Here is a 110,314-nt window from a genome sequence, read left to right on the forward strand (position 1 = left end):
TCATCCTGTCGGGCGGCAATGTCGACCGTGCCGCCTATGCCGCGGTGCTGGCAGCATGACCGCCGCATTGACCGCCATCGCCGCCGCCGCACCCGCCATCGCCATGCTCGGCATGTTCGCCTGCCTGATCGGCGGCATCACGCTGATCGTGAAGAACCGCGACCGCCGCAAGGGCATACTCATGCTGGTAATGGCCGCAGTCCTGCTAGCCAACGTAGCAATCTGGACCCTCTAACCCCTCTCCCCCCGGGGGAGAGGGAGGGGCCCGCCGCGCAGCGGTGGGAGGGTGAGGGCACGTGGTGAAGCGCAAGGCTCCCCAACGTGCCCTCATCCGGCGCTTGCGCGCCACCTTCTCCCCCGAGGGGAGAAGGGCAGAGGTTCACCGGATGGGGCTGTTAGGATCCAGCCGCATGTCGAGATACTTGTCCACCGACCCCATCAGCTCGGGCATCTCGTGCTCGAAGAAGTGGTTCGCCTTCGGGATCGTGTCGTGATGGATCGTGATGTGCTTCTGCGTGCGCAGCTTGTCGACCAGCTTCTGCGTCGCACCCGGCGTCGCGACCTCGTCGCCCTCGCCCTGGATGATGATCCCGCTCGACGGGCAGGGCGCGAGGAAGGTGAAGTCGTACAGGTTCGCCGGCGGCGCGATCGAGATGAAACCGCGGATCTCCGGCCGGCGCATCAGCAGCTGCATGCCGATCCACGCGCCGAAGCTGACGCCCGCGATCCACGTCGTCTGCGCCTCGGGATGGAAGCTCTGCACCCAGTCGAGCGCACTCGCCGCATCGGAGAGCTCGCCGACGCCGTTGTCGAACACGCCCTGGCTCTTGCCGACCCCGCGGAAGTTGAACCGCAGCGTCGCAAAGCCGCGCCGCTGGAAGGTCTTGTACAGCTGCTGCACGATCGCGTTGTTCATCGTGCCGCCCGCCGACGGGTGCGGGTGGAGGATCATCGCAACGGGCGCGCGCGGGCGCGGACCCGGCGCAAAACGACCTTCGAGACGGCCTTCGGGACCGGGAAAAATGACTTCTGGCATGGGCACTCGCGAGCTGGGATACGCACTCGGGTGGAGTGCCGGACGATGCGCGCTATATAGGTAATGCACCCCTTTTCGCAATTGGAACCGACCCTGTCCCGTAACGAACCCCGCATCTACCTCGATCACGCCGCCACCACGCCGATGCGTCCGGAGGCCGTCGCGGCGGTGATGGAGGGCATGGCGCGCTGGGCGAACCCGTCCTCGCCGCATGCCGAGGGGCGGGCGGCACGGGCGGCGCTGGAGGATGCGCGGCGCCGGATCGCGCAGGCGCTCGACTGGCCGCACCACGTGATCCTGACCAGCGGCGCGAGCGAATCCGCAAGCCTCGCGCTGCGCGGCCGGCCGGGCATCGGCGTCGCCGCGGTCGAGCATGACGCGGTCCTTCGCGCGGCGGACCGCCCCGTCATGCTCGACGTCGATGCGGGCGGCATCGTCTCGCCGCTAAGGACTCCCGCTTTCGCATCCTCCCCCCTCCCGTTCGTTTCGAGCGAAGTCGAGAAACACCTCCCAGGCGCAGGTCTCTCGACTTCGCTCGAGACGAACGGGGAGCGCGCGCCCATGATCGCGCTCCAGTCCGCCAACAGCGAGACCGGCGTCCTCCAGCCCCCAACCGCCACCCCCCGCATCGCCGACTGCGCGCAGACCGGCGGCAAGCTCCCGCTCCCCGACGCCGACATGATCATTGTCTCCGCGCACAAGCTCGGCGGCCCGCCCGGGATCGGCGCGCTGCTCGTCCGCGACCTCGGCCTGCTCGATCCGACCGGCGGGCAGGAGCGCGGCTATCGCGGGGGCACCGAGAATCTCCCCGGCGCGCTCGGCTTTGCCGCCGCACTCGAAGCCCCGCGCGACTGGTTCGCGCCGCTCGCCGACTTGCGCGCCGAACTCGACGCCGCGATCCTCGCACATGGGGGCGAGATCGTCGCGCAGGCCAGCCCCCGCATCCCGACCATCGCCTCCTACCGCATGCCCGGCGTCGGCGCGGCGGCGCAGCTGATCCGCCTCGACATGGCCGGGTTCGCGGTCTCCGCGGGCAGCGCCTGTTCGTCGGGCAGCATGCGGCCGAGCCACGTCCTCGCCGCGATGGGCTATCCCGCCGACGCCGCCGCGCAGGTCGTCCGCGTCAGCTTCGGCTGGACCACCACCGCCGACGACGTCGCGCGCTTCGCCGAGGCCTGGACGCGCATCGCCCGCGACATCAGGGCGGCGGCATGAGCTATCTCGACTATCAGGCGACCACCCCGCTCGCGCCCGAGGCGCTCGCCGCGATGCTCCCCTGGCTCGAATCGCAGCACGCCAACCCGCATTCCCCCCACCGCGAAGGTCGCCGCGCGAAGGCCGCGGTCGAGCTGGCGCGCGATCAGGTCGCGGCGCTGCTCCCCCCCGGCGGCCGCGTCGCCTTCACCAGCGGCGCGACCGAGGCGCTCAACTGGGCGATCAAGGGCACCGCCGGGCCGATCACGACGCTCGCCACCGAACACGCCGCCGTGCTCGACACAGCGGCGGCGGAAGCAGCGCAGGGGCGCGACGTGACGATCCTGCCGGTCGGCGCGGACGGGATCGTCGATCCCGATGCCGTCGCCCGCGCTGGTCTGGTCGCGGCGATGCTCGTCAACAACGAGATCGGCGTGATCCAGCCGATCGCCGCGCTCGCCGACGCCGCGCACGCCGCCGGCGCGCTGCTGCTGTGCGACGCGGTGCAAGGCTATGGCCGGGTCGCGATCCCCGACACCGTCGACCTGATCGCGATCTCCGCGCACAAGATCCACGGTCCCAAGGGCATCGGCGCGCTGTGGATCCGCGACGGCGTCACGCTCGCCCCGCTCATGCACGGCGGTGGGCAGGAGGCGCCCGGCCGCTCGGGCACGCTGTCGCCCGCGCTGTGCGCCGGCTTCGGCGTCGCCGCGCAGCTGATGGCCGACCGCAAGGATCAGGACGCCGCGCATGTCGACCGCCTCTGGTCGCTCGCCCGCGACCGGCTCGGCCCCGGCTGGACGATCAACGGCGCCACCGATCCGCGCTATCACGGCAATCTCAACATTCGCCGCGAGGGGCTCGACGTGAACCGGCTGATGTCCGATCTGCGCGACATCGCCTTTTCCGCGGGCTCCGCCTGTGCGAGCGGGTCGGGGCGGTCGAGCCATGTGCTCCGCGCGATCGGCCTGAGCGAGACCCAGGCCCGGTCGAGCATCCGCCTCGGCTTCGGCCGCTACACCACCGAAACAGACCTCGCCGCCGCGGTCGACGCGATCGCGGCTGCCGCGGAAGGGCAATGGCCATGATCGTCCGTTTTCCATGATCGTCCGTTTTATCGCCCGTGACGGCAGCATCCGCAGCGTCGCCGCCACCCCGGGCGACCGGCTGCTCGACGCCGCGCAGGCGGACGGCCAGCCGCTCGAGGGCACGTGCGAGGGCCAGCTTGCCTGCGCGACCTGCCACGTCATCGTCGACGCCGCCGATGTCGCCCGGTTGCCGCCGGCGAGCGCGGACGAGGAGGACATGCTCGATCTCGCCCCCGGCGCGACCCGGACCAGCCGGCTCGCCTGCCAGATCCGCCTGACCGAGGCGCTCGACGGACTGACGGTGCGCATCCCCGGCTGACCGACCGGGCGAACCTTACAGAATGACAACGGCCGGTTCAGCGTCGAGCCACGGCGGTTCGGCGATCAAGCCTCCACCGCCCCGATATACGGGGCATTGATACAGCCCCGCTGCCCGGGGCTCGAGTGGAGTAGCTCTCATGAGGATCATCGCTTTCTTCGCCGCCGGCGCCCTGGCCGCCGGTACCCTGGTCGCAGCGGCCCCCGCGGACGCACAGCGTTACGGCTGGGACGGGCCGCGCGGCGGCGGGCATCATGACCGCGGCTGGCATGGCCCGCGCCATCGCTATGACGGCTATCGGGATGGCGGTTACCGGGGCGGCTACCGGGGCGGCTACCGGGGCGGGTACCGGGGCGGGTACCGGGATGGATATCGCGGCGGCTATCGCGGGCACCACGGCGGCTATCGCGCGCATTACGGCTATGGCAGGCCGCGTGGCTATGGCCGCTCGCGCGTCGTGTGCCGGATCCAGCGCGGCTATTACGGCCCGGTTCGCCGCTGTTTCCGTCGTTGATACGGAACCGTAATGAGGTGGCGTAAGTTTGCTAACATAGGTTATGGGATTCACGCGAATCCAGACCGCTCAGGAGACTTTCCATGAAGTTGTTTACCCTCGCCGCCGCCGGTCTCGTTGCGCTCACCGGCCTCGCGCCCGTCGGCTTCGCCGCCGAGGCATCCGCACAGCGCACCGTCGTCCATGAGCGGACCGTCGTCCGTCACAACGACAACCGCCCCGGCGTCCGTCATCGTACGCGCACGCGCCAGGTCTGCCGCAACGTGGTCCGCAACCATCATCGCCAGCGCGTCTGCCGCACGGTCCGCGTCAACCGCTAAGAACGGGCCTTCCCCCGGGTCAGGCCGTAAAGCGGCTTGATCATCCCGTCCGACCCCGCCATATGCGCAGCGGGAGTCGGGCGGACGGGGTCGTCGCCAACTTGGTCAGATCCGGAAGGAAGCAGCCACAACGATTTCGCCCCGGGTCGTCCCGGCTCCCACCGCGAACATTTGCAAGCAAATGTGAGCGCGGCCAGCGGCGCACAGCGCCGACTGACGACACGGCTTAGCCGTGGCGCCCCTACCTTCGCCGCCAAACCCCTGATCCCAAACAGCTTTCGCAAAGATGTTCCCGAAACGTTCCATTTCGCTGTAAATCTGCCCGCATTTGTGGTACGCCGCACCATGGCCCAGATCGCTCCCAGTTCCGGCCCCCGATACGCCGTCCCGAACGGCCGCACCCCGACCTTGCGCTGCACCGCGACGATGCTCGATGTCGACCCGACGCCCAATGTTGAATCGCGCTATCGTCTCAACATTCGCAACATTCGCGGTCCCGGCCATGCCCTTCGACACCGGACCCGACAGCCGCTATGACGACCGCAATGTCAGATTCCTTCGACCTGGGCGAACCGCCGCAGCCGGCTGCTAAGGCGGATGTCGCGTACCGCGTGCTCGCGCGCAAATACCGCCCGCAGACCTTTTCCGAGCTCATCGGGCAGGACGCGATGGTCCAGACGCTCGGCAACGCGATCAAGCGCGACCGGCTGGCGCATGCCTTTCTGATGACCGGCGTGCGCGGGGTCGGCAAGACGTCGACCGCGCGCCTGATCGCCAAGGCGCTCAACTGCATCGGTCCGGACGGGCAGGGCGGTCCGACGATCGACCCGTGCGGCGTCTGCGAACCCTGCCGCGCGATCGCCGAGGGCCGCCATATCGACGTGATCGAGATGGACGCAGCCAGCCATACCGGCGTCGACGACGTCCGCGAGATCATCGACGCGTCGCGCTATTCGGCGGTCACCGCGCGCTTCAAGATCTACATCATCGACGAAGTCCACATGCTGTCGAAGAACGCGTTCAACGCGCTTCTGAAGACGCTGGAGGAACCGCCCGCGCATGTGAAGTTCCTGTTCGCGACGACCGAAGTGAACAAGGTGCCGGTGACGGTCCTGTCGCGCTGCCAGCGCTTCGACCTGCGCCGCATCTCGGCGGAACAGCTTGCCAGGCACTTCGCCTGGGTGTCGACCGAAGAGGGCGTCGTCGCCGAGCCCGAGGCGCTGATGCTGATCGCACGCGCCGCCGAAGGCTCGGCGCGCGACGGCCTGTCGATCCTCGACCAGGCGATCGCGCATGCCGGGCTCGAAGGTGGCGGCGTCACCACGGACGCGGTGCGGCAGATGCTCGGCCTGTCCGATCGCGGCGCGGTGCGCGACCTGCTCGCCCTGATCTTGGCGGGCGACGGGGCGGGGGCGCTCGCCTCGCTGCGGCGGCAATATGACTATGGCGTCGATCCGCTGTCGGTGCTCCGGTCGCTGCTCGAAACCGTTCACGGCATCACGCTGACCAAGGTCGGGACGCCGGCCGACGCCGCGCAGCCCGCGGAAGAGCGCGCCGCGCGCGAGGAGTGGGCCGCCAACCTGTCCTACCCCGCGCTGCATCGCCTCTGGCAGCTGTTTCTCAAGGGCCATGACGAGGTCGCCAAGGCGGTCCTGCCGATCGAGGCGGCGGAAATGGCGCTGCTGCGGACGATCTACGCCTCGACGCTGCCCGATCCGGGCGAACTCGCGCGGCAGCTCGCCGGTAGTCCGGCACCCACTGCGCCCGCCGCCGCGTCGACCCAGGCGCCCGCTCCCGCACCCTCTGGCGAGGCACCGCCCTGGGCCGGGGCGGGGGCATCCGCTGCGCCGGCACCCGTCGACACCGGACCGATCCTGCCGCCGACCTTCGCGGCTCTGGTCGATCTGCTCGACGACTCGGGCGGGCTGGCGATCGCCGCGCGGCTGCGACACGGTGCGCGGATCGTCTCCTATGCACCGCCCGAATTCGCGCTCAGCGGCAGCCGGCCGGTCTCGGCCGACACGCTGGCCGAACTGGGCACATTGCTGAAGTCGGTCACGCGGACCGCCTGGAAGGTGTCGATCGTCGACGCGCCGGGCGAACCGACGCTGCGCGAGGCGCAGGACGCCGCCGATGAGGCGGTGAAGCAGGCCATTCTCGAATCCCCCATCATGAAGGCCGCGGTGGCAGCGTTTCCCGACGCCAAGCTTGAATCGTGGCCGGGTCAAAGGAGCAACGCATGAAGAATATCGACGAAATCCTCGCCATGGCGCAGAACGTCCAGACCGAACTCGAAAAGGCGCAGGCCAATCTCGACACGATCGAGGTCGAGGGCGCGTCGGGCGGCGGGCTGGTCAAGGTCAAGGCGTCCGCCAAGGGCCGGATCATCGGCATCGCGATCGACGATTCGCTGATGCAGGTCGGCGAGAAGCAGATGCTCGAGGATCTGCTGACTGCCGCCTTCAACGATGCCCGCGCGAAGGCCGATGCGGTGTCGGGCACCGAAATGTCCAAGATGACCAGCGGTCTGCAGCTCCCGCCGGGCTTCAAGCTGCCGTTCTGATCGGCCGGGTGCGGCGGCTGCCGGCTCCTAGCGGAGGCAGCCGTCGAGCCCCTGGGTGCGGACCGTCGAGACGCGGCGCGACAGCGTGTTGCCGTGGCGGCGGACGAAACCGCGCGGCGCGATCGCCGCCCGCTTCTTCGGCAGCGGCAACACCGCCGCGATCCGCCCCGCCTCGGTCGCCGACAGCCGCGACGCATCGTGGTTGAAATACCGGATCGCCCCGGCATTGGCGCCATAGGTGCCGATCCCGGTCTCGGCGATGTTGAGATACACCTCCATGATCCGCCGCTTCGGCCACAGCGTCTCGATCAGAACGGTGAAATACGCCTCGAACGCCTTGCGGACATAGCCGCCGCCCTGGAACAGGAACGCGTTCTTCGCGGTCTGCTGGCTGATCGTCGACCCGCCACGGATCCGCCCGCCCTGCGCATTGCGCGCCGCAGCCCCGGCGATCGCCTTGAAGTCGAAGCCGCTGTGCGAACAGAACCCCGAATCCTCGCCCGCGATCGCGGCGCGCGCCATGTCGGGATCCATCTCCGACAACGGCATCCAGTCCTTCGTCACCGTATGCCCGGACAGCAGGTCGCCCATCATCGTGAAGGTGAAGGGAGGCGGGACGAACCGGTACAGGCCGACCCAGGCGACCGTCACGACGACGAAGACGAACGCGAATTTGGCGAGGATGCGGATAAGGCCCATCGCCGCTCCTTATGCGATCGCCGCGCCCCCGCCAATGATCGCCCGCGCCGCCGCGACACCGGTTTCATATGCGCCGTGTGCCGTAGAGAAATCCTCGCGGTGGCAGGCCTCGCCAGCGAAGAAGATCCGGCCGTCGATCGGCTCGGCAAGCACCGTACGCTGGCCCGCGCACCCGATCCGCGCATGGCTATAGCTGCCGCCGATCCACGGTACGTGACGCCAGCGCGTCGCGGCAAGCGGCGTGAAGCGACGGCGCCAGTCGCTGCCGAGCAGGGCGACCAATTCATCGATCGCGAACGCCGCGGCGTCGCCATCCTCCAGCATCTCCGCGCAGTCGCCGCCAAAAAAGCTTTCGACGATCGGCCAGCCGAACGGCGACAGGCGGTGGCTGGCGGTGCAGGCGGCATAGGGGTTGCCGACGAGATGCGCATTCGCCGGCCATTCCGGTCGATCGACATGCAGGAATACCTTGTCCGCCAGCCCGAGGGGGAGGTCGTCGGCGGCGGCATGCTTGTCAGGCAGGGGCGGGTCGAACCTGATCTGCGATCGGGCAAGCACGGTGGTGGGCACGCAGACGATGACATGATCCGCGTCGATCGTCCCCGACGTCGTGTCGAGCCTGATCTGCCGACCGCCATGGTCGATACGGGTGACCAGCGTGGAAAGGCTGATCGGAAGACCGGCGGCATGGCTGGTGACCAGCGTGCCATAGCCTTGCTTCACGGTCCAATTATGGTCCGACGCCGCATTTTCATACGCGGCCCAGTCATGGAGCGACACCTGCGACAGGTTCGCGCCATTCGCATAGCCGGAGATCGCGTCGATCCTCGACCGCCACGGATCGTTCACACCGACAAACTCGGACAGGGCGCGGTCGGGACCGTCGACTGCCGCCAATGCGCGGGCGTTCCACTCCTGATAGGCGGTGGACGAAGACGCCTGCTCTTCGGGTGAAAAACAGAGGTTACGCCATTGCGTGCGCCAGTTCGCGTCCGACCGGTCGACGTTGAAACCAGAAAGCTCCGCGATCGCGGTCCATGGGTTGCGCTGCGCGGAGTGGAGCCACCCGCAACCGGCATCGACATTAGATCCCGCAGGGACAGGATTCGCCTCTGCCTCACTGCCCTCGCGGCTCAATAACGCGTCTATCGAAAGACTATGCGCCCGACCACCAAGGCGGTCGCTCGCCTCGACCAGCAACACATCATGCGCGGCGTCATGGAGCGTCCGCGCCGCCGCAATACCGGCCGCACCGCCGCCGATGACGACGGTGCGCATGACGTCAGGCGGCGAGCAGGCGCTTTTCGCCGGCGATGCGCATCATTGCCTTTTGCAGCTTCTCGAACGCGCGAACTTCGATCTGGCGAACTCGCTCGCGCGAGACGCCATAGACCTGCGACAATTCCTCGAGCGTCTTGGGATCGTCCGTCAGGCGGCGTTCGGTCAGGATATGCTGTTCACGATCGTTGAGGTCGTCCATCGCGGATACCAGCATCGAGTGGCGGACGTCGGCCTCCTGTGCGTCGGCGACGATCTTGTCCTGGAGCGGTGCGTCGTCCTGCAGCCAATCCTGCCACTGGCCTTCGCCGTCCTCACGCATCGGCACGTTGAGCGAGGTGTCACCGCCCATCGCCATGCGGCGGTTCATGCTGACGACGTCGGTCTCGGCGACACCGAGATCGGTGGCGATCTTGGTCACGTGCTCGGGGCGCAGATCACCGTCCTCGAATGCATCGAGGCGGCTCTTCATCCGGCGCAGATTGAAGAACAGCTTTTTCTGCGCTGCGGTGGTGCCCATCTTCACAAGCGACCAGCTGCGCAGGATATATTCCTGGATCGATGCGCGGATCCACCACATCGCATAGGTAGCGAGGCGGAAGCCGCGCTCAGGCTCGAATTTCTTCACGCCCTGCATCAGGCCGATATTGCCTTCCGAAATCAGCTCGGAGGTGGGCAGGCCGTAGCCACGATAGCCCATGGCGATCTTGGCCACGAGACGAAGATGCGACGTCACCAGCTGCGCCGCAGCATCGGTGTCGCCATGCTCCTGGAACCGCTTGGCGAGCATATATTCCTGCTCAGGTTGCAGGATGGGGAATTTCTTGATCTCGGCGAGATAGCGATTGAGACCCGCCTCGCTGCCGAGCGCAGGTATCGTCGCTGGAACGTTGGAGCGGGCTGCCATGGTAGTCTTCCCTTTCTGCGAAACCATACCGCACTGCGGCAGGGTCCGATATCTATACGTGAAGCTCGCTGAACAGTTCCTGCATGTCCGCAGGCATCCTGCTTTCGAACGCCAAAGCGTTACTATTTATAGGATGGATGAACCCGAGATACGCGGCGTGCAAGGCCTGACGGCGGAAACCAAGCGTTTCGAGCAGCGTCTTCTGACCGGGCCGGTTTCTACCGTAGACCGGGTCGCCGAGCAAGGCGTGCCCGATCGAGGCCATGTGGACGCGCACCTGATGCGTGCGACCCGTTTCGAGCCGGCACTCGACCAGCGCGGCATCGCGAAGCGGTTGCAGCGTCGTGAAATGCGTGACGGCGCGTTTGCCGCCTTGGACGATGGCGATCTTCTTCCGGTTTTGCGGACTGCGCGCCAGCGGGGCATCGACGGTCCCCGAGGAAGGGCGCGGGATCCCGCCGACGATCGCGCAGTAGCGGCGGTCGATGCTGTGATCGTGGAACTGCTTGGCCAGTCCCTCATGCGCGCGGTCGCTCTTCGCGGCGATCATCAACCCGGAGGTATCCTTGTCGATACGGTGGACGATGCCCGGACGCGCGACCCCGCCGATCCCCGACAGATTGCCCGCGCAATGGTGCAGGAGCGCATTGACGAGTGTGCCGTCGAAATTGCCCGCTGCGGGATGCACGACCAGACCCGCCTGCTTGTCGACGACGATCAGATGCTCGTCCTCATAGGCGATGACGAGCGGGATGTCCTGCGCCTCGTTATGCATCGGCGTCGGTGGCGGCACGGCGATCGCGAAGGTCTGACCGGCAGACGCCTTTTTTGACGAATCACGCCAGGGCTGACCTGCCTGCGATACCGCGCCAGCGGCGATCAACGTTTTCAGACGTTCGCGCGACATCGTCGGGACGGCATCCGCGAGCGCGCGGTCCAGACGCCATCCATCGGCCGCCGCGGCGATTCTCGCTTCAATCGTGGCAACCCCCCGGTCCATGCGATAGCGATGTGGCGATGAGCGTTAAGATTTCAAGCGGCGTCCTCGATCGGATGCTTGCACGGGCGGCGGCATCGCCGGCGGAGGAGGTTTGCGGACTGCTCTTCGGTACGCCGGGTGCCATCGCGACGGCAGAGCCTTGCGAGAACGTCGCGGACCATCCCGCCCACAGCTTCGAAATTGATCCTGCAGCGCTGCTGGCCGCGCATCGTCGCGCGCGCCACGGCGGCCCAGCGGTCATCGGTCATTACCACTCGCATCCCACGGGCAACCCCGTGCCGTCGCCGCGCGACGCCGCGCAGGCGATGGGCGACGGAGCGATCTGGCTGATCATCGGCGGCAGGCAAGCCCGCGCTTGGCGCTCTCATGCCCCCGGCGCATTTGCCGAGGTTGCCATTGTGCTGATTTGACGTGATCCGCGGAGCATAAAGCGCGAAGCGCCAACGATGCGCCTTGCCGCTTGCCAGCCAATCGTGGCGAGGTCAGAACGGCACATGTTTTCGAGAGGATATTCATGACTGTCAGCCCGGTCGATTTTGCCAGCCTGTTGTGTTCGCGTTTGTGTCACGACCTGCTGTCGCCGGTCGGCGCGCTCAACAACGGGCTCGAACTGCTGGCAGACGAAACCGATCCGGCAATGCGTGCGCGGTGCATGGAGCTGTTGGCGGACAGCGCACGCGCATCGGCGAGCAAGCTCAAATTCTTTCGCTTGGCCTTCGGCGCTGCGGGAGGATTTGGCGAGGAGGTCGCAACCCGCGAGGCCAAGTCCGCGATTGAAGGGCTGATCGCCGAGAACAAGCGGATCGAGCTCGCCTGGCTCGTGGACGAGGAAACGATGCCCAAGGCGGCGATCAAGGTCCTGCTCAACCTGGTGCTGATCGGCGGCGAATCGCTGGTGCGTGGCGGCCGGATGGAGATTGGCGGCGAGGACAATGCCGGCCATCTCGAGGTGGTCGTGAAGGTCGAGGGGCCGCGGCTCGTCCTGGACCCCGAGATTCGTCGGACGCTGGTCGACGGTCCTGGCGACACGGCGGTAACGCCGCGCGCGGCCGCCGCCTTTATGGTGCACACGCTCGTCGCCGAGAACGGGGGCAGCATGCAGATCTTCGAACCGTCCGACGGCGTCATGATCTTCGGTGCCGTGTTCAACGCGCGATAACACGGCTGTATACGGTGGTGCGGTGGGGGAGGAGCGATCCTAACGCGGCCTTAACCCCTGTTCGTCATGACGGGCCCGACGCACGCGTTCCGGGGCCCGCATGGACGATCTTCTACAGGAATTCATAGCCGAGACGCGCGAGACGCTGGAGGCACTGTCGGGCGAGATTGTCGCCTGGGAGGCGGCGCCGACGGATCGCGCGCGGCTAGACGCGATCTTCCGCTTCGTTCACACGGTGAAGGGCAGCTGTGGGTTTCTCGACATCCCCCGGCTGGCCCGGCTGAGCCACGCCGCTGAGGACGTGCTTGCGGCGGTTCGCGACAACAAGCGGGTGCCCGACACCGCGCTGGTGAATGCCGTGCTCGCGATCGTCGACCGGATCGGCGAGATCGTCGAGGCGATCGATGCCGGCGCGGCGCTGGATGATGCAAGCGAGGAGCTGCTGATCACGGCGCTGGCGGAGGACGCCACACCGGCGGCCGTGCCCGTGCATGTCGCAACCGTGCGGGCCAGCAGCCGCAGTGTCCGTCTGAACGTCGATCTGCTCGACCGAATGATGAGCGGCATGTCCGACATGGTGCTCGCGCGCAACGAACTGGCGCGGCGATTGCGAGATAACGTCAGCGATCCGCATGTCGAAGCTGCGCTCGAACGGCTCTCGCTGACCGTCGCCGACATGCGCGACACAGTGACGCGGACCCGGATGCAAAAGATCGACGCGCTGTTCTCGGCGCTGCCGCGCATGGTCCGCGATACCAGCGCGGAACTGGGCAAGGCGGTCAACCTGGTTATCGAGGGCTCTGACGTCGAGCTCGACCGCGAGCTGATCGAGCTGATCCGCGATCCGCTAGCACATATCATCCGCAACGCCGTCGATCACGGGATCGAGTCGCCGGCCGACCGTCTGGCCGCGGGCAAGCCCGCGACGGGGCGACTCGTCGTGTCCGCACGCCAGTCGGGCAACCAGATCCTCATCGAGATCAGCGACGACGGACGTGGCATCGACGTCGCGCGGATCGTCAGCAAGGCCAAGGACCAGGCCGTGCGTACCGAAGCGCAGATCGGCGCGATGGATGAGGACGCAAAGCTCGATCTCGTATTCGAAGCGGGGCTGTCGAGCCGCGACACGGTCACGACAGTCTCGGGACGCGGCGTCGGCATGGATGTCGTGCGCGCCAACATTGAGCATATCGGCGGACGCATCGCGCTGTGCAACATGCCCGGCCGGGGTCTGCGGATCGTCATTCACGTGCCGCTGACGCTGTCGATCCTGTCGACGATCATCGTCAGCGTGGGGACGCAGCGTTTCGCGCTGGCACGGCAGTCGATCGAGGAGATCGTCAGGGTCCGTGGAACGCAGGTGCGGATCGACACGATCGGAGATGCATCTGCCGTCGCGGTCAGGGGACGGCGGATGCCGCTGGTCTCGCTGGCCGCGCTGTTCGGGCTGGGCGACCATGACCCTGGCACGCTCGTGATCGTGTCGACCCGCGAAGGCGATTATGCGCTCGGCGTCGACGATGTGCTCGACGCGGAGGAACTGGTCGTCAAACCTGCCTCGCCGCACGTGATGGCGACCGGCGTCTACGCCGGCCAGACGCTGCCCGACAGCGGCCTGCCGATGCTGCTGCTCGACGGAGCGGGGATCGCGCATGTCGCGGGGCTGCGGTTTTCCGCCCTCGCCGTCGCGCACGACGAGGCGGCGGCGGACAGCGTTGCCGGCGTACAGGCGCTGCTGTTCGACGATCTGGACGGCAAGCGCCGCGTGATCGCGCTGGCGGTGATCGACCGGGTCGAACCGGTGGCGACGTCGGCGATCAGCTTTACGGCGGGCGCGTTGCGTCTCGCGATCGGCGGGGCGATCGTGCCGTTGCATTCGGTCGGCACGATTGGCGACCGCGAAGAAGTCGCGGTACTCCGTCTGACCGATGGCGATAGCGAGATGGCCTATGCGATCGCGGAGGCGATCGAGATCGTCGAATTGCCGCCCGAAATGGCCCCGGCTCATGGCGGCGGGCCGATCGCGGGCGTCGTGATCATCGGCGGTGAGCAGGTCGAGCTGATCGATCCGCACGCGTTGTTCGCGGGCGAGCCGGTCCGGCGCGCCTCGCGCCCGGTCTGCCTGTTGCAGAGCGACAGCAGCGGGTGGATGGAGACGTTCCTCAAACCCGCGCTCGAGGCGTCGGGCTATCGGTGTGTGACACGCCTCGCCGCGGGCGAGACGCCTGCGGTCGCGCTAGCGATGGAGGATGGACCGGTCGAGGCGGTCGCCGCCCCGATCGTCACGCTGCGCCGCAATCGGGAGGGCTCGGGTGCGCAGGACCACAGCATCTATCGCTATGACCGTCCGGCCCTGATCGAGGAACTCGCGCGGCGGGTCGCGGCGCAGGCCGGCGCGCACCAAGGGGATTCAGCACCGTATATTCGCGCCGTGCCGAGTGGGGGAGCGCGCTGATGGAATTGTTTCTGATCGCGCATATCGCCGGGCGCGGCGTCGCGATTCCGGCAGAGCAGGTCGGGTCGGTCGTCGATATCGGCGATGTCGTCGCGGTGCCGCAGGCGGAGGCGGCGATCCGCGGGCTGACCGCGCTTCGCAGCCGGGTTGTGACGGTGATCGATACCGGCACTGCACTGGGGCTCGCGCCGACGCCCGACACCGCTAGGCGGGCGGTCATCACGCAGGTCGACGGGCATGACTATGCGATCCTTGTCGACTCGCTCGAGGATGTCGCACCGTTCGAGCGGCTGCCGCTGTCGTCGGGGCTGGCGCTCAACCACGGCTGGGCGGCGGCGGCGTCGGGGCTGGTCGATCGCGATGGCGAGCCGATGCTGGTGCTCGACTTGGCCGCGGTGGTGCCGTCGTCCTTGCCCGCGCTCGTCGCCTAAACGGCGGCCAACTCGCGCGCGCTTAACCCGGTGCTTACGCTTTGCCGGCTAAGGCGGGCGCCATGATCACCCCGGAAGGCTTTCCATGAAGACCTGTCTTGTCGTTGATGATTCGAAGGTGATCCGCAAGGTCGCGCGTCACATCCTCGAAACGCTTAATTTTACCGTTCGCGAGGCATGTGACGGCCAGGAGGCGCTCCAGTGCTGTCTGGAGTCGGTTCCGGACGTCATCCTCCTCGACTGGAACATGCCCGTCATGAGCGGCATGGATTTCCTGCGGGCGTTGCGCGACAGCGATATCACGCAGCGTCCCAAGGTCGTCTTCTGCACGACCGAGAACGGCATGGCGTATATCCGCGCCGCGATCGAGGCGGGCGCCGACGAATATGTCATGAAGCCGTTCGACCGCGAAACCCTCGCATCGAAGTTGCAAATCGTCGGCATGGCCTGAGTGGGTCTTACGACACCGTGGCCGCCTCGCTGCCCCTTCCACCGCTGCCGCGGTCGCCTTCGTCCGCCGCCGCGCGCGTCCTGATCGTCGATGATTCGGTCGTCGCCCGCGCGGTGATGGCACGGCTGATCGACGCGAGCGCGCAGTTTACCGTCGTCGGTGCGGTCGCCAATGCGGGAGCCGCACTCAAGTTCCTGCGCTCTGCCGAGGTCGATTTCATCCTGCTCGATATCGAAATGCCGGGGGTCGATGGGCTGACCGCGCTGCCGGACCTGATTGCCGCGGGACAGGGTGCCAAGATCCTGATCGTCTCCTCCTCAGCCGATGAGGGCGGTGCGGCCGCGGTCCAGGCGCTCGCGCTCGGGGCGGCGGAAACGTTGGTGAAGCCGGGCGCCAGCGGCATGTCTGGCCGCTTTGCAACCGCACTTGTCGAAAAGCTCGAACGCCTGTGCGAAGCCCCGGCCGCGATCGTGCCTACCCGCGCGTCGGGACTGAGAAGCGCGCGCAACGTCACGGCCGCGCTTGAGCCGCTGTGCGGCCGGGGTGCTGCGGATCAGGGCCGTTCCGTCGCGGCCGGCGACGCCTATGACATCGTCGCGATCGGTGCATCGACCGGCGGGATCCACGCGCTGAGCCAGTTGCTGCGTGAGTTGCCCGCCACGTTCCAGCTGCCGATCCTGATCACGCAACATTTGCCCGCGTCGTTCATGCCGTATTTCGCGGCACAACTCACGGTCCTGTCCGGCCGGCCGTGCGACGTCGCGACCGACCGCCTGCGGATCCGCCCCGGCCGCCTGTTCATCGCCCCCGGCGACGCCCACATGACCTGCGTGCGGCTGAGCGACGGCGGTGCCGCGATCCGCCTCAGGCAGGGCGTCGTCAGCAGCGGTTGCCTGCCCTCGGTCGATCCGATGCTGGGATCGGTCGCCCAAGTCTTTGGCGCGCGCGCGCTGGCTATCATGCTGAGCGGCATGGGCCGCGACGGTGCGGAGGGGGCGCGACAGGTCCATGACGCCGGCGGCAGCGTGGTGGCTCAGGATCAGACGACGTCGGTCGTCTGGGGCATGCCGGGCGCAGTCGTGTCGTCGGGTGTTGCTGCGGCGATACTGCCCCCCGAGGCGATCGGGCGGCTCATCGCGTCGCAGCGTCGTCCATGATGGGCGCGTCAGCGTTGCGCGGGCGGAGCATGCCGACCACGGCCCCGTCATCCTCACCGGCCCCGGCGGCCTCCCAGGCGACGATCGACGTGCTGACCGCGCTGCTGGAAGCGCGGACGGGGCAGCAGATCGCGGCCTATCGCTCCTGGCGCCTCGATACAGCGCTCAAGCCGCTGTTGCGTGAACGCCAGCTCGGCAGCCTTGACGAGCTGGTTGCGCAGTTGCTGGCCGGAAAGGATCGGGAGATCGGCGAGCATATCGTCGATGCGCTACTAAACCAGGAAACGTCCTTCTACCGCGACGCGCAGGTCTTCGAGCACCTCGTTGCGGCGATCGCGGATGCCGAGGCAGCCGGTCATCGTATCCGGATCTGGTGCGCGGGATGTTCGACCGGGCAGGAGCCGCTGTCACTGGCGATGTTGTTCGCCGAGCGGCACGAGACGACCGGTGCGCCGGTTCCGGACATCATCGCGACCGACGTGTCGGGCGCCGCAATCGCCCGCGCACGGTCGGGGCGTTTCACGCAGTTCGAAATTCAGCGTGGGTTGCCGATCCGTCGGATGATGCGGTGGTTCGACGGTGTCGGCGCGGACTGGGTCGCCAAGCCAGAGCTGGTAAAGCTTGTCACGTTCCGGCGCGTGAATCTCGTGTCCGATGCGGCGCCCGCAGGACGTTTCGACCTGGTCCTGTGCCGCAATGTCCTGTTGTACCTGACGGCGGAGACGAAATTGCGGGTGTTCTCGACGATCGCACGGGCGTTGCGGCCCGGCGGCCTGTTCGTCATGGGCGCGGGGGAGACGGTGAGCGGGCAGACCCCGTTGTTCGAACCCAGCCAGCGCTATCGCGGCTTCTACGAAACGCCGTCGTCAACCACTGGCGATCTGCGGCTTCGCTTGTCCGCGCCGTGATCCCGAGATAGAGTGCCGCTGCGGTTTACATCGCGGCCCGATCCCGGCAAGCGTTGGGGGATGACGATCCAGGCCGCACCTCCAGCGACGCATCGGTTCGGCCTGCGCGACTTTGCGATCGTCGTCGTGATGAACGTGCTGTGGGGGCTCAACATCATCGCCGTGAAGATGGCGGTGACGGAGATCGCGCCGATGACGGCCGGGTTCCTGCGTCAGGTCATCGTGTTCGCAGTCTGCGCGAGCTGGTTCCGGCTGGTGCCGGGACGGACCGCGACGCTGGCACTGCTCGGACTGTTGTCGGGCGGCATCTTCTATCTGGTGATCAATCTGTCGCTGTCGGTCGCGACGAATATCGGCGCCTTGGCGATCGCCGGCCAGCTTGGCGTCCCGTTCGCGCTGCTGCTCGCGATCGTCGTTTTTCGCGAACGGATCCACTGGCCCCGGATGCTGGGGATAGGCCTGTCGATCCTGGGAGTGGTGCTGCTGGTCTTCGATCCGTCGGCAGCGCGCGAGGGCGCCGGTCTTGCGCTGACCGCGCTGGCAAGCCTGATCTGGGCGATCACCTCGCTGATCCAGCGGCGGCTCGTCGGCGTGCCATGATCACCGAGCCCGTAGCGATGCGCGCGATCCCTGACCTGCCGCTCCGCACGGTCGGCTGGGTGGCGTTTTCCGCGATCGGATCGACGGTGATCGGCCAGGGCTCGATGTCGTGGCTGTTGCAGCGTCATTCGGTTAGCGTTGTCACGCCGATGACGCTCGCCGCACCAATTATCTCTGTGTTCGCCGCGGCCTATTACTTCGGCAACCCGTTGACGCTATTGATGCTTGCAGGCGGAGGCGTTGCGATGCTCGGCGTCGCGATCGTCACGATCCGGACCGCACGCGCGGACCGGCTGGAGGGGAAGCTGGCTTGACGATCATCGAGACGCCGTCACCGAATTTCGACGACCGAACGCTGCCTGTCAGCATGATCGTATTGCACTATACCGGCATGCAGGACGGCCCGTCCGCGATTGCCCGCCTGCGCGATCCAGACGCGAAGGTGTCGGCGCATTATTTGATCGAGGAGGACGGGACCGTCCTGCGGATGGTCGCCGAGGACAAGCGCGCCTGGCACGCGGGACGGTCACACTGGCGCGGGATCGAGGACGTCAATTCGGCAAGCATCGGCATCGAGATCGTTAATCCTGGGCATGAGTTCGGCTATCGCCCGTTCCCGCCCGAACAGATCGCCGCGCTGCTGCCGTTGGTGGCGCAGATCAAGGACCGCCACGAGATCACGCGGGGTAACATTGTCGGTCATTCCGACATCGCGCCGACGCGCAAGCGCGATCCGGGCGAGTTGTTCCCGTGGCACGAACTGGCGCGACGCCGGCTTGCGCTGCCGCGGCCGACCAAGAATCTGATGGATCCCGGCTGGACGGAGGGCGGGTTCTGCCTTGCGCTCGAACGGTTCGGCTATGACGTGGAGAACCGGATGGCGGCGATCATGGCGTTCCAGCGCCGGTTTCGCCCCGAGCTTGTAGACGGCGAGATCGATGCGGAATGCCGGTGCATCCTGCTCGCTTTGCTGCTTCCCAAACCGATGGGTGACGACTAGGGATCGGCGCGCCAGAGGGTCGGGCGGCCGCGGGGGTGTTGTAATGGCATCCGCGAGGAAAGTCCGGGCTCCGCGGAACGACGGTGCCGGGTAACGCCCGGCGGGGGTGACCCCAGGGACAGTGCCACAGAGAGCAGACGGCCAACCCTCGGCGCAAGCCGGGGCGGTCAGAGTGAAAGGGTGCGGTAAGAGCGCACCGCGCGCCTGGTAACAGGGGCGGCACGGCAAACCCCACCGGGAGCAAGATCGAATAGGGGTGGCACATGGGCTTCGTTCCGGCTCGTCACCCGGGTTGATTGCTTGAGGCGGCGGGCAACCGTCGTCCTAGAGGAATGGTCGCCCAACTTTCGACCGAAGGGTCGGAAATGGACAGAACCCGGCTTACAGACCCTCTGGCATCCATTGTTGAAGCATTGCAGACTGTCCCGAATTCTTAGGGGGGACGTAATGCGTATCAATGGGGCCGCGGCTTTGCATGCGGGCGTGCTGGCGATGATCTGCGGAACGGTGCCGGGCGTCGCACAAACGGTGGCATCGACGACGGTCCAGCAGGACTTCGAGGCGGCGGCCGCGCTTGATGCGGCACCCGATCGTGCCGCAGCGCTTGCCGCGTGGGAAAGGCTCGAAGCGCGAACCAAGGCAGGATCGCGCAATCGCGGCATCGTCCTGGTGCGCAAGGCACCCGTACTGTTCTCACTGAAACGCTCCGATGAGTCGGTAAGGGCCGCGCGGGCTGGCCTGGCGTTGCTTCCGGCAGGCGATGCGAGCCTTGCGGAAGATCGCACGCGCGCCTTTCTCATCCTCGGCCAGGTTGCCACCGACACGCTCGACTATGCCGGCGCGGTCACCGCGCTTCAGCAGGCCGAGGCTGCCGCGATCAGCAGCGCCGACAAGCTGGGGGCGATACTGTCACTGGTTGCGGTACAGACGTTTGTCGATCCGGCGGCCGCGGCGGCAACGCTGGCGCGGAGCGATACGTTGATCGCCAATTCGAAGCTCGACAATAGAACCGCCGCCCGGTTCGTCAGAGAACGGACCATCCAGAAGCTGAATACAGGCGATATCGCCGGTGCGCGTGCCAGTTCGTTGCAAGCGGTGAAGCTTCTTGGTGGTATGGAAACGGCCAAGATCGACCCGATGGACGCGGCGGCGCGGTCCGATGCCGCGATCGCTTTTCTGCTTGGTGGCAATGCCGACGAAGCGCGGCGCTATATGGCCTATACCGGCGCCGGGCGGATGAAGAAGGGATCGTTCGACCCTGCAGCAGAGATGCGATCCCCCGATTGCGGCGGGGATGCGGGGTTGAAGCCCAATGATGTTGCCGTGGTCGAATTTAACATTGCAGACGACGGCACCATAGAGCGCGCACGGCCAATCTACGCGGCGGGCGGAGGCCAGGTAGCGCTGGAATTTGCGCGCGCGGTCAAGGGCTGGTCATGGCCCGCGGCAGACGTGCAGGCGATCCCCGCCTTCTACCGCTATAATGTGCGGGTCGAAATGCGGTGTTCGACCGCGTTCGAGCGTCCGTCCATCGGCGACGGGCTGGGCGGGGTTCTCGAGCAGTGGCTGGCGGATAAAGGCGTGGCGGTTCCGCCCGCGCCGACAGGGCCGGCGGCGGCGGCCTTGGGTGCGCAGCGCGCGGAGTTGGCCTCGGCAATGATCCAGTCGCCGAACGGATTGAAGACGTTGGCGGCGCTTTACCGGGTAACCGGCAATCCGACCGTAGCACAGGAAGAGCGCGCCGCTCTGCATGCGCGCGGTTTGGCTATTGCGACGGCAAATGATGCGCCACCAAGCGCACGCCTGGCTTTCGATCTGCCCGCGCGTATCAATGCGGTCACCGACATCTGGAAGCCAGGCGTCTATCAGCGAGCGGTATCGCCGCTGCTGTCAGACCCCGTCTACGCAAATGATCCGCAGGCTCGGGCCGCGATCCGGCTGATGATGGTCGACGGCAATGTGTCGCGATCCCGCAAGTCGGACAAGAACGGCGTGTCGCTCGCGATCCTGCGGCAGGTCGCGGAGGACAAGGGACTTCAGGCGAACGATCCGTTGCGGGTGGGTGCCTTGATTCGGATCGCCGCGATCGAGGAAAGCAATGGGCAGATCGAGGCGGCGCGCGCGACATTCGCATCAAGTGGGCTGACGGCAAATCAGTGCGCGATCATGGATGCCCCGCCGAAGATGATCGCCATGCCGGGTTCGGAGGCATTTCCCATGGAGGCACAGCGCTGGGGATTTGAGGGGTGGACCCAGCTCCAGTTCGACGTCGCAGCCGATGGCCATGTCATCAATCAGCGCGCATTGCTGAGCTATCCGCCGTTCATCTTTTCCGAGGCTGGAACGAAGTTCCTCACCAAGGTGAAATTCGCGAAAACCTATCGTCCGGACGGCGGGCTGGGTTGTGGCGCAACGGTGAATCGTATCAGGTTCACCTTGCCGGGCTAAACGTTGCGGCGCTCGGGCCGCAATGCGACGTCGGTCGGGATCCGCGTACACCCTGCCACCAATCCATTAGGCGGCAAGTTGGACGCTGACTTTGCTTCAAGCCTAGACCAGCACCTTCTCCGGCCGGCCGATCTCGTCGAGAACCGTGTCGGCGGCGATCTCCATCAGCGGTTTGATATGGCCGTCACGCATGTCGTAGACCCACCCGTGCAATGCCAGTTCCTGGCCCTTGGCGAACGCATCCTGCACCGTCTTGGTGCGCGCGAGGCGAACGAGCTGGTCGCGGACGTTGACCTCGACGAAGCGATTGACCTTGGCCTCTTCGGTAGGCTGCGCATCGATCTCGTCGCGGTGATCGCGCAGCACTTCGCGCGCAGTGTCGAGCCACTCGTCAACGGGACCGTCCAGGCCACCTTGCAGCGTACCCATGATGCCGCCGCAACCGTGATGGCCGCAGACGATGACATGCTTCACCTTCAGCACGTCGACCGCATATTGCAGCACCGACATGAGGTTCAGGTCGTGATCGTTGACGAGGTTGGCGATGTTGCGGTGGATGAACATCCCGCCCGGCTGAGTCATCGTCATCTGTTCGGGACTGACGCGACTGTCCGAGCAGCCGATCCACAAGAATTCCGGCTTCTGGCCGACCGTCTGGCGGCTGAAGAAGTCGGGATTCTCGTCGGTATGCTCTGCGACCCAGGCCTTGTTGGCGAGCAGCAGCTGTTTGTAGCGTCTCATGTGTACAGAACCTCGCTCGATGGCGCGTTGATCAACGCAGCACGCTTGCCGGCGATATCGCCGCGCAGGCTGACGGTGATACCGCGATATTCCGCGCCTTTGATGAACGCGTTGATGATGTCGATATTGTCGAGGTCGACATAACTGGTCGACGACAGGTCGATCAGCACCTGCGTATTGTCGGGCACGCGGTTCAGCGACTTCTGCAATTCATATTTGTGGATGAAATACAGGTTGCGGCGCGCACGGACGAGGCAGTCATCGCCATCGCAGGCAAAGGTGATCGCGGTACGGAAGTTGCGCGCAATGACGAACACGAAGCCGACAACGATGCCAATCACGATGCCCTCGAGCAAATCGGTGAACAGGATCGCGCCGACCGTGACGACGAAGGGGATGAACTGCGTCCAGCCCTGCTTGTAGCGTTCCAGAAACAGCTTCGGCTTGGTCAGCTTGTAACCGGTCGCGATCAGCACCGCGGCAAGCGCGGAGAGCGGGATCAGGTTCAGCAGCGACGGGATCAGTGCAACGCTGATCAGCAGCCAGAAGCCGTGGAGCATGGTCGAAAGCTTGCTCTCCGCCTTGGCGTCGACATTGGCCGACGATCGGACGATCACCGACGTGACGGGAAGCCCGCCGATCATGCCCGACAGGATGTTACCCCCGCCCTGCGCGAGCAACTCCCAGTTCTTGTCGGTGGAGCGACGGCGCGGATCGATCTCGTCGACCGCTTTCACGCTGAGCAGCGACTCCAAGCTCGCGACGATTGCGAGCGTGACCGCAGTTGTCCAGACGATGCCCATGCTGATGCCGGAAAAGTCCGGGAGCGTGAACAGCGTGGGAAATTCGGAAAGCTTCTGCGTGACAGGTACCTGGACGAGATGTGTCGCCTGGAGCTGCCAATCAGGCTTGACCGCGCCCAGCAGCGCGTTGCCGAGCACGCCGATCAGGACGACGACGAGCGGGCCGGGGACAAACCGGAGCGGGCCATTCTTCGGTTTCGCGCCGTCCCACCAGAACAGGAATGCCAGGCTGATCCCGGCAATCAGGATCGCACCGGGGGTCACGCTCGCGCTCAGGCTGTCGATAATTCGCGAGAACGTGTTGACGCCGTTGGCGGTGGAGAATTCGAAGATCCCCTCGGCCTCGCGGTCGAAGCCGACCGCGTGCGGAATCTGCTTGAGGATAAGGATCAGGCCGATCGCGGCCAGCATCCCGGTGATCACCGAGGAGGGCACGAATTCGCTGAGGATACCCGCGCGCGTCAGCGAAAAGCCGATCTGAAGCACGCCCGCCAGCACGACGGCCATCAGGAACATCTGGTAGCTCGGCATGCTTTCGATCGCCGCGAGGACGATCACGGTCAAGCCTGCAGCCGGTCCGCTGACCGACAAGGGAGATTTTGAGAAGAGCCCGACGGCGATGCCGCCGACGATCCCGGCGATGACACCCGCGAACAGTGGCGCACCTGACGCTAGCGCAACGCCCAGACACAGGGGCAGGGCGACAAGGGCGACCACAATCGACGCGGGAAGATCGGCCCGCCACGTGCTTAGCTTCGGAATGAGAGTTTGCACCAGGGCTCCTGTCGCCGCAACGTCGGCCGGGATGCGCCCGGAGCAGACGCTTTACCCTATGCCAGATGACAATTTATTCATGTTCATTAGGCGATGAACGCCTCCTGACTCAAGGCGCAATGTCGGTCCCGGCCGCAGGTGCGGCCGCGTGGCTTGATCGTTTGGCGGTGCGGTACGCGGTTGCGTTGTCGGTGGGGACGCCTATCTCGAACGGCTATGGCGCGAAGCACGACACGTACACCCGATTGGGGATTTCCGCGGTGGCGCGGCTATGGCTCGAGCAGCGAGGCGGTGACGGTTCGATTGTGCGACCGGCACGGCTGCAACGAACCCGGCAATTGCCCGGCGCCGAAATCGCCCAACAGCCCGGACCGCTGGTATTTCTGCATGACGCATGCGGGCGAGTATAATCGCGGCTGGAATTATTTCGAAGGCCTGAGCGCTGAGGAAGCCGCCGAGCGCGAGGCGGCGGAGACGCGCACTGCGGATGGCTATGCGGATCCGAAGCATTATGCCTGGGCGGGATCGGGCGACGGCAGTCGGTCGCGCGACGAGATGCGTGCGCTTGAAGTGCTGCAACTCGAACCTGATGCGACGTTCGAGGATGTCCGTGCCGCGTGGCGGCGAATGGCCAAGGCCAATCACCCCGATGTGCGTCCGGGCGACAAGGATGCAGCAACGCGGTTCCAGGGTGTCCAGGCCGCTTACGAGGTCTTGCGCGCCGCAGAGGATGCACGGACGTGGAAGCCGGCGTGATCCGCGTGCTGGCGAGCCGCTGGCAGGGCAGCGTGCTGGTCTGCGGCAAATGTTCGAAGAAGCTCGCGGGCGGGTTCGGCGATAAGCGCCGCACGCCGCTCGCCAAGCTTTTGCGCGCCGCGCTTGGGTTGAAGAAAGGCCGCAAGGCCGACCGCGGCGTGGTCGAGGTCAAATGCCTCGGGGTATGCCCCAAGAATGCGGTCGTGATGATTGATGCGGCCAGGCCCGATCGGTGGATGCTGGTCCCCGCCGGCGCCGACGCTGGCGAGATCGTAACGACGCTGCGCGGGGGTGATGCCGCTCCGCCGTCCCCTTCCCGGGTGGAAGACGGCCTCAAGGCCGCCTAGCTGGCGTAGCGTTCGGCGGTCTCGCGGATCAACGCGATCATGTTCGGGATTCCCTGCGTCCGGTTCGAACTGAGTTGCTTGCCGAGATCGAACGGCGCCAGTTCCGCACCGATGTCGGTCGCGACGATCGCCGCCGGCGGCTGGTCCTGCACCGCTTGAAGGACGAGCGCGATGATCCCCTTGGTGATCGCAGCGTTCGAATCCGCAAGGAAATGGAGTCGGCCGTCGTCGGTCTTCATCGGATAGACCCACACCGATGCCGAGCAGCCGCGAACCAGCGTTGCATCGGTCTTCAGCGCATCGGGCATGGGTTCGAGATCGCGTCCGAGGTCGATCAGAAGGCGGTAGCGGTCGTCGGGTTCGAGGAAGTCATATTCCTCATGGATATCGGCTAGCTTGGGCATGGCGTCGCGGTACTCCCGCGTCATCTCGCCCGCAACCGCTGCGCGTGCGGCAGGACACGATTGCCGCGCTACAGGTCGACCCCGGCGGCGATCGCCTCCAGCTTCTTGATGCGTTCCTTCAGGTCGGCGATCTCGATGCGCGCACCGGTCGACACCGCAACGGGCAGGCCCGTGTCGTGCGCCTGGTCGAGCTCCAGGCGCCTGAGCGACAGCCAGCCGCGCCAGCCGGCGAGTCCAGCGGTGACGATCATGGCGAGCGCCACCAGGCCGGTCAGCGCGAGCGTGATATAGACGTTCGGTTCGGTCATGTCCGCCTCCTCCTAGCGGTCGCGGAGCCGCTCGATCTCTCGGTCGAGATCGACGCTCTTGTGGTTGTCGGTGATGACGCGTTCGAGCACCTGGATGCGCTCCTTCATCTGGCGCACCTCGTCGCGCAGACGCAGCGTGTCGGCGGTGTCGGCCGGGGCGGAAAGCGATCCTTGGGCATGGTACCGCGCCCGGAGCACGCGGGAGACCGCCACGATCAAAACGATACAGACGACCATCGTGAAGGGATTCATCGGTCAGCTCCTGAATACGGATTAGTTTAGGGGGCGCTCGTCCCGGAGCAGGTCGATCTCGTCCGCCAGGCCGATCCCGCGGTCGGTGACGATCCGTTCCAGTACCCTCACACGCTGTTCGAGACGTTCATTCTGTGCCGCATATTGTGCGGACTTTTCGGCGACGAGTTGGGCATCGATTTCCATCCGGCGCTGCCGATAGGCGAACCAGGGCTTCACGAAGACGCCACCGAAGATCGCGAGCAGGCCGCAGGATATGCCGAGAATGGGGATGAGCAGGGGGCTGATCATGGCGGCGTCCTCTATCTTGGCTGGAGGCGGAGAGCCTCGATCTCGCGGGCGGTACGCTCCGCGGGATCGGTGGCAATGCGCTCAAGAACGGCGATTCGCTCTTCGAGACGGGAGACCTGGCCAGTCAGGCGCTCGTTTTCGCCGGAAAGCAGTTCCAACTTGCGGGCGTCGTTCGGGTCGACCCGGTGCGTCTTTCCGCTCCACTCATCCTCCAGCGCATAGCCGTGCTTTGCGCGGATCCAGTTGTTGATCACCCATCCCATCGTCGTGATCGCGATGATCGCGACGACGAAACCCGGTCCACCCCAATTCATCGTCATTCTCCCCGTCTACGCCGCGTCTCAGCGCAGGCTGTCGATCTCTGCCGCGAGGCTGCTGCTGCTCCGGCTGGTATAATGCGTCTCGATGTCTGCGAGACGACGGTCGATATCGCGGAACTTGCTGCGGACCTCTGCGGTTGAACGCTTCGGGTTCGAGCGGACGCCCTGCCAGAACTTCGCGTCGTCGGGTGTTTCGTACAGACCGAACGGCTTTGGCTGTCCCATCCACGCGACCAGCCAATAGGCGATCAGCGTCCAGGGAAAGCCCCCGGCCAGCGTCAGCAGGACGACCGAGACGCGGACGATGAGTACATCGATCCCGGTATAGTCGGCGATCCCCGCGCAGACGCCCTTCCATTTGGCATTCTGCTTGTCGAGGTAGAATTGAGTGCGGCTGGCGGACATTTCAGTTCCTCCGATCCATGTTGCGTTCAAAGCGGGTGTCGATCGGGCGGTCAGCCTGGCGATCGGACAGGTAGGACGACTGGCTGGTGCCGAGCCCCGGCTTCCAGTCGGGATTATCGGCGGCGATGATCCGCTCGACTGTCAGCACCCGGTCCTCGAGCCGGCGGGCGAGGAGCTGCATCTCGTCGAGCAGTCGTTCGTCCTCATCGGTGATCTTGGGTGCGGTCTTCCACTTGGTGACATAATGCAGGATCAACCAGGGCAGCCCGACGAGCGCGCCGAGAATGGCGACGAGTCCTTCGAAATCCATTTCAGTCGTCCTTCTTCAGGCGGGCCTTCAGCGCGGCGAGCTGGGCATCGACCTTGTCGTTGCTGCGCAATTCGGCAATCTCCTCCTCTAGCGTCTTGACGACACCGAGCCCCATCGCGTCGGCGCGACCCTCGGCTTCGTCGACGCGGCGGTCGAGAATGTCGAAGCGGCTGAAAGCCTCGTGCGTCTTGGGGCCGTTATACATCTCGCGAAGCCGGGTGCGGTTGTTCGCGCTTTCCAGCCGCGTCTGCACCGCATTCTGCTTGGTCCGCGCCTCGCGCAGCTTGGTCTGCAGCTTGGCGATGTCCGCCTCGGAGGCGCTGAGCGCGTCGTCGAGGACGCCGACTTCCGCCTTGAGCTGCTCGGCCATGTCGGATGCCTTCTGGCGCTCGACCAAGGCTGCCTTGGCAAGATCTTCGCGGTCCTTGCTCAGCGCAAGCTCGGCCTTCTCGGTCCAGTTTTCCTGGAGCTGTTCTAGCTTGGCGATATGGCGGCGCATCTCCTTCTGGTCCGCGATGGTACGCGCGGCGGAGGCACGAACCTCGACCAGCGTTTCCTCCATCTCCAGGATGATCATCCGGATCATCTTGGCCGGATCCTCCGCCTTCTCGATGAGGTCGGCGAAGTTGGCGGCGACGATGTCGCGGGTGCGGGAAAAAATGCCCATGTAAATTCTACTCCAGGGGTCTTCGTGCGGCGGACGAACCTTATGCCACGATTGCGGTGTGTCGCGTAGCGGGCGCCTGATGCGCGGGCGCCACCGCCGCGAGAATGAAGGTGGCGCTGACGACGAAGGTGCAGGCGAGCGTGGCGACGGTGCGGACGATGTCGGTCTTGATCATGATGTGTCCCCTTTGAGGCGATGGTAAGTTCCGCCTTTGGGCGGGTTGTTCAAAGCATTGCATCAGTCGTGCCAGTTTTAGAAAAGCCCGGAAATCATGCGGTTGTGCCGGCAGAGCGTCGAGCGGGCAGATTGTTCCTTGCTATGCGTTGGGAATTTCCGCCACACTTTGGCAATGGAGAGAACAACGCAGGTCATCGGCCAGTCCGGCGCGTTCATGGGAGCGCTCGAACGTGCGTCGCGCGCGGCGGCGCTCGACCGACCGGTGCTCGTGATCGGGGAACGCGGCACGGGCAAGGAACTGGTCGCCGAGCGACTCCACCGGTTGAGCCCGCGTTGGGACCAGCCACTCGTGATCATGAACTGCGCTGCGCTGCCCGAGACGCTGATCGAGGCCGAATTGTTCGGACATGAGGCCGGCGCGTTCACCGGCGCGACCAAGGCCCGGGTCGGGCGGTTCGAGGAGGCACATGGCGGCACCCTGTTCCTTGACGAGCTGGGCACGCTGTCGATGGCGGCGCAGGACCGATTGCTGCGCGCCGTCGAATATGGCGAGATCACCCGGATCGGCTCATCGCGGCCGCTGCGCGTCGACGTCCGGATCGTGGCTGCGACGAACGAGCATCTCCCCGACAAGGTGATGCGGCATGAATTTCGCGCCGACCTGCTCGATCGGTTGTCATTCGAGGTCGTCACGCTGCCGCCGCTGCGTGCGCGCGCCGGTGACGTGATGGTGCTGGCGGACCATTTCGGTCGACGGATGGCGTCCGAGCTCGGGCGCGAGCGGTGGGAGGGGTTCGGACCCTCGGCACGCGCCGCGCTGGCGGACTATGACTGGCCGGGCAATGTCCGTGAGCTGCGCAACGTCGTCGAACGCGCGGTCTATCGCTGGGAGCATGAGGGGCCGATCGATGCGATCGAGATCGATCCATTCCAGTCGCCGCACAGGCCGGGCGCCGCGGACCGCAAGCTGGTCCAGACGCCGGCCGCGATGGCGCCGTCTGCCGGCGGGACTGGTAACGCGGCAGACGATGACGCCGACGATCCGGTTGTCGCATGCGAGGACGGGCCGTCGGATTTCAAGTCGCGCGTGTCCCGGTTCGAGCGCGACCTGTTGTCGCGCGCGCTGGCCGAGCATCGCTTCAACCAGCGCGCCACCGCCGAGGCGCTCGGCCTCAGCTATGATCAGCTGCGGCATGCCCTCAAGCGGCACGAACTGTTGCACGCCGGCGGCTGATCGACGTCCGGTCCGCTTGTGTAACGACCGTCCGGGGACCATTTGGGGGCCGCGGGCGTTTGACGTCCGACCCCATTCACCTATTGTCTTTGAGGAGACTCCTGATGGCTTTCGAACTTCCCCCGCTGCCTTACGCCTATGACGCGCTCGAGCCCGTGATCGATCAGGAAACGATGAAGTTTCATCACGACAAGCATCACGCGGCGTACACGGCCAAGCTGAACGAGGGCGTCGAGAAGGACTCCGCGCTCGCGGGCAAGTCGATCGAGGATATCCTCGGCATGATCTCGTCGCAGCCGCCGCTGGTGCGCAACAATGGCGGCGGTTTCTGGAACCACGACTTCTTCTGGAAGACGATGGCAGCCAAGACGGGGCAGGCGCCGTCGGGCAAGCTCGCCGAGGCGATCGATCGCGATTTCGGTAGCCTCGACAAGCTCAAGGACGAGTTCAACACCAAGGGTGCAGGGCAGTTCGGGTCGGGCTGGGCGTGGCTGATCGCCGATGACAGCGGCAAGCTGAAGGTCACGAGCACGCCGAATCAGGACAACCCGCTGATGGACGATGCTAAGGAGCCCGGTACGCCGCTGCTCGGCAACGACGTCTGGGAGCACGCCTATTACCTGACGTACAAGAATGATCGTCCGGGCTATCTGAAGGCGTGGTGGGATATCGTGAACTGGGATGTCGTCGGCGAGCGCTACGCGAAGGTCGCTGGCTGAGCCGATCCCGTTACCGTCATCCCGGCTTTACCGGGATGACGGTTTATAATTACCCTTCGGGCGGCAGGTCGGTGACGGCCTTGTCGCCCGTTTGCAATCCATGCTTGAGCAGCATCGGAATGTTGGCAAAGGCGAAGATCAACGTCATCGGGATCGCGCCCCAGAGCTTGAAGCCGACCCAGAAATCCCACGTGGTGTTCCGCCAGACGACTTCGTTCAACACCGCCATGAACACGAAGAACACCATCCAGTTGCGCGTGAGTTTGCGCCAGCCCTCGGCCGTCAGTCCTGGATAGGCGGTGCCCAGCAGCGACTGAAGCAGCGGGCGCCCGGTCACCAGCCCGAAGGTCAGGATGGCGGCGAACATCGCGTAGATGATTGTGGGCTTCATCTGGATAAAGCGCTGGTCATGGAAATAGATCGTCAGGCCACCGAATACGACGATCAGGGCACCCGACATCCACAGCATCGGCGAGATATGTCCCGCCTTTACCTTCGAGACGATCATCGCAACGATCGTCGCGACGATGAACGCGGTCGTCGCGGTGACCACGCGCGCGATCGGTGCGCCGGGGGTGAGGAAGTTCACCGCGAAAAAGATCGCGAGCGGACCATAATCGATCGCCATGCGCAGGCCGGGGGACAGGGGGGGCTTGGTCACTATTGTATCCAGGAATTGCGGTAAGACCGGAGAGCGGGGCGGCGTGTTATTTTCGGACGCTTTCGACGCCCGCGATGATCCGGCTGACCTCGTTTGCGTCGAACGGGCGCAGGTCCGTCATGCCTTCGCCGATACCGATCGCGTGGATCGGCAGGCCGTATTTCTCCGCCGCTGCGACCAGCACGCCGCCACGGGCGGTGCCGTCGAGCTTGGTCATCACGACGCCGGTCACGCCCGCCACCTCCTTGAAGACTTCAATCTGCTGGAGCGCATTCTGCCCGGTCGTCGCATCGAGAACTAGGACGATGTCGTGCGGGCTCTCGGGATTGATACGGCCGAGCACGCGACGGATCTTGGCGAGCTCGTCCATCAGTTCACGCTTGTTCTGCAGGCGGCCCGCGGTGTCGACGATCAGCACGTCGATCCCCGTCTCGGTCGCCTTCTTTACCGCATCCCAGACGACGCCTGCTGCGTCGCCGCCTTCCGGTCCGGTGACGATCGGCACGCCAACGCGCTCGGCCCAGGTGCGCAACTGGCCGATCGCAGCGGCGCGGAACGTGTCGCCTGCCGCCAGCATGACGCCGTAATCCTGTTCCATCAGCAGATGCGCGAGCTTGGCGATGGTGGTGGTCTTGCCCGACCCGTTGACGCCAATCACCAGGATAACCTGCGGGCGTGGGAAGGCGTCGATCTCGAGCGGCTTGGCGACCTTGGCGAGGACCTTTTCGACCTCTTCCGCGACGATGACGCGGATGCCGAGCTCTTCCATGTTGCGCTCGAAACTGCCCTCGGCAAGACGATGGCGGATGCGGCCGGCGGTTTCGGGACCGAGGTCCGATGCAATCAGCGCCTCCTCGATCTCGTCGAGCGTCGCATCGTCGAGCCGCGCACCGCTGAGGCCAGCGAGATTGCCGACGAGCCGGTCAGAGGTACGCTTGAAGCCGCCGATGAGTTTGTCGTGCCAGCTTGGGGTGGTGCTCATAGGGATTCCCGTGTTGCGCTCAGGCGCTCGCCCAGAACGCCGGTGATCGTGATTCGGAGGATGTCGCCCGGTGCCGCAGGCGCGTCCAGCAGGACTTCCGCGAAATTTCCGACATGGCCGGAGTCGCCCGGACGTTCGACCAGCAGGTGCTGCGTCGTCCCGACCAGCGTCTGCAACCATGCCGCGTGAACGGCCTGGCCCGTCTCGCGGAGGATCGCAGCGCGTCGGCGGCGGATCTCGGGCTCGACCTGCGGCATTCGGGCGGCGGGGGTGCCGGCCCGCGGTGAATAGGGGAAGATGTGCGAATGAACGATGTCGCAGTCAGCGATCAGCGCATGCGTGTTCTGGAACATCGCCTCGTCCTCGGTCGGGAACCCGGCGATCAGGTCCGCGCCGATCGCGATGTCGGGACGGGCGGTCTTGAGCCGCTGGACGAGCGCCACGCTCTGGGCGCGCGAATGACGTCGCTTCATCCGCTTCAACACCATGTCGTCGCCCGCCTGGAGCGAGAGGTGGACATGCGGCATGATGCGGGGCTCGGTCGTGAGCAGCGCGAAGAGCCTGTCGTCGATCTCGATGCCGTCGAGCGACGACAGACGGAGCCGCTCGAGCCGCGGCACCGCGTGCAGAATGCGCTCGACAAGCTGGCCGAGCGTGGGGGCGCCGGGAAGATCGGGGCCATAGCTGGTCAGGTCGACGCCGGTCAGAACAATCTCGCGGTGTCCTGCATCGACCAGCCCGGCAATCCGGTCGACGACTGCGCCTGCGGGGACCGAGCGGCTTGGCCCCCGTCCGAACGGGATCGCGCAGAAGGTGCAGCGATGATCGCAGCCGTTCTGGACCTCGACAAAGGCGCGGGCATGCGACGAAAAGCTAGCAACCAGATGCGGCGCGGTTTCGCGAACCTGCATGATGTCGCTGACGACCACCGGTGCGAGCGTGGCCCATGCGGCTGGGGAGAGCTTGTCGGCATTGCCGATCACGCGATCGACCTCGGGCATCGCCGCGAAGGCACCCGGGTCGATCTGCGCTGCGCATCCGGTGACGACGATCTGCGCATCCGGGCGATCGCGCCGGGCCCGGCGGATCGCAACCCGCGTCGCCTTCACTGCCGCATTGGTGACGGCGCAGCTGTTGACCACGACCATGTCCCGCCCGGCGACGAGCGCGCGGATGGTCTCGCTTTCGGCGATGTTGAGACGGCAGCCGAGGCTGACGACCTCTGGCAGCGGGGCAGACGGCATGATGCGCGATCTAGGAGGGGCGGGGGGCAAAGTCCACGGCTTGCAGCGCCGGGCTGGAGTCAGGATGGCGGCTCGGCAGTCGGTGTGTCCGTGTGCAGGCCGGAGCGGGTTCGCGATCAGCCCGCGAGCCGTGGTGCAATGCCGCGGACCGGCGGGAAGTCGCCATCGGGCTGGTGTGCGAGCAGGCGCTGTTCGGCGAGCAGCCGGCGCAACTGCGCAGCGTTCATGGGACGGCCGTAGAGATAGCCCTGTCCCTTGGCGCAGCCGAGCGCGCGCAGCCGCTCCTCGACCGCGGCGTCCTCGATGCCCTCGGCGGTGACCGGCAGGTTCAGGCTGTCGCCAAGCCGGACGATCGTGTTGACGATCGCCATGCTCTCCGCATTGTCGAGGATCGACGCGACGAAGCTGTGGTCGATCTTGATACGGTCGAACGGCAGCGCGCGCAGATGCGCAAGGCTGGAAAAGCCGGTGCCGAAATCGTCGAGCGCCAGGCGGATGCCCTGATTCTTCAAGCTGCCGACGATCGACTGGGCAAGCGCCAGATTGTCGAACAGCGCGCTTTCGGTGACCTCGATCTCGAGCCGGCTGGCGGGAAAGCCCGTCTCGACCAGCGTCTTGATGATCTTTTGCGCCAGCCATGCGTCGCGCAGCTGGACCGGGGAAATGTTGATCGACAGCGTCAGCGCCGAATCCCAGTCGCGTGCCGCAGTACAGGCTTGGCGCATGAGCGACAGCGACAGGTCGCCGATGACGCCGATCTCCTCGGCGATCGGGATGAAGACGTCCGGGGGGATCATCCCGCGTGTTGGATGGTCCCAGCGCGCCAGAACCTCGAACCCGGTGGTAAGCCCCGTGGCGAGGTCCACCTGTTGTTCGAAATAGGGGATGATGTCCTGCGCGGCGACCGCTAGGCGAAGTCCGGACTCGAGCTCGCCACGCACCTGCAGCGACTGCTCCATCGCGGTGTTGAACCAGACGTGGCGATTGCGGCCCGCCGTCTTGGCCGCGTGGAGGGCGATGTCCGCATTGCGCAGCAGCGCGTCGATCGAGGCACAGTCTGCGTCCGAGCGGGCGACGCCGATCGACACGGTGGCGTGAATGTCGACGCCGTTCGCACGGAAGGGCCGCGCGAAGCCGGTGACGAGACGCTCCGCGATCCGATCTGCCACCCCTTGATGCGCCGGATCGAAGACGAAGGCGCAGGCAAACTCGTCCGCGCCCAGGCGTGCCAGAAGGCTTGATGTGGGGGCGATGGCCGCGATCGTCTCCGCGACATGGACGAGCACTTGGTCGCCGACGGCATAGCCGTGCATGTCGTTGACGCTCTTGAAGAAGTCGACGTCGATCGTGAGCATCGCCACCACCTTGCCCCGGCGTCTCGCGCTGCCGAACAGGGTCGCGCCATCTTCGGACAGACTGCGGCGATTGAGGAATCCGGTCAGCGAATCGCGCTGTGCCAGAACGCGGGCACGATGACCCGCATCGGTCGCCTCGTTGAGCTCGGCAGTGAGCGCGCGATAGCGCAGGCAGCCAAACAGCAACAGCGCGACATTGAGCAGCACGGCGACAACCAGGCCTTGGTCGATACCGGAACTGCGTCCCGTCAGACGGGCAAAGATGCCGACCAGAACGGCGCCGCCGGTACCGACGAGCATCAACGCTGCAGCCCCGGTCACGGCGCCGGTGACGAATTCCCGGTTGATGGTGCGGGGCGAACGGGTCGCCGCCGGCGGTGCGGTCATGGGCTGGATCGCCTGTGAGGTCGGGGCGGACACACATATGACATAGCATAAGTGTAGGACCGGTTAAGAGCGTCGATCCGTCCAATATGGCGGGGAGGGGCTTTGACGTTGGACGCTGTCGCAGCGCATCGACGGACGGGTCGCTTGCGTCGGCGGCCCGGGTCGCGTAAGCAGCACGCCACGTTCCGTTACGGGGCACATGTGACGAGCATCCAAGGATGCACGCTGGCCGGCGAGGTTTCGCCCGCCGGCGCTTTTGCGTTGGGCGTCGTCATGTGTTCGGTAATGGTGATTGGGAGTGTCTCGATGTTCGAAAGCCTGAGCGATCGTCTTGGCGGCGTCTTCGACCGCCTTCGCGGCCGGGGTGCGCTGACCGAAGCGGACGTGCGCGCGGCGATGCGCGAGGTACGCGTCGCGCTGCTCGAAGCCGACGTCGCGCTGCCCGTCGCGCGCGACTTTGTCGAGAAGGCGACTGAGAAGGCGATCGGCCAGAACGTCCTGCGCTCGGTCACGCCGGGGCAGCAGGTCGTCAAGATCGTCAGCGATGCGCTGGTCGAGATGCTGGGTGCGGATGCGTCCGAGCTCGATCTGGGCGTCACGCCGCCCGCGATCATCATGATGGTCGGGCTTCAGGGCTCGGGCAAGACGACCACCACCGCCAAGATCGCCAAGCGGCTGTCGGCAGGGCCGGGTGGGCGCGATCGCAAGAAGGTGCTGATGGCGTCGCTCGACGTCAATCGCCCGAACGCGCAGGAACAGCTCGCGACGCTCGGCACGCAGATTTCGGTCGCGACCTTGCCGATCGTCACCGGCCAGCAGCCGGTCGATATCGCACGGCGCGCGATGCAGGCGGCCAAGCTGCAGGGCTTCGACGTCCTGATGCTCGATACCGCGGGTCGCCTCCATGTCGATCAGGCGCTGATGGACGAGATGAAGGCGGTCGCCGACGTCGCGAACCCGGCCGAGATCCTTCTCGTCGTCGATTCGCTGACCGGCCAGGATGCGGTCAACGTCGCGCAGAACTTCTCCGACCAGGTGCCGCTGACGGGTATCGTGCTAACCCGGATGGACGGCGATGCGCGCGGCGGCGCTGCGCTGTCGATGCGTGCGGTTACCGGCAAGCCGATCAAGTTTGCGGGTACCGGCGAGAAGCTCGATGCGCTCGAGGCGTTCCATCCCGAGCGGGTCGCCGGGCGTATCCTTGGCATGGGCGACGTCGTCAGCCTCGTTGAGCGCGCCGCGGAGTCGATTCAGGCCGAAGACGCCGAGCGGATGGCGGCCAAGATGGCCAAGGGTCAGTTCGACATGAACGACCTGCGGGCTCAGCTGGCGCAGATGCAGCGGATGGGCGGGCTCGGTGCGCTGGCGGGGATGATCCCCGGCATGAAGAAGGCGCAGGGCGCGGTTGCGTCGGTCGGCGGTGAGAAAGTTCTCGTCCACATGGATGCGATGATCGGTTCGATGACCATCAAGGAGCGCGCAAAGCCCGAGCTGATAAACGCCAAGCGCAAGATCCGTATCGCCAAGGGCTCCGGCACCACGGTGCAGGAGGTCAACAAGCTGCTCAAGATGCACCTCGAAATGTCGACCGCCATGAAGAAGATCAAGAAGATGGGTGGCATGAAGGGCATGATGGCGATGCTTGGCAAGGGCGGCATGGGCGGCGGTCTTGGCGGCATCGGTAACGCGATCGGCGGGCCGCAGATGGGCGATATGCTCAACAAGGCCGGCGCAGGTGGGCTCCCTGGGGGCAATTCCGGGGGTGGCCTACCGGGCCTGGGCGGGAAGATGCCGCAGCTGCCCGCGGGCTTCGACGATTTTCTGAAGAAGAAATAACCTCTTACTCAACCCCATTACCCCGGCGTTTGCCGGGCGAAACATTAGAAAACGAAGGAAAATATCATGGCAATCAACATTCGTCTCGCACGTGGCGGCTCCAAGAAGCGTCCTTATTACAAGATCGTCGTTGCCGATGCGCGCAGCCCGCGTGATGGCCGCTTCATCGAGAAGATCGGCAACTACAACCCGCTCCTCGCCAAGGACAACGAGCAGCGCGTGCAGCTCGACGCCGATCGCGCGAAGCATTGGCTGAGCGTCGGCGCACAGCCGACCGACCGCGTCGCCCGCTTCCTCGACGCAGCAGGCGTTCTTGAGCGTTCGGCACGCAACAACCCGAACAAGGGCAAGCCCGGCGAGAAGGCCACCGAGCGCGCTGAAGAGCGTGCGACCAAGGCGGCTGAAGCTGCCGAGGCGGAAGCAGCTGCAAAGGCGGCACCTGCTGCCGACGCAGCTGAAGAGCCCGCAACCACCGAGGCATAAGACCGGGAGCGGCCGGGTGTGATACCCGGCCGCTCTTGTTCGCGTCATCCCCGGTCTGACGGGGATGGCGTTTCGAGTGTGGGCCACGCCCGCACCCGAATGGCGGTTCATGCGTTCTTTGTCGGTCCATCACCCACAAGGAGCGCATGATGACCCCCGATCCAGATCCCAGAACAGCCCCCGCACCCGAGGACATCGAAGATGCCAGCAATGAAGGCGTCTCCGCCGACGATCCCGCAGAAGGCGCAGACGACACCCCCGGACCCGACACCGGCTCCGCGCAGGGATAAGGTTACGCTCGCCGTCGTGATCGGCGCGCACGGCATCGGCGGCGAGGTGCGGCTGAAGGTCTTTGCCGAGACCATGTCGGGCTATAAGAGTTTCAACGACGGTACGCTGACGCTCAAGTCGGCGCGCCTTGGCAACAACGGCACGATTGCCCGCTTTGCCGAGGTCGCCGATCGGAACGCTGCGGAGGCGATGCGCGGGACCGAATTGACGGTGCCGCGATCGTCGTTGCCGCCGCTCGAGGATGGCGAATATTACCATACCGACCTGATCGGGCTCCCCGTCGTCTCGACCGATGGCGAGGCGATCGGACGCGTTGTCGCGATCGATAATTTCGGTGCGGGCGACGTGATCGAGATCGAACGGCCGACGGCAAAGCGGTTCATGGTGCCGATGCGCGTCGAGGCGGTTCCAGAGTGGGATGCGGAACGACTCGTAGTCGAGGTGTCCTTCGCTACCGAATAGTTCCTTCGAACTTATTGCTCGCTCACGAAGACGGGGCCCCGGTCTAGGGCCCCGCCTTCGCGGTGAGGCATCCAAAGTCAGCGCCGGATAGGGCGCTGTTCCGACAGCATGTTGCGGATGGTCGTGGCGGCGACGCCGGCTTCGCCCATCGCGTGGCTGATCTGGTCGAGCCCCTTCACGACATCACCTGCCGCGAACAACCCGGGGATCGAGGTGCGCTGGTGGTCGTCGACTTCGAGGCAGCCTTCGTCCGTCGCACGTGCGCCGGCGGCGACGGCAAGTTCCGACCGGATGACCGAGCCTAACGCCGGATAGACGCTGTCGAACGACAGCCGCCCGTCGACCGTGTCGAGCGCGAACCGGCTGTCTTCGATCGCGTAGTTGCCGCAGGGGCCGCCGACGCGGATGATGCCGGCGTCGTCGAGGGCCGCCTCGCAGGCGGGATCGAGATCATGGCCGCCGTCCGGGGCGATCAGCGTCACGTCGGCGGTGTAGCCGCGCAGGAACAGCGCCTCGCGCATGCCGTGGTCGCCGGTGCCGATCACGCCGACGCGCTTGTCGGTGACCTCATAGCCGTCGCAGATCGGGCAGTAGCGGAGCAGCCCGGCCTCCAGGGCCTCGTCATGGAGCGCGTCGGGCATGGCGGGGCGGTTGTTGACGACGCCCGTTGCCAACAGGACGCTGCGGGCGCGGGCGCGGCGGTCGCCGAGGCGGATGGTGAAGCCGTCGTCGTCCACCTCGATCGCATCGACCCGCGCGGCCTCGCGTACCGCTCCATAGGTCTCTGCCTGGGCCAACATCCGGGCGAGGAGGTCGGTGCCGCGGATGCCTTCGGGGTAGCCGGCGTGGTTGTGCGTGCAGGGGATCAGCGCGGCGCGGCTGCTGCCGCAGTCGAACAGCCGGATCGAGAGGTGGAACCGCGCGAGATAGATCGCCGCGGTGAGGCCCGCGGGGCCGGCGCCGATGATGATGCAATCGTCCATCCCGCTATAAGCGCGGCGCGGCGAATCCGTTCCGGTGGCGAAACGCTCGATCGCTATCGCAAGCCGGGCGCGGGAGTGATAGCGGCGTGCGGCATGAGCTATTGTCGTTGGTCGGAAGGCGATCTCCACGCCTATGCGTCGCACACCGCGGACGGGGTGCGCCGGTATGTCGCGCAGGTCGCCGAGCCTGCCATCGAACGGTGCGGGGTGGAGGCGGAGTATGTCGAGGACAGCGCCGACGCTTTTCTTGCACGTTTGAAATGGCTGAAGGTGCGGGGGTGTGAATTCCCCGCCGACGTCGTGCCCCAGGTCCTCGCCGCGGCGCAGGAGGAGGCGCGGCTGGCGCGGCTGGCGGCGGGTGAGCTGCCCTGGGCGGCGACGATCGTGACGCTGTACCCCGAAATGTTCCCCGGGCCGCTCGGCACGTCGCTGGCCGGGCGGGCGCTGGGGGAGGGGCGGTGGTCATGCGAGCCCGTCCAGCTGCGCGATTTCGCGACCGACAAGCATCGCTCGGTCGACGATACGCCGGCGGGCGGCGGCGCGGGCATGGTGCTGCGCGCGGACGTGGTCGCCGCGGCGATCGACAGCGTCGCGGACGGGCGGCCGGTGCTGGCGATGACGCCGCGCGGCAGGCCGCTGACGCAGGAGCGCGTCCGTGAGCTCGCAGCAGGCCCCGGCGTCACCGTGCTGTGCGGGCGGTTCGAGGGGTTCGACGAGCGGCTGTTCGAGGCGCGCGACATCGAGGAGGTGTCGATCGGCGACTATATCCTGTCGGGCGGCGAGATGGGCGCGCTGGTGCTGCTGGATGCTTGCATTCGGCTGCTGCCCGGCGTAATGGGCGCGGCTTCTAGTGGGGATGACGAGAGCTTCGAAACGGGGCTTCTCGAATATCCGCATTATACCCGACCTCAGATATGGGAAGGGCGCACGATCCCGCAGGTGCTGCGATCGGGGGATCATGCGAAGATCGACGCATGGCGCAAACGCCGCGCGGAGATCGATACACGGTCACGGCGACCGGACCTTTGGGAACGCCATGAGGGCGTTCGGGTCCAGTCGCCCTCTGGCGCGCGGCGACACGAGGACTGACTATGAACCTGTTGCAGACGATCGAAGCCGAGAACATCGCGAAGTTCCTGGCCAACAAGACGATCCCCGATTTCCGCCCCGGCGATACGCTGAAGGTCGGCGTGAAGGTCGTCGAAGGCGAGCGCACCCGTATTCAGAACTATGAGGGCGTGTGCATCGCGCGCTCGAACAAGGGCATGGGCAGCAACTTCACCGTGCGCAAGATGAGCTTCGGCGAGGGCGTCGAGCGCGTCTTCCCGCTCTACTCGCCGAACGTCGATTCGATCGAAGTCGTCCGCAAGGGCGCCGTGCGTCGCGCCAAGCTGTATTACCTGCGTGGCCGCACCGGCAAGGCAGCGCGTATCGCCGAGCGTCGCGACATGCGCCCCGCCAAGGGCACCGCAGCCGCCGAGTAATCGGGTCCTGCGAGACGCGATCGAGGGCGCGGGGGCGATGGTCCCCGCGCCCTTTTTCGTGCGCGGCGTCCGGCGTCCGGCGAGAGCAGGGGCGAGGGCCGCGAATGTTGCGAATGTTGAGACGATAACGCGTTTTTTCGCGCGGGGGTGACGACCCCCTGTCGGGCATGACCCGGCGGCCGCAGAGGCGGGGGTGCGAGTCGAGGCTGGATCAGACCAGGCCATGCGGGCAGGCTGCGCCTTTTGCGGCATTTTGGCCAGCAGCGTTCTTTACAGCGGGCGGGGCGATGACGAGCGCCATGGAGGGCCGCCCTCGTGACCCTGGGTCCTGACGTTCGTCAGGATGACGGCGTGGGAGGGTCGGCGGCGCTTGTGACCCTGGGTCCTGACGTTCGTCAGGATGACGGTGTGGGTGGGGTGGCGGCCCGTGTGGATCGTGGGCCGTGGTGTTGAGGCGGGCGACGCAGGGCCGGGTCAGGCGTCGCGCCAGCGGCCGGGGGCGAGATCCGCCAGGGTCCAGTCGCCGATGCTCCAGCGGACGAGGCGCAGCGTCGGGTGGCCGATCGCGGCGGTCATCCGGCGGACCTGGCGGTTGCGGCCTTCGCGGATCGTGATCCTCAGCCAGCAATCGGGGATGCTCGCGCGCACGCGGATCGGGGGCACGCGCGGCCAGAGGTCGGGCGCATCGATCCGTTCGACCTCGGCGGGGCGGGTGGGGCCGTCCTTCAGCACGACGCCGTCGCGCAAGGCATCGAGCGCGGCCTCGCCCGCCTCGCCCTCGACCTGCGCGAGATAGGTCTTGGCCAGCTTGAACTTCGGATCCGCGATCCGCGCCTGGAGGCGACCGTCGTCGGTCAGCAGCAACAGCCCCTCGCTGTCCCGATCCAGCCGCCCCGCCGGATAGACACCGGGCACGTCGACGAACTGCGACAGCGTCGCGCGCGGGGTGGGCGAGCCCGCGTCGGTGAACTGGCTCAGGACGTCGTAAGGTTTGTTGAAGAGGATCAGGCGGGGCATGGCTGCGCTTTAGAGGGGTTGCGGATGGGTTTCGATCGCAGTTGGCGTTTCGCAATACTGTATCGGTGGAGCCGAGGAGGATCGGTTAAAACCCCCGTAAGCACTGCAAAACAAAGGGTATTAAGTTCGGCGTTGGGACCGTTGTGTTTCCCTTTGTACTAGCCGAGGCAAGGCCTTGTGAACACTCTTAAACCAGCGTGTCCGCTGCCGAGATCAGAAACACGATATTGGTCGCAGCGAGGTGAAGTGCATATGCAGCTAGGTAAGACGACACCTCGTTTGGGACTGCGCCCTGACCATGAGCCGCTGCTTTATCTCTAATTTGCGGAAGGCCTGATTGGAGGGTAGCCGTTAGCTGATCAAAGTTTGTATCGAGGTAATCAGGCCAGAGCTTATTATTTCTAGCAACCTTTACTAAATCACTGATCCTTGGGTTCTTATTATAAGCCCACTGTTTCATATCAAAGATGGCTTTGAAGGTACTCTCAACCGCATTTGCAGCGAGCGCTACTGCCTCCTTGTTCTTGCCCGAGCGATAATGTGAATGAGCACTGAGAAACTCTTCCTGAACTCCCTCAAAACCAGTACGAGCTATTAGGTTTAGTGTAGGCTTGACAACCTCTTGATGCACTAATTGACTATCGACACGAGTTAGATTGCTACCCTCGAATTGATAGCCTATGCCAGCCTCACGCAATCGATAGTTTATCTCATCAGCTCGAGTGACAACCTTGACGCTTATGCCTCGAAGTTTACGGATCCGATCATCTTCATAATCATGTTCTTTTATTTTAAATGAAATGATCTCTACAAGGTCAAGAGCGTCTTCGTGACCTACCGCCTTAAATGCTGTCCGAATTTGCTCGGGCATATGCTCGTTGCCCCCGAGCGGGTTAATTCCCTTCTCATGGGAGAAGGTCTCGTCAACCCAAACCCAATTCGAATTACTCAAATACCCCCTACCTTGACGGTAGTGCCTATCTTCACCGAATGCTTTATTTGCGATATTCAGCAACTGCACCCGAAAGGTGTCTGGGACAAAGTCGTAGCGATAAACATCGGACTGACCGGCTTTTGCAATGTCAGATCCACGTTTACTCAATAAGTCAAATCTTGCCACTAAGACCCCTCTCATTGGGCTCGAACCCCTAAAGCCTGGATTTATATAGATATGTGAGAGGGCAATTCAAACAGTTCTGAGCCTCGTCTACGCCGTATGCCCGGTCCCAGCCTCAGGCGATGATGTCACGCCTAGCGCGACTTGCATTATCGCGCGTGGTTCTCCATCCCTGCATGACGTGTCGCAGTCGCCAAACGATCCACCATCGACACTGTCCAGAATGGCCTAACGAGGCTGTGAGAAGCGCCGGCGGGGCGAGGGTGGCGATAACCTCACGCAAAACTAGTGCGAATGCTTTAGGCGGCTATCCCTTTCGGACACATAAGACGTGTTTCCCCGCGAAGGCGGGGATCCAGACTGGGCTCCCGCCTTCGCGGGAGAACAGGGGAGGGCATGGTGTCTTGCGAGCGCCGGCTCGTCGTTGTTCGGGGGATATCGGAGCCGATGCTGTCTCGCACTGACGCCGGTATGATAACGAAAAAGGCCGCGGTGTTTCCACCGCGGCCCGTTCGTTCGATCAGACATTCCGCAACCCTTACTGGTCGAGGAAGCTCCGCATTTTCCGGCTGCGGCTCGGATGCTTCAGCTTGCGCAGCGCCTTCGCCTCGATCTGGCGGATGCGCTCGCGGGTGACGCTGAACTGCTGGCCGACTTCCTCGAGCGTGTGATCGGTGTTCATGCCGATGCCGAAGCGCATGCGCAGCACGCGTTCCTCACGCGGGGTGAGGCTCGCCAGCACGCGCGTGACGGTTTCCTTGAGGTTGGCCTGGATCGCGGCATCGACGGGGATGATCGCGTTCTTGTCCTCGATGAAGTCGCCGAGATGCGAATCCTCCTCGTCGCCGATCGGCGTTTCGAGGCTGATCGGCTCCTTGGCGATCTTCATCACCTTGCGGACCTTCTCGAGCGGCATGGAGAGGCGCTCGGCCATTTCCTCGGGCGTGGGCTCGCGGCCCTGCTCGTGGAGGAACTGGCGGCTGGTGCGGACCAGCTTGTTGATCGTCTCGATCATGTGGACCGGGATGCGGATCGTGCGGGCCTGGTCGGCGATCGAGCGGGTGATCGCCTGGCGGATCCACCAGGTCGCATAGGTGCTGAACTTGTAGCCGCGGCGATACTCGAACTTGTCGACCGCCTTCATCAGGCCGATATTGCCCTCCTGGATGAGATCCAGGAACTGAAGCCCGCGGTTCGTGTATTTCTTGGCGATCGAGATCACGAGACGCAGGTTCGCCTCGACCATTTCCTTCTTGGCGATACGCGCCTCGCGCTCGCCCTTCTGGACCATGTTGACGATCCGGCGGAACTCGGTGAGCGCCATGCCGGTCTGCTGCGTGATGTCGGCGATCTCGGCGCGGATGCGCTCGACCGCCTCGCTCTCGTTGGCGACGAACGCGGTCCACTTCTTGTCGACCTTGTTGACCGTCGCCAGCCAGTTCTCGTCGATCTCGTGACCGATATAGCGATCGAGGAAGTCCTTGCGCGGCACCTTGTGGCGCTCGGCGAGGCGCAGCATCTGACCGCCCAGCGCGGTCAGGCGGCGGTTATAGGCATAGAGCTGATCGACGAGATATTCGATCTTGGCGTTGTGGAACTGGACGCTCTCGACCTCGGCCGTCAGCTCCTCGCGCAGCTTCTGATACTTGCGCTCGTCGGCCGCGGAGAAATCGCCGCCGATGCCCATCGCGTCGACGCGGGCTTGCTGGATCTTGCTGAACTTCTTGTAGAGCGCGGTGATGTTGGCGAAGCGCTCGAGCGCGATCGGCTTGAGCTGTTCCTCCATCTGCGCGAGGCTGAGGGTGTTGTCCTCCTCCTCGTCGTCCGACGCGCGCGGGGCGCGGCGCTCGCCGTCCTCGTCCTCGTCGGCGGACGGCTCTTCGGGCTCGGCCTCTTCCTTGAACGAGGGGCCGGCGTTCTTCTCGCTGATCTCGCCGTCGTCGGCCTCGCCGTCCTCGGTCATCGCCTCGGGCGCGGGGTCCTTGGAGAGCATCGCGTCGAGATCCATGATCTCGCGCAGCTGCATCGTGCCTTCGTTCAGCGCGGTCGACCAGTCGATGATCGCGTTGAAGGTGATCGGCGATTCGCACAGACCCAGGATCATCGTGTCGCGACCCGCCTCGATCCGCTTGGCGATCGCGATCTCGCCCTCGCGGCTGAGCAGCTCGACCGCGCCCATCTCGCGAAGATACATGCGGACCGGATCGTCGGTGCGATCAACGGTCTCCTTCTTCTTCTCGATCGCGGGGCCTGTGTCGGCTTCGGCGTCGGCGGCCTCGGGCTCGTCGTCGTCGTCCTTGGCGGGCTCGGCCTCGCCTTCCTCGCCGGCTTCGTCGTTGTCGACGATGTTGATGCCCATCTCGCTCAGCGCGGCGCTGATGTCCTCGATCTGGTCGGACGACATCTCGCCCTGCGGCAAGGCCTCGTTGAGCTGATCATAGGTGATGTAGCCACGCTTCTTGGCGCGCGCGATGACCTTCTTGATCGACGCATCGTTCATGTCGATCAGTGGCGCATCGCCGGTGTCGTTCGTCTCGGCGGGTTCCGCCATGTTCGCCTTAGCCATCAATCGCCCTCGGTACCCAACGCTCGGGCGTCTTCGTTCGACTGTACAAGATTTGCAAGTCGGACTTCCAACGCCTGTTTCTCTCTTACCATTGCCACTTGTCGTTCGAACGCCTCTTCGGTGAAGTGCGTCTGCATCGCCGCGGTCGCCTGTTTCAGCGCCGCATCGACCTCGGGACGCGCGACCATGATCGCGATCGCCTCGTCTAGGTCGGCGCGGACGCGGGCGGGATCGGCCGTGGTCTGCGTGAACGAGTAGGGCATCGTATCGGCTCGCAACAGGTCACTCGCGACTGAATTGAAACCGGACCTCGCCAATATGGTGAGCAAGCGGCCGCTATCAAGCTTCTGGTCCTCAAGTGCAACATCGACGACCGCCTCGAACAGCCGGCCGAGCGCGCCGTCGATGAGTTGCAGCGGGCCCAGCACCTCCATGTGGCGGGCGATCTCGACCGGATGGCGGATCAGCCCGGCGAGTACCGCTTTTGCGAGCACGCGGTCGATTCCGGTGGCGAGGAAGGCCTTTGCGTCTTCGGTGACCGGCGCGGAAGGCGGCTTCCACCCGCCCTTGGGGCGTTCGCCGCGGGGGACGAAGGGCGCGCGGACGGGTTTGAAATGCTTGTAGAAGCGGTCCTTGAACTCGGACTGATATTCCTGCTTCACCGACGGATCGCCGATGCCCTCGGCAAGCTCGTGGAGGCGGCGCTTGAGGCCGGCGCGCTGTTCGGGGGTGTCGAGGGCCTCGGCGGCGACTTCGGACGCCCAGAGGCGGTCGACGAGTGGCTCGGGGGCCTTCAGCAGCGCCTCGAACGCGCCGGGGCCGCCTGAGCGGACGAGGTCGTCGGGGTCCTGGCCTTGCGGGAGCGTGACGAAGGCGAGGCTGCGGCCGGGGGCGAGCAGGGGGAGCGCGCGGTGGGCGGCCCTGAGCGCGGCCTTCTGGCCTGCAGAATCGCCGTCGAAGCAGAGGAGGGGGACGTCGACCATCCGCCACAGCCGTTCGAGCTGTGCCTCGGTCAGCGCGGTGCCGAGCGGGGCGACCGCTTCGCCAAAGCCTGCCTGGGCGAGCGCGATGACGTCCATATAGCCCTCGACCACCAGCACGCGGCCCGACTTGCGCGACGCGGGGGCGGCGCGGTCCAGATTGTAGAGCGTGCGGCCCTTGTCGAAGAGCGGGGTGTCGGGGGAGTTGAGATATTTGGGCTCGCCGCCGTCGAGCACGCGCCCGCCGAACGCGATCGTCCGGCCGCGCGGATCGCGGATCGGGATCATCAGCCGGCCGCGGAACCGGTCGTACGGGTCCTTGCCCTCGACGTTGATCAGCATGCCCGATTCGACGAGCATCGGGTCGCCGTAGGTCTTGAGCGCGGCCTTGAGCTTGCCGCGGCTGTCGGGGGCGAACCCCATGCCGAATGCGCGCGCGGTCTCGGGGGTGATGCCGCGGCGGTCGAGGAGTGCGCGCGCGTCGTTGCCCGCGAGGCCGTTCAGCTGCTCGACGAACCAGTCCGCGGCGTCGGACATGACCTCGTGCAGGCCCTTGGCGCGTTCGGCCTTGGCGGCGGACTGGCGGTCCATCGCGGGCATGTCGAGCCCGGCCGCCTGGGCGAGCTCCTTGACCGCGTCCATGAACGGCAGGCCGCGCTGGTCGGTCATCCACTTGATCGCGTCGCCATGCGCGGAACAGCCGAAGCAGTGGTAGAAGCCCTTGTCGTCGTTGACGTAGAAGCTGGGCGTCTTCTCGTTATGGAACGGGCAGCAGCCCTTGTGCTCACGCCCGGCCTTGGTGAGCTTGGTGGTCTTGCCGATCAGCGCCGACAGCGACGTACGGCCGCGCAGCTCGTCCAGAAATTGCGGGGTCAGGGCCATGCGCGCGAGTATAGCTTGGTATCACTGTTGGGGTGATACCTGCAATCCGAAGAGGAGAAGAAGCAGGGTTTGTTCGCGCGGAGGCGCGGAGGCGCGGAGGTGTGGCGTTCAGGGCTAATGCTGCGCGTCAGCGCAAATGTCGATCCAGCCTGCCGCTGCGCGGCGATAGTGGTGCGCGCCCGCTCCCGGCGAGCGCAACACCTCCGCGCCTCCGCGCCTCCGCGCGAAAAAATCTTCTTAAGACAGCGCCGCCTTTACCAGGCCGCTCGCCTTGCTCATGTCCAGCTCGCTCGCATGACGCGCCTTCAGTTCGGCCATGACGCGGCCCATGTCCTTCATGCCGGTCGCGCCGAGTTCGTCCTTGATCGTCAGGATCGCGGCCGTCGTCTCCGCCTCGTTCATCTGGGCGGGCAGGAAGCGTTCGATCACCGCGACCTCGGCGGCCTCGGCGTCGGCGAGTTCCTGGCGGCCGCCGTTCGAAAACATTTCGATCGACTCGCGACGCTGCTTCACCATCTTCTGGAGCACTTCGATCACCAGCGCGTCGTCGCTTTCGGGCGCCTTGCCGGTGCGCGCCTCGATGTCGCGGTTCTTGATTGCGGCCTGGATCAACGAGATGGCGTTGCGGCTCTCCTTGTCGCCGGCCTTCATCGCGGTGAGCTGCGCGGCCTTGATGTCGTCGCGAATCATATACGGGTCTTTCAGGCGGTTCGGGATAGCCGGACGCGATAGCGCGTCGAGCCAAGGTTTAACAGATTGACGCTGCGGCACGCCGGCCTTAGCGGACACCACTTAGCGACATCGTCAACGTAAAGAGAGTGCCCAGCCTGATGGCCGACGCCCAGCCTACACCCATGTCTTCGGCAAAGCCCGCCGGCGCGACCGGCGTGCTCGTGCTTGCCAATGGCGACGTGATCTGGGGGCGCGGGTTCGGCGCCGAGGGCGAGGCGGTCGGCGAGGTGTGCTTCCACACCGCGATGACCGGCTACCAGGAGGTGCTGACCGATCCGTCCTTTGCCGGGCAGATGATCTGCTTCACCTTCCCGCATATCGGCAATGTCGGCGCGAACCCCGACGATATCGAGGCGGACGACCCACACGCGCTGGGCATCATCGTCCGCGAGGATGTGACCCAGCCGTCGAGTTTTCGCGCGGTCGAGGGCCTCGACGGCTGGATGAAGCGGCATGCGCGGATCGGCCTGTCGGGGATCGACACGCGCGCGCTGACGCGGCGGATCCGCGTCGGCGGCGCGCCCAACGGCGTGATCGCGCATTCGGCGAGCGGCGAATTCGACGTCGCCGCGCTGCTGGCGATGGCGCGGGGCTGGCCGGGCCTCGAGGGCATGGACCTCGCCAAGGGCGTGTCGACCGAGATGCATTATGGCTGGGGGGATCAGGCGCCGGGCGGCACGTGGCGGCTGGGGTTTGGCTATGGGGAGAGCGGTGCTTCGACTGCGCTCAGCACGAACGGGGAAGGGGATGCGTCGCCCCAACCGTTCGCGCCGGGCGAAGGCGATGCCCCCGTCGCGAGCGCGGCCCGCCCGCATGTCGTCGCGATCGATTACGGGTCGAAGCGCAACATCTTCCGCAACCTCGTCGCGGCGGGGGCTAAGGTGTCCGTCGTGCCCGCCACCGCGACCTATGACGAGGTGATGGCGCTCGCCCCCGACGGCATCTTTCTGTCGAACGGCCCCGGCGATCCCGCCGCTACGGCCGAATATGCCGTGCCGGTGATCCGCGAGCTGCTCGAGACGGGCAAGCCGCTGTTCGGCATCTGTCTGGGCCATCAGCTGCTCGGCCTCGCGGTCGGCGCGACCACGACCAAGATGTTCCAGGGCCACCGCGGCGCCAACCATCCGGTCAAGCGCCTGTCTGACGGCGCGGTCGAGATCACCAGCATGAACCACGGCTTCTCGGTCGAGCGCGACAGCCTGCCGGCCAACGTTCGCGAGACTCACGTGTCGCTGTTCGACGGGTCGAATGCGGGGCTCGAGCTGACCGACAAGCCGGCCTTCTCGGTGCAGTATCATCCGGAAGCGAGCCCAGGGCCGCAGGACAGTCTGTATCTGTTCGAGCGGTTTGTGGGAATGCTATGAAGCTGCTGCTGTTCCTTGCGAGCCTGGTCGTCAGCCAGTCGGCTTGCGCGCAGAAGGGACAGAGCGATGAACAAATCGCCCAGACGTGTCAGATCTCACTCGAAAGCTATCATACAACGCGCGCATTGGTGAAAGCCGGCCCGGTCGGCAAGCTCACCAAAGCGGGCAGATGTTACCTTTCTAGGAATACAGACCGCCGCATCATGCTCGGGTATATTTCCGAGCCGCCAACGGAATCGAAGTAAATGCCAAAACGCACCGACATCACCTCGATCCTCGTCATCGGCGCAGGACCCATCGTCATCGGCCAGGCGTGCGAGTTCGATTATTCGGGCACGCAGGCGATCAAGGCGTTGAAGGAGGAGGGTTACCGGATCGTCCTCGTCAATTCGAACCCCGCGACGATCATGACCGATCCCGAGCTGGCCGACGCGACCTATGTCGAGCCGATCACGCCCGCGATCGTCGCCAAGATCATCGAGAAGGAGCGGCCTGACGCGATCCTGCCGACGATGGGCGGGCAGACCGCGCTCAATACCGCGCTCGCGCTGTTCCATGACGGTACGCTCGAGAAGTTCGGCGTGACGATGATCGGTGCGGATGCCGATGCGATCGACATGGCGGAGGACCGGCTGAAGTTCCGCGACGCGATGGACCGGATCGGGCTGGAAAGCGCGCGCTCGGCGATCGCACATACTGTCGAGGAAGCGCTGGAAGGGCTTGAAAAGACGGGGCTTCCGTCGATCATCCGGCCGAGCTTCACGATGGGCGGATCGGGCGGCGGCATCGCGTATAATCGCGAGGAGTTCATCGCGATCGTCCGCAACGGGCTCGACCTGTCGCCGACCACCGAGGTGCTGATCGAGGAATCGCTGCTCGGCTGGAAAGAGTACGAGATGGAGGTGGTGCGCGACCGCAAGGACAACGCGATCATCATCTGCTCGATCGAGAATGTCGATCCGATGGGCGTCCATACCGGCGACTCGATCACGGTCGCGCCGGCGTTGACGCTGACCGACAAGGAATACCAGATCATGCGCAACGCATCGATCGCGGTGCTGCGGGAAATCGGTGTCGAAACAGGCGGTTCGAACGTTCAGTTCGCAGTCAATCCGAAGGACGGCCGGCTCGTCGTCATCGAGATGAACCCGCGCGTGTCGCGCTCGTCGGCGCTGGCGTCGAAGGCGACGGGCTTCCCGATCGCCAAGGTCGCGGCCAAGCTCGCGGTCGGCTACACGCTCGACGAGATCGAGAACGACATCACCGGCGCGACGCCCGCGAGCTTCGAGCCGACGATCGATTACGTCGTCACCAAGATCCCGCGCTTCGCGTTCGAGAAGTTCAAGGGTGCGTCGAGCACGCTCGGCACCGCGATGAAGTCGGTCGGCGAGGTGATGGCGATCGGCCGCAACATCCATGAATCGATGCAGAAGGCGCTGCGCGGGCTCGAGACCGGGCTGTCGGGCTTCAACCAGGTTGACCATCTGGTCGGCGCGCCGCGCGCGGAGATCGAGGCGGCGCTGGCCGTCGCGACCCCCGACCGGCTGCTGGTCGCCGCACAGGCGTTGCGCGAGGGCTTCACCGTCGCCGAGGTGCACGCGATCGCGAAGTACGATCCGTGGTTCCTCGAGCGGATCGCCGAGATCATCGCGGCCGAGGCCGAGGTGATGAAGGACGGGCTGCCGATCGACGCACAGGGCATGCGCCGCTTGAAGAGCATGGGGTTCAGCGACAAAAGGCTCGCCTGGCTCGCGCTGCAATCCGCCAATCTGCGCGGGATGAACCGCGGGATCGCGCGCGGGTCGGGGCTGATCCATGAGGTCGTCAAGGCGATGACCGGCGGCGTGACCGAGGAGGAGGTGCGCCAGCATCGCCTGAAGCTCGGCGTGCGGCCGGTGTTCAAGCGGATCGATACCTGCGCGGCGGAATTCGACGCCAAGACGCCGTACATGTACTCGACCTACGAGGCGCCGAGCTTTGGCGAGCCCGAGAACGAGTCGGCGCCGACCGACCGGAAGAAGATCGTCATTCTCGGCGGTGGGCCGAACCGGATCGGGCAGGGGATCGAGTTCGATTACTGCTGCTGCCATGCATGCTTCGCGCTTGCCGATGCGGGCTATGAGACGATCATGGTCAACTGCAATCCGGAGACCGTGTCGACCGATTACGACACCAGCGACCGGCTGTATTTCGAGCCGCTGACCGCCGAGGACGTGCTCGAGATCCTGCATGTCGAGGCGTCGAAGGGCGAGCTGGTCGGCGTGATCGTGCAGTTCGGCGGGCAGACCCCGCTGAACCTCGCGCGCGCGCTGGAAGCCGCCGGGATCCCGATCCTGGGGACGACGCCCGACGCGATCGATCTGGCGGAGGACCGCGAGCGGTTCGCGGCGCTGATCACCAAGCTGGGGCTTCGCCAGCCCGCCAATGGCCTTGCGCGCAGCCGCGACGAGGCGGTCGCGGCGGCCGAGCGGATCGGTTATCCGGTGCTGATGCGGCCGAGCTATGTGCTTGGCGGGCGGGCGATGGAGATCGTCGACACGCTGGGGCAGCTCGAGCATTACATCGCGACCGCGGTGCAGGTGTCGGGCGACTCGCCGGTGCTGATCGACCAGTATCTGCGCGATGCGATCGAGGTCGATGTCGACGCGATCTGCGACGGGACCGATGTCGTCGTCGCGGGCGTGTTGCAGCATATCGAGGAGGCGGGCGTCCATTCGGGCGACAGCGCCTGCTCGATCCCGCCTTATTCGCTGTCGGCGGAGATCGTCGCCGAGATCGAGCGGCAGACGGTGGCGCTTGCGCATGCGCTGTCGGTGGTCGGGCTGATGAACATCCAGTTCGCGGTGAAGGACGGGCTGGTCTACCTCATCGAGGTCAATCCGCGCGCGTCGCGCACCGTGCCGTTCGTCGCCAAGGCGATCGGCGCGCCGATCGCCAAGATCGCCGCGCGGGTGATGGCGGGCGAGCAGCTGAAGGACCTGCCCAAGATCGACCGGCATATCGATTATTATGCGGTGAAGGAGGCGGTGTTCCCCTTCAACAAGTTCCCCGGCGTCGATCCCGTGCTGTCACCCGAGATGAAGTCCACCGGCGAAGTCATGGGAATCGATCCCGATTTCACGATCGCCTTCGCCAAGGCGCAGCTCGGCGCGGGGACGATCCTGCCGACCAAGGGGAGCGTCTTCGTCAGCGTGAAGGACAGCGACAAGGCGATGATCGTCGAGGCGGTCAAGGCACTGGTCGACACCGGCTTCTCGATCGTCGCGACCGGGGGCACTGCGGAGCATCTCGCCCGCGCCGGGGTGCCGGTGGAGACGGTCAACAAGGTCGCGCAGGGGCGGCCGCATATCGTCGACCGGATCAAGGACGGCGACATCGCGCTGATCTTCAACACGACCGAGGGGTGGCAGAGCCTGAAGGACTCGCAGCCGATCCGTGCGTCCGCGCTCGGCCAGCGGATTCCCTACTTCACAACCGCGCCCGCCTCGCTCGAGGCGGCCAAGGCGATCGCGAAGCTTTCGACGCACAGCCTTGAAGTACGGCCCTTGCAATCCTATTATTCGCAGTCGCACAACTGATCCCGACATGAGAGCGTGATGTGTGAGCGGGCCGCGTAACGGCTTGCGTTGGGTAATGAATTGGGGACGAGATATGGCGACCGTCGAAAAGATGCCAATGCTGCAAGAGGGCTATGAGACGCTGTCGGCGGATCTGAAGCGCCTCAAGGCCGAACGCCCGACGATCGTCGATGCGATCGAGGAAGCGCGGGCGCATGGCGACCTGTCGGAGAACGCCGAATATCACGCCGCCAAGGAGCGTCAGGGTCAGGTCGAGGCATCGATCTCGGACATCGAGGACAAGCTGAGCCGCGCGCAGATCATCGACCCCAAGGAGCTTTCGGGCGACAAGGTCGTGTTCGGCGCGACCGTCACGCTGCTCGACGAGAACGACAAGCCGGTGAAGTACCAGATCGTCGGCCAGACCGAGGCGAACGCCAAGACCGGCCGGATCTCGTACAACTCGCCGCTGGGTCGCGGGCTGATCGGGCGCAAGCTCGACGAAGAGGTCGAGGTCACGGTGCCCGCCGGCGAGCGCTATTACGTCGTCTCCAAGATCGAGTTCATCTAGGCATCATGACATTTTTCGAGACGCGGGCGACGGCGATCATCACGATCGTGACGGTCGTGATCTCGGGGCTTTTGCTGGTGACCGGCGCGCTGCCCTATTGGGTGGTGAATGCGGGCTTCATCCCGCTCCGGCTGACCGAGCTCGGCATGGCGGGCGGTCACGACTTCGCGATCCCCGCCTGGGCGACGCCGCTGACCGCGGCGCTGCTCCATGGCGGCTGGGCGCATCTCGCGCTCAACCTCGTCATGCTGGTCTATTGCGGCCAGTTCGTCGAGCGGGCGATCGGCACCGCGCAGATCGTCGTCCTCTACATCGTCGGTGCGTATTTCGCAGCCGCCGGTCAATGGGTGCTCGATCCGCGATCGATCGCGCCGATGGTCGGCGCCAGCGGCGCGATCTCCGCGGTCGTGGGCGCCTATGCGCTGCTCTATGGTGAGCGACGCGCGCGCGCGATCGGTCCGGTGCCGGCGGGTGTCGTGCACGTGCTGTGGCTGGCCGCGGCGTGGATCGGCATCCAGCTGATGATGGGGGTCGCGGGATTCGGCGCGTCGGTCGGGGCCAATGGCTCGATCGCGGTCGGCGCGCATATCGGCGGGTTTCTGGCAGGGCTGGTGCTCGCGCGGCCGTTGTTGCTGTGGCGGTACCGGACGGCCTGAGGGGCTTAGTGCCGGCGGTTCACGTGTTGCAGTCGTCTCAAACACGCGCGTCATCCTGACGAAAGTCAGGATCCAGGGTTGCCGGCCATGTCGCCTGTGGCTCTGGATCCTGACTTTCGTCAGGATGACGGGGGTGGAGACGAGCCGGCAGGCAGGTGACGCCGGATGGCGTTTGCGGCTCTGGGTCCCGACTTTCGTCGGGATGACGGGAGGGGGACGGACGTCTTGCGCCAGCCATAGCGGGTTGAGGCGGTGGGCGGTCGGGCACCGGGTGCCGACCGCGGTCCGAGCCGCCTTGTCGCCGCGCGGCGTGTTACGCCGTCGGGTTAGTCGTCAGGTTCGGTTCGAGCATGCGGTGGAGATGCACGACGACGAACTTCATTTCGGCATCGTCGACCGTGCGCTGCGCTGCAGCACGCCAGGCCTTTTCGGCACTGGCATAATCGGGAAACACACCGACGAACTCGATCTTGCTGAGGTCGTTGAAATCCAGGGTGCGCGGGTCGCTGACGCGGCCGCCGAATACGAGATGAAGCTTGCTCATGCGCTGCTGTCCTTGGAATGGGGGTTGCAGACGCCCTAGCGTGTTCGACCCGCGCTTTGAACCCTTTGCGGACCGGTCCTTTAGCCGGGGGTCTTTTGCGAAACGGCCTTCGCACCTGCGGTACCCGCGGTGGTCAGCGCCTTGACGATTCCCTCAACGAGGCCCTTGGCCTGGCCACGGGCATTGTCCTTGGTCAGGCCGAGTTCGCCGAGCTCCGACTGGCCGGCAGCCTTTGCGGCGGCGGTGGCGGCGATCGCGGTCTCGCCGAGACGCTTGCCGAGCGGCGCGAGCAACGACTTCTCACGCGCCGAGCGCGGGATCAGCACACCCGCGAGCGCACCAACGACCAGACCGCCGACGAGAATGCCGAGCGGGTTGGATTCGAGGCTGTTGACGGTGCGACGTGCGGTTTCCTTTGAAGCGTCGAGCGCCTCGGCGGCCTTGTCGCCGGCGTCGTGATAGACCTTTGCGGCGGTGTCGCGGACGGTGTCGAGACCCTCGCGCAGACGATGTTCGGCGTTTTCGATCTTGGTGTGGGCGTCGGTCATGGGACGGTCCTTCTGATTTCCGGCGGCGCCATCGGGACGCGGCCGGGACAATATGGTTGGGGCGCGATCAGCGCCCGCGGCGAAACAGTCCGACGATACGGTGACGGGCGAGAAACAGTCCCGCTACCGCCGCGGCACCCGCGGCGGGACCGGGGTTGCGGCGTACCGTCTCGACACTGGCATTGAGCGCGGCGGTGCCGACATCGGCGACGTCGCGGCTCGCGTTGAGCGCCAGCCGACGCGGATTGAGGCGGTCCTGCAACTGCCCGATCGTCATCATGACGCGCTGGCGGGCGAGGGCCGCTTCGATCTCTGCGGCGGCGACTTTGGCGGATGTCATGTGGCGGGCTCGCTTTCGGGCTTAAGCTTCGACTTGCCGACCATCGCGAGCGCGCCGGCAATCGCCAGCACGACAAGGACGACGATGGCCGTCGCCCATCCTGGCCCCACCAGCGTCGCCAGCGTCAAGATCGCACCGACCAGAAGTGCGATCAACGCGGCCAGCGCCAACACCCCGGCAATGGCGAAGAACATCGCCGCCGATTTGTACGCCGTTGCCGTCTCGCCGAACTTTGCCTTGTACACCGCAATTTCCGCGGTCGCGAGCGCGCGCGTCTCGCCGGCCAGACGGCCGACGACCGCGGTCAGGCTTTCCTCACCATCGAGCGCCAAGGGGATGGGATCCGCCAAGACGTCAGTCCTTCGGGTTTGCATCGATGCCCGACTGGACCAGTCGTGCTACGACGAAGCCGAGGGCCGCGGCCGCACCGACTGCAACGGCGGGCGACTTGCGGACGAGCGCGGTGACGTCGTCGACCAGCGCGTCGATGTCCTTGCTACGGACCTGCTCGGCGAAGCCCGAGACGCTGTCCGCGGCGCTGCGGGCATAGCCGCCATATTGCGCGCCGAGCTTGTCATCGACCTGCGCGGCGGCGTCGGTCAGCAGCTGTGCGACCTGCTCGAGCGCGGTGCCGGCGCGGGCCTTGCCGTCCTCGGCGAACAGGCGCGCCTTGTCGGCGGCCTGCTGGCCATATTTGCTGGCATTGTCCTTGATCACCTGCTTGGCCTCGGTCGCCTTGGTGCCGGTGGTGTCAGCGGCGTCGTCGAGCCGCGTGACGCCGCCCTTCAGCGGCTCTGCGATGGTGGCAGTGCCGGCGGCGGCGACATCGCCTGTGGTCATCGGCTGTGCGTCGGTATCGGCCATGGTCGTCCCTTTCGAAATGCTACGCCCTCAACACCGGTGCGCAGGCACGGTTCCCCTAGTCGGCCCGATTGCCCGATATGACGCGAGGCGGTAGAGGCAGCGCGAACGTCCCGGGCGATCGACCAGCTTGGGGATTTGTAGGAGTATCGTTACGTGACCGCAATCATCGACATTCACGCCCGCCAGATCCTCGATAGCCGGGGCAATCCGACGATCGAGGTCGACGTCCTGCTCGAGGATGGCAGCTTCGGCCGCGCCGCGGTGCCGTCGGGCGCCTCGACCGGTGCGCATGAGGCGGTCGAGAAGCGCGACGGCGACGCCACGCGCTGGGGCGGCAAGGGCGTCGACAGCGCGGTCGACGCGGTCAATGACGAGATCACCGACACGGTGCTGGGCATGGACGCGGAGGACCAGTCGGATCTCGACCGCGCGATGATCGAGCTCGACGGCACCGAGAACAAGGCACGGCTCGGCGCGAACGCGATCCTGGGCGTCAGCCTGGCCGCGGCCAAGGCGGCCGCCGAAGCGCGCGGCCTGCCGCTGTACCGCTATGTCGGCGGCGTCCAGGCGCATCTGCTGCCGGTGCCGATGATGAACATCATCAACGGCGGCGAGCATGCCGACAACCCGATCGATTTCCAGGAATTCATGATCGTGCCGGTCGGCGCGTCGAACATCCTCGAGGCGGTGCGCTGTGGTTCGGAGATCTTCCACACGCTGAAGAAGGGCCTGAGCGCGAAGGGCCTGTCGACCAGCGTTGGCGACGAGGGCGGTTTCGCGCCGAACATCGGCAGCACGACCGAGGCGCTCGACTTTATCATGTCGAGCATCGAGAAGGCCGGCTACAAGCCCGGCGAGGACGTGATGCTCGCGCTCGATTGCGCCGCGACCGAGTTCTACAAGAACGGCAAGTATGACATTTCGGGCGAGGGGAAGATCCTCGAGAGCGCCGAGATGGCCGAGTATCTGGCCGACCTGACGCGCCGCTATCCGATCTTCTCGATCGAGGACGGCATGGGCGAGGACGACTGGGAGGGCTGGAAGACGCTCACCGACCTGATCGGCGACAAGGTCCAGCTGGTCGGCGACGATCTGTTCGTCACCAACCCGAAGCGGCTGAAGCGCGGGATCGAGGGCGGCTATGCCAACTCGCTGCTGGTGAAGGTCAACCAGATCGGCACGCTGACCGAGACGCTGGAAGCCGTGTCGATGGCACAGCGCGCCAAGTACACCGCGGTCATGTCGCATCGCTCGGGCGAGACCGAGGATTCGACGATCGCCGACCTCGCGGTCGCGACCAATTGCGGGCAGATCAAGACGGGCAGCCTTGCGCGGTCGGACCGGCTCGCCAAGTACAACCAGCTGATCCGGATCGAGGAAGAGCTGGGCGACGCGGCGCGCTATGCGGGTCGCGACATCCTGATCGGCGGCTGATAGGCTAAGACCCGGAGGACCCCATGGCGCGCACAACGAGCACGACGAAGAGCACCAAATTGCGGCGGACGATGCGCAAGGCCGCCTGGCCTGCGCTGGGGCTGACGCTGATGGCGTTCTTCGGCGCCTATGCCGTGCTCGGGCCGAACGGGATGTTCGCGTATGGCGACTACAAGCGGCAGCTGGCGAAGCGGGAGCGCGACTATGCCGTGCTCGACCGCAAGCGCGAGGTGCTCAAGAACCGGGTGGCGCTGCTCAACCCGGATCACGCCAATCCGGACATGGTCGACGAGATGGTCCGCAAGGAGCTGAACGTCGCGCACCCGGACGAGGTGATCGTGCCGCTGGGGAACTGACCGGGCCGTCATCCTGGACCTGATCCAGGATCCAGAGCCACGGACGGATCCGCCAGCGGCTCTGGATCCTGACTTTCGTCAGGATGACGGTTGGGGTTACCGGCCGAGGAAGCGCAGCAGGTCCTGCGTGAAGCGGTCGCTCTCGGTGAGCGTCAGCCCGTGCGGGGCGCCGTCATATTCGACCAGCTGCGAACCCGCGATGCCCTTGGCTGCGGCGCGGCCGGTGGCGTCGATCGGGACGGTCTTGTCGGCGGTGCCGTGGACGATCAGCGTCGGCACGCGGAAGGCGGCGAGATCGGCGCGGAAGTCGGTATGGCCGAACGACTCGGCACAGGCGAGCGTCGGACGCAACCCGGCCTGCATCGCCAGACCCCAGACCCAGTCGACCATCTCGTCGCTGACCGGCGAGGTGATGAACCCGACCCCCAGGAACTGCTGCAGGAAGGTGCGGAAGAAGGCGGGGCGATCCTCCTTGATCCCGGCGCCGATGCTCGCGAGCGTCGCTTCGGGGACGCCGTGCGGATTGTCGTCGGTCTTGAGCATATAGGGCACGACCGAGGCGATCAGCCCGGCGGCGATCACGCCCTTGCCGTCGTGGCGGCTCATGTAGCGGGCGACCTCGCCGCCGCCCATCGAGAAGCCGACCAGCGTCGCATCCTCGGTCGCGCCGGTCGCGGCCATGACATCGGCAAGATCGTCGGTCAGCGTGTCATAGTCATAGCCCGACCAGGGCTGGCCCGACCGGCCGAAGCCGCGGCGGTCATAGGCGATCGCGCGGAAGCCCGCTTCGGCCAGCGCCATCGCCTGCGCATCCCAGCTGTCGGCGTTTAGTGGCCAGCCGTGCGTCAGGATGACGGGCCGCCCGCTGCCCCAGTCCTTGACGTAAATGTCTGTGCCGTCTCGGGTTTTAATGAAGGGCATGTCAATCTCCGGGGTTGTCGCCAAGGTCCTTACGTCAACGGTCCGGGCTATTGGCCGTTCCAACTCTGGCGTCCGCACGATTCCGCTGGCAGCATTACGGGCACGCTACGGCGTGAGGGGGAGATTGATGCGGACGAGGTTCCCGGCGAGGACGGCGGCGCTGCTGCTGGCGCTGGGCAGCTGTACGCCCGACGATCCGCCGACGCGGGACCGCGTCGCCGCCACGCCCGTTGCCGCGCCCGTCGCTGCGATCGCGCCCGATGCGTGGACTGCGTTCCGCGACCGGTTCGTCGCGACGTGGTTCGCGCTCGACCCGGCCTTTGCGGTCTATCAGGGGCGGCATGAGCATGATGGCGGGCTGCCCGACTGGAGCGCGGAAGGGCTGGGTCGGCAGGCGGCGTTCCTGCACCGGTCGATCGCGGCGGCGACGCGGTTCGAGGCGGCGGCGCTCAGCCCCGACCAGCGGTTCGAGCGTGACTATCTGGTGATGGTCGCGCGCGACAAGCTGTTCTGGCTCGAGGCCGCGGACGCGCCGCATCGCAACCCGGCCTGGTATGTCGCGGGCGGGCTCGACCCCAATGTCTATGTCGTGCGCGCCTATGCCGACCCGGTCCGGCGGATGCGCGCGCTGATCGCACTGCTGCGCCGGATCCCGGCGGCGACGCTGCAGATCCAGCAGAACCTCGCGACGCCGATGCCGATCAGCCATGTCGACTATGCCGCCAACGCGTTCCGCGGCTTTGCGTCCTATTACATGGACGATTCGGTCAAGGCGTTCGCCGGGGTCGCGGACGAGGGGCTGCAGCGCGAGCTCGCCGATGCGGCGATGACCGCGTCGGAGGCGATGCGCGACCTGGCGCTCTGGGTCGAGGCGCAGCGGCCGACCGCGACGCGGTCATTCGCGCTGGGGCCGGCGCTGTTCTCGCAGATGCTGCGCGAGACCGAGGGGGTCGACACGCCGATCGCGACGCTCGAGGCGGCGGGGCGGGCCGATCTGGCGCGCAACCAGCGCGCGCTCGCCGCGGCCTGTGCCCGGTTCGCGTTTGGCCTGACGGTCCGCGACTGTCTGGCGCAGGTGAATGCGGACAAGCCGGTCGACGGACCGGTCGCCGAGGCGCGCCGCCAGATCCCGATGCTGCGCGCGTTCATCGTCCGGCGCGACCTGCTGACGCTGGCCGGCAACGAACAGGCGCTGGTCGAGGAGAGCCCGCCCTATAGCCGGCAGAATCTCGCCTATATCGATCCGCCGGGTCCGTTCGATCGCGGCGTGCCGTCGGTCTATTACATCTCGCCGCCCGACCCGCGCTGGACGCAGGCGGTGCGCGACGCGTTCGTGCCGGGCAAGGCGGACCTGCTCTTCACCTCGATCCACGAGGCGATGCCCGGGCATTTCGTCCATTTCCTCCACGCCAATCGCGTGCCGTCGCTGATCGGGCGGGTGTTCGTCGGCTATGGCTATGCCGAGGGCTGGGCGCATTATGCCGAGGAGATGATGTGGGAGGCGGGGCTGGGCGGCGGCCGCGCGGACATCCATATCGGCCAGCTGTCGAACGCTTTGCTGCGCGACTGCCGGCTCCTCGCCGCGATCGGGATGCATGCGCGCGGCATGAGCCAGGCGGAGGCGTTCACGCTGTTCGTCGACCAATGTTACCAGGACGAGGGCAATGCGCGGCAACAGGCGCTGCGCGGCACCTATGACCCGGCCTATCTCAACTACACGATGGGCAAGCTGATGATCCGCCGGCTGCGGCAGGACTGGACCGCTGGGCGGGGCGGGCGGCGGGCGTGGAAGGCGTTCCACGACCGGCTGCTGCGCTATGGCGGGCCACCGATCCCGCTGGTCCGGCAGGCGATGCTGGGCGAGCCGAGGCCGATCGCGGCGTTCTGAACGGGAGGCGGCGGCTAGCGCGCCTGTGCGGCCGGCTGGACGTCGCGCGTCTCGTCGATCGGCGGGTTGCGGATCGAGGGTCGCAGGCGCGACACGCTGCACAGGCCGGCGACCAGGGCCATGCCGGCTGCGACCAGCGGCGGTGTCGTGCCCGCGCCGACCCCCATGGCGAGCAGCGCAGCGACAACGGTGGCGCCGGTGGTCTGGCCGACCAGCCGGACCGTCGAGATCAGGCCGCCGGCGGCGGCGGCGCGCTCGCGCGGGGCCGAGCCGATGATCAGCCGCGCGTTCGGCGCCATGAACATCCCGAACCCAGAGCCGCACAGCGCCATCCGCCAGGCGATGGCGAAATAGCTCGGATCGGCGGGCATGAACGCGAGCAGCAGCAGCGCGGCGATCGAGACCGCCATGCCGATCCCGCCGAGCAGCCCGGCGGGATAGCGATCGGACAGCCATCCGGACAGCGGCGCCACGACCATGTTGGCGAGCGGCCATGGCGCGATCGCGGCACCGACCTCGGCCGCGGAAAAGCCGTAAGCCTGGGTCAGCCGGAACGGCGTCGACAGCAGCAGCGTCATCTGCGCGATGAACGCGGTATAGGCGCCGATCGCGGACAGCGCGAGGACGGGGCGGGCGAGCAGGTCGATCGGCAGGATCGGCTTGGTCTCACCGCGCTCGCGCCGCACGAAGATCCAGCCGATCGCCACCCCGGTCAGCACGATCGCCGCCGAGACGACCGGGCTGTCGCCATGCACCGCGGTCTCCGACCCGCCGATGACGAGCCCGATCATCGCCGCGCACATCACCGCGCCGAGCACGTCGAACGGTTCGCTCCGCGGGCTTGGATCGGGCAGGGCACGCCCGAGGATCAGGCTGAGGATCGCGAACGGCACCGCGCTGGCGAAGACCCAGGGCCAGGGCGCGACCGCGAGGACCAGCCCGCCCAGCGTCGGCGCGAGCGCGGCCGAACTCGACACCACGACCGAGTTGATGCCGAGGCCGCGGCCCAACTGCTGCGACGGGTAGATCGAGCGGATCAGCGCGGACGAGACGCTGAGCGCGGCCGCCGCGCCGAGCGCCTGGGCGGCGCGGACGACGAGCAGGAAGGGCAGGCTCTTGGCGAAGAAGCAGAGCAGCGTCGCGACGGTGAAGACGAGCTGGCCATATTGATACATGCGCTTCAGCCCGATCCGGTCGCCGAGCCCCGAAAAGGGAAGCAGCGCCATCGCCAGGATCAGCTGATAGACGGTGACGACGGTCACCACCGCGCTGCTGTCGACGCCCAGATCGCGTGCGATCGTCGGCAGCGCGACATTGGCGACGCCGCCGTCGATGATGGTCAGCGCGGTGCCCGCCGAGATGGCGGCGATCGCGAGGAACCGGCGGGGCTTGGGAAGGCCATCCAGGGCCGTTGTCTGGTCGGACTGCATTGCGGACCGCGATAGACACCGTCATGAATGACGCCAAGCTATTCGGGGAAATGGACGATGCGGGTTCTTACGGCTGCGCTTGCGGCGACGATATTGACGGGCGGCGCCGGCCTTGCGGCGGGGAGTGCGCTCGCCCAAGTCGCACCGATGACGAACACAAAGCCTGCCCCGACCCGAACCTCGACCCCGGCCGCGGACACCGCCGCCGACCCCTATATTTGGCTCGAGGACAAGGATGGCGCCAAGCCGCTCGCCTGGGTCGAGGCGGAGAATGCCAAGACGCTTCCCCGGTTGCAGAACGATCCGCGCTACAAGAGCTTCTATGCCGAGGCGCTGGCGATCGCGGCGGCGAAGGACCGGATCCCGATGCCCGACCAGCGCTTCGGCCGGATCTACAATTTCTGGCGCGATGCCGAGCATCCGCAGGGCATCTGGCGCTGGACGAGCGAGGCGGGCTACGCGCAGGCCAATCCCGTCTGGACGACCGCGCTTGACCTCGACGCGCTGAGCAAGGCCGAGGGCAAGAAATGGGTGTGGAAGGGCGCGACCTGCCTCCAGCCCGACGAGCGGCTGTGTCTCGTCTCGCTGTCCGAGGGCGGCGAGGATGCGGTGTCGTACCGCGAATTCGATCTGCAGACCGGGCAGTTCGTCGCGAACGGCTTTGCGCTGTCAACGTCGAAGCAGGGCGCGAGCTGGGTCGACAAGGACACGCTGCTGGTCGCGCGCGACTGGGGTGCGGGGTCGATGACCGCGTCGGGCTATCCGTTCGTCGTCAAGGAGGTGAAGCGCGGCCAGCCGCTGAGTGCCGCGCGCGAGATCTTCCGCGGCGAGGCGTCGGACCAGCTCGGCACCTATGCCAGCGTGATGACCGACGGGCAGGGCAACCGGATCACGATGATCCAGCGGCGCCCGACCTTTTTCGGCGGCGAGAAGCATGTCGTCACGCCGGCCGGGCTGGTGAAGCTCGACGTTCCCGACCGCGTCTTTCCCTCAGGCATGGTCGACGGGCAGGTGATCTTCTCGACCAGCGAGGCGTGGGGGCAGATCCCCGCCGGCGCGATCGCCTCGGCGCCGCTCGCCGAGGTGCGCAAGGGCCGGTTCACGCCGACCCTGGTCTTCGCGCCGACCGATCGCCAGTCGGTCGACGGCGTGTCGGTGACGCGCGATCACGTGGTCGCCAGCGTCTATGACAATGTCCGCGGCCGGGCGATGGTGTTCACGCACGGCAAGGCGGGCTGGACGTCGCGCGCGGTCGCGCTGCCCGACAATGCCTCGGTCGATGTCGCGAGCACGACCGATCGCAGCAACGCGACGTTCGTACAGGTGACGGGGTTCCTGGCACCAACGACCTTGTGGACGCTCGACGCCGGGCCTGGCGGCGTGCCCAAGCAAATCAAGGCGCTGCCGGCGAAGTTCGATGCGTCGCGCGACGTCGTTGAGCAGTTCGAGGCGGTGTCGACCGACGGGACCAAGATCCCCTATTTCATCGTCCACCGGAAGGACGTGCCGCTCGACGGGACGACGCCGACGATCATGACCGCCTATGGCGGGTTCGAATCGTCGATGACGCCCTATTATTCGGGGGTGATGGGCAAGCTGTGGCTCGAGCGCGGGGGCAGCTTCGTGCTCGCCAATATCCGTGGCGGCGGCGAATTCGGGCCGAAATGGCATGATGCGGGGCGCAAGACCAAGCGGCAGATCATCTATGACGATTTCGCCGCGGTCGGGCAGGACCTGATCGCGCGCAAGCAGACCAGCCCGGCGACGCTCGGCATCTATGGCGGGTCGAATGGCGGCCTGCTGATGGGGGTCGAGTTCAACCAGCATCCCGATCTGTGGAAGGCGGTGACGATCCAGGTGCCGCTGCTCGACATGATCCGCTACGAACAGATCGCCGCGGGCGCGTCATGGGTCGACGAATATGGGTCGGTGAAGATCCCCGCGGAGAAGGCGTTTCTCGAGACGATCTCGCCCTATCAGAACATCAAGCGCGGCGGGGCTTACCCTGAGCCCTATATCTGGACGACGACCAAGGACGACCGGGTCGGGCCACAGCATGCGCGCAAGTTCGCAGCGCGGCTGAAGGAATATGGCCTGCCCTATTTGTTCTACGAGGATACCGCGGGCGGGCATTCGGGCGATGCGGACATCGAGCAGGGGGCGCGGATGCAGGCGCTGCAGATGACCTATTTCGCGCAGAAGCTGATGGGGCCGGCGAAGTAGGACTCACGCCTGTTGTTCTCCCGCGAAGGCGGGAGCCCAGGGTTACGGGCGCTGTGGCGGGTAACCCTGGGCCCCCGCCTCCGCGGGGGAACATAAGACTGCGGTGAGCGGCCGCGCTTAGCGGCAGCGGATCTGGCTGTTGTTCTGTTCGACCGCGCGGCCGGCGAGGCCGCCCGCGGCCGCGCCCAGCAGCGAGCCGACGATCCGCGAGCGGCCGCCGTCGATCACGTTGCCGAGGATGCCGCCACCTGCCGCGCCGATGATCAGCCCGGTGGTGCCGTCGTTGCGCTTGCAGTAATAGCGGCCGTCCTGCCCCGCATAGACGCGGTCGTTGGTGGACAGGGTGCGCTCCTGATAATTCGGGCCGACGCGATAGTCGCGGGCCGGGTCGTAATTGCCCTCGTCGCGTTCGTCGGGATAGCCGCCCTCATACCGGTCGGGTGCCTGACGATAGCCGCCCTGCGGCGCCGGCGGAACATAGCTGCCGCCACGATTGCCGCGCAGCGACTGGTAGCGATCGAATTCCTCGCGGAAGATCTGCAATTCGCTGTCGAGGCGCGCCTGGGCAGCGGCGAAACGGGCGTTGTCGGCACTGGTCTGCGCGACGGCGGGGGCGGCGACGGACAGGCAGGTCGCGGCGATCATCGTCGCGAGGCCGAGAGAACGCTTCATGATCGAAATCCTTTCACGGTAGGGTGTCCCGGTAACGGGTGGCGACATCGCGCCGCCACCCGCCTTTCGTCAACGACAGATCTGGACGCGACGATGATTGCGCCATTCGGTGCGGCAGCGGCGATTATTGTTCCAGTTGCGGCGGTCATTGTCGCGGCCGCGGAAGCGGCGGCCGTCGTGGCGACCGCGATGGTCGTTGCGGCGATAGTCGCGACGATCGGCACGGTGATCACCGCGGTGGTCGTTGTCGCGATACTGCTGGCTATGGCCCCGATCGCGCTGAGCTTCGGCGGGCGCGGCCACGCCGAGGCCGAGCGTGGCGAAGGCGAGCCCGGCGGCGATGAGATGCGTAAACTTCATGACGTGTCCTCTTGCCCGAGATCGGGCTGGAAGGACGATACGATCCTGGTTCGGCATCGTTCCTGAACAGGGTTGTCGGCTCCCGTACAGGTTGGCGGCGCCGACCGGTCGTCCTAAGGCGCGATCGTGACGAAGCTGTCCATGACGCGCTTGCGGCCGGCCTGTTCGAAGTCGATCTCGAGCTTGTTGCCCTCGATCTCGGCGATCGCGCCATAGCCGAATTTCTGGTGGAACACGCGCTGGCCGAGCGACAGGTCGTCGCGGCCCTTGTTGCCCAGGCTGATCGCGCTGGACCGGCTTTCGACGACGCGGGCGGGCTTGGTCGAGAAGCCGCCGCCGGGCGTGGCCGCGCGCTGCCAGCCGGGGCCGCGGCCGGTGCCGCGTGCGACGTCGGCGAACGGATCGGCGCGGTCGGACCAGTTCGCCTGCCACAGGCTCGCGCCGCCCGACATCGTCGTCTCGGTGTCGGTATGCTCGTCGGGCAGTTCGGCGACGAAGCGCGACGGGATCGACGAATTCCACTGGCCGTAGATGCGGCGGTTGGCGGCGTGGAGGATGACGGCGAGCCGCCGCGCGCGCGTGATCGCGACATAGGCGAGGCGGCGTTCCTCCTCGAGGCTCTTGACGCCGCCTTCGTCGAGCGAGCGTTGCGACGGGAACAGTCCTTCCTCCCAGCCGACGCAGAAGACGGTGTCGTATTCGAGGCCCTTGGCGGCGTGGATCGTCATGATCGTGACCTGCGGATCCTGCGCGCCGCCCTCATTGTCCATGACCAGCGAGACATGTTCGAGGAACGCGCCGAGCGAGTCATATTCCTCCATCGCGCGGACGAGTTCGCTCAGATTCTCGAGCCGGCCGGTCGCCTCGACCGATTTCTCGGCCTGGTACATCGCGGTGTAGCCGCTCTCGTCGAGCAGCTGCCGTGCGAGTTCGGCGTGGGGCAGGCTGGTCGCCATGTCGCGCCAGCGCGCGATGTCGCCGACGAGGCGGCCGAGCGACTTCTTGGCGGCCCCGGTCAGCTCGTCGGTGTCGAGGATGCGCGCGGCGGCCGTCGTGAGCGGGGTGCCGGTGGCGCGCGCGAGCTGGTGGATGCGCGCGACCGCCTTGTCGCCGAGCCCGCGCTTGGGGACGTTGACGATGCGTTCGAAGGCGAGGTCGTCCGCGGGCTGGTTGACGACGCGGAGATAGGCGAGCGCGTCGCGGATCTCGGCGCGTTCGTAGAAGCGGAAGCCGCCGACGATCTTGTACGGCATGCCGATCGCGATGAAGCGATCCTCAAACTCGCGCGTCTGGTGCTGCGCGCGGACCAGGATCGCAACCTCGTCGAGGCTTTTGCCCGTGCGACGGACGCTCTCGATTTCCTCGCCGACGCGGCGCGCTTCCTCGGGACCGTCCCAGACGCCGATGACCTTGACCTTCTCGCCGACGTCGAGCTCGGTCCAGAGCTGCTTGCCGAGGCGGCCGCCATTGTTGGCGATCACGCCCGATGCCGCGCCGAGGATGTGCGGCGTGCTGCGGTAATTCTGTTCGAGGCGGATGACCTTCGCGCCGGGGAAATCGCGCTCGAACTTCAGGATGTTCTCGACCTGCGCGCCGCGCCACGAATAGATCGACTGGTCGTCGTCGCCGACACAGGCAATGTTCTTGCGCTCCTGCGCGAGCAGCCGCAGCCAGAGATATTGCGACGAGTTGGTGTCCTGATACTCGTCGACCATGATGTATTTGAAGCGCTGCTGATACTGCGCCAGCACGTCGCGGTGCGTCTTCAGGATGACGAGCATGTGAAGCAGCAGGTCGCCAAAATCGCACGCATTGAGCGCGCGCAGCCGGGTCTGATATTGTTCGTACAGCTCGCCGCCGCGGCCATTGGCGTAGCGCTCGCTCTCGCCCGCATCGATATCGGCGGGGACGAGGCCCTTGTTCTTCCACTGGTCGATCAGCCCGGCAAGGCTGCGCGTCGGGAAGCGCTTCTCGTCGATATCGGCGGCGAGGATGAGCTGCTTGAGCAACCGCAACTGGTCGTCGGTGTCGAGGATGGTAAAGTTCGATTGCAGCCCGACGAGTTCGGCATGGCGGCGCAGCATCTTGGCGGCGATCGCGTGGAAGGTGCCGAGCCACGGCATCCCCTCGACCGCGTCGCCGACGAGGCGGCCGACGCGCTCGCGCATCTCGCGTGCGGCCTTGTTGGTGAAGGTGACCGAGAGGATCTCCGACGGCCACGCCTTCTTGGTGAAGATCAGGTGCGCGAGTCGCGCGGTCAGCGCCGCGGTCTTGCCGGTGCCCGCGCCGGCGATGATCAGGACGGGGCCGTCGGTGGTCAGCACCGCCTCGCGCTGGGGATCGTTGAGGCCGCGGAGATAGGGCGGCTGGCGGTTTGCGTCGGACGGATGGGCGATCTGGTTCACCGGTGAACAGGTAGGGAACGGGGCGCGATCGGGCAAGCGGCTAAGGCTTGCACGACTCAGCGATGTGTGGAACAAATCGAGAATATCAACAGGAGGCGTGCATGTTGTCGGGACGATGCCACTGCGGAGCGATCCACTATGTCGCGACGGGCGAGGCGGCGCATCATGCGCTGTGCCACTGTGAGGATTGCCGCCGCAGCGCAGGCGCGCCGATGGTCGGCTGGATCGCGTTCAGGACCGAGCAGGTGACGATTTCGGGCGATCCGGTGACCTATGCGTCGTCCGAGCACGGGCGGCGGCTGTTCTGCGGGGCGTGCGGGACGGGCCTGTTCTACACCAACCCGGTCGCGCTGCCGGGGATCATCGACATCCAGTCGTGCACGCTCGACGATCCCGAGTCGGTCGCACCGGGCGCGCAAATCCAGGTCGCGGAGCGGCTGGCGTGGATGGCGGACCTGGCGAGCCTGCCCGAATTCGCGCGCTATCCGGGGATGTGAACGGGCGTGCCGTCGCCGTCCGGGTGCGGGGTGATCGAAATCGCGGGGCGACCGACGAACCGTCGCCAAACCGTCGCGGGCGCGTAACGATCCGGGCGTAGGGCGTGCGCAGCGACGAGGGTTTTCGTCGGAGAGGCCGCGCAGAGACGGTCCTCCCGACGGTCAGGCTTAGTCGCGCGCAGGCGGTGTGCCTGCGGACCGCAGGACCAGCAAAGGACGTCATCATGAAGATCCTCCACAGCGTCGCTTCGGCGGCGATCGCTTCCGCGTGCCTTTTTGCGACCGGCGCTGCCGCCGATCCGGTGCGCGACCCCGTCACGATCCGTGTCTCGCATGCCGGCCTAGACCTGGCCAGCGACGCCGGCCGGCGCGTGCTCGCGCGTCGCGTGCAGTCGGCGGTCAACCGGACCTGCGCCCCGCGGACCGGCGGGCTGAATGCCTTTGCCGAGTCGCGCCGGTGCCGCGCGGAAATGATGCAGGACGCCACGGTCCAGACTGCCGCGTTGCTGACGCGCAACGGGACGCAGCTGGCAAGCCTCGCGGGGCGCTAGCGCCTTCGCGCTCGATCCGATGCGCGATTGAAGGAGGACCGCTTTGTCAAAGGCGCGGCGGTCCTCCCCCGCCGTCAGGCTGTGCCTGCCCCCCCCGGCGGGGGAGGATCATGGGCGGTCGCGCGCTGCGCGGGGTTCGTCACTGTGTCATTCTGGTATCGCCGCGCGGCGATGCATCGCGTTGTCATAAAGTTGTAATCGTTAGGGCCGACTGCGCGATCATGGCTACTTCCCCATTAACGGTCGACGCGATCGACCGCGCACCGCGCAGCGGACCGCGGCTCGATCATGATCTGCATCCGGCCGGGCGCTGGATCTTTCTGGCAGTATTGCTGGGGGGGCTGGCCTATGCGGGGTTCAGCATTGCCACCGATACCGCGCAGGTTGGCGAGACGCTCGCATTCGGTGCGTTCGCGTTCCTCGGGCTCGCGCTGCTGATCGCGCTCGGGTTCGAATTCGTCAACGGCTTCCACGACACCGCCAATGCGGTCGCGACGGTCATCTACACGCATTCGATGCCCGCGCCGCTCGCGGTCGTCTGGTCGGGCTTCTTCAACTTCGTCGGCGTGATGACGTCGTCGGGCGCGGTCGCCTATTCGATCATCACGCTGCTGCCGGTCGACCTGATCCTCAACGTCGGCAGCGCGGGCGGGTTCGCGATGATCTTCGCGCTGCTGCTCGCGGCGATCCTGTGGAACCTCGCGACCTGGGCGGTCGGGCTGCCCAATTCGTCGAGCCATGCACTGATCGGCTCGATCCTCGGCGTCGGGCTCGCCAACCAGCTGATCAACGGCGGCGCGGACGGCACGTCGGGCGTCGACATGGCGCAGGTGACCAAGGTGCTCTCCGCGCTCGCGTTCAGCCCGGTGGTCGGCTTTGTCGGCGCGCTGCTGATGCTGCTGGTGATGAAGGCCTTCTCGACCGATCGCAAGCTGTTCGAGGCGCCCGAGAGCAATACGCCGCCGCCGCGCGGGATCCGTGCGCTGCTGATCGGCACCTGCACCGCGGTCAGCTTCGCACATGGCAGCAATGACGGCCAGAAGGGGATGGGGCTGATCATGCTCATCCTGATCGGCTGCGCACCGACCGCCTATGCGCTGAACCGGACGATGCCCGAAAGCGCGACGCCGGCGTTCGTCCAGAGCGCGCGCGCAGCGTCGTCGGCCTTTGCCGCACATGCCGACGGCACGCCTTCGACGGTCGAGGCCGCCCGCGCGCGCGTCACCACCGCGCTGAAATCCAAGCAGGTCGCCGAGCCCGTCGTCTATGGCGCCCTCGCCACGCTGTCGAACGACGTCACCCGCCGGATCGAGGGCTATGGCTCGCTCGGCAAGGTGCCCGCGGCGGCGACGTCGAACCTGCGCAACGACATGTACCTCGTGCTCGACACCACCAAGCTGGTCGCGGCGGACAAGACCGCGCAGGCGCGCTTTACCGCGCAGGAGATCACGGAGCTTAAAACCTATGGCGGCGGGCTCGAGCAGGGGACGCGCTACATCCCGATCTGGGTTAAGGTGACGGTCGCGCTCGCGCTCGGGCTCGGCACGATGGTCGGGTGGAAGCGGATCGTCGTCACCGTCGGCGAACGGATCGGCAAGTCGCATCTGACCTATGGCATGGGCGCGTCGGCGGAGCTGGTCGCGGCGGCGACGATCCTGATGGCGGACCGGTTCGGCCTGCCCGTGTCGACGACGCATATCCTGTCGTCGGGCGTCGCGGGCGCAAGCGTCGCCAATGGCGGCGGGCTGCAGCGGCGCACGCTGGTGAACATGGGGCTGGCGTGGATCATGACGCTGCCGGTCGCGATGCTGTTGTCGGGCGGGCTGTACTGGATGCTGCTCGGGGTGGCGCACGCCTTGGGGCGCTAAAGCCGAGCGCGCGATTGACGGGGCGGCGGCGGGCGGCGATGCACGCGGCATGAGCACGCTTAGGTCCAGCCGCCGCATCCTCGCCGCCAGCCTGGTCGGCACCGCGGTCGAATTCTACGACTTCTACATCTACGCGACCGCGGCGGCGCTCGTGTTCGGGCCGCTGTTCTTCGCGGGCCAGTCGGCGTCGGCACAGCTGCTGCTGAGCTATGCGACGTTCGGGCTGGCGTTCGTCGCGCGACCGGTGGGCGCGGTGCTGTTCGGGCATTTCGGTGACCGGGTCGGGCGCAAGTCGACGCTGGTCGCGTCGCTGCTGCTGATGGGCGGATCGACCGTCGCGATCGCGTTCCTGCCGACCTATGCGCAGGTCGGCTGGTGGGCGCCGGCCCTGCTCTGCCTGATGCGGCTGGGGCAGGGGCTGGGGCTGGGCGGCGAATGGGGTGGCGCCGCGCTGCTCGCGGTCGAGAATGCGCCGCCGCACCGCCGCAACACGTTCGGGATGTTCCCGCCGCTCGGCGCGCCGGTCGGGTTTCTCGCCGCCAACGGGCTGTTCCTGATCATCGGGCTGGTCCTCGACGAGGCGCAGTTCCTCGCCTGGGGGTGGCGGATCCCGTTCCTGGTCAGCGCGGTGCTGGTCGGGCTGTGGCTGTGGGTGCGGCTGAAGCTGACCGAGACGCCCGCGTTTCTGGAAGCGGAGAAGACCGAGGCGATCCCGCGCGTGCCGATCGCCGAGCTGCTGACGCGGCATCTGCGCGCGACGCTGGCGGGGACGTTCGGGGTGATCGCGTGTTTCGCGCTCTTCTATCTCGCGACCGCGTTTGCGCTCGGCTACGGCACCAAGACGCTCGGCTATTCGCGCGAGGCGTTCCTCGGCGTCGAGCTGGTCGCGATCTGGTTCCTCGCGGCGGGGGTGATCCTCGCGAGCGTGCTGGCGGATCGCTATACGGCGGCGCGGATGCTTAGCGTCGGGTTTGCGGGCTGTATCGTCGTAGGCGCGCTGATGGGGCCGATGCTGGGATCGGGATCGCTGGTCACGGTGTCGCTCTGGCTGTCGGGCGCGCTGTTCGTGATGGGGTTCGCCTATGGCCCGCTCGGCGGGTGGCTGCCGAGCCTGTTTCCGGCGGGCGTGCGCTATACCGGCGTGTCGATGACGTTCAACCTTGGCGGCGTGCTCGGCGGGGCGCTCGCGCCGATCGTGGCGGAGGCGCTGGCGCCGCGCGGGCTCGGGCTGGTCGGGGTGTATCTGATGGCCGCGGGAGTGCTGAGCCTTGGCGGGCTGCTGATCGTCGGGCGCCGCGCCGCCGCCTAGGACGGGGTCTCCCGCTTGCGCGGGAGACCGTCACGTCAGGCGGGGAACGTCAGGCGGGGCGCAGCAGCGTCAGCCGCGCCTTGCCGTGGACGCGCGTGGCGTCGACCTCGAAGCCCGGCAGTTGGACGACCTCCGCCTTCGCGGTCTCGAGGCTGATCCACGTCGCCGGGCTGATCCAGCCGAGCCGGGCGAGCTTGTCGAGCGCGACGAGGCCTGCCCCGGTGTCATAGGGCGGATCCATCAGGATGATGTCGAGCGGCGCGGGCGCGGGGCCCATCGCCATCACCGAGGTCGCGCGGACGTCGCCGCGAATGCCGAGCTTGGCGAGATTGGCCTTCAGCGCATCGAGCGCGGGCTTGTCCTGCTCGACGAACAGGCACGACCCCGCGCCGCGCGACAAGGCCTCGATCCCGAGCGCGCCCGAGCCCGCGAAGAGATCGGCGACCGCGAGCCCTTCGAAACTGCCGACCCGGCTGGTCAGCATCGAGAACAGCGCCTCGCGCATGCGATCGGCGGTCGGGCGGGTCGCGTCACCCTTGGGCGCGACGATCTGGCGACCGCGATACTGGCCTGCGATGATCCGCATCAGCGTTTACCTCCGCGTGGTGCGCGGGGCGGATGACCGCGCCCCCCTGATGGTCCCTTGCCGGGCGCGGGCGGACGACTGCCGCGCTCGGGACGCGGTGCGGCGTCGCGTGGCGGGCGGGGGTCCGCACCGGGGCGACCGGCGGCACTGCGTGCGGCACGCTTGTCGAGACCGGTCCGCGCGCGGGAGTCGTCCGTCTGAGGGCGGAAGCCGCGTTGCTGGTCCTGGCGCTGGTCCTGGCGCTGGGGCGAGTCGGGGCGGCGCGGAGCTGTCGTGCCCCCGCTACCACCGCCGCCGACGCGGGTCGGGGCGGCGCGGTCGCGGGGCGGCTTGGCGGCGCGGAAATGCTTGATCTTGGGGCTGGTGCTCAGCTCCTCGCCGCGGTCCGCACGCTCCTGGCGATAGGTCGGGCGACCGGTGCCCGCGCCGGTCGGCTGGGCGTGATGCGTCGCGGCCGCGCGATTGCCGCCGCGCGCATCGGGCTTGGCCCAGGGATCGGTGACGTCGCCGCGGACCATCGCCGCGGTCGGGCGGATGCGCTCGGGCCGGGCCGGGCGGGCCGGCCGCGCGGCGCGGTCGACCGGCGCTGCGCCGTTCGAGAAGCCCGAGCTTGCCGGCGCGGCATAGGGGCTGCGCGCGGGCTGGCGTGTGGCGGGCGCTGGCCGCGCCGAAGGGGCAGGGCGGGGGGCGTTGGCGCCACGCTGGGGCGACTTGGCGCCGATCCCTGCGCCCGCGCCGGCGCTGGCGCTGATGCCGATGTTCGGACGCGCGCCGGGACCCTCGGGCTTGCCGCGCGCGAGCTCCTTCTGGAAGGCGACCACGTCGTGCTGGAGCACTTCGCCGATCTGGCCGGGGGCGAGATCGCCGAGCACGAACGGGCCGTAGCGGGTACGGATCAGGCGCGAGACCTGGAGACCCAGATGTTCGAGCACGCGGCGGACTTCGCGGTTCTTGCCCTCGGTCAGGATCATCTCGATCCAGACGTTCGCGCCGGTGCGGCGTTCGATATTGGCGTTGATCGAGCCGTAGCGGACGCCCTCGATCTCGATCCCCTCGATCAGCTCCTCGAGCTGCGGCTGGGTGATGTTGCCATAGGCGCGCGCGCGATAGGCGCGTTCGACGCCGGTCGCGGGGAGTTCGAGCTGGCGCTTGAGACCACCGTCGGTGGTCATCAGCAACAGCCCTTCGGTGTTGAGATCGAGCCGGCCGACGGGGACGAGTCGCGGCAGTTCGCGCGGCAGGCGGTCGTAGATCGTCGTCCGGCCAGCGGGGTCACGCTCGGTGACGAGCAGACCGGTCGGCTTGTGGTAGAGGAACAGCCGCGCCGCGCTGGGCGCCTCGACCGGATCGCCGTCGACGGTGACGCCGGCAAGGTTGCGCAGGATCGTCGCCGGCGTGTCGAGCGTGCTGCCGTTGAGCGCGACGCGCCCCTCGGCGATCATCCGTTCGATGTCGCGGCGCGACGCGACGCCCGCGCGGGCGAGCAGTTTGGCGATGCGGTCGCCCTTGATGGGGGCTGCGGGGGCTGTTGCAGGCGCGTCGTTCGACGGGCTGGCAGTCGGGTTATCGTCTTTTGAAGTCGTCATGGCGCGGCTGATACTATGGATCGGGGTGCAGCGCGAAAATATTTGCGTCCCTTCGTGGTGCGGTGCGTTATGTCGCATGGGCGTAACGACCATTCGTTGCGCGAAGGGGCGTGATGTCGATGCTGTTCGGAAAGAAGAAGCGGCTGATCATCCGCTTGCTGGTTGTTGAGGACGAACCGCTGGTCGCGTTCGACACCGAATATTTCCTGACCGAATCGAAGTTCACCGTGGTCGCGACGGTCGACCGGGTCAGCGATGCACTGGCAGTGATCGAAAGCGAGTCCGCGATCGACCTGATCCTCGCCGATGTCAGCCTGAGCGACGGATCGGGGCTCGACGTCGCGCGGGCTGCGCTCGAGCGCGGGGTGCCGGTGCTGTTCGTCACGGGCAACTGCCCGGTCGAGGCGACGACGCTGGCCGCGGGCTGTCTCTCCAAACCCTATTCGCAGCGCGACCTGCTTGCTGCGATCGCCGCGATCGAGGCGCGGATGGCGGGGAGCGAACCCAAGAAGCTGCCTTCGGGCCTGCGGCTGTTCAGCGCGCCCGTCTGACGGCACGCGTTAAGCTTCGTCGCGACCGAGGCGACGCTGTGACGTCTTCCGCCTTTCCTCGCGTCGACAGCCCGCTATGGTCGCGCCATGTCCAGCACAGCCGTTCCGCGTCGATCCCTGCTCGCCACCATGGCCCCCTATCTGCGGCCCCGGCCGATCGCGGCGCTGCTGCTCGGGATATCGAGCGGCTTTCCGCTCGCGCTGTTGCTGGGGACGATGGGCTATTGGCTGTCGAAGGTCGGGATCGACAAGAAGACGATCGGCTTCGCGATCGGCCTGACGACCCCGTACACGCTGAAATTTCTCTGGGCGCCGTTCATCGACCGGTTCCAGATCCCGGTGCTGACGGCTTGGGTCGGACAGCGTCGCGCGTGGCTGTTCTTCGTCCAGGCGCTGCTGTTCGGCTCGGTCTGGATGCTGGGGTTCAGCGCGCCGCAGGAGCATCTCGGGGTGTTCGCCTTCTGGGCGATCGTGACCGCGTTCCTCGGCGCGACGCAGGATATCGTGATCGACGCCTACCGGATCGAGATCCTGCCCGAAGACGAATTGCCGCACGGGACCGCGAACAACCAGTTCGGCTACCGGCTCGGCAATCTGGCGGCAGGGGTCGGCACGATCGCGATCGCCTCGTCCGAAGGGCTCGGGCTCGGCTGGGCTATGGGCTATGGGCTGACCGCGTTCTGCGTCATTCCCGGCGCGCTCGCGGCGCTCTGGGCAGGCCGCGGACTGCATGACCGGGTGCTGGCATCACAGGATCAGGCGTCGCGCGGGCGCTGGCTCGAGGATACGATCATCGGGCCGTTCCGCGAGTTCTTCCAGCGTCGCGGCGCGGTGCTGATCCTGCTGTTCGTGCTGATCTACAAGCTGGGCGATGCGATGGGGCAGGGCATGCTGAACCCGATGATCGTCGAACTGGGGTTCAGCGACACCGAATTCATCGCGATCAACAAGCTGGTCGGGTTCTGGGGGCTGATCGTCGGGACCGCGCTGGGCGCGCCGTTCATGGCGTGGCTGGGCCTCGGCCGCGCGCTGTTCGTGTCGGGCATGCTGATGATGCTCAGCAACTTCATGTTCGTCATCCTCGCCTGGCACGGCCATTCGAACACCTGGCTGACGATCGCGGTCGCGACCGAACAGGTGACGAGCGGGATCGGGCTGACGGTGTTCGTCACTTATCTCTCGGGGCTGTCCAACCTCGCCTATACTGCCACGCAGTTCGCGCTGCTGTCGTCGTTCGCGGCGGTCGGGCGGACGTGGCTGGCGGCACCCGCAGGCTATGCCGCCAACGCGCTGGGCTGGCCCGGCTTCTGGATGCTGACGATGGTCGTCGCGGTGCCGGGGCTCGTGCTGCTGTGGATCCTGTGGCGTCAGGGGTTCGTCGTCGAAAGCGTGCGGCGCGACCCGGCGATCGCGGCTGGGGCGGACTGACCCCGGCGCGTGACCCGGCTCAGCCCGTAACCGGGCGCCCCTCGTCCGCGAAGGCGGCGGCGACTGCGGCGGCGCTGGTGAGGACGCCGTCGACGCGGCGGACGCCGAGCAGGTCGGTCATCAGCAGCCGCGCAGTGTCGGGCGCGGTCTCGACCCGCGCGAGGATCGAAAGCAATGCCGCCTCCGCGGGCGTCATCCGCGCGCAGCAGCAGGGCGCGATCGCGATCGTCCCCGCGGCGCTGCCCGCCAGATCGGCCATCAGCGCGCGCATCAGGATCAGCGGCCGGCGAAATCCCTGTCCGAAGGCGGTGAACAGCGTGTGCGCGGCGCGCGCGTCGCCAAGCCCGTTCGCACCCATCCGCCGCATCGCGAACAGCGCGATCCGCGCATTCTCGCACGACGGCAGCGGATGCGGCAGCACCGTCGTCATGCTGGCAAGCGTCGTGCCGGCAAAGCGGTTGGCATCGGTCATATACGCGACTCCGTGGTTACAAGACCAAGGTCGCTTGTTCGTTATTGATAGTCAATAGCAATAAGGGATCAGTGCGGCAGCTCATCGTTGCCTGCGAGCACTTCGCCCGCGAGATAGAGCGAACCGGCGATCAGCACGAACTGCGGCGCATCACCCCGCGCGGCGATGCGGTCGAGCGCCTCGGCGGGGGTCGCGGCGGTCTCCGCGCTGCACCCGGTGCGTTGGGCGATCGCCGCCAGCGCGTCGGGGGCGTGGTGCGCATGACCCGGGACGGGGAGCGCGACGACGTGGCCGACCTGCGGGGCGAGAATGTCGAGCACCGCCTCGGCATCCTTGTTGGCGAGCATGCCGAGCACGAGCGTCGCGGGACGCCCTGCCGCCAGCGTCCGCAGCACGCGCGCGACCGGCTGTGCGGCATTGGGATTGTGCGCGCCGTCGAGCCAAAGGTCGCTGCCCGCGGGCAGCCGCGCATGGAGCGGGCCATGGGACAGCCGCTGCATCCGCGCGGGCCAGTGCGCGGCGTCCGCGGCGGCGCGCATCGCCGCCTCTGGGATGGCGAGCGCCGACTGATGCCGCAGCATCGCGATCGCGAGCGCGAGGTTGCGCGACTGGTGCAGGCCGACCAGCCGCGGGCGGTTGGTGACGAGCGTACCGCCCGCATCGGTGTAGCGCATCGTCGTGCGCGTCGTCTCGCTCGTCCAGGCGGTACCGCGCGCGAGGACGGGGGCACCCGCTGCCTCGGCGATTCCGGCGATCCGGGCACGCAGCGGGCGGGCATAATCCATCGTCACGAGCGGGACGCCGCGCTTGGCAATACCCGCCTTCTCGCCCGCGATCGCCAGCAGCGTGTCGCCGAGAAACGCCTGATGGTCGATCCCGAGCGCGGCGATGCCGGTGACGACGGGGTTCGGGATGACGTTGGTCGCATCGAGCCGGCCGCCCAGCCCGACCTCGACGATCGTCGCCGCGGCGGGCGTCCGCGCGAAGGCGAGGAACGCGGCGGCGGTGGTGACCTCGAAGAAGCTCGCCTGCAGGTCCGCGGCGTGGTCGAGCACCTCGGACAGCAGCGCGGCGAGCGCGTCGTCGTCGATCAGCCGGCCGGCGAGGCGGACGCGTTCGTTGAAGCGGACGAGGTGCGGGCTCGAATAGACATGGACGGCGAGCCCCGCCGCCTCGATCGCGGCGCGCAGGAACGCGCAGGTCGATCCCTTGCCGTTGGTGCCCGCGACATGGAACACGGGCGGCAGCGACCGATGCGGGTCGCCGAGCCGCGCCAGCAGCGCGGTGATGCGCTCGAGGCCGAGAATGTCCGCGCCGGGGGACAGCGCCGTCAGCCGGTCGAGTTGCGCCTGTACCGCAGGCGATAAGGACGTCGCGTGGTCGGGCATTCTGTTTCCTTCTCCCTCTCCCCTGCGGGGAGAGGGACGGGGTGAGGGGCAGCCAAGCAGTGCTGCGTCTGGAACTGCCCCTCACCCCAGCCCTCTCCCCGCAGGGGAGAGGGGGCAGAGGTCACGCCGCTTCGCGGGCGCTCAGATAGCCGATGACGGTGCCGAGCTGTTCGCGCAGGTCTTTCCGGTGGACGACCATGTCGATCATCCCGTGTTCGAGATAATATTCCGACGTCTGGAAATCCTCGGGCAGCTTCTCGCGGATCGTGCTCTCGATCACGCGGCGGCCGGTGAAGGCCAAAGTCGCCTTGGGTTCGGCGATCTGGACGTCGCCGAGCATCGCATAGGCCGCCATCACGCCGCCCGACGTCGGATCGGTCAGCACGACGATATAGGGCAGGCCGGCGTCGTGAAGCATCTGGATCGCGACGGTGCTGCGCGGCATCTGCATCAGGCTGAGAATGCCCTCCTGCATGCGTGCGCCGCCCGACGCGGTGAAGATCACATAGGGCACGCGATCCTCGATCGCCGCCTCGACACCGCGGACGAAGGCTTCGCCGACCGCGAGGCCCATCGACCCGCCCATGAAGCCGAAATCCTGCACGCCGACGACGACGCGGTGGCCGTCGATCGCGCCGCGGGCATTGACGAGCGCGTCACGCTCGCTGTTGTCGGTGCGCGCCGCCTTGAGGCGATCGGTGTAGCGCTTCTGGTCGCGGAACTTGAGCGGATCCTCGGGCACCGGCGGCGCGGGCAGCTCGCTGCAGCTGCCTTCGTCGAACAGCTGTGCGAAGCGGATCTTCGGCCCGATGCGGTCGTGATGGTCGCATTTCGGGCAGACGTGGAGATTTTCCTCCAGCTCCTTGGTGAAGACCATCTGCCCGCAGCCCTTGCACTTGTGCCAGAGATTTTCGGGCGTCTCGCGCTTGGCAACGAACGGCAGGACGTTGCGGACGCTGTTGAGCCAGCTCATGCGCCGATCTCCATGCGAATTTCCTTTCGAGCCGACGCGACGGCATTGGCGAGAGACGTGATATAGGCGCGGACGGGCTCCGCCGCAGCGGTGCCGTGCTGGGCGACCAGCTCGACGATCGCCGAGCCGACCACGACGCCGTCGGCGACGCGCGCGACGTTCGCCGCCTGCTCGGGGGTGCGGATGCCGAAGCCGACCGCGACCGGGATGTCGGTCTGCGCCTTCAGCCGCGCGACCGCGTCCTCGATCGAGGATTGCTGCGCCTGTTGCAGCCCGGTGATGCCCGCGACCGAGACGTAATAGAGAAACCCGCTCGCGCCATCGAGCACGGTCGGCAGCCGGGCCGCGTCGGTGGTCGGGGTGGCGAGGCGGATCAGGTCGATCCCGGCGGCGCGCAGCTGCGGCCCGAGCGCATCATCCTCCTCGGGTGGCACATCGACGCAGATCACGCCGTCGACGCCCGCCGCCGCCGCGGCCTGCGCGAACCAGTCCGCCCCGCGCCGCAGCATCGGGTTGCCATAGCCCATCAGCACCAGCGGCGTCTCGGGATGGCGCGCGCGGAAGGCGGTGGCGATCGCGAGGATGTCCGCGGTGCGCGTCCCCTGCGCGAGGCTGCGGATATTGGCGGCCTGGATCGCGGGGCCGTCGGCCATCGGATCGGTGAACGGCATGCCGAGCTCGATCGCATCCGCGCCGCCCGCGACGAGCGCGTCGAGGATCGCCGGCGTCGCGGCGGTCGAGGGATCGCCCGCGGTGACGAACGCGACGAGCGCGGCGCGGTTCTCGGCCGCGGTGCGCGCGAAGGTGGCGGCGAGGCGGCTCAAATCGCCACCCCGAGCGCTTCGGCGACGGTGAAGATGTCCTTGTCGCCGCGGCCGCACAGGTTCGCGAGGATGATCTGGTCCTGCCGCATCGTGCGCGCCTTCTTGGTCACTGTGGCGATGGCATGCGATGGTTCGAGCGCGGGGATGATGCCCTCGGTCCGGCAGAGCAGCTGGAACGCGTCGAGCGCTTCCTGATCGGTCGCGCTGTCATAGTCGACGCGGCCGATGTCGCGCAGCCAGGCATGCTCGGGGCCGATGCCCGGATAGTCAAGCCCGGCCGAGATCGAATGCGCCTCGGTTATCTGGCCGTCCTCGTCCTGCAGCAGATAGGTCTTGTTGCCGTGGAGCACGCCGGGGAAGCCGCCCGCGAGGCTCGCCGCATGCTGGTTGTCGAGCCCGTGGCCCGCCGCCTCGACGCCGAGCATCGCGACATCGGCATCGTCGAGGAACGGGTGGAACAGCCCGATCGCGTTCGATCCGCCACCGATCGCGGCGACGAGCAGGTCGGGCAGGCGGCCGACGCGGTCGAGCATCTGCGCGCGCGCCTCGGTCCCGATCACCGACTGGAAATCGCGGACCATCTCGGGATAGGGGTGCGGGCCGGCGGCGGTGCCGATGATGTAGAAGGTGTCGTGGACGTTCGCGACCCAGTCGCGCATCCCCTCGTTCATCGCGTCCTTCAGCGTGTGCGCGCCCGAGGTCACCGGGCGGACTTCCGCGCCGAGCAGCTTCATGCGGAACACGTTGGGCGCCTGACGCTCGACGTCCTTGGCACCCATGTAGATCACGCAAGGGAGGCCGAAGCGCGCGCAGACGGTCGCGGTCGCGACGCCGTGCTGACCCGCGCCGGTCTCGGCGATGATCCGCGTCTTGCCCATCCGGATCGCGAGCAGGATCTGGCCGATGCAGTTGTTGATCTTGTGCGCGCCGGTGTGATTAAGCTCGTCGCGCTTGAACCAGATCTGCGCACCCATGCCGGGTTCTGCGGATTCGCGCAGCGCCTCGGTCAGGCGTTCGGCGTAATAGAGCGGGCTCGGGCGGCCGACATAATGTTCGAGCAGGTCGTCGAACTGCGCCTTGAACGCAGGGTCGGCCTTGGCGGCGCGATACGCCTCGTCGAGTTCGAGGACGAGCGGCATCAGCGTCTCGGCGACGTAACGGCCGCCGAAATCGCCGAAATGGCCGCGTTCGTCGGGCTGGGCGCGGTAGGAATTGGGAGCGTTCATGCGGAGCGCTTTAGCATTTCGGAAAACGCTGTCACCCCTAGCGTTTCCGATACGCACCACCCCGGCGAAGGCCGGGGCCCAGTCGGGAAGGTCGTGGTGACGGGCAGGACCCGGCAATGCACCGTCCCCAGCTGGGCCCCGGCCTTCGTCGGGGTGGTGCTAGAGCGCAGCGACCGCCTTCAGAAACGCCGCGATCCTGGCTTCGTCCTTTGTGCCGGGTTCGCTCTCCACCCCCGAGGACACGTCGACCAACTCGGCGCCGGTGCGTCGGATCGCCTCGGCGACATTCGCCGGGTCGAGCCCACCCGACAGCGCCCAGCGCAGCGGATGCCGGAACCCGTCGAGCAGGTCCCAGTCGAAGCGCAGTCCCATCCCACCGGGCAGCGCGGCCGAATCGGGGGTTTTCGCGTCGTAGAGGATACGATCGGCGACACCGACGAACGCGTGCGCGCCGTCGAGATCGCCGCGCGTGCGCACCGCGACGGCGACCCATAGCTCGATCCCGAACCGCGCGCGGATCGCCGCCGCGCGTGCGGGCGTCACCTTGTGGAGCTGCAGCACGTCGAGCGCCGCGGAGGCGATCGCCTGTTCGAGCATCTCGTCCTCGGGATCGACGAACACGCCGACCCTGGCGACATGGCCGGGCACGCGCGCGGCGAGTTCGGCGGCCTTGTCGAAGGTCACGTGGCGCGGCGAGGCGGGGAAGAAGACGAAGCCGACATGGCTCGCCCCGTGCCGGATCGCGGCGTCGAGCGTCGCGGGGGTCGAAAGGCCGCAGATCTTGGCGGTAGTCATGGTGTTCCTTAGATCCCGGCGGCCTGTGCATTCCCACATTCTCCGTCAGGATGACGGGGGTAGCACGTCGGGATGACGGTGGACGGTGGGGGTCAGAGCGTCGCGGCGATCGCGCGGGCGGCGGTGTCGGGGTCTTCGGCCTGGGTAATCGGGCGACCGACCACGAGGATCGAGGCGCCGGCGTCGAGGGCCGCGCGCGGGGTGACGACGCGCTTCTGATCGCCGACATGGCCGTCGGGCAGGCGGACACCGGGCACGACGAAGAACCCCTTGGGCCAGATCGCTTTGGCCGCAGCGACTTCGGCGCCCGAGCAGACGATGCCGTCCACCCCGGAGTCGCGCGCGAGTTCGGTCAGCCGTGCAACATGGTCATGCGCGCTGCCGGTGATCCCGGTGGCGGTGAGATCGGATGCATCGAGGCTGGTAAGCATCGTCACCGCGATCACCTTGGTCCCGACCGGCGCGGCGGCCTTCGCATCCTCGAGCATCGCGCGACCGCCGCTGGCATGGACGGTCAGGATCGCGGGGGCGAGCCCGCCGAGCGCCTGCACCGCCTTGGCGACGGTATTGGGAATGTCGTGGAGCTTGAGGTCGAGGAAGATCGGCAGCTCGAACTCGGCCATCGCATGCACGCCGGGCTGGCCGTGCGCGCAGAAGAATTCGAGGCCGAGCTTGATCCCGCCGACATGGTGGCGGACGCGCCCGGCGATCGCCTTGGCGCGGGCCAGATCGGGGGTGTCGATCGCGACATAGATCGGGCTGCTCATCATGCGACTCCCGGCGGGACCGCGGTCGGCGCGGCGGCGGGCGGGATGGCGGACGCGATGGCCGGTTCCTCAGGGTAGGACGGAGTCGGATAGGAAGGGGTAGGGTAGCCCACCGGCGGCACGGGATGCGCGGCGCGGAGGTCGAGGATCGTCCGCTCCGCAGTCGCGAGCCGCTGACGCAGGCGCCAGCGCATCGCGAGATTGTAGAGCAAGGTCGGCAGGAACCCGATCAGGAACGTGACCAGCAACAGCATCGGCAGATTCACGTCGGCGATCAGGCCGCCCCAGAGCCGGATCGGCACGGTCGCCCAGTTGGCGATGGTGAAGACTGCGGCGATGAACGCCAGCAGGCACCAGAACAGGATCTTCAGGAACTGCATGACTTATCCCCTTGCATCCGCCCGGGGGTAAAGCCGCCGTCCGCTTTTGGCCAGCCTTGCGCCAACTTAACCCTGTTCCGGACCGGGCCGGCGGTTACGGGCGGTGCGTTTCAGCCGATCTCGCGGCGCAGATCCGCGAACAGGCCGGGCACAGCGGTCAGCCGTTCCTCCTCCTCGTCGAGAATGGCGAGAAACGCGGCGCGCTTGATCGCGGCGACGCGGCCGGGCTTCATCCGCACCGACGGGGGCAGCGTCGAGACGGTGATGTCGATCATCCGTTCGGCACCGTGCAGCCGGCCCCAGAGATAGTCGTTCTCGCGGTAGGCGCGGCTGAAGAACGCGCCGAAGCTGTTGAACTGGATCCCTTTCAGCGTCGCCTCCGCCCCGCCCGAGCGAATCGCGACCGCGTCGTCGGGGGCGATCCGGTCGACCTTGATGGGATCGAATTCGTCGAGCCCCTCACCCTGCAGCAGCGGCAGCGTCGCGGTGTCAAAATAGGGGAAGCCGAGATAGGCGAGCAGCATCGAGCGGCGCACCGGCCGGTCGAGCGCGACGAACGCCTCCGCGAGCCGTACATCGGTCTCGGCGTCGCGGCGGTTGAGGTCGAGCGAGGCGGCCAGCGCGTCGAGCAGCGGCGTCGCGTCGTCGCGCAGCGTGCGGACCTCGCGGCGCAGCGCGGCATGCGCATCGGTGCGCTGGCATTCGAGATAGTCCGACAGCGACGCATAGATCGCGTCGCGGATCGGCGCGAGCGCGACCTCCTCGACCTCGGCTTCGAGCACCGTCAGGCGGCGTGCCATCAGGCGCAGCCGGCGGATCCGGAAGCCGAGATCGAAGCGTCGCAGGAACGCGATCGTCGCGGGGCTCGCGCCGCCGCCATGCGCCGCGCCGATCTCCTCGGCGCCGCTCGCCGTCACCGCGGTCGCGATCGCCGCGCGGATCCGGTTCCAGCGCTGCGGCCCGGGTTCGCCGCCAGCGTGGAACAGCAGCGAGGTCAGCGTCTCGACCACGCCCGCGACCTTCAGATGGCCATAGGCGGCATAGCCATAGCCCGCGCTGCTTGCCGCCGCCTTTTGCGCACGCGCACGCCAGTTGGCGAGCCGCGCCGCGGTCGGGCTGTTGAGGAACAGCGTGTGCCCGAACAGCTGCTCGACCTCCGCCTCGACATCGGGGCGGATCGCATCGATGATCGCGCGCATCCGGTCGATCTGCGCCGAGCGCGCGGCGATCGCGTCGAGATTGTCGCGGATCGGCTGCTGGCGCGGCAATTCGCTGATCGCCCCGATGATCGTCTGGAAGAAGCCCGGCGTGCCATTCTGTGGCGGAAGGCGGAACTTCATCCCCGGCGACGGATCGATATAGACGAAGCGGCGGTCGATCTGGCGGCGCGCGGGGCGTTCCTTCAGCGCGTCGATCGCGGGGCGGAACGGCGCGTTGGCGAGCACCGACCCGTCGATCAGCACGACCTGATCCGCGCCGTTGGTCGCCGATTGGCGGGGCAGGATGCGCTTCAGGAAAGCATCGCGCGACGCCCAGGACGTCTTGCGATCGGCGAGCACGCCATCGAGCTCGGCGACCATGAACGGCGGGAACGCACCCGGAAAGCTCGACGTCGCGCGTGCGGCAAAGGCGAGTTCGGGGATGTCCGCAAGGCTGTCGGTCGGCTCGCCATGATCGGAAAAGTCGACGACGACGCGGTGCTCGGTCTCGACCACCTCGGGGGGTGAATTCAACTTCAGCCGTTCGGGATGGCCGGTGAAATCGGTCACCGTCACGAACAGGTCGAGCGGCTGGCCCGGCGGCAACAGCCGCGGCCCGCGCTTGCTGGCGGCCATCGCGTCGAACGCGTCGAGCAGCAGCCCGGTAAAGGTCGCGCCGCCGAACGGAGGCTCGAACCAGCGCGAGCGGACGAAATGCGACAGCTTGGCCTTCACCTCCTCGCGCGTCGTGTCGTCGAGCGTCTGGACCTTGTCCGCGCTGCGCCCCGCCGCCATCCAGGCGAGCGGCAGGGCCCAGGCCTTCGAGAAGCGCGAATGCGGCGCGGCATGGGGATCGATCAGCGCCTCGACATCGGCCGAGCTCAGCCAGAGATCGGTGAGCGGATCGAGGCTCTGCCCGGTCGCGATCGCCTGGGCGAGGAAGATGCCGTTGATCCCGCCCGCGCTGGCACCGGCAATGATGTCGGCGAGCACGCGGACCTTGAGCGCACCCTGCGCCTCGATCTCGTCGAGCAGGTCGCGGTACACCGCCTGACTGCCGGTCCCGCGGTCGCCACCGGCATGATGGCCGTGGCTGGCGCGGACGAGATGCCAGATCTCCTTGGTGATGCCGTGCATGTAGACGGCCAAGCTGATCCCGCCATAGCAGACCAGTGCGAGGCGGAGTTCCTTCTCGCGCACCTGCTCAGCCCCCGACCGGGCAATGATGATAGCTGACGGGAACGGTCCGCGTCATGCGGGTTCCAGCGTTGCCCAGATCGGCAGGTGATCCGATGCCTTGCGCGCCGCGGCGCTGCTGTGCACGCCGCAGCTGGCGATGCGCAGGTCGCGCGACGCCATGATCCGGTCGAGCCGGGCGATCGCGCGGCGCGAATGGAAGCTCGCGCCGGTATCGGCGAACGCGAAGTCGCGGCCGAAGTCGCGCAGGCAGCCCGAGCCTGCGCTCCATTCGTTGAGGTCGCCCATCAGCACGGTAGGGTGGCGGGTCGCGCAGGCGTCGACATGCGCGAGCACCGCGGCCGCCTGACGCCGTCGCCACAGCCCCGACAGGTCGAGATGCATGCCGACGACGCGGATCATCCCGCCCGTGGTCCGCACGTCCGCCATCACCGCGCCGCGCGGCTCGAGCGAGGGGAGGTGGATCGCCTCGCTGTCGACGATCACCGCGGATTTGCGCACCAGCACGACATTGCCGTGCCACCCCATGCTGAGCGCGCTGAGGCTGACGGGGATCGGCTTCCAGTCGCTATGCTCCTCGAGCAGGTGATAGGGCAGCACGCAGGCGCGTGTGCCGAACCGCCGATCCGCCTCCTGCAGCGCGATGACGTCGGCGTCGATCTCGCGCAGCACCTCGACCACGCGTTCGGGGTTCCGGCGGCGGTCGAGACCGATGCCCTTGTGGATATTATAGCTGGCGACCTTGATCATGTGCGCGGGCTTAACGCGGGATGGCGGGTGCGGGTTGCCGCGGGTTCTGCCGATTGCCCCGGCCTGCGCCGTGCATGATGGACGGACCGGCACCGCGCGGCGGCGGAGCGATGGATTGGAATGCCGCAATCTCCTTGCGCGTAACAATAGCACCGGGATGCGCGCGAAACAGGACAAAAACTGCTTGCGCGATCGATTCAATTGGGGTGTCATGGGGTCATAACAAAACGCAGGGACGAACGATAACGAGCTGGTGCGGGCAACGCGCCGGTCGCCGGGGGAGTGTGCCGCGGATCCGAGCCAACAGGACGGACGACGCGAAGGTGAGCGACTTTCCAGGGGACGCGCGGTCGAGGCCGCGCAAACGGGGCGGACTCACAGATGATCACGCGGCGATCGATCCTACAGCATATCGGCATGGCGGGCGGTGCGGCCGCGACCTTCGGGGCGATGGAGGCGCTTGGTATCGCGGGCAATGTCGCGGCGGCGGCGCCGATGCCCGATCTGCCCGCGGGCTTTGGCAAGGGGCGGTCGGTGATCGTGCTGGGGGCGGGGATCGCCGGGCTGGTCGCCGCCTATGAACTGCAGCAGGCGGGGTTCGACGTCACCGTGCTCGAGGCGCGCGACCGGGTCGGCGGGCGCAACTGGACGGTGCGCGACGGCGACCGGATCGTGATGGACGGCGAGGCGGACCAGGTCGCGCGCTTCTCCGACGGCGCCTATTTCAACGCCGGGCCGGCGCGGCTGCCGAGCTTCCACCACCGCATCCTCGGCTATTGCGGCAAGCTCGGCGTTCCGCTCGAGGTCGAGATCAATTCGAGCCGCAGCGCCTTCCTGATGGGGCAGAAGGGCGACAAGGTGCGGATGCGCACCGCGATCAACGACACGCGCGGGCATGTCGCCGAACTGCTGATGAAGGCGGTGAACCAGGGCGCGCTCGACCAGAGCCTGAGCGCGGCGGACAAGCAGGCGCTGCTGCCGTTCCTCAAGACGTACGGCGATCTCGACGCGACGGGGCATTTCGCAGGGACGTTGCGATCGGGGTTCCAGGCGTTTCCCGATGCGGGCGTCGGCGTCTTCGCACGACCGCCCGCGCCGATGCCGCTCGACCGGCTGCTCGCCAACGAACAGCTGCCGGCGATGCTGTTCGAGGACAATGTCTATATGCAGGCGACGATGTTCCAGCCGGTCGGCGGGATGGACCGGATCCCCGCGGGGTTCGAGCGCGCGCTGACCCGCAAGGTGGTGCGCGGCGCGGACGTGACGCGGATTCGCAACCGCCCCGATGGCGTCGAGATCGCCTGGCGCGATACCAAGACGGGCGCGGGCCGGATCGCGCGCGCCGATTTCTCGGTCTGCACGATTCCCTTTCCGGTGCTCGCCAAGGTCGACTGCGACTTCGCCAAGCCCGTCGCGCAGGCGATTGCGGGCGTGGTGTACGACCATTCAAACAAGGTCGCGTTCGATTCGCCGCGCTTCTGGGAACAGGACCAGATCTATGGCGGCATCTCGTTCGTTGGCGGTGACACGTCGCTGATCTGGTATCCGAGCGCGGGGCTGTTCAGTCCGCGCGGGATGCTGCTGGCCTGCTATACCTCGGGCGAGCGGGCGGAGGGCTTTGCGAAGCTGCCGATCGCCGACCAGGTCGAGCGTGCGCGCGCGGCGGTCGAGCGGCTCCACCCGGGGCATGGCAAGGACCTGGTCAACGGCGTCGCGGTCAACTGGAACAAGATCCCGTACAGCCTGGGGCCATGGCCGAACTGGTTCGTCGGGATGGCGGGACATCAGGAGGGTGATATCGATACCGAAGGCTATCGTCTGTTGTGCCAGCCCGCGGGCCGCACCGTCTTTGCCAGCGCCGCGCTGAGCCAGACGCCGGGATGGCAGGAGGGCGCGGTCCAGTCCGCGCACCACGCGATCGCCGCGATTGCGGGGTTGCAGCGCGCCGATCTGGGCGCGCGGCCGGACCGGGTGGCGGCGTGATCGGCATGGTAATGAGCGGGACGACGACGGGCGGGGTGACGATCCGGGCGGCACGGCGCGAGGACATCCCCGCGCTGGAGCAGCTGATCGCGACGTCGGCGGCGACGTTGGGGCAGGGCTTCTACGCCCCCGACGCGCTGGCGAGTGCGATCCGGACGATCTTCGGGGTCGATACCGATCTGGTCGACGACGGCAGCTATCTGGTCGCGGAGATCGACGGCGCGCTGGCGGGGTGCGGGGGGTGGAGCCGCTTCGCCACTTTGTTCGGCGGCGATCGCTATGCCGACCGGTCCGCCGCGCTGCTGGTACCGGGGCAGGATGCGGCGCGGATCCGTGCGATGTTCACCGCCCCCGGCTTTGCGCGGCGCGGCGTGGGATCGGCGATCATGGCGGCGAGCGAGGCGGCCGCGCGGAAGGCGGGCTTCGACAAGCTTGCGCTGATGGCGACGCTGTCTGGGGTTCCCTTCTACGAGAGCCACGGCTTCGTCGCGGAGCCCGGGATCACCGTCGACGCGGACGGGATCGCGGTTCCGTTCGTACCGATGACCAAGGCGCTTCACACGCCCGACGCGTCCTGACGCGCGGGACCACCGAAATTTTGGGAGAGACGACCATGCCAGTGCGACCGATCGTGAACCGCGTCTCGCGCAGACTGACCCGTGCCGGTCTGGGGGTGAGCATCGCCGCGGCGGCGATGCTTGCGACGCCCATGCTCGCGACGCCGGCCTCCGCGCAGATCGTCCGCCACGCCAATCCGGGGCCGGGGCCGTCGCTGATCCTGCAGAGCGTGACGATCCCCGCGGGCGCGGAGACGCTGGTTCTGTCGGGGCAGCTCGCCGCGCCGATCGATCCGTCGAAACCGGTTACCGGGGTCGACTCGTTCGGTGACACCAGGACTCAGACGGTCAGCGTCTTCACGAAGATCAAGGCGATCCTGGCCGAGCATGGTTATACGATGGCCGACGTCTACAAGCTGACGGTGTTCGTTACCGCCGACCCGAAGCGCGGCGACGGCAAGATGGACTTTGCCGGCATGAACGACGGCTTCAAGCAGTTCTTCGGGAGCGCGGACAACCCCAATACGGTCGCGCGGTCGACGGTGCAGGTCGCGGCGCTCGCAGGCCCCAATTACCTCGTCGAGATCGAGGCGACTGCGGCGCGGATGCCGCGTCGCTGAGGCGGCGGGGCGGCGGTCAGCTGTCGCCCCGCGCGCCCGACGGCAGCATCCGGTTGCCGATACGGTCGACAAACTGATGCTTCAGCGCGGCGCCGACATGCAGGACGAGCAGCGCACAGGTCAGCCAGACGAGCAGGCCGTGCGCCTCCTCGAACCCCTCATGCGCAGCGCGCGGCAGACCGGGGATGAACGGCCAGCTCAAGCCGCCGATCAGCGAGGTGGTGCTGCTGGTCAGCGCGGGCTTGCCCGTCGACAGATACATCCACCCGGTCGCGGGCAGGCCGATCAGGATGATGTAGAACAGCGCGTGGTTGGCGCGGGCGAGCACGCGTTCCCAGGTCTGGAGCGCAGCGGGGAAGGGCGGCGGCGGATTGGCGATCCGCCAGATCAGCCGGGCGATGCTGAGCAGCAGGATCGTGAAGCCGAGCGTCTTGTGCCAGTCGAACCAGCCGCTGCGCAGGTCGCCGCGCGGCATGTCGGCAAAGGTCCAGCCGACATAGAGCTGGATGAAGACCAGCGCTGCGATGATCCAGTGGAACGCGATCGCGCCCAAATTGTAGCGCCGTGCGCCATCGCGTCGTGCCGTCATCTGCTGTCTCCCCGGTCGCCCGGTTCTACGCCGCGCCGCCATCGGCGTACAGTGTTCATCCCGCCTGCACCGGGGCCGGTCTAGGTAGATACCCGCATGGGAACGCGCAGGCGGCCGCCCTAGGCTCGGCTGATGAACCTCTTCGTCCAGCTCGCGGTGGCGACGGGCATGGTGCTGGCCACCATCCTGGTCCATCTTGCCGGGCTTGCAGGGCTGTTGCTGGTGATCCGGCGGCAGGGGCGCAGGACCGGGGTGCGGCGGCGCTGGCATGACGTGATCGGCATCGTCGGCGCCGCGACCGCGCTGTTCGTGGTCCACGGGATCGAGATCTGGGCCTATGCGCTGCTGTACAGCGCGACGGGCGCGCTCGCCGATTTCGGCACCGCGCTGTATTTCTCGACCTCGACCTATACGACGATCGGGTATGGCGACGTGCTGCTCGGGGAATCGTGGCGGATCGTCGGCGCGATCGAGGGCGCCAATGGCGTGATTCTGCTCGGCTGGTCGACCGCTTTCTTCGTCGCGATGGTCGCGCGCATCACGATCGTCGAGCGCGAGTTCACCGAGCGGCCCGCGACCCCGCGCCCCGCGGCGGATCCGTATAAACCGCAATAACGCGCGCCCGCCGGGCAGCCTAGCAATAGCGCTGTATCCAACCCGAAAGGCGTCCGATGAAAAACATTCTGGTGCTGGCGCATGACGACGAGGGCCAGGAGGCCCGGCTCCAGGCCGCGCTCGATCTCGGGCGCGCGCTGACGGGGCATATCACCTGTCTCGACGTGACCTATATCCCGCCGATCCTGGGCAACGACTATAGCGAGGCCGGCTATGCGATGGCGGCGGTGCTGGCCGATGAAACGACGCGCGAGTCGCCAACAAGGTGACGCTCGAGGCACGGTTCGCGCGCGAGGATGTCGCGTGGAACTGGGTCGACGCGACCGGGGAGGCGGCGGCGTGCATCGTCCGCGCCGCCGCGCTCGCCGATGTCATCGTCCTCAACCGTCGGCTCGAAAACCCGTCGGTGATCGACATGCGCCGCACCGCAAGCGAGCTGATCGTCAAGTCGGGCAAGCCGGTGCTCGCGGTGCCGGGCGAGTCCCGTGGGATCGACCTTGCGACTGCACTGGTCGCGTGGGACGGGTCGCCCTGCGCCGCGGCGGCGCTGCGCGCGGCGGTGCCGATGCTCAGGCTCGCGGACCAGGTCACGCTGTTCTCGGTCGACGACGGGGCGATGGCGTCGCCGATCGAGGACGCCGCCACCTATCTGTCGCGCTACGACATCCACCCCGTCATCCGCCGGATCGAGGTCCAGCCCGGCGGCGCGCCCAAACAGCTGCTCGCCGCCGCCGCGAGCGGGCAATACGGCTATGTCGTGATGGGCGGGTTCGGGCATCTGCGCTTTACCGAGGCGCTGTTCGGCGGGGTGACGCGGACCATGCTGACCAGCAGCCCGATCCCCGTCTTCCTGGCGCACTAAAGGAGCGGGGTCAGAGCGCCCCGGTCAGCAGCAGCTTGCGGACGTCGTCCTGCACCTGGTTGGCGGCGCCCAGCCGCTCGATCAGCTGCGCAGGGCGGCTGCCGCGCAGGCCCGCGACGGTCAGTTCGCCGTCACGGACATAGGTGTAGACGCCGCTGACCGCGAACGCCGCGACATGGCCGATATGCGCCTTCTGCCCGTCGATCGTGGCGGTGAAGCGGTCCGAGGCGAAGAATCGACGGCGGGTCATCGGCGTCTCGAAGGCGAATTCGAGGATCGCGACCTGTTGACGCTCGGGGGGCACGGTGTGCGCGACGTCGGGCGCGGGCGGCGCGGGGTCCGCATTGTCGTAGCGCTCGGGCAGATGCAGCCGCAGCTTCAGCACCGCGGGGTCGGCGGCGAGCGTCTGCGCGAACTGCGTCATGAAGTCCGCAAACCCGGCGGCATCGGTGTCGCCGATCCCGAAATGAACGTGGAGCCGATCAATGCTCTCCCCGCCATTGGGCACCGGGTTGGCGATCCGGTCGACCAGCGTCCGTGACCCCTGCGGCAGTGCATAGGCGACGGTCGCGGCGAACATGTTCTGTTCGTCGGCGAACAGGATCGGGCAGGCGGCGTTGAAAATCTCCTGCTCCGCGGCGCTGGCAAAGCCGATCTCGACCCCGCCATCGAGCACATAGTCGTCGAACGGCGCGATCCCGTCGATCGCCGGCCAGAGATGCGCGTCCTGCGCGCGATCGAGATGCATCTGGACGTACCAGCCGAGCCCGGGAATGCGCGAGCAGAGCGGTCCGTGAACGTCGCGCCAATAGGTCGCGAAGACCTCATGCGGGACCTGCGGACGGCGCAGCACCGTCGTGAAGGTGTTGATCGCGATCCGCGAATCGCGCGCGGAATAGTCGGTCGTGACGCTGGGGTCTGACATGAAAGGATCTTTGTTCTGGAGAAATCGAAGGGAGCAGCGTCAGCGCTCGCGAAGATCGGGGACGCTGTATAATGAGGGTTCGTCGTCGGCGGTGCCGCGCGCGAAGACGGCGATGTCGCCCGGCATCACCTCCTGCCGGGCCCACCGGTCCCATCCGATATGGATGAAATCCGGCGGGCCGAAGATGCGCAGCGCGGCGCTGTATTCGTCGCCGCGAAACCCGACAAAGTGCAGCGCGGGGCGGACGCTCACAGCATCGGCATGCCGCCCGTCACCGGCAGCAGCGCGCCCGACATGTAGCTGCCTTCGTCGGAGGCGAGCAGGACATAGGCCGGGGCGAGCTCGCCCGGCTGGCCCGCGCGGCCGAGCGGCGTGTTCTGGCCGAGCGTCTCGAGCTCGTCGCCGCCCTTGGCGATCGGCTGGATCGGCGTCCAGACGGGGCCGGGCGCGACGCAGTTCACGCGGATGCCCTTGGGGGCGAGCAGGTTGGACAGCCCGATCGTCAGGCTCGCGATCGCGCCCTTGGTGGTCGAATAGACGATCATGTTCTCGGTCGCGATCTTCGCCTGCACGCTGGTCGAATTCACGATCGCGGCGCCCGGCTTCATGTGCGGCACCGCGGCCTTGGCGAGGCGGATCATCGCGAAGACATTGGCGGAAAACGCATCCTGCATCTCGTCGTCGTCGATCCCGTCGAGCCCTTCGTTGGTCGTCTGCGCGGCGGCGTTGTTGACGAGGATGTCGAGCTTGCCGAGATCCGCGACGGTGCGCTCGACCAAAGCCGCGCAGTGATCGCGGTCGCGAATGTCGCCGGGCAGCAGGATGCAGCGGCGTCCGGCCTTCTCGACCCAGGCCTTGGTCTCGTCCGCATCGGCCTGTTCCTCGGCGAGATAGGAGATCGCGACGTCGGCGCCTTCGCGCGCATAGGCGATCGCGACCGCGCGACCGATCCCCGAATCGCCGCCGGTGATCAGCGCGACGCGGTCTTTCAGCAGCCCCTTGCCGACATAGCTGTCCTCGCCATGATCGGGCTTGTTGCGCATCGCGGTCTCGAGACCGGGGCTCGGCTGCTGCGGTTCGTTCGGAAAGGACGTGGGGGCGCTGCTGCGGGGATCGCTCATAATCTCGTGTCCTGCGTGGAGTTTAGGGGGGATATGCGGGTCGAACGAACCAGCACGCGCATCGCTCCGCCGCGGGAGGCCGATCGCGCAGTTGCGGGGCGTTGCGGGCAAGCGTAGGTGTCGCGCATGGCCTTTGTCAGCGTCACCCGGCTTCGCTTACGTGCGCTGCGGTTCGTGCCGCTGTTCGCGCTCGATGCGCTGAGGACCACCGCGCAGGTGCGGCGTGCCGACGGGTATCTCACCGGGGCCATCCTGCGCGACCGTGCGCTGACCTTCTGGACGATGACGGTCTGGCGCGATGCCGCGGATATGCGGCGCTATATTACTGACGGTTCGCATCTGAAGGCGATGCCGAAGCTGATGCACTGGTGTGACGAGGCCAGCATCACCCACTGGACCACCAAGACCGCGAACCTGCCCGGCTGGGACGAGGCGGATCGGCGGATGCGCGGGGAGGGGCGGCCGTCCAAGGTCCGGTATCCGAGCGCGGACCACGCCGCGCTCGACTACCGCCCGCCGCGGCTGACCGGCGCGGCACCGATCCCGCCGCGCCGGGGGTGATCACCCGGTCGCTGCGCTTACCATTCGATGCCGATCTTGCCGAAATGCGCGCCGCTCTGCTGAAGCGCGAACGCCTCGGCAAGCTGGTCGAGCGGGAAGCGGCGGTCGACCACCGGCTTGATCCCGGTCGCGTCGATCGCGCGGACGAAGTCCTGCTGTTCCTGACGGCTGCCGACGATCAGGCCCTGGAGCCGCGCCTGCTTGCCCATCAGCGCGGCGGTCGGGACCTCGCCGCTGTTACCCGTCAGCACGCCGATCAGCGAGATGTGCCCGCCGACACGGACCGCTGTGATCGACTGCGCCAGCGTGCCCGGGCCGCCGACCTCGACGACATGGTCGACGCCGCGCCCGCCGGTCCAGTCGACGACCTTGCGTCCCCAATCGGCCTCGTTGCGGTAGTTGAGCGTGAAGTCGGCACCGAGCGCGCGCGCACGGTCGAGCTTCTCATCCGATGACGAGGTGATCGCGACCCGCGCGCCCATCGCCTTGGCGATCTGCAACGCCCAGATCGAGACGCCGCCGGTGCCGAGCAGCAGCACGGTGTCGCCCGCCTTCAACTTGCCGTCGACGACGAGCGCACGCCATGCGGTCAGCCCGGCGGTGGTGATCGTCGCCGCCTCGACCGCGTCATAGCCCTTGGGCGTGTGCGTGAACGCGGTCGCAGGGAGGACGACATGGTGCTGAGCAAAGCCGTCGATGCCGTCGCCGGGCGTCCGCGAGAAATCGCCGATCGTCGGCGTGCCGGTCTGCCAGTCGGGGAAGAAGCACGAGACGACCTGATCGCCGACCGCGAATTCGGTCACGCCGTCGCCGATGCTCTCGACCACGCCTGCGCCGTCGGACAGCGGGATGCGGCCGTCCTCGGTCGGCATCCGGCCGGTGACGACGCCCAAATCATGGTAGTTGAGCGAACTGCCGTGCAGCGCGACACGGATCATCCCCGCGCCCGGCACGCCCGGATCCGCACGGTCTTCGCTCTGCAGCGTGTCGAGCCCCGCGGGCGTTCGCAGCGTCATGGCCTTCATCGTCAAACTCCTGATGTTCGCGCCCCCAACGGCCGAGCCGGGCAAACAGCCGCATGCTATGTCGGAAGCTTTACCCGATCCCCGGCACGTCCCGACGTCAGACCCGGTGAAGCAGCGCGTCCAGATCGGCCTCGCCCAGGATGCGGATCGCGCTACCGTCGCGACGATAGGCCTCCGCCTTCAACCGGGCGGGATGCGTGCGCAGCGCACGCGCCTGCGGGTCAGGGCCGGCGACGAGCAGGATCGTCGTGGTCGCGCCGACCGAGGTCATCACCCGCGCGCCGAGCGCGGCGACCCGGTGTGCGAGCGGCCCGTCGCGCGGCTGGCCGAGCAGCGCGATCCGTTCGCCGCGCAACGGCCCGTCGAGCGCCGCGGCGGGGGCGGGGCCGGCGACGCGCGGCGGGGCGAGCCAGTCGGCGAGCGTCAGGCCGGTATGGTCGATCGCCTTGACGATCACCCAGCCCGCCGCGCGCGCATCGCTCAGCGCGTCATGGTGGCGATGCTCGATCCCGAGATAGCGCGCGAGCTGCCCGAGCTTGTGGTTCGCCAGATCGGGCCAGGCGCGCTTGGCGACGCGCACGCTGTCGAGCCAGGTCGTCTCGATCGCCGGGCGATCGTGCACGCGGCACGCGGCGGCGAGCGCCCCCTTGTCGAAATAGGAATGCGCGATCGTGGTCCGCCCCGACAGATGCGCGGTGACCGTCGCATGGACGTCGGCAAAGCTCGGCTGGCCGACGACATGATGCGCGGCGATGCCGTGGATCCGCGTGTTGAACGCGTGAAACTCGTCGCGCGGATCGACCAGCGTCTCATAGGCGAATACCTCGGCACCGTTCCGGAAGCCGACGATCCCGACCTGACAGATGCTGCTGACGCGCGCACAGGCTGTCTCGACGTCGATCACGACGAAATCGGGCACGGTCTCGTCTAGGTCGTGGGCCAGCGGTTGCAGCGCGGTCGTCGTCAGCATGGCGTCACCCCTAGCGCCGACCTGAGCGGCACGCGATCCCCCATCACCATGCGCATCAGCGAAGCTGGCTGTCCTTGCTGCCACGGCGGTTGAACAGCGAGGCCGCGGGCCGATCGCGACCGCTCTGGCAGGCGATGCACGTCCGTACGCCCGGCACGGCCTGGCGCCGGCCTTCCGGAATGTCGTCACCACAGGCGATGCACTGTTCCTCGCTCTCGCCGACCGGCATCCGCGCGCGCGCCGCCATCACCGCATCCGTCACAGTATCGTCGATCTGATCCTGCACCGCGCCATCGCGCGTCCAGCCGCCTGCCATGCTTCGTCTCCGTTCGTGCCCCGATCATGTCAGGTGCCTGACCTATATGGGAAAGCATCGTCGGCATTGCACGTCGGCGGCTCCGGCGGCGGCTCCGGCGGCGGCGCCAGCTAGCGTCCTGCGCTATCCGGATCGCCGAGCGCGCGGCGCAGCGCGGTGACCTCGGCGTTGAGTGCGCGCAGCCGGTCGGGAGTCATCCCGCTGCGATCGACGATCATCGGCGCGAGGCACCCCGTACCCGCCCAACAGGTCCGGCCCGCCGGGGTGAGCCGGACATGCATCTGCCGTTCGTCCGCCGGATTGCGCAGCCGCGTGACCAGCCCCGCCGCCTCGAGCCGTTTGGCCAGCGGCGTGATCGTGCTGGGCTCGAGCGCGAGCCGTTCGGCGATCGCGCCGATCGTCCGGCCATCCTCCGCCTCGTGCAGCGTCTGGAGCACGAGGAACTGCGGATAGGTGATGCCGAGCTGGTCGAGCATCGGCTTGTACGCGCGGTTGATCGCGATCGTCGCGGCGTAGAGCGAGAAACAGAGCTGCTCGTCGAGCGGGAGGGGCGGGGGGACTGTATCGGACAACGGCGGCTGATCGGGCACGGTAAGATGGCTCCTGACTGTGGCCCCGACCTACCATGCCGATCTTTATCGTGGCAAACGACGCGGCAGACCGAAGCCCGCCGCGTTCTGTCTGGTGGCGATCAGTCCTTCGCGCTGCCGGGTTCGGCCATCTTGCGATGTTGCTCGGCGAGGACCGAGCCGGGTACGACATTGGCGATCACGCCCTGCAGCTTGGTCATCCAGCCCGAGAAGACCGAGCCCTTGCCCGCCATCAGCGCGTCCCAGCCATCGCGCGCGACATCGGCCGGCGAGCGCTTGTTGGGATCGGTGCCGACATCGGTGTCGTTCATGTCGGCGCGGTCGAAGAATTCGGTGTCGACCGGCCCCGGCATCAGCGTGGTCAGCGTGACGCCGTCCGCATCCTTGATCTCGTTGCGGAGCGCTTCGGTGAAGCTGTCGATGAACGCCTTCGACCCGTTATAGACCGCCTGGAACGCGCCGGGGATATAGCCCGCGACCGAGCCGGTCACGAGCAGCTTGCCGTCGTTGCGCGCGACCATCGCGGGCAGCACTTTCTGTACCAGATACAGCGTGCCCATGATGTTGGTGTCGATCACCGCGCGCCAGTCGGCGACGCTCTGGTCGAGGAAACCGTGTCCCAGACCGCGGCCGGCATTGGCGCACAATATGTCGATCTGGCGCCCGTTGGTCGCGGCGAGCAGCGCGTCGACGCCGTCGGTGGTCGACAGGTCGGCCTCGAGCGCCGTTACCGTGGTCCCGAACTGGCGGAAGTCGGCCGCCGCCGCCTCGATCAGCGCCTCGTCCGCAACGACGAGGATGTCATAGCCGTCCTGCGCCGCGATCGTCGCGAGTTCGAAGCCGATGCCCGTCGAGGCGCCGGTGATGACGGCGAATTTGCCGTGCGGTGATGCTGTAGCCATGGGTCGATATCCTCTCAGTTGAAGCCGGGCTTGAGCACGACCTTGGTCACTTCGTTCTGATCGTCGTGGAACATCTTGTAGCCCTGCGGCGCCTCCTCGAGATCCATGCGGTGCGAGATGAGGAAGGTCGTGTCGATCTTCTCCTCAAGGATCGCGTTGAGCAGCGCGGGCATGTAATGCTGGACGTGCGTCTGGCCGGTCTTGAGCGTCAGCCCCTTCTCCATGAACGCGCCGAGCGGGAACTTGTCGACGAGCCCGCCATAGACAGCGGGCATCGAGACGCGGCCGCCCTTGCGGCAGGCGATGATGGCCTGGCGGATCGCGTGTGCGCGATCGGTGCCGAGGAAGGTCGACTTCTTGATCTGGTCGATGACGTTGTCGACGAAGAAGCCGTGCGCCTCCAGCCCGACGCTGTCGATCACCGCATCGGGACCGATCCCGCCGGTCATCGCCATCAGCGCCTCATAGACCGCGCTTTCCTCGAAGTTGATCGTCTCCGCGCCGAAGCGCTTGGCGAGCGCGAGGCGCTTAGGGAAATGGTCGATCGCGATGACGCGCTCGGCGCCCATCAGGAACGCCGACTGGACCGCGAACAGCCCGACCGGGCCGCAGCCCCAGACCGCGACGGTATCGCCGGGCTCGATCTGCGCATTCTCCGCCGCCTGCCAGCCGGTCGGCAGGATGTCGGAGAGAAACAGCACCTTGTCGTCCTCGATCCCGTCGGGGATGACGATCGGGCCGACATCGCTGAACGGCACGCGGACATATTCCGCCTGGCCGCCCGCATAGCCGCCGGTCATGTGGCTATAGCCGAACAGACCGCTCATCGGCTGGCCGTACAGCTCCTGCGCGATGTCCTGATTGTCCGCGGGCAGGCCGTTGTCGCAGGCGGAATATTGGTGCTTGCCGCAGTGATAGCAGCTGCCGCACGCGATCGTGAACGGCACGACGACGCGCTGCCCCTTCTTCAGCGTCGACTTGGGGCCGGTCTCGACGACCTCGCCCATGAATTCGTGGCCGAGAATGTCGCCCGCCTGCATCGTCGGGATATAGCCGTCATAGAGATGCAGGTCGGAGCCGCAGATCGCGGTCGACGTCACCTTGATGATGCAGTCGCGCGGGTTGAGGATCTCGGGGTCGTCGACCGTGTCGACGCGAACGTCGTGGCGGCCATGCCATGCCAATGCACGCATCAGGCGAACTCCTCGTCATGCTGTTTGCGGGTGAAGGAGCCGGTCGCGATCTCGCCCGTCTCCATCAGTTGCTTGAACCGGCGCAGGTCGCGGCGCGCCTGGATCGCGGGTTCGCGCTGGAACATCTTGGCGACGATCTTGCCGACGATGCCGGCGGGCGGATCATAGACGATCGTCGCGGTGACGACGGTGCCGCGCGCGCCGGCGTCGCGGAACTCGACCCGGCCGCTGTTCGCGACATCGGCGCCCGGTTCGGAGGTCCAGGCGATCACCCGGTCGGGCGTCTCGTCGGTCACGACCGCGTCCCATTCGACCGTGCGGCCAGCCGGCGCCTTGACCACCCAATGCGACCGCGTGGGGTCGATCGGGGTGATCGACACGACATTCTCCATGAAGCGCGGCAGGTTGGTGAAGTCGCGGAAATAGGCGAACAGCTCGGCCGCCGGGCGATTGATCGTCACCGTGCGGCCGACGATGCTGTCCCCGGTCGTGGTCGGCAGGCCCTCGGCGGCGATCGGGTCGCCCTTCTTCCAGGTCGTCGGGGGCGCGTCGTCGGTATGGTCGGTAGGGGACTGCGACATGTCCGTTCTCCTGTCCAATGATGCTGTCCCAACGCGTCAGTCTGGCGGGGAGCCGGTGGGCGCCGGGCGGTTCGTCGCAACATAGCGACGGCTCGTCGTCAGCCACCCGGGAAATTGATGTCGCTCAGTAGATTTCTCTCGGCGGGGCGGCGGGGAACCCCGACGCATAAAAAACTACCGACCGGTACAGAAGGCTGTTGACGTTCGGGTCGATCGGTTTGTATACCGCTCGGTATCGAAGGTTGCTCCGACGTCGGAACGACACTGTCACCACGACCGCACCCGCGCTGCCCCATGCCGTGCCGATGGACCCTCCATCGACGCAGGTCCGGTGCTGCCCGATCCGAAAGGGGATATTCATGGCCTATCTCGACCTCGACACGCATTTCGCCGCACCCTGTGGCACGCGCAAAGCCGCGCGGGCTGCAGCCGCCGCGCCAGTAAATCCGGCCGCGAACCTCGCCGCGGATCTGGCCGCCGATCTGGTGGTCGATCTCGCAGGTGACGCCGCCGACGAGACGGCGGGGTTTTCCGCGCTCGAATGGAGCGTCATCGCGCTCGCCAAGCGCGACACGCTGCGCAGTCTTGCCAGCCCCGGCGCGGTGTCGCGCGCGATGGGCGGGCTGTTCGGGCTGGGCAGCCGGTCGCAGCTCGCCGATCCGCGGCTCGAGGCGTTGCGGCGGATGGCGGTCTATGCGTGGCGGCGCGGCTTCGCGCTGCCGATGACCGAGATCCGCGCGTTTCTTGCCGCGGGGTTCGTCGAGGCGCAGATGGAGACGCTCGTGGTCAGCGTCACCGGGATGCGCGTCGGCGCGACGACCCGCGCACAGCTCGACGGCTGATACCCCGCGCGAGACGGCTTGACGTCACAATGTGACAGATCCACGACAGTGCCAGAGCAGGGGGCAACGACCCCTTGCCGCACAGGAGAGGATCTATGAAAACGACGTCCGCCGTTGCGGCGATGCTGGGCACGACCCTGGCGATCGCATCCCCCGCGCAGGCCCAGACCGCAAGTGGCGCGACCGCCGCCGCCGCACCGGTCAACCGCATGGTCGTGTTCGGCGACAGCCTGGCCGACGGGGGCTATTATCTGACGCTCGACCCGCGGCTGCCGCGCGACGCGGGCAGCTTCACGACCAATCCCGATCCGGTCGCCCCCGAAGTGGTCGCGGCGCGGCTCGGGCTGCCGCTGACCCCGGTCTATGGCCAGGGCGGGACCAATTATGCGGTCGGCGGCGCGCGCGTGACCGCGGCGAACGCGCTGTCGATTCCGATCACGACTCAGATCACCAACTTCCTCGGCGCGGGCGGCACGTTTGGGCCGCGCGACCTCGTCTATGTCCAGGGCGGCGGCAACGACTATTTCGCGTTCCTGGCCGGGGGCGGCGCGAACCCGGAGATCCTGACCACCGCCGCGACGCAGCTCGCCACGCAGGTCAGCCGGCTGCAAAGCGCGGGCGCGCAGCGGATCGTGACTATGGCGGTGCAGACCGGCGGCGCGGCGGGGCTCGCCTTGTTCAACCGGACCTACGCCGCGGCGCTGGCGGCGGCGAACGTCAACGCGCTGTATTTCGATACCGACCGGCTGTTCAACGAGCTGGTGACGAGCCCGGCGACCTATGGCTACACCAACATCACCGGGGTCGCCTGCACCGTGCCCTCGTCGCTCGCCTGCACGCGCGCGACCTTGGTCACGCCCAATGCGAACGAGACCTATATCCTCGCCGACAGCGTCCACCCCGCGGGCATCACGCAGCGGATCCAGGGGCAGGCGATCGCCAGCCTCGTCCAGGCGCCCGAGCAGATCGCCGGGCTCGGCTATGCGGCGCAGGCGATGTTCCGTGCGCAACGCGACCTGCTCGAGGGGCCCGAACGCGGCGGATCGCAGCGCGACGGTCGCGCGCTGTCGGTGTTCGGCGGTGCGGCCTATCATTATTACGCGAGTGGCAATTCGGCGCAGCGCGTCGGCATCACCGAGCGGGGCTTCAGCGGGACGCTCGGCGCGGACCTCGCGATTGGCGAAGCCTCGGGCGTCGGGATCGCAGGCGCCTATTCGGACGGGACGGGCGATTTCCAGAACGGGGCGGGACGCTACAAGCCGCGTGCCTGGTCCGCGAGCGGCTATGCGCGCGGCGAACTGGGGCCGGTCCGGCTGCTGGCGGACGGGACCTATGGCGAGATCGACTATCGCCAGATCCGGCGCAGCGTGCAGCTCGGGCCGACGATCCGCACGCATGACGGCGAGACCGACGGCAATTACGTCGCGGGCCGGATCACGGGCGCGCTCGACCTGGTCAGCACCGGCGGCCTCGCCTTCGGGCCCGATCTGGCGGTGCAATATGACCGGGTACGGCTGGCGGGCTATGCCGAGGCGGGCGGGCTGTCGACCGCGGCGGCGTTCGGTCGGCAGCAGATCGAGAGCCTGACGGGCCGGTTCGGCGCGGTCGTGCGGTCGCTGCCGGGCGAGCCGGTCCGCGTGTTCGTACGGGCGGGCTATGAGCGCGAGTTCGACGACGATCCCCGCACGCTGACGATGACCCCGACCGGCGCGCCGATCCGCTTCACCAGCAGCGTCGAACGCGCCGATCGCAATTATATGAGCTATGCGATGGGGGTCGACGGACAGGTTGCCGGCGCGCTGTCGCTGCGCGCGGGCGTCGCGGGCTATGCGCTGCGCGACGACCGCGACAGCGTGACCGCGTTCGCCGGGCTGTCCGCGGCGTTCTGAACGCGGGCGTGCCGGACCGGGGCGTACGCGTCCCGATCCGGCCCGTGCGTCAGAACCCCTTCTTCAGCGACACGAACACCTGGCGCGGCGCGCCGGCCAACAGCGTCTGGTTGTCGCCGCTGGCGGTGAAGCCGTTCGAGCCGATCGTCGAGATATAGCCCTTGTCGGTCAGGTTGGTGACGCTGCCCTCGATCGACACGCCGTGAAGCGGGCCGTCCCCCTCGAAGCGGTAGCCGATGCTGGCATCGACGAGCACGCGGCCCGGTACCGACTGGTCGTTCAGATAGGTGAAGTAGCGCTTGCTCATATAGTCCGCGCCGACCCGCGCGGTGACGCCCGACTGTTCGAACACGATCTCGCCCTTGACCATGTGCTCGGGACTGTCGACCGCGGTCTTGCCGTCGGTCGCGACCAGCACCGTGCCGCGCGCATCGAGCACGTCGTCGGCATATTGCGAGTTGTTGTACGAGTAGCTCGCGAACAGCGACAGCGGCGTGAACACGCGGTAGGTCAGCGCGACCTCCGCGCCATAGGTCCGGACGCTGCCGACATTGTTGAGCGTCGCCGGGTTGCCGATGATCCCCGCGCCATTGGCAAAGCCGAGCAGCCGGTTCGAGAAGTCGATATAATAGCCGACCGCCGAGGCCTGGACCGGGCCCTGGCGGAAGCGCAGCCCGCCTTCCGCGGTCTTCGAGCGTTCGGGCTTCAGCCGGTCGCGGATCGCGTTGAACCCGGCCTGCGTGGTCGAGAACGGCCCGGTCGTCGCCGACGAGACATAGGCGCGGACGTTTTCCTTATAGTCCGCGAACAGCTCGGTGCCCGGCGCGAGCTTGAAGAGCAGCCCGGCCTGGGGCTGGAACCAGTCCTTGGCGGAGATCCGCCCGACCGCGAGCGGCGAGGTCGTCGCGGGCAGCATGATCGCATGGTTGGTGACGGTAAAGCCCTTCCACCCGGCATTGAGGGTCAGCCGGTCGTCGGCGAGGCGGAGCGTGTCGCCGACATGATACTGGATCGTGTCGGTGGTGTATTTGCCGTCCCATTGCGTCGCATAGGGATTGTCCTGGAACTTCAGCACGTCGCGGTTGGGCGTCGCGGTATCGGTCATGCTGTAGAAGCGGCGTGCCTGGGTGAAGCTGTTGCTTTCATACCAGCCGCCGAGTTCGAGCGTGTTCGCACCCGTTTCATAGGCCAGGTTGCTGAGCGCTCCGCCGCGCTTGATCGCATATTCGGTGGTGCGGAAGCCGAGCGGGCTGGCGGCGGCGATCGGCGTGCCATCGGCATTGGCGGCGCCGGCCGGGGTCGGCGAATAGGGCGTGATCCACGATCCCTGGCCCTTGTTGTCGTGATAATAGCCGGTGGTCCTGAGCGTCAGGCCGGGGGTGAGGTTGGCGTCGAACGTCACCCCGCCCAGATAATCGCGACGGACGCCCGCGGCGTCGAAATAGACGTCGTCGACCGTGCCGATCCCGGCGGGAAACGCGGTGCCGACGCCCGCCCAGGGCTGCGCCGCGCCCGCCGCTGCTGCCGCCTGGTTCTGCGCGACCTTCGCAATCTGCAGCGCGAGCGGATAATTGTCGGCGATGTTGTCGTTGCCGAGCCCGCGGCGGCGGATGATGTCGTAGCTCAGATCCTGGTAATCCTGCTCGCGCCGGTCGGAAAAGTTGAGGAACGCCGACAGGCTGCCGAGGCTGCCCAGATCCTTGACGATCTTGCCGTTCGCCTGGTGCTGGCGCTGGACGCCCGCACCCTTCCACTTGTCGGTGGTGAGGAACCCGTAGCTCAGATAGCCCTTCAGCCCGCCGCCGAGATCGCCGCTGTCGATCCGCGCGAAGCCGCGATAGGTGTCGTTCGAGCCATAGGTGCCGCCGCCGGTGACGTTCAGCGTGTCGCGCGGTTTGTCGCTGAAGAACTCGATCGTACCGCCGAGATTGCTGGTCGAGGCGGTGCCGAGCGCGCCTGCGCCCTGCGCCACGTCGGTCCGCGCGACGTTTTCGGAAATGATCGCGCGGCTGATGTGCAGGCCGTTGACGTTGCCATAGCTCATGTCGCCGAGCGGCACGCCGTCGAGCGTGAAGCCGAGCTGGTTCTGGTTGAACCCGCGCAGTGAGATCCGGACCGCCCATTCATAGGCGCCGAACGGATCGGCGGCCTGGAAATTGACGCCCGGCAGCTTCTCGATCGCCTTCAAGGGGCTCGACCCCGGCGTCAGCCGCGAGAGATCGGCGGCGGTCACGCTCTGCACCTGGCGGCTCTCGCCAAAGCCGAGCACGACGATCTCGTCACCCGGCGGCGCGTCGGCGGCGGGCGTCGCGACCGGCAGCGATGCAGGGTCGCCCGCGGTCTGCGCGGCGGCGGGCGCCGTGACCGCGATCGCGACCGTGGCGACGCCCGTGAGCAAGGTGGAGAGATAGGTCATGAAGCGTCCCCTTGGCCGCGACCGCGCAGCCTCGGGGGGATCCATTAACCAGATCCGTGACGTGGCCGCGTCGTTACGGTGACGGTTCGATGTCGCCGCCGCGATGCGCCGTTGCAGCCCGCGCATCCAGTCGCGCATTCTTTTCACTTATCGCACAGTCGCTTGGGACCTATCGGGCCGGGTGAATGCGTTGTGCATCTTCGTGCACGCGAAAGATCGTCACAGAACGATCGCCAACAGGGACTTCGACATGACTGCCTATCGTACCGCGCTGGCGCTGGCCGCCTCGACCCTCGCCTTCGTGGCCGCGCAGGCCGACGCGCAGGTCGCGCCCGCGCCCGCGCCGGCCGAGGCCGCGCCCGCCGCCGCCGGCGCTGACGGCGCAACGCCGGTTGCGCAGGACGAGATCATCGTCACGGGGACGCGCGCGGTCGGCCGGTCGCGGCTCGACAGCGTGTCGCCGGTCGACGTGCTGAGCGGCGCGTCGCTCCAGCGCCAGGGCACGACCGAGCTCGGCGCCGCGCTGTCGGCGATCGCCCCGTCGATCGACTTCCCGCGGGCGTCCGCGGTCGACGGCACCGATGCGATCCGCCCGGCGACGCTGCGTGGCCTGTCGCCCGACCAGACGCTGGTGCTGATCAACGGCGTGCGCGGCCATACCGCGGCGCTGCTCAACATCGGCGGTTCGGTCGGCCGCGGCTCGGCGGCGGTCGATCTGAACACCATCCCGACCGTCGCGCTCGACCGGATCGAGGTGCTGCGCGATGGTGCATCGGCGCAATATGGGTCGGATGCGATCGCGGGCGTCGTCAACCTGCGGCTGCGCGAAGCGCGTTCGGGCGGCGGCGCGACGGTCAATTACGGCTTCTACAACACCGACATCGATACCGCGCGCGGCAGCCGCAGCACGACCGGCGAGCATGCCGTGACGGTCTCGGGCTGGCAGGGGCTGGGCTTTGGCGAGGACGGGTTCCTAACGCTGTCGGGCGAATATCTGAACCGCCAGGCGACCAACCGCGCCGATTTCGATCCGCGCGTCACCCCGACCCGCGTCACCGGACGCTTCGGCGATCCGCAGGTCGAGCAATATAGCGTCTTCGCCAATGCCGGCACGACGCTGACGGGCAGCTGGGGCCTCTATGGCTGGTTCGGCTATCAGGACCGCGACACGCGCAGCGCGGCCTTCCCGCGGCTGGCGAGCGCGACCACCGCGCTGGCCGGTTATCCCGACGGCTTCCTGCCGCTGATCAATACAAAGTCGCGCGACATCAATTCGGCGGTCGGGATCAAGGGCGAGGTCGCGGACTGGAGCGTCGACCTGAACGTTAGCTATGGCCGCAACAAGATCGGTTTCCGCACGCTCAATTCCGCCAACTATGCCTATGGCGCCGCGACGCCGCAGGACTTTTCCGACGGCGCGCTGATCTATGGCCAGCTGGTCGCCGGGCTCGACGTCAGCCGCAAGCTCGACGTGCTGCAGGGGCTCAACGTCGCCTTCGGGCTCGAGGCGCGGCGCGAGAGCTTCGAGATCCAGGCTGGCGAACGCGCCTCCTACACCACGCCCGTGACGGGCGCGGTCCCGGGCGCGGCGGTGGGGGCGCAGGGCTTTGGCGGCTTCTCGACCGACAATGTCGTCGACCGCAATCGCCGCAACTTCAGCGCCTATCTCGATCTCGAGGCGCAGGTGACCGACGCGCTGCTGATCGGGCTGGCGGGGCGCGGCGAGGATTATTCGGACTTCGGCTCGACCGGGACCGGCAAGATCTCCGCACGCTATGACGTCGCACCGTGGATCGCGGTTCGCGGAACGGCCTCGACCGGTTTCCGCGCGCCGGCGTTGCAGCAGCAATATTTCACCTCGATCTCGACCGTGATCCAGAACGGTGCGCCGATCCAGACCGGCACCTTCCCCTCGGTCAGCCCGGTCGCGGCGCGGCTCGGCGGGCTGCCGCTCGAGCCCGAGAAATCGACCAACCTGTCGCTCGGCACGGTGCTGCGGTTCGGCGGGTTCGACCTGACCGTCGACGCCTATCGCATCCACATCCGCAACCAGATCGGCCTGTCGGAGAACATCACCACCGCGGCGAGCCAGTCCCCCGCGGTCAACGCGCAGATCGCCACGCTGCTCGCCGGATCGGGCGCGACCGCGGCGCGGTTCTTCATCAACGGTCTCGCCTCGACCACCAAGGGCATCGACGCGGTCGCGCATTACCGCGTGCGGACCGTGGCGGCGGGCAATTTCGACCTGACGGTGGCGGGCAACATCAACGACGGCAAGGTGACGCGCGTCCCGACCTCGACCTCGACGCTCGACCCTGCACCGACGCTGTTCGCGCGCAGCCGGATCCTGACGCTGGAGGACGGCACGCCGGGCGAGAAGGTCACCGGGTCGATCGACTGGTCGCTCGATCAGCTCGGCGCGCTCGCCCGCGTCACCTATTATGGCGACGTCAACCAGCCGGGGACGACGCCCGCCGCGGACGTGCACAGCGGCAAGCACGTCATCACCGATGTCGAACTGCGCTATCAGGCGACCAAGGGGGCGCAGCTCGGGCTGGGCGTCAGCAACCTGTTCGACGTCTATCCCGATGCGACCATCACGCAGAACAACTCCACCGGCGTGATCGGCTTCCCCTATTACTCGCCGTTCGGCTTCAACGGCCGCTATCTCTACGCCCGCGCCGGGCTGAGCTGGTAGGTGATTTCAGGCCGCATCCTGCTGGGGGTCGCGCTCATGCTCGGCCTCGCAGGGTGCGGCAGCTTGCCGCGGTTCCGGACGCTTCCCTGTGGCGGTACGGACGTCGGGGATGGCGGCAGGCCGCCTGCGATCCAAGTCTCGGCATCGGGCGAGCGCAGCACGACGATCGACGTGCTGACCTATAATATCGAGGGGCTGCAATGGCCCGCGCGGTCGGGGCGCGGGCGCGATCTCGCGGCGATCGGGCGGATCCTGCGCGATCTGCGCGTGGCCGGGACCGCGCCCGACGTGGTGCTGTTCCAGGAGGTCTTCTCGCGCGCGGCGGTGCGCGGGGTGGTCGCCACGGGCTATCCATCGCTCGCGAGCGGACCGTCGCGGACGCGGCGCAGCGTCTATTCGCAGGACGACCGGCTGCCCGGGCGTGCCAAGCTGGCCAAGGGCGAGCTCGGCGTGCGGCTGATGAGCTCGGGACTGGTGATCGCCAGCCGCTTCGCGATCACCGGCGTTGCGCGCGATCCCTATTCGCGGCGGGCCTGTGCGGGGTTCGACTGTCTGTCGAACAAGGGCGTGGTGCTGGCGACGCTCGCGGTGCCCGGCGTTCCCGAAGGAATAGACATCGCCAACACGCACATGAATGCGCGCAAGGCGTCGAAGGTCGCGCCCGCGCGGCACCGCGCCGCGCACCGCGCGCAGACCCGCGAGCTCGAGGCGTTTCTCGCCGCGCGCCGCACGCCGTCGCGACCGATGATCCTGGGCGGCGATTTCAACATGCGCCGCTCGCCCGCCCGGTTCGACGATTTCCGCCTGCATCACCCGTTCGGGCTGGTGCACGAATATTGCCAGGCGCGCGCGGCCTGTGCGGTGTCGCTGTCCTGGGACGGCGACGCTCCGTGGCTCGATACGCAGGATCTGCAGTTCTTCGCGCAGGGCACGCGCGTGCGGATTGTGCCGGTCGCGGTGCGCGCGATGTTCGACGGCGCGCCGGGCAGCCCGAAGCTGTCCGATCATGACGGGCTGCTCGTCCGCTACCGGCTCAGCTGGACAGGCGCCGCGCCGCCCGGCGGCGTCTGCGCGCGGATCGCCGAGCCGCGGGAAGCAGGGAGTCCAGCGGCGGGACAGGCGGATGGCCCGACCCGCGCGACGACCGGCGACAGATCCGTGCCGACTCGCTAGGACAGGCGCGTGACACCGCTTCGCCGCCTGCTCCGCGATCATCCTGCGCTTGCCGCATGGCTGGTCGTGGTCGCGCTGGCGATGAAGATCCTCGTCCCCGGCGGGTTTATGCCGGTGGTGGCGAACGGCGTGCTCACGATCCAGTTATGTGCCGGGGCGGGGCCTTCCCCCCTCGCGACGGCGACGTCGCAGACGACGCATGCGGCGATGCCGGGGATGACGCATGACCCGGATAAGACTCAGCATGCGGGCCGCGACATGCCCTGCGCCTTTTCCGGCCTGACGACGGCGGGGCTGGCCGCGGCCGATCCGGTGCTGCTCGCGCTGGCGATCGCGTTCGTCGTCGCAACCGTCTTCCGCGTCGCGACGCCCGTCGTCGCCCGCGCACCCGAGTTTCTGCGTCCCCCCTTGCGAGGTCCCCCGGTCCGCGGATGAGCGTTGCCGGCGCGATGCCCCGAACGGGCCGCGCGGTGACCCGATGCGATGCCGACCCTGTCCGCCAAAGCGCGGGCCGGTGGCGGCTGCCCGCGACCCCTATACGACCCGGTCCCGACGGGACCCGGCTGCGTCCGACCAGGAACTCTTCATGTCCCGATGCCATCTCATGGCGGCGATCTCCGCGATCGCCTGTGCCGCGCCGATCGCGGCTGCGCCTCTCCCTGCCGCCCAGGATGCCGATATCGCAGCCCGCCGTGCTGCGCTGCTCCGCGATCGTGCCGCGATCGATGCCGAACTGCGTCGCCTCGACGAGCCGACGGGCCCGGCGGAGGCGCCGCGTCGTACCGCCGCCGTGGCGATCGACGGCGACGACATCATCGTCACCGGCAACGCATTGTCGCTGACGACGCGCGTGACCGGGCAGACCGTCACGACGATCGACGACGCCGCGTTCCGCAACACCCCCGCGACGACGATCGCCGACATCGTCAAGCTGTCGCCCGGCGTCGTCGTCATCCAGGGCAACGGCCCGCGCGACGTCGGCGTGTCGATCCGCGGCTCGAACGCGCGCAACAGCTTCGGCGCGCGCAACATCCAGGTGTTCGAGGATGACTTCCCCGTCACCCAGCCCGACGGGCTGGCGCGGTTCGACCTGACCGATCCGCATGCTTACGGCGCGGTCGACGTGGTCCGCGGGCCGTCCTCCGCACGCTATGGCAATTACGCGATCGGCGGCGCGGTCAATTTCCGCACCCGACGCGGTCGCGACATCGACGGCGCCGAGATCGGCATCGACACGGGCAGCGACGGCTATGCCAATGTCTATGCGACGATCGGCGGTGCCGGCACGGATTTCGACTATGCGCTGTTCGGCAGCTTCGTCCGCGCGAACGGGTCGACCGGGCATACGGGGTATGAGACCGGCACGATCAACGCGCTGGCGACCTATGCCATTTCAGACCGCGACCGGCTGACCGCGAAGATCATCTACAACGAGGGCGAATTCGCGCTCTCGACACGGCTCTCGCTCGACCAGTATCGCGCCAATCCCTATCAGCGCGGCTGCGCGACGCGGGTCGGCGCGGCGCCGGGTTGCGGGACGATCTCGGTGCTCGCCAACGGCGTCAACGGCGTGCGGATCGCGCAGACCGCGGCCGAGGCCGATCTTGCGCGCAACGATCGCCGGACGATCGTCGGCACCCGCTACGAGCATGACCTGAGCACGACCGCGACGTGGCGGACGCAGGCGACGTTCGACAGCCGCGTCGTCAATCAGCCGACGAGCGCGACGCCGTTCAAGGGGACGCTCGACAGCTACAACATCACCAGCGACGTCACGCACCGCGGCAGGCTGTTCGGAATGGCGGCGACCAGCTTTGTCGGCGTCTTCTACAATTATCTCGATAACCAGAGCTACAGCTTCAACAAGACGCCCGCGGGCCGCGACGGGATCGGCGCGCCGACCCAGACG

General features: G+C 67.2%; 117 protein-coding genes and 2 other RNA genes (2 of these 119 only partly in view). 59 read left to right on the forward strand and 60 right to left on the reverse strand.

Annotated elements, in window-relative coordinates; all coding sequences use genetic code 11:
- Both IFS44_RS09590 and IFS44_RS09595 read left to right on the forward strand, forming a co-directional pair.
- Positions 1 to 59: the 3' end of a threonine ammonia-lyase gene (locus IFS44_RS09590; RefSeq protein WP_183935308.1), read on the forward strand. It extends 904 nt beyond the left edge of the window; the window shows 59 of its 963 coding nt (coding positions 905-963); its start codon lies off the left edge, out of view; the stop codon is at positions 57 to 59.
- Positions 56 to 235 (forward strand): hypothetical protein, encoded by a 180-nt coding sequence (locus IFS44_RS09595; protein WP_031395612.1) that lies wholly within the window; start codon positions 56 to 58, stop codon positions 233 to 235. Before IFS44_RS09590 ends, IFS44_RS09595 begins: the two co-directional genes overlap by 4 nt.
- 144 nt (positions 236 to 379) lie before the next feature.
- Here the strand turns inward: IFS44_RS09595 and IFS44_RS09600 are convergent, their stop codons facing one another.
- Positions 380 to 1,036 carry an alpha/beta hydrolase gene (locus tag IFS44_RS09600; protein ID WP_031395613.1) on the reverse strand — a complete coding sequence of 219 codons (657 nt, stop codon included), beginning with the start codon at positions 1,034 to 1,036 and terminating at the stop codon, positions 380 to 382.
- Positions 1,037 to 1,117: 81 nt separating this feature from the next.
- Between IFS44_RS09600 and IFS44_RS09605 the strand changes: the two genes are divergently transcribed.
- From IFS44_RS09605 to IFS44_RS09640, 8 genes are all read left to right on the forward strand, one after another.
- On the forward strand, positions 1,118 to 2,251 hold the full coding sequence (locus tag IFS44_RS09605; RefSeq protein ID WP_274604225.1) for a cysteine desulfurase family protein: 1,134 nt from the start codon (positions 1,118 to 1,120) through the stop codon (positions 2,249 to 2,251).
- Positions 2,248 to 3,318, forward strand: coding sequence for a cysteine desulfurase family protein (locus IFS44_RS09610; protein ID WP_192098310.1), 1,071 nt, complete (start codon positions 2,248 to 2,250; stop codon positions 3,316 to 3,318). The genes IFS44_RS09605 and IFS44_RS09610 overlap by 4 nt, the downstream gene beginning before the upstream one ends.
- A 13-nt stretch (positions 3,319 to 3,331) precedes the next feature.
- Positions 3,332 to 3,637, forward strand: a complete 306-nt coding sequence (locus IFS44_RS09615) for a 2Fe-2S iron-sulfur cluster-binding protein (RefSeq protein ID WP_192098311.1) — start codon at positions 3,332 to 3,334, stop codon at positions 3,635 to 3,637.
- 139 nt (positions 3,638 to 3,776) lie between these two features.
- Complete coding sequence (locus tag IFS44_RS22210; protein WP_244650127.1) at positions 3,777 to 4,151, forward strand: hypothetical protein; 375 nt, start codon at positions 3,777 to 3,779, stop codon at positions 4,149 to 4,151.
- A gap of 83 nt (positions 4,152 to 4,234) precedes the next feature.
- On the forward strand, positions 4,235 to 4,471 hold the full coding sequence (locus IFS44_RS09625; RefSeq protein ID WP_031441523.1) for a hypothetical protein: 237 nt from the start codon (positions 4,235 to 4,237) through the stop codon (positions 4,469 to 4,471).
- A gap of 70 nt (positions 4,472 to 4,541) precedes the next feature.
- An RNA gene (gene ffs / locus IFS44_RS09630) (signal recognition particle sRNA small type) lies at positions 4,542 to 4,635 on the forward strand.
- A 381-nt stretch (positions 4,636 to 5,016) separates the two neighbouring features.
- Positions 5,017 to 6,714, forward strand: coding sequence for a DNA polymerase III subunit gamma/tau (locus tag IFS44_RS09635; RefSeq protein WP_192098312.1), 1,698 nt, complete (start codon positions 5,017 to 5,019; stop codon positions 6,712 to 6,714).
- On the forward strand, positions 6,711 to 7,034 hold the full coding sequence (locus IFS44_RS09640) for a YbaB/EbfC family nucleoid-associated protein (RefSeq protein WP_031395321.1): 324 nt from the start codon (positions 6,711 to 6,713) through the stop codon (positions 7,032 to 7,034). Before IFS44_RS09635 ends, IFS44_RS09640 begins: the two co-directional genes overlap by 4 nt.
- A 27-nt stretch (positions 7,035 to 7,061) precedes the next feature.
- On the opposite strand, the gene mtgA is transcribed toward IFS44_RS09640, so the two are convergent.
- From mtgA to IFS44_RS09660, 4 genes are read right to left on the reverse strand one after another with little or no spacing between them, the layout of a single operon-like run.
- Positions 7,062 to 7,733: a monofunctional biosynthetic peptidoglycan transglycosylase gene (mtgA, locus tag IFS44_RS09645; RefSeq protein WP_107045134.1), complete on the reverse strand. Its 672-nt coding sequence runs from the start codon at positions 7,731 to 7,733 to the stop codon at positions 7,062 to 7,064.
- Between the two features lie 9 nt (positions 7,734 to 7,742).
- Positions 7,743 to 9,011: a flavin monoamine oxidase family protein gene (locus tag IFS44_RS09650; protein WP_192098313.1), complete on the reverse strand. Its 1,269-nt coding sequence runs from the start codon at positions 9,009 to 9,011 to the stop codon at positions 7,743 to 7,745.
- A 4-nt stretch (positions 9,012 to 9,015) separates the two neighbouring features.
- Entirely contained in the window at positions 9,016 to 9,918 is a 903-nt protein-coding gene (gene rpoH / locus IFS44_RS09655) for an RNA polymerase sigma factor RpoH (protein WP_031396358.1), read from the reverse strand.
- A 52-nt stretch (positions 9,919 to 9,970) separates the two neighbouring features.
- Positions 9,971 to 10,918: an RluA family pseudouridine synthase gene (locus IFS44_RS09660; protein ID WP_192098314.1), complete on the reverse strand. Its 948-nt coding sequence runs from the start codon at positions 10,916 to 10,918 to the stop codon at positions 9,971 to 9,973.
- 17 nt (positions 10,919 to 10,935) lie between these two features.
- On the opposite strand from IFS44_RS09660, the gene IFS44_RS09665 reads away from it, so the two are divergent.
- The 12 genes from IFS44_RS09665 (at position 10,936) to IFS44_RS09715 (ending at position 21,527) form a co-directional block, all read left to right on the forward strand.
- The gene (locus IFS44_RS09665; RefSeq protein ID WP_159512731.1) at positions 10,936 to 11,328 is read left to right on the forward strand and encodes a Mov34/MPN/PAD-1 family protein; all 393 of its coding nucleotides are present in this window, start codon (positions 10,936 to 10,938) and stop codon (positions 11,326 to 11,328) included.
- A gap of 104 nt (positions 11,329 to 11,432) precedes the next feature.
- Complete coding sequence (locus IFS44_RS09670; protein ID WP_159511122.1) at positions 11,433 to 12,077, forward strand: histidine phosphotransferase family protein; 645 nt, start codon at positions 11,433 to 11,435, stop codon at positions 12,075 to 12,077.
- Positions 12,078 to 12,177: 100 nt separating this feature from the next.
- Positions 12,178 to 14,532: a chemotaxis protein CheA gene (locus IFS44_RS09675; protein ID WP_192098315.1), complete on the forward strand. Its 2,355-nt coding sequence runs from the start codon at positions 12,178 to 12,180 to the stop codon at positions 14,530 to 14,532.
- Positions 14,532 to 14,963 (forward strand): chemotaxis protein CheW, encoded by a 432-nt coding sequence (locus tag IFS44_RS09680; protein ID WP_192098316.1) that lies wholly within the window; start codon positions 14,532 to 14,534, stop codon positions 14,961 to 14,963. Before IFS44_RS09675 ends, IFS44_RS09680 begins: the two co-directional genes overlap by 1 nt.
- An 85-nt stretch (positions 14,964 to 15,048) precedes the next feature.
- Positions 15,049 to 15,414, forward strand: a complete 366-nt coding sequence (locus IFS44_RS09685; protein ID WP_192098317.1) for a response regulator — start codon at positions 15,049 to 15,051, stop codon at positions 15,412 to 15,414.
- A gap of 17 nt (positions 15,415 to 15,431) precedes the next feature.
- Complete coding sequence (cheB, locus tag IFS44_RS09690; protein WP_342366397.1) at positions 15,432 to 16,571, forward strand: chemotaxis-specific protein-glutamate methyltransferase CheB; 1,140 nt, start codon at positions 15,432 to 15,434, stop codon at positions 16,569 to 16,571.
- Positions 16,572 to 16,600: 29 nt separating this feature from the next.
- Entirely contained in the window at positions 16,601 to 17,479 is an 879-nt protein-coding gene (locus IFS44_RS09695) for a CheR family methyltransferase (RefSeq protein ID WP_244650128.1), read from the forward strand.
- 12 nt (positions 17,480 to 17,491) lie between these two features.
- Complete coding sequence (locus tag IFS44_RS22215) at positions 17,492 to 18,079, forward strand: EamA family transporter (RefSeq protein ID WP_342366398.1); 588 nt, start codon at positions 17,492 to 17,494, stop codon at positions 18,077 to 18,079.
- Positions 18,076 to 18,393 (forward strand): DMT family transporter, encoded by a 318-nt coding sequence (locus IFS44_RS22220; protein ID WP_244650129.1) that lies wholly within the window; start codon positions 18,076 to 18,078, stop codon positions 18,391 to 18,393. Before IFS44_RS22215 ends, IFS44_RS22220 begins: the two co-directional genes overlap by 4 nt.
- Before the next feature lie 53 nt (positions 18,394 to 18,446).
- The gene (locus IFS44_RS09705; RefSeq protein WP_081874152.1) at positions 18,447 to 19,079 is read left to right on the forward strand and encodes an N-acetylmuramoyl-L-alanine amidase; all 633 of its coding nucleotides are present in this window, start codon (positions 18,447 to 18,449) and stop codon (positions 19,077 to 19,079) included.
- Between the two features lie 11 nt (positions 19,080 to 19,090).
- Positions 19,091 to 19,479, forward strand: an RNA gene (gene rnpB, locus IFS44_RS09710) — RNase P RNA component class A.
- Positions 19,480 to 19,526: 47 nt separating this feature from the next.
- Positions 19,527 to 21,527, forward strand: coding sequence for a hypothetical protein (locus tag IFS44_RS09715; protein ID WP_192098319.1), 2,001 nt, complete (start codon positions 19,527 to 19,529; stop codon positions 21,525 to 21,527).
- 102 nt (positions 21,528 to 21,629) lie between these two features.
- Here IFS44_RS09715 and IFS44_RS09720 read toward each other — a convergent pair whose 3' ends face one another.
- Positions 21,630 to 22,268 (reverse strand): carbonic anhydrase, encoded by a 639-nt coding sequence (locus IFS44_RS09720; protein ID WP_159511118.1) that lies wholly within the window; start codon positions 22,266 to 22,268, stop codon positions 21,630 to 21,632.
- Positions 22,265 to 23,845: a SulP family inorganic anion transporter gene (locus IFS44_RS09725; RefSeq protein WP_051916675.1), complete on the reverse strand. Its 1,581-nt coding sequence runs from the start codon at positions 23,843 to 23,845 to the stop codon at positions 22,265 to 22,267. Before IFS44_RS09725 ends, IFS44_RS09720 begins: the two co-directional genes overlap by 4 nt.
- A gap of 216 nt (positions 23,846 to 24,061) precedes the next feature.
- Here IFS44_RS09725 and IFS44_RS09730 point away from each other — a divergent pair, with 216 nt between their 5' ends.
- Complete coding sequence (locus IFS44_RS09730; protein ID WP_031439670.1) at positions 24,062 to 24,601, forward strand: J domain-containing protein; 540 nt, start codon at positions 24,062 to 24,064, stop codon at positions 24,599 to 24,601.
- Positions 24,586 to 24,948 (forward strand): (2Fe-2S) ferredoxin domain-containing protein, encoded by a 363-nt coding sequence (locus IFS44_RS09735; protein ID WP_342366399.1) that lies wholly within the window; start codon positions 24,586 to 24,588, stop codon positions 24,946 to 24,948. The genes IFS44_RS09730 and IFS44_RS09735 overlap by 16 nt, the downstream gene beginning before the upstream one ends.
- On the opposite strand, the gene IFS44_RS09740 is transcribed toward IFS44_RS09735, so the two are convergent.
- The 9 genes from IFS44_RS09740 to IFS44_RS22625 form a co-directional block, all read right to left on the reverse strand.
- A complete protein-coding gene (locus tag IFS44_RS09740) occupies positions 24,945 to 25,352 on the reverse strand; it encodes a SufE family protein (RefSeq protein WP_081874150.1) in 408 nt (135 codons plus the stop codon). The two genes, IFS44_RS09735 and IFS44_RS09740, sit on opposite strands and share 4 nt — an antisense overlap.
- A 68-nt stretch (positions 25,353 to 25,420) precedes the next feature.
- A complete protein-coding gene (locus IFS44_RS09745; protein WP_056680440.1) occupies positions 25,421 to 25,660 on the reverse strand; it encodes a hypothetical protein in 240 nt (79 codons plus the stop codon).
- A 12-nt stretch (positions 25,661 to 25,672) separates the two neighbouring features.
- The gene (locus IFS44_RS09750; RefSeq protein WP_031396339.1) at positions 25,673 to 25,912 is read right to left on the reverse strand and encodes a hypothetical protein; all 240 of its coding nucleotides are present in this window, start codon (positions 25,910 to 25,912) and stop codon (positions 25,673 to 25,675) included.
- Positions 25,913 to 25,933: 21 nt separating this feature from the next.
- Complete coding sequence (locus tag IFS44_RS09755) at positions 25,934 to 26,203, reverse strand: hypothetical protein (RefSeq protein ID WP_031396338.1); 270 nt, start codon at positions 26,201 to 26,203, stop codon at positions 25,934 to 25,936.
- Positions 26,204 to 26,214: 11 nt separating this feature from the next.
- Complete coding sequence (locus IFS44_RS09760; protein ID WP_056680443.1) at positions 26,215 to 26,517, reverse strand: hypothetical protein; 303 nt, start codon at positions 26,515 to 26,517, stop codon at positions 26,215 to 26,217.
- Positions 26,518 to 26,544: 27 nt separating this feature from the next.
- Positions 26,545 to 26,928, reverse strand: a complete 384-nt coding sequence (gene pspC, locus IFS44_RS09765) for an envelope stress response membrane protein PspC (protein WP_031396336.1) — start codon at positions 26,926 to 26,928, stop codon at positions 26,545 to 26,547.
- 1 nt (position 26,929) lies between these two features.
- Entirely contained in the window at positions 26,930 to 27,238 is a 309-nt protein-coding gene (pspB, locus tag IFS44_RS09770; protein ID WP_037528521.1) for an envelope stress response membrane protein PspB, read from the reverse strand.
- A gap of 1 nt (position 27,239) precedes the next feature.
- Positions 27,240 to 27,905 (reverse strand): phage shock protein PspA, encoded by a 666-nt coding sequence (gene pspA / locus IFS44_RS09775; protein ID WP_031396334.1) that lies wholly within the window; start codon positions 27,903 to 27,905, stop codon positions 27,240 to 27,242.
- A 40-nt stretch (positions 27,906 to 27,945) separates the two neighbouring features.
- Entirely contained in the window at positions 27,946 to 28,080 is a 135-nt protein-coding gene (locus IFS44_RS22625; protein ID WP_260171278.1) for a hypothetical protein, read from the reverse strand.
- Positions 28,081 to 28,254: 174 nt separating this feature from the next.
- Here IFS44_RS22625 and pspF point away from each other — a divergent pair, with 174 nt between their 5' ends.
- Together pspF and IFS44_RS09785 are read left to right on the forward strand one after the other, a co-directional pair.
- Positions 28,255 to 29,316, forward strand: a complete 1,062-nt coding sequence (gene pspF / locus IFS44_RS09780) for a phage shock protein operon transcriptional activator (RefSeq protein ID WP_056680451.1) — start codon at positions 28,255 to 28,257, stop codon at positions 29,314 to 29,316.
- Positions 29,317 to 29,420: 104 nt separating this feature from the next.
- Positions 29,421 to 30,035, forward strand: coding sequence for a superoxide dismutase (locus tag IFS44_RS09785; RefSeq protein WP_031396332.1), 615 nt, complete (start codon positions 29,421 to 29,423; stop codon positions 30,033 to 30,035).
- A gap of 49 nt (positions 30,036 to 30,084) precedes the next feature.
- Here the strand turns inward: IFS44_RS09785 and IFS44_RS09790 are convergent, their stop codons facing one another.
- From IFS44_RS09790 to IFS44_RS09805, 4 genes are all read right to left on the reverse strand, one after another.
- Positions 30,085 to 30,696 carry a septation protein A gene (locus IFS44_RS09790; protein WP_269082969.1) on the reverse strand — a complete coding sequence of 204 codons (612 nt, stop codon included), beginning with the start codon at positions 30,694 to 30,696 and terminating at the stop codon, positions 30,085 to 30,087.
- Between the two features lie 46 nt (positions 30,697 to 30,742).
- Complete coding sequence (gene ftsY, locus IFS44_RS09795) at positions 30,743 to 31,678, reverse strand: signal recognition particle-docking protein FtsY (protein WP_031396330.1); 936 nt, start codon at positions 31,676 to 31,678, stop codon at positions 30,743 to 30,745.
- Positions 31,675 to 32,922 carry a tRNA (N(6)-L-threonylcarbamoyladenosine(37)-C(2))-methylthiotransferase MtaB gene (gene mtaB / locus IFS44_RS09800; protein ID WP_056405536.1) on the reverse strand — a complete coding sequence of 416 codons (1,248 nt, stop codon included), beginning with the start codon at positions 32,920 to 32,922 and terminating at the stop codon, positions 31,675 to 31,677. Before mtaB ends, ftsY begins: the two co-directional genes overlap by 4 nt.
- 116 nt (positions 32,923 to 33,038) lie before the next feature.
- Positions 33,039 to 34,664, reverse strand: a complete 1,626-nt coding sequence (locus tag IFS44_RS09805; RefSeq protein ID WP_183935325.1) for a putative bifunctional diguanylate cyclase/phosphodiesterase — start codon at positions 34,662 to 34,664, stop codon at positions 33,039 to 33,041.
- A 306-nt stretch (positions 34,665 to 34,970) separates the two neighbouring features.
- On the opposite strand from IFS44_RS09805, the gene ffh reads away from it, so the two are divergent.
- The 3 genes from ffh to rimM all read left to right on the forward strand — a co-directional run bounded on the left by ffh (position 34,971) and on the right by rimM (position 37,736).
- A complete protein-coding gene (gene ffh, locus IFS44_RS09810; protein ID WP_166747666.1) occupies positions 34,971 to 36,500 on the forward strand; it encodes a signal recognition particle protein in 1,530 nt (509 codons plus the stop codon).
- A gap of 66 nt (positions 36,501 to 36,566) precedes the next feature.
- Entirely contained in the window at positions 36,567 to 36,983 is a 417-nt protein-coding gene (gene rpsP, locus IFS44_RS09815; protein WP_192098320.1) for a 30S ribosomal protein S16, read from the forward strand.
- A 210-nt stretch (positions 36,984 to 37,193) separates the two neighbouring features.
- Positions 37,194 to 37,736: a ribosome maturation factor RimM gene (gene rimM, locus IFS44_RS09820; RefSeq protein WP_192098321.1), complete on the forward strand. Its 543-nt coding sequence runs from the start codon at positions 37,194 to 37,196 to the stop codon at positions 37,734 to 37,736.
- Between the two features lie 77 nt (positions 37,737 to 37,813).
- On the opposite strand, the gene IFS44_RS09825 is transcribed toward rimM, so the two are convergent.
- The gene (locus tag IFS44_RS09825) at positions 37,814 to 38,719 is read right to left on the reverse strand and encodes an NAD(P)/FAD-dependent oxidoreductase (RefSeq protein ID WP_192098434.1); all 906 of its coding nucleotides are present in this window, start codon (positions 38,717 to 38,719) and stop codon (positions 37,814 to 37,816) included.
- Positions 38,720 to 39,082: 363 nt separating this feature from the next.
- Here IFS44_RS09825 and trmD point away from each other — a divergent pair, with 363 nt between their 5' ends.
- Positions 39,083 to 39,808 carry a tRNA (guanosine(37)-N1)-methyltransferase TrmD gene (gene trmD, locus IFS44_RS09830; RefSeq protein ID WP_192098435.1) on the forward strand — a complete coding sequence of 242 codons (726 nt, stop codon included), beginning with the start codon at positions 39,083 to 39,085 and terminating at the stop codon, positions 39,806 to 39,808.
- Positions 39,809 to 39,810: 2 nt separating this feature from the next.
- A complete protein-coding gene (rplS, locus tag IFS44_RS09835) occupies positions 39,811 to 40,203 on the forward strand; it encodes a 50S ribosomal protein L19 (RefSeq protein ID WP_031395442.1) in 393 nt (130 codons plus the stop codon).
- 474 nt (positions 40,204 to 40,677) lie between these two features.
- Here rplS and IFS44_RS09840 read toward each other — a convergent pair whose 3' ends face one another.
- The 5 genes from IFS44_RS09840 to IFS44_RS09860 all read right to left on the reverse strand — a co-directional run bounded on the left by IFS44_RS09840 (position 40,678) and on the right by IFS44_RS09860 (position 47,455).
- Positions 40,678 to 41,220: a pseudouridine synthase gene (locus IFS44_RS09840; protein WP_192098322.1), complete on the reverse strand. Its 543-nt coding sequence runs from the start codon at positions 41,218 to 41,220 to the stop codon at positions 40,678 to 40,680.
- A 187-nt stretch (positions 41,221 to 41,407) separates the two neighbouring features.
- On the reverse strand, positions 41,408 to 42,340 hold the full coding sequence (locus IFS44_RS09845; protein WP_192098323.1) for an STM4504/CBY_0614 family protein: 933 nt from the start codon (positions 42,338 to 42,340) through the stop codon (positions 41,408 to 41,410).
- Between the two features lie 535 nt (positions 42,341 to 42,875).
- The gene (rpoD, locus tag IFS44_RS09850) at positions 42,876 to 44,903 is read right to left on the reverse strand and encodes an RNA polymerase sigma factor RpoD (RefSeq protein WP_183935330.1); all 2,028 of its coding nucleotides are present in this window, start codon (positions 44,901 to 44,903) and stop codon (positions 42,876 to 42,878) included.
- A complete protein-coding gene (gene dnaG, locus IFS44_RS09855) occupies positions 44,903 to 46,765 on the reverse strand; it encodes a DNA primase (protein WP_192098324.1) in 1,863 nt (620 codons plus the stop codon). The genes rpoD and dnaG overlap by 1 nt, the downstream gene beginning before the upstream one ends.
- A gap of 237 nt (positions 46,766 to 47,002) precedes the next feature.
- On the reverse strand, positions 47,003 to 47,455 hold the full coding sequence (locus IFS44_RS09860; protein ID WP_192098325.1) for a GatB/YqeY domain-containing protein: 453 nt from the start codon (positions 47,453 to 47,455) through the stop codon (positions 47,003 to 47,005).
- Between the two features lie 140 nt (positions 47,456 to 47,595).
- On the opposite strand from IFS44_RS09860, the gene carA reads away from it, so the two are divergent.
- From carA to IFS44_RS09885, 5 genes are all read left to right on the forward strand, one after another.
- Positions 47,596 to 48,861: a glutamine-hydrolyzing carbamoyl-phosphate synthase small subunit gene (gene carA, locus IFS44_RS09865; RefSeq protein WP_192098326.1), complete on the forward strand. Its 1,266-nt coding sequence runs from the start codon at positions 47,596 to 47,598 to the stop codon at positions 48,859 to 48,861.
- The gene (locus IFS44_RS09870; RefSeq protein WP_192098327.1) at positions 48,858 to 49,106 is read left to right on the forward strand and encodes a hypothetical protein; all 249 of its coding nucleotides are present in this window, start codon (positions 48,858 to 48,860) and stop codon (positions 49,104 to 49,106) included. The genes carA and IFS44_RS09870 overlap by 4 nt, the downstream gene beginning before the upstream one ends.
- Positions 49,107 to 52,439 (forward strand): carbamoyl-phosphate synthase large subunit, encoded by a 3,333-nt coding sequence (carB, locus tag IFS44_RS09875; RefSeq protein WP_192098328.1) that lies wholly within the window; start codon positions 49,107 to 49,109, stop codon positions 52,437 to 52,439.
- A 73-nt stretch (positions 52,440 to 52,512) separates the two neighbouring features.
- Positions 52,513 to 52,989 carry a transcription elongation factor GreA gene (gene greA, locus IFS44_RS09880; protein WP_031394601.1) on the forward strand — a complete coding sequence of 159 codons (477 nt, stop codon included), beginning with the start codon at positions 52,513 to 52,515 and terminating at the stop codon, positions 52,987 to 52,989.
- 5 nt (positions 52,990 to 52,994) lie between these two features.
- A complete protein-coding gene (locus IFS44_RS09885) occupies positions 52,995 to 53,645 on the forward strand; it encodes a rhomboid family intramembrane serine protease (RefSeq protein WP_031440186.1) in 651 nt (216 codons plus the stop codon).
- Positions 53,646 to 53,958: 313 nt separating this feature from the next.
- Here the strand turns inward: IFS44_RS09885 and IFS44_RS09890 are convergent, their stop codons facing one another.
- The 5 genes from IFS44_RS09890 to IFS44_RS09910 form a co-directional block, all read right to left on the reverse strand.
- Complete coding sequence (locus IFS44_RS09890; protein WP_031440187.1) at positions 53,959 to 54,189, reverse strand: DUF4170 domain-containing protein; 231 nt, start codon at positions 54,187 to 54,189, stop codon at positions 53,959 to 53,961.
- Between the two features lie 80 nt (positions 54,190 to 54,269).
- On the reverse strand, positions 54,270 to 54,737 hold the full coding sequence (locus IFS44_RS09895; protein ID WP_042466851.1) for a hypothetical protein: 468 nt from the start codon (positions 54,735 to 54,737) through the stop codon (positions 54,270 to 54,272).
- A 67-nt stretch (positions 54,738 to 54,804) separates the two neighbouring features.
- The gene (locus IFS44_RS09900; protein WP_052149343.1) at positions 54,805 to 55,077 is read right to left on the reverse strand and encodes a hypothetical protein; all 273 of its coding nucleotides are present in this window, start codon (positions 55,075 to 55,077) and stop codon (positions 54,805 to 54,807) included.
- Complete coding sequence (locus IFS44_RS09905; RefSeq protein WP_244650131.1) at positions 55,074 to 55,427, reverse strand: phage holin family protein; 354 nt, start codon at positions 55,425 to 55,427, stop codon at positions 55,074 to 55,076. Before IFS44_RS09905 ends, IFS44_RS09900 begins: the two co-directional genes overlap by 4 nt.
- A gap of 4 nt (positions 55,428 to 55,431) precedes the next feature.
- The gene (locus IFS44_RS09910) at positions 55,432 to 55,941 is read right to left on the reverse strand and encodes a hypothetical protein (protein ID WP_031393149.1); all 510 of its coding nucleotides are present in this window, start codon (positions 55,939 to 55,941) and stop codon (positions 55,432 to 55,434) included.
- Positions 55,942 to 56,094: 153 nt separating this feature from the next.
- Between IFS44_RS09910 and eno the strand changes: the two genes are divergently transcribed.
- A complete protein-coding gene (eno, locus tag IFS44_RS09915; RefSeq protein WP_031393148.1) occupies positions 56,095 to 57,375 on the forward strand; it encodes a phosphopyruvate hydratase in 1,281 nt (426 codons plus the stop codon).
- 23 nt (positions 57,376 to 57,398) lie between these two features.
- A complete protein-coding gene (locus tag IFS44_RS09920) occupies positions 57,399 to 57,731 on the forward strand; it encodes an FtsB family cell division protein (RefSeq protein ID WP_042466854.1) in 333 nt (110 codons plus the stop codon).
- Positions 57,732 to 57,827: 96 nt separating this feature from the next.
- On the opposite strand, the gene IFS44_RS09925 is transcribed toward IFS44_RS09920, so the two are convergent.
- Positions 57,828 to 58,652 (reverse strand): alpha/beta fold hydrolase, encoded by an 825-nt coding sequence (locus tag IFS44_RS09925; RefSeq protein ID WP_056405548.1) that lies wholly within the window; start codon positions 58,650 to 58,652, stop codon positions 57,828 to 57,830.
- Positions 58,653 to 58,779: 127 nt separating this feature from the next.
- On the opposite strand from IFS44_RS09925, the gene IFS44_RS09930 reads away from it, so the two are divergent.
- The gene (locus tag IFS44_RS09930; protein WP_192098329.1) at positions 58,780 to 60,540 is read left to right on the forward strand and encodes a DUF885 domain-containing protein; all 1,761 of its coding nucleotides are present in this window, start codon (positions 58,780 to 58,782) and stop codon (positions 60,538 to 60,540) included.
- 14 nt (positions 60,541 to 60,554) lie between these two features.
- Here IFS44_RS09930 and IFS44_RS09935 read toward each other — a convergent pair whose 3' ends face one another.
- A complete protein-coding gene (locus tag IFS44_RS09935; protein ID WP_192098330.1) occupies positions 60,555 to 61,970 on the reverse strand; it encodes an MFS transporter in 1,416 nt (471 codons plus the stop codon).
- A 147-nt stretch (positions 61,971 to 62,117) separates the two neighbouring features.
- Here IFS44_RS09935 and IFS44_RS09940 point away from each other — a divergent pair, with 147 nt between their 5' ends.
- Entirely contained in the window at positions 62,118 to 64,193 is a 2,076-nt protein-coding gene (locus IFS44_RS09940; protein ID WP_197977834.1) for a prolyl oligopeptidase family serine peptidase, read from the forward strand.
- A gap of 117 nt (positions 64,194 to 64,310) precedes the next feature.
- Here the strand turns inward: IFS44_RS09940 and IFS44_RS09945 are convergent, their stop codons facing one another.
- From IFS44_RS09945 to IFS44_RS09955, 3 genes are all read right to left on the reverse strand, one after another.
- Complete coding sequence (locus IFS44_RS09945; RefSeq protein WP_192098332.1) at positions 64,311 to 64,865, reverse strand: glycine zipper 2TM domain-containing protein; 555 nt, start codon at positions 64,863 to 64,865, stop codon at positions 64,311 to 64,313.
- Between the two features lie 69 nt (positions 64,866 to 64,934).
- On the reverse strand, positions 64,935 to 65,225 hold the full coding sequence (locus IFS44_RS09950) for a hypothetical protein (protein WP_037530826.1): 291 nt from the start codon (positions 65,223 to 65,225) through the stop codon (positions 64,935 to 64,937).
- Between the two features lie 113 nt (positions 65,226 to 65,338).
- Positions 65,339 to 67,621, reverse strand: coding sequence for an ATP-dependent helicase (locus IFS44_RS09955; protein ID WP_056680943.1), 2,283 nt, complete (start codon positions 67,619 to 67,621; stop codon positions 65,339 to 65,341).
- Between the two features lie 110 nt (positions 67,622 to 67,731).
- Here IFS44_RS09955 and IFS44_RS09960 point away from each other — a divergent pair, with 110 nt between their 5' ends.
- From IFS44_RS09960 to IFS44_RS09975, 4 genes are all read left to right on the forward strand, one after another.
- Positions 67,732 to 68,127, forward strand: coding sequence for a GFA family protein (locus IFS44_RS09960; RefSeq protein ID WP_159511053.1), 396 nt, complete (start codon positions 67,732 to 67,734; stop codon positions 68,125 to 68,127).
- A gap of 224 nt (positions 68,128 to 68,351) precedes the next feature.
- Positions 68,352 to 68,678, forward strand: coding sequence for a UrcA family protein (locus IFS44_RS09965; protein ID WP_031396464.1), 327 nt, complete (start codon positions 68,352 to 68,354; stop codon positions 68,676 to 68,678).
- Positions 68,679 to 68,899: 221 nt separating this feature from the next.
- Positions 68,900 to 70,546 carry an inorganic phosphate transporter gene (locus IFS44_RS09970; RefSeq protein WP_192098333.1) on the forward strand — a complete coding sequence of 549 codons (1,647 nt, stop codon included), beginning with the start codon at positions 68,900 to 68,902 and terminating at the stop codon, positions 70,544 to 70,546.
- A 49-nt stretch (positions 70,547 to 70,595) separates the two neighbouring features.
- A complete protein-coding gene (locus IFS44_RS09975; RefSeq protein WP_192098334.1) occupies positions 70,596 to 71,855 on the forward strand; it encodes an MFS transporter in 1,260 nt (419 codons plus the stop codon).
- A 49-nt stretch (positions 71,856 to 71,904) separates the two neighbouring features.
- On the opposite strand, the gene rsmD is transcribed toward IFS44_RS09975, so the two are convergent.
- Both rsmD and IFS44_RS09985 read right to left on the reverse strand, forming a co-directional pair.
- Complete coding sequence (gene rsmD / locus IFS44_RS09980; RefSeq protein ID WP_192098335.1) at positions 71,905 to 72,441, reverse strand: 16S rRNA (guanine(966)-N(2))-methyltransferase RsmD; 537 nt, start codon at positions 72,439 to 72,441, stop codon at positions 71,905 to 71,907.
- On the reverse strand, positions 72,441 to 74,027 hold the full coding sequence (locus IFS44_RS09985) for a pseudouridine synthase (protein WP_192098336.1): 1,587 nt from the start codon (positions 74,025 to 74,027) through the stop codon (positions 72,441 to 72,443). The genes rsmD and IFS44_RS09985 overlap by 1 nt, the downstream gene beginning before the upstream one ends.
- Positions 74,028 to 74,146: 119 nt before the next feature.
- On the opposite strand from IFS44_RS09985, the gene IFS44_RS09990 reads away from it, so the two are divergent.
- Entirely contained in the window at positions 74,147 to 74,578 is a 432-nt protein-coding gene (locus tag IFS44_RS09990) for a response regulator (RefSeq protein WP_107932863.1), read from the forward strand.
- Between the two features lie 87 nt (positions 74,579 to 74,665).
- Complete coding sequence (locus IFS44_RS09995) at positions 74,666 to 76,006, forward strand: AmpG family muropeptide MFS transporter (RefSeq protein ID WP_107932501.1); 1,341 nt, start codon at positions 74,666 to 74,668, stop codon at positions 76,004 to 76,006.
- Positions 76,007 to 76,025: 19 nt separating this feature from the next.
- Here IFS44_RS09995 and IFS44_RS10000 read toward each other — a convergent pair whose 3' ends face one another.
- The 10 genes from IFS44_RS10000 to IFS44_RS10045 form a co-directional block, all read right to left on the reverse strand.
- Entirely contained in the window at positions 76,026 to 76,478 is a 453-nt protein-coding gene (locus IFS44_RS10000; protein WP_159511048.1) for a DUF6628 family protein, read from the reverse strand.
- 68 nt (positions 76,479 to 76,546) lie between these two features.
- Entirely contained in the window at positions 76,547 to 77,866 is a 1,320-nt protein-coding gene (locus IFS44_RS10005; protein WP_192098337.1) for a bifunctional folylpolyglutamate synthase/dihydrofolate synthase, read from the reverse strand.
- Between the two features lie 121 nt (positions 77,867 to 77,987).
- The gene (gene accD / locus IFS44_RS10010; RefSeq protein WP_031395022.1) at positions 77,988 to 78,839 is read right to left on the reverse strand and encodes an acetyl-CoA carboxylase, carboxyltransferase subunit beta; all 852 of its coding nucleotides are present in this window, start codon (positions 78,837 to 78,839) and stop codon (positions 77,988 to 77,990) included.
- Positions 78,836 to 79,663, reverse strand: a complete 828-nt coding sequence (gene trpA / locus IFS44_RS10015; protein WP_192098338.1) for a tryptophan synthase subunit alpha — start codon at positions 79,661 to 79,663, stop codon at positions 78,836 to 78,838. Before trpA ends, accD begins: the two co-directional genes overlap by 4 nt.
- On the reverse strand, positions 79,660 to 80,889 hold the full coding sequence (trpB, locus tag IFS44_RS10020) for a tryptophan synthase subunit beta (protein ID WP_192098339.1): 1,230 nt from the start codon (positions 80,887 to 80,889) through the stop codon (positions 79,660 to 79,662). The genes trpA and trpB overlap by 4 nt, the downstream gene beginning before the upstream one ends.
- 159 nt (positions 80,890 to 81,048) lie before the next feature.
- Entirely contained in the window at positions 81,049 to 81,684 is a 636-nt protein-coding gene (locus IFS44_RS10025; RefSeq protein ID WP_031393718.1) for a phosphoribosylanthranilate isomerase, read from the reverse strand.
- 92 nt (positions 81,685 to 81,776) lie between these two features.
- Positions 81,777 to 82,451 (reverse strand): orotidine-5'-phosphate decarboxylase, encoded by a 675-nt coding sequence (pyrF, locus tag IFS44_RS10030; protein ID WP_031441226.1) that lies wholly within the window; start codon positions 82,449 to 82,451, stop codon positions 81,777 to 81,779.
- Positions 82,451 to 82,831, reverse strand: coding sequence for a LapA family protein (locus IFS44_RS10035; RefSeq protein WP_192098340.1), 381 nt, complete (start codon positions 82,829 to 82,831; stop codon positions 82,451 to 82,453). Before IFS44_RS10035 ends, pyrF begins: the two co-directional genes overlap by 1 nt.
- Before the next feature lie 110 nt (positions 82,832 to 82,941).
- The gene (locus tag IFS44_RS10040) at positions 82,942 to 85,230 is read right to left on the reverse strand and encodes a patatin-like protein (RefSeq protein WP_192098341.1); all 2,289 of its coding nucleotides are present in this window, start codon (positions 85,228 to 85,230) and stop codon (positions 82,942 to 82,944) included.
- Positions 85,231 to 85,281: 51 nt separating this feature from the next.
- A complete protein-coding gene (locus IFS44_RS10045; protein WP_031441229.1) occupies positions 85,282 to 85,977 on the reverse strand; it encodes an endonuclease/exonuclease/phosphatase family protein in 696 nt (231 codons plus the stop codon).
- Positions 85,978 to 86,358: 381 nt separating this feature from the next.
- On the opposite strand from IFS44_RS10045, the gene IFS44_RS10050 reads away from it, so the two are divergent.
- From IFS44_RS10050 to IFS44_RS10060, 3 genes are read left to right on the forward strand one after another with little or no spacing between them, the layout of a single operon-like run.
- On the forward strand, positions 86,359 to 87,960 hold the full coding sequence (locus IFS44_RS10050) for a flavin monoamine oxidase family protein (protein WP_274604226.1): 1,602 nt from the start codon (positions 86,359 to 86,361) through the stop codon (positions 87,958 to 87,960).
- A gap of 5 nt (positions 87,961 to 87,965) precedes the next feature.
- Positions 87,966 to 88,538 (forward strand): GNAT family N-acetyltransferase, encoded by a 573-nt coding sequence (locus tag IFS44_RS10055; RefSeq protein WP_244650175.1) that lies wholly within the window; start codon positions 87,966 to 87,968, stop codon positions 88,536 to 88,538.
- 35 nt (positions 88,539 to 88,573) lie between these two features.
- On the forward strand, positions 88,574 to 89,137 hold the full coding sequence (locus tag IFS44_RS10060; protein ID WP_192098342.1) for a RidA family protein: 564 nt from the start codon (positions 88,574 to 88,576) through the stop codon (positions 89,135 to 89,137).
- A gap of 16 nt (positions 89,138 to 89,153) precedes the next feature.
- On the opposite strand, the gene IFS44_RS10065 is transcribed toward IFS44_RS10060, so the two are convergent.
- Complete coding sequence (locus IFS44_RS10065) at positions 89,154 to 89,726, reverse strand: cytochrome b (protein ID WP_192098343.1); 573 nt, start codon at positions 89,724 to 89,726, stop codon at positions 89,154 to 89,156.
- Between the two features lie 132 nt (positions 89,727 to 89,858).
- Between IFS44_RS10065 and IFS44_RS10070 the strand changes: the two genes are divergently transcribed.
- From IFS44_RS10070 to IFS44_RS10075, 3 genes are read left to right on the forward strand one after another with little or no spacing between them, the layout of a single operon-like run.
- A complete protein-coding gene (locus IFS44_RS10070; RefSeq protein WP_192098344.1) occupies positions 89,859 to 90,341 on the forward strand; it encodes a potassium channel family protein in 483 nt (160 codons plus the stop codon).
- A 56-nt stretch (positions 90,342 to 90,397) separates the two neighbouring features.
- Positions 90,398 to 90,610 (forward strand): hypothetical protein, encoded by a 213-nt coding sequence (locus tag IFS44_RS22225; RefSeq protein ID WP_244650132.1) that lies wholly within the window; start codon positions 90,398 to 90,400, stop codon positions 90,608 to 90,610.
- The gene (locus tag IFS44_RS10075) at positions 90,607 to 91,203 is read left to right on the forward strand and encodes a universal stress protein (RefSeq protein ID WP_244650134.1); all 597 of its coding nucleotides are present in this window, start codon (positions 90,607 to 90,609) and stop codon (positions 91,201 to 91,203) included. The genes IFS44_RS22225 and IFS44_RS10075 overlap by 4 nt, the downstream gene beginning before the upstream one ends.
- A 10-nt stretch (positions 91,204 to 91,213) precedes the next feature.
- On the opposite strand, the gene IFS44_RS10080 is transcribed toward IFS44_RS10075, so the two are convergent.
- Genes IFS44_RS10080 through IFS44_RS10090 form a run of 3 tightly spaced genes read right to left on the reverse strand, consistent with a single transcriptional unit; the run spans position 91,214 to position 93,249 of the window.
- Positions 91,214 to 92,128, reverse strand: a complete 915-nt coding sequence (locus tag IFS44_RS10080; protein WP_192098345.1) for a hypothetical protein — start codon at positions 92,126 to 92,128, stop codon at positions 91,214 to 91,216.
- Between the two features lie 39 nt (positions 92,129 to 92,167).
- Positions 92,168 to 92,380: a hypothetical protein gene (locus tag IFS44_RS10085; RefSeq protein ID WP_192098346.1), complete on the reverse strand. Its 213-nt coding sequence runs from the start codon at positions 92,378 to 92,380 to the stop codon at positions 92,168 to 92,170.
- Positions 92,377 to 93,249 (reverse strand): SDR family oxidoreductase, encoded by an 873-nt coding sequence (locus tag IFS44_RS10090; protein WP_197977815.1) that lies wholly within the window; start codon positions 93,247 to 93,249, stop codon positions 92,377 to 92,379. The genes IFS44_RS10085 and IFS44_RS10090 overlap by 4 nt, the downstream gene beginning before the upstream one ends.
- Before the next feature lie 126 nt (positions 93,250 to 93,375).
- On the opposite strand from IFS44_RS10090, the gene IFS44_RS10095 reads away from it, so the two are divergent.
- Positions 93,376 to 93,810 (forward strand): DUF3291 domain-containing protein, encoded by a 435-nt coding sequence (locus IFS44_RS10095; protein WP_192098347.1) that lies wholly within the window; start codon positions 93,376 to 93,378, stop codon positions 93,808 to 93,810.
- 17 nt (positions 93,811 to 93,827) lie between these two features.
- Here the strand turns inward: IFS44_RS10095 and IFS44_RS10100 are convergent, their stop codons facing one another.
- The 7 genes from IFS44_RS10100 to IFS44_RS10130 form a co-directional block, all read right to left on the reverse strand.
- Positions 93,828 to 94,835 (reverse strand): zinc-dependent alcohol dehydrogenase family protein, encoded by a 1,008-nt coding sequence (locus IFS44_RS10100; protein ID WP_192098348.1) that lies wholly within the window; start codon positions 94,833 to 94,835, stop codon positions 93,828 to 93,830.
- Between the two features lie 97 nt (positions 94,836 to 94,932).
- Complete coding sequence (locus tag IFS44_RS10105) at positions 94,933 to 95,805, reverse strand: exonuclease domain-containing protein (RefSeq protein WP_192098349.1); 873 nt, start codon at positions 95,803 to 95,805, stop codon at positions 94,933 to 94,935.
- A gap of 55 nt (positions 95,806 to 95,860) precedes the next feature.
- Positions 95,861 to 96,121 carry a DksA/TraR family C4-type zinc finger protein gene (locus IFS44_RS10110; protein WP_192098350.1) on the reverse strand — a complete coding sequence of 87 codons (261 nt, stop codon included), beginning with the start codon at positions 96,119 to 96,121 and terminating at the stop codon, positions 95,861 to 95,863.
- A 110-nt stretch (positions 96,122 to 96,231) separates the two neighbouring features.
- Positions 96,232 to 96,693 (reverse strand): MarR family winged helix-turn-helix transcriptional regulator, encoded by a 462-nt coding sequence (locus IFS44_RS10115; RefSeq protein ID WP_244650136.1) that lies wholly within the window; start codon positions 96,691 to 96,693, stop codon positions 96,232 to 96,234.
- 119 nt (positions 96,694 to 96,812) lie between these two features.
- Entirely contained in the window at positions 96,813 to 97,613 is an 801-nt protein-coding gene (locus IFS44_RS10120; protein ID WP_037530287.1) for an SDR family NAD(P)-dependent oxidoreductase, read from the reverse strand.
- Between the two features lie 14 nt (positions 97,614 to 97,627).
- On the reverse strand, positions 97,628 to 98,806 hold the full coding sequence (locus IFS44_RS10125; protein ID WP_037530290.1) for a zinc-dependent alcohol dehydrogenase: 1,179 nt from the start codon (positions 98,804 to 98,806) through the stop codon (positions 97,628 to 97,630).
- Positions 98,806 to 99,387 carry an SRPBCC family protein gene (locus tag IFS44_RS10130; protein ID WP_192098351.1) on the reverse strand — a complete coding sequence of 194 codons (582 nt, stop codon included), beginning with the start codon at positions 99,385 to 99,387 and terminating at the stop codon, positions 98,806 to 98,808. Before IFS44_RS10130 ends, IFS44_RS10125 begins: the two co-directional genes overlap by 1 nt.
- 359 nt (positions 99,388 to 99,746) lie before the next feature.
- On the opposite strand from IFS44_RS10130, the gene IFS44_RS10135 reads away from it, so the two are divergent.
- Positions 99,747 to 100,229, forward strand: a complete 483-nt coding sequence (locus IFS44_RS10135) for a hypothetical protein (protein WP_192098352.1) — start codon at positions 99,747 to 99,749, stop codon at positions 100,227 to 100,229.
- 95 nt (positions 100,230 to 100,324) lie between these two features.
- Positions 100,325 to 102,118 (forward strand): autotransporter domain-containing protein, encoded by a 1,794-nt coding sequence (locus IFS44_RS10140; RefSeq protein WP_192098353.1) that lies wholly within the window; start codon positions 100,325 to 100,327, stop codon positions 102,116 to 102,118.
- Positions 102,119 to 102,167: 49 nt separating this feature from the next.
- On the opposite strand, the gene IFS44_RS10145 is transcribed toward IFS44_RS10140, so the two are convergent.
- Positions 102,168 to 104,534 (reverse strand): TonB-dependent receptor, encoded by a 2,367-nt coding sequence (locus IFS44_RS10145; protein ID WP_192098354.1) that lies wholly within the window; start codon positions 104,532 to 104,534, stop codon positions 102,168 to 102,170.
- 250 nt (positions 104,535 to 104,784) lie between these two features.
- On the opposite strand from IFS44_RS10145, the gene IFS44_RS10150 reads away from it, so the two are divergent.
- The 4 genes from IFS44_RS10150 to IFS44_RS10165 all read left to right on the forward strand — a co-directional run.
- A complete protein-coding gene (locus IFS44_RS10150; RefSeq protein WP_192098355.1) occupies positions 104,785 to 107,232 on the forward strand; it encodes a TonB-dependent receptor plug domain-containing protein in 2,448 nt (815 codons plus the stop codon).
- The gene (locus IFS44_RS10155) at positions 107,233 to 108,405 is read left to right on the forward strand and encodes an endonuclease/exonuclease/phosphatase family protein (protein WP_342366400.1); all 1,173 of its coding nucleotides are present in this window, start codon (positions 107,233 to 107,235) and stop codon (positions 108,403 to 108,405) included.
- 9 nt (positions 108,406 to 108,414) lie between these two features.
- Positions 108,415 to 108,840 (forward strand): DUF2946 family protein, encoded by a 426-nt coding sequence (locus IFS44_RS10160; RefSeq protein ID WP_192098356.1) that lies wholly within the window; start codon positions 108,415 to 108,417, stop codon positions 108,838 to 108,840.
- Positions 108,841 to 108,991: 151 nt separating this feature from the next.
- Positions 108,992 to 110,314, forward strand: the 5' portion of a protein-coding gene (locus IFS44_RS10165; protein ID WP_192098357.1) for a TonB-dependent receptor family protein. It continues 1,059 nt past the right edge of the window; 1,323 of the gene's 2,382 nt are visible here — the first part of the coding sequence; its start codon is at positions 108,992 to 108,994; the stop codon falls past the right edge of the window.

The sequence above is a fragment of the Sphingomonas sp. CFBP 13706 genome (assembly GCF_014842355.1).
Lineage (GTDB): Bacteria > Pseudomonadota > Alphaproteobacteria > Sphingomonadales > Sphingomonadaceae > Sphingomonas > Sphingomonas aerolata.

Excerpts from the sequence above, each read along its gene's own strand:
- IFS44_RS09595 (WP_031395612.1), top strand. The coding sequence starts at position 56 with ATGACCGCCGCATTGACCGCCATCGCCGCCGCCGCACCCGCCATCGCC.
- IFS44_RS09600 (WP_031395613.1), bottom strand. The coding sequence starts at position 1,036 with ATGCCAGAAGTCATTTTTCCCGGTCCCGAAGGCCGTCTCGAAGGTCGT.
- IFS44_RS09610 (WP_192098310.1), top strand. The coding sequence starts at position 2,248 with ATGAGCTATCTCGACTATCAGGCGACCACCCCGCTCGCGCCCGAGGCG.
- IFS44_RS09615 (WP_192098311.1), top strand. The coding sequence starts at position 3,332 with ATGATCGTCCGTTTTATCGCCCGTGACGGCAGCATCCGCAGCGTCGCC.
- IFS44_RS22210 (WP_244650127.1), top strand. The coding sequence starts at position 3,777 with ATGAGGATCATCGCTTTCTTCGCCGCCGGCGCCCTGGCCGCCGGTACC.
- IFS44_RS09625 (WP_031441523.1), top strand. The coding sequence starts at position 4,235 with ATGAAGTTGTTTACCCTCGCCGCCGCCGGTCTCGTTGCGCTCACCGGC.
- IFS44_RS09635 (WP_192098312.1), top strand. The coding sequence starts at position 5,017 with ATGTCAGATTCCTTCGACCTGGGCGAACCGCCGCAGCCGGCTGCTAAG.
- IFS44_RS09640 (WP_031395321.1), top strand. The coding sequence starts at position 6,711 with ATGAAGAATATCGACGAAATCCTCGCCATGGCGCAGAACGTCCAGACC.
- mtgA (WP_107045134.1), bottom strand. The coding sequence starts at position 7,733 with ATGGGCCTTATCCGCATCCTCGCCAAATTCGCGTTCGTCTTCGTCGTC.
- IFS44_RS09650 (WP_192098313.1), bottom strand. The coding sequence starts at position 9,011 with ATGCGCACCGTCGTCATCGGCGGCGGTGCGGCCGGTATTGCGGCGGCG.
- rpoH (WP_031396358.1), bottom strand. The coding sequence starts at position 9,918 with ATGGCAGCCCGCTCCAACGTTCCAGCGACGATACCTGCGCTCGGCAGC.
- IFS44_RS09660 (WP_192098314.1), bottom strand. The coding sequence starts at position 10,918 with ATGGACCGGGGGGTTGCCACGATTGAAGCGAGAATCGCCGCGGCGGCC.
- IFS44_RS09665 (WP_159512731.1), top strand. The coding sequence starts at position 10,936 with ATGAGCGTTAAGATTTCAAGCGGCGTCCTCGATCGGATGCTTGCACGG.
- IFS44_RS09670 (WP_159511122.1), top strand. The coding sequence starts at position 11,433 with ATGACTGTCAGCCCGGTCGATTTTGCCAGCCTGTTGTGTTCGCGTTTG.
- IFS44_RS09675 (WP_192098315.1), top strand. The coding sequence starts at position 12,178 with ATGGACGATCTTCTACAGGAATTCATAGCCGAGACGCGCGAGACGCTG.
- IFS44_RS09680 (WP_192098316.1), top strand. The coding sequence starts at position 14,532 with ATGGAATTGTTTCTGATCGCGCATATCGCCGGGCGCGGCGTCGCGATT.
- IFS44_RS09685 (WP_192098317.1), top strand. The coding sequence starts at position 15,049 with ATGAAGACCTGTCTTGTCGTTGATGATTCGAAGGTGATCCGCAAGGTC.
- IFS44_RS09695 (WP_244650128.1), top strand. The coding sequence starts at position 16,601 with ATGCCGACCACGGCCCCGTCATCCTCACCGGCCCCGGCGGCCTCCCAG.
- IFS44_RS22220 (WP_244650129.1), top strand. The coding sequence starts at position 18,076 with ATGATCACCGAGCCCGTAGCGATGCGCGCGATCCCTGACCTGCCGCTC.
- IFS44_RS09705 (WP_081874152.1), top strand. The coding sequence starts at position 18,447 with ATGATCGTATTGCACTATACCGGCATGCAGGACGGCCCGTCCGCGATT.
- IFS44_RS09715 (WP_192098319.1), top strand. The coding sequence starts at position 19,527 with ATGCGTATCAATGGGGCCGCGGCTTTGCATGCGGGCGTGCTGGCGATG.
- IFS44_RS09720 (WP_159511118.1), bottom strand. The coding sequence starts at position 22,268 with ATGAGACGCTACAAACAGCTGCTGCTCGCCAACAAGGCCTGGGTCGCA.
- IFS44_RS09730 (WP_031439670.1), top strand. The coding sequence starts at position 24,062 with ATGGCGCGAAGCACGACACGTACACCCGATTGGGGATTTCCGCGGTGG.
- IFS44_RS09740 (WP_081874150.1), bottom strand. The coding sequence starts at position 25,352 with ATGCCCAAGCTAGCCGATATCCATGAGGAATATGACTTCCTCGAACCC.
- IFS44_RS09745 (WP_056680440.1), bottom strand. The coding sequence starts at position 25,660 with ATGACCGAACCGAACGTCTATATCACGCTCGCGCTGACCGGCCTGGTG.
- IFS44_RS09750 (WP_031396339.1), bottom strand. The coding sequence starts at position 25,912 with ATGAATCCCTTCACGATGGTCGTCTGTATCGTTTTGATCGTGGCGGTC.
- IFS44_RS09755 (WP_031396338.1), bottom strand. The coding sequence starts at position 26,203 with ATGATCAGCCCCCTGCTCATCCCCATTCTCGGCATATCCTGCGGCCTG.
- IFS44_RS09760 (WP_056680443.1), bottom strand. The coding sequence starts at position 26,517 with ATGAATTGGGGTGGACCGGGTTTCGTCGTCGCGATCATCGCGATCACG.
- pspC (WP_031396336.1), bottom strand. The coding sequence starts at position 26,928 with ATGTCCGCCAGCCGCACTCAATTCTACCTCGACAAGCAGAATGCCAAA.
- pspB (WP_037528521.1), bottom strand. The coding sequence starts at position 27,238 with ATGGATTTCGAAGGACTCGTCGCCATTCTCGGCGCGCTCGTCGGGCTG.
- pspA (WP_031396334.1), bottom strand. The coding sequence starts at position 27,905 with ATGGGCATTTTTTCCCGCACCCGCGACATCGTCGCCGCCAACTTCGCC.
- IFS44_RS22625 (WP_260171278.1), bottom strand. The coding sequence starts at position 28,080 with ATGATCAAGACCGACATCGTCCGCACCGTCGCCACGCTCGCCTGCACC.
- pspF (WP_056680451.1), top strand. The coding sequence starts at position 28,255 with ATGGAGAGAACAACGCAGGTCATCGGCCAGTCCGGCGCGTTCATGGGA.
- IFS44_RS09785 (WP_031396332.1), top strand. The coding sequence starts at position 29,421 with ATGGCTTTCGAACTTCCCCCGCTGCCTTACGCCTATGACGCGCTCGAG.
- ftsY (WP_031396330.1), bottom strand. The coding sequence starts at position 31,678 with ATGAGCACCACCCCAAGCTGGCACGACAAACTCATCGGCGGCTTCAAG.
- mtaB (WP_056405536.1), bottom strand. The coding sequence starts at position 32,922 with ATGCCGTCTGCCCCGCTGCCAGAGGTCGTCAGCCTCGGCTGCCGTCTC.
- IFS44_RS09805 (WP_183935325.1), bottom strand. The coding sequence starts at position 34,664 with ATGACCGCACCGCCGGCGGCGACCCGTTCGCCCCGCACCATCAACCGG.
- ffh (WP_166747666.1), top strand. The coding sequence starts at position 34,971 with ATGTTCGAAAGCCTGAGCGATCGTCTTGGCGGCGTCTTCGACCGCCTT.
- rpsP (WP_192098320.1), top strand. The coding sequence starts at position 36,567 with ATGGCAATCAACATTCGTCTCGCACGTGGCGGCTCCAAGAAGCGTCCT.
- rimM (WP_192098321.1), top strand. The coding sequence starts at position 37,194 with ATGAAGGCGTCTCCGCCGACGATCCCGCAGAAGGCGCAGACGACACCC.
- IFS44_RS09825 (WP_192098434.1), bottom strand. The coding sequence starts at position 38,719 with ATGGACGATTGCATCATCATCGGCGCCGGCCCCGCGGGCCTCACCGCG.
- rplS (WP_031395442.1), top strand. The coding sequence starts at position 39,811 with ATGAACCTGTTGCAGACGATCGAAGCCGAGAACATCGCGAAGTTCCTG.
- IFS44_RS09840 (WP_192098322.1), bottom strand. The coding sequence starts at position 41,220 with ATGCCCCGCCTGATCCTCTTCAACAAACCTTACGACGTCCTGAGCCAG.
- rpoD (WP_183935330.1), bottom strand. The coding sequence starts at position 44,903 with ATGGCTAAGGCGAACATGGCGGAACCCGCCGAGACGAACGACACCGGC.
- dnaG (WP_192098324.1), bottom strand. The coding sequence starts at position 46,765 with ATGGCCCTGACCCCGCAATTTCTGGACGAGCTGCGCGGCCGTACGTCG.
- IFS44_RS09860 (WP_192098325.1), bottom strand. The coding sequence starts at position 47,455 with ATGATTCGCGACGACATCAAGGCCGCGCAGCTCACCGCGATGAAGGCC.
- carA (WP_192098326.1), top strand. The coding sequence starts at position 47,596 with ATGGCCGACGCCCAGCCTACACCCATGTCTTCGGCAAAGCCCGCCGGC.
- IFS44_RS09870 (WP_192098327.1), top strand. The coding sequence starts at position 48,858 with ATGAAGCTGCTGCTGTTCCTTGCGAGCCTGGTCGTCAGCCAGTCGGCT.
- carB (WP_192098328.1), top strand. The coding sequence starts at position 49,107 with ATGCCAAAACGCACCGACATCACCTCGATCCTCGTCATCGGCGCAGGA.
- greA (WP_031394601.1), top strand. The coding sequence starts at position 52,513 with ATGGCGACCGTCGAAAAGATGCCAATGCTGCAAGAGGGCTATGAGACG.
- IFS44_RS09885 (WP_031440186.1), top strand. The coding sequence starts at position 52,995 with ATGACATTTTTCGAGACGCGGGCGACGGCGATCATCACGATCGTGACG.
- IFS44_RS09890 (WP_031440187.1), bottom strand. The coding sequence starts at position 54,189 with ATGAGCAAGCTTCATCTCGTATTCGGCGGCCGCGTCAGCGACCCGCGC.
- IFS44_RS09895 (WP_042466851.1), bottom strand. The coding sequence starts at position 54,737 with ATGACCGACGCCCACACCAAGATCGAAAACGCCGAACATCGTCTGCGC.
- IFS44_RS09900 (WP_052149343.1), bottom strand. The coding sequence starts at position 55,077 with ATGACATCCGCCAAAGTCGCCGCCGCAGAGATCGAAGCGGCCCTCGCC.
- IFS44_RS09910 (WP_031393149.1), bottom strand. The coding sequence starts at position 55,941 with ATGGCCGATACCGACGCACAGCCGATGACCACAGGCGATGTCGCCGCC.
- IFS44_RS09920 (WP_042466854.1), top strand. The coding sequence starts at position 57,399 with ATGGCGCGCACAACGAGCACGACGAAGAGCACCAAATTGCGGCGGACG.
- IFS44_RS09925 (WP_056405548.1), bottom strand. The coding sequence starts at position 58,652 with ATGCCCTTCATTAAAACCCGAGACGGCACAGACATTTACGTCAAGGAC.
- IFS44_RS09930 (WP_192098329.1), top strand. The coding sequence starts at position 58,780 with ATGCGGACGAGGTTCCCGGCGAGGACGGCGGCGCTGCTGCTGGCGCTG.
- IFS44_RS09935 (WP_192098330.1), bottom strand. The coding sequence starts at position 61,970 with ATGCAGTCCGACCAGACAACGGCCCTGGATGGCCTTCCCAAGCCCCGC.
- IFS44_RS09940 (WP_197977834.1), top strand. The coding sequence starts at position 62,118 with ATGACGAACACAAAGCCTGCCCCGACCCGAACCTCGACCCCGGCCGCG.
- IFS44_RS09945 (WP_192098332.1), bottom strand. The coding sequence starts at position 64,865 with ATGAAGCGTTCTCTCGGCCTCGCGACGATGATCGCCGCGACCTGCCTG.
- IFS44_RS09950 (WP_037530826.1), bottom strand. The coding sequence starts at position 65,225 with ATGAAGTTTACGCATCTCATCGCCGCCGGGCTCGCCTTCGCCACGCTC.
- IFS44_RS09960 (WP_159511053.1), top strand. The coding sequence starts at position 67,732 with ATGTTGTCGGGACGATGCCACTGCGGAGCGATCCACTATGTCGCGACG.
- IFS44_RS09965 (WP_031396464.1), top strand. The coding sequence starts at position 68,352 with ATGAAGATCCTCCACAGCGTCGCTTCGGCGGCGATCGCTTCCGCGTGC.
- IFS44_RS09970 (WP_192098333.1), top strand. The coding sequence starts at position 68,900 with ATGGCTACTTCCCCATTAACGGTCGACGCGATCGACCGCGCACCGCGC.
- IFS44_RS09975 (WP_192098334.1), top strand. The coding sequence starts at position 70,596 with ATGAGCACGCTTAGGTCCAGCCGCCGCATCCTCGCCGCCAGCCTGGTC.
- rsmD (WP_192098335.1), bottom strand. The coding sequence starts at position 72,441 with ATGCGGATCATCGCAGGCCAGTATCGCGGTCGCCAGATCGTCGCGCCC.
- IFS44_RS09985 (WP_192098336.1), bottom strand. The coding sequence starts at position 74,027 with ATGACGACTTCAAAAGACGATAACCCGACTGCCAGCCCGTCGAACGAC.
- IFS44_RS09990 (WP_107932863.1), top strand. The coding sequence starts at position 74,147 with ATGCTGTTCGGAAAGAAGAAGCGGCTGATCATCCGCTTGCTGGTTGTT.
- IFS44_RS09995 (WP_107932501.1), top strand. The coding sequence starts at position 74,666 with ATGTCCAGCACAGCCGTTCCGCGTCGATCCCTGCTCGCCACCATGGCC.
- IFS44_RS10000 (WP_159511048.1), bottom strand. The coding sequence starts at position 76,478 with ATGACCGATGCCAACCGCTTTGCCGGCACGACGCTTGCCAGCATGACG.
- IFS44_RS10005 (WP_192098337.1), bottom strand. The coding sequence starts at position 77,866 with ATGCCCGACCACGCGACGTCCTTATCGCCTGCGGTACAGGCGCAACTC.
- accD (WP_031395022.1), bottom strand. The coding sequence starts at position 78,839 with ATGAGCTGGCTCAACAGCGTCCGCAACGTCCTGCCGTTCGTTGCCAAG.
- trpB (WP_192098339.1), bottom strand. The coding sequence starts at position 80,889 with ATGAACGCTCCCAATTCCTACCGCGCCCAGCCCGACGAACGCGGCCAT.
- IFS44_RS10025 (WP_031393718.1), bottom strand. The coding sequence starts at position 81,684 with ATGACTACCGCCAAGATCTGCGGCCTTTCGACCCCCGCGACGCTCGAC.
- pyrF (WP_031441226.1), bottom strand. The coding sequence starts at position 82,451 with ATGAGCAGCCCGATCTATGTCGCGATCGACACCCCCGATCTGGCCCGC.
- IFS44_RS10035 (WP_192098340.1), bottom strand. The coding sequence starts at position 82,831 with ATGCAGTTCCTGAAGATCCTGTTCTGGTGCCTGCTGGCGTTCATCGCC.
- IFS44_RS10045 (WP_031441229.1), bottom strand. The coding sequence starts at position 85,977 with ATGATCAAGGTCGCCAGCTATAATATCCACAAGGGCATCGGTCTCGAC.
- IFS44_RS10050 (WP_274604226.1), top strand. The coding sequence starts at position 86,359 with ATGATCACGCGGCGATCGATCCTACAGCATATCGGCATGGCGGGCGGT.
- IFS44_RS10055 (WP_244650175.1), top strand. The coding sequence starts at position 87,966 with ATGGTAATGAGCGGGACGACGACGGGCGGGGTGACGATCCGGGCGGCA.
- IFS44_RS10060 (WP_192098342.1), top strand. The coding sequence starts at position 88,574 with ATGCCAGTGCGACCGATCGTGAACCGCGTCTCGCGCAGACTGACCCGT.
- IFS44_RS10065 (WP_192098343.1), bottom strand. The coding sequence starts at position 89,726 with ATGACGGCACGACGCGATGGCGCACGGCGCTACAATTTGGGCGCGATC.
- IFS44_RS10070 (WP_192098344.1), top strand. The coding sequence starts at position 89,859 with ATGAACCTCTTCGTCCAGCTCGCGGTGGCGACGGGCATGGTGCTGGCC.
- IFS44_RS22225 (WP_244650132.1), top strand. The coding sequence starts at position 90,398 with ATGAAAAACATTCTGGTGCTGGCGCATGACGACGAGGGCCAGGAGGCC.
- IFS44_RS10080 (WP_192098345.1), bottom strand. The coding sequence starts at position 92,128 with ATGTCAGACCCCAGCGTCACGACCGACTATTCCGCGCGCGATTCGCGG.
- IFS44_RS10090 (WP_197977815.1), bottom strand. The coding sequence starts at position 93,249 with ATGAGCGATCCCCGCAGCAGCGCCCCCACGTCCTTTCCGAACGAACCG.
- IFS44_RS10095 (WP_192098347.1), top strand. The coding sequence starts at position 93,376 with ATGGCCTTTGTCAGCGTCACCCGGCTTCGCTTACGTGCGCTGCGGTTC.
- IFS44_RS10100 (WP_192098348.1), bottom strand. The coding sequence starts at position 94,835 with ATGAAGGCCATGACGCTGCGAACGCCCGCGGGGCTCGACACGCTGCAG.
- IFS44_RS10105 (WP_192098349.1), bottom strand. The coding sequence starts at position 95,805 with ATGCTGACGACGACCGCGCTGCAACCGCTGGCCCACGACCTAGACGAG.
- IFS44_RS10110 (WP_192098350.1), bottom strand. The coding sequence starts at position 96,121 with ATGGCAGGCGGCTGGACGCGCGATGGCGCGGTGCAGGATCAGATCGAC.
- IFS44_RS10120 (WP_037530287.1), bottom strand. The coding sequence starts at position 97,613 with ATGGCTACAGCATCACCGCACGGCAAATTCGCCGTCATCACCGGCGCC.
- IFS44_RS10125 (WP_037530290.1), bottom strand. The coding sequence starts at position 98,806 with ATGCGTGCATTGGCATGGCATGGCCGCCACGACGTTCGCGTCGACACG.
- IFS44_RS10130 (WP_192098351.1), bottom strand. The coding sequence starts at position 99,387 with ATGTCGCAGTCCCCTACCGACCATACCGACGACGCGCCCCCGACGACC.
- IFS44_RS10135 (WP_192098352.1), top strand. The coding sequence starts at position 99,747 with ATGGCCTATCTCGACCTCGACACGCATTTCGCCGCACCCTGTGGCACG.
- IFS44_RS10140 (WP_192098353.1), top strand. The coding sequence starts at position 100,325 with ATGAAAACGACGTCCGCCGTTGCGGCGATGCTGGGCACGACCCTGGCG.
- IFS44_RS10145 (WP_192098354.1), bottom strand. The coding sequence starts at position 104,534 with ATGACCTATCTCTCCACCTTGCTCACGGGCGTCGCCACGGTCGCGATC.
- IFS44_RS10150 (WP_192098355.1), top strand. The coding sequence starts at position 104,785 with ATGACTGCCTATCGTACCGCGCTGGCGCTGGCCGCCTCGACCCTCGCC.